Annotated in this window: 101 protein-coding genes, 1 tRNA gene and 2 riboswitches (1 of these 104 running past the window's edge); of the genes, 65 read left to right on the top strand and 37 right to left on the bottom strand. The window is 59.1% G+C overall.

The annotated features are described in order from the left end of the window. Window positions 1-112: 112 nt before the first annotated feature. Together HMPREF1255_RS06465 and HMPREF1255_RS06470 are read right to left on the bottom strand one after the other, a co-directional pair. Window positions 113-712 carry a TetR/AcrR family transcriptional regulator gene (locus tag HMPREF1255_RS06465; RefSeq protein ID WP_024111630.1) on the bottom strand — a complete coding sequence of 200 codons (600 nt, stop codon included), beginning with the start codon at window positions 710-712 and terminating at the stop codon, window positions 113-115. A gap of 61 nt (window positions 713-773) precedes the next feature. Continuing rightward, window positions 774-2,120 (bottom strand): U32 family peptidase, encoded by a 1,347-nt coding sequence (locus tag HMPREF1255_RS06470; RefSeq protein ID WP_024111502.1) that lies wholly within the window; start codon window positions 2,118-2,120, stop codon window positions 774-776. Between the two features lie 210 nt (window positions 2,121-2,330). Between HMPREF1255_RS06470 and HMPREF1255_RS06475 the strand changes: the two genes are divergently transcribed. From HMPREF1255_RS06475 to HMPREF1255_RS06500, 6 genes are all read left to right on the top strand, one after another. After that, the gene (locus tag HMPREF1255_RS06475) at window positions 2,331-3,101 is read left to right on the top strand and encodes a sensor histidine kinase KdpD (protein ID WP_024111367.1); all 771 of its coding nucleotides are present in this window, start codon (window positions 2,331-2,333) and stop codon (window positions 3,099-3,101) included. A gap of 29 nt (window positions 3,102-3,130) precedes the next feature. Beyond that, complete coding sequence (locus tag HMPREF1255_RS06480) at window positions 3,131-3,814, top strand: response regulator (RefSeq protein WP_024111604.1); 684 nt, start codon at window positions 3,131-3,133, stop codon at window positions 3,812-3,814. Window positions 3,815-3,940: 126 nt separating this feature from the next. After that, window positions 3,941-5,350: an MFS transporter gene (locus HMPREF1255_RS06485; protein WP_024111577.1), complete on the top strand. Its 1,410-nt coding sequence runs from the start codon at window positions 3,941-3,943 to the stop codon at window positions 5,348-5,350. A 54-nt stretch (window positions 5,351-5,404) separates the two neighbouring features. After that, the gene (locus tag HMPREF1255_RS06490; protein WP_024111365.1) at window positions 5,405-6,403 is read left to right on the top strand and encodes an extracellular solute-binding protein; all 999 of its coding nucleotides are present in this window, start codon (window positions 5,405-5,407) and stop codon (window positions 6,401-6,403) included. Between the two features lie 58 nt (window positions 6,404-6,461). Next, window positions 6,462-7,943 (top strand): hypothetical protein, encoded by a 1,482-nt coding sequence (locus HMPREF1255_RS06495; RefSeq protein WP_024111598.1) that lies wholly within the window; start codon window positions 6,462-6,464, stop codon window positions 7,941-7,943. After that, window positions 7,940-8,989, top strand: a complete 1,050-nt coding sequence (locus tag HMPREF1255_RS06500; protein WP_024111348.1) for an ABC transporter ATP-binding protein — start codon at window positions 7,940-7,942, stop codon at window positions 8,987-8,989. The genes HMPREF1255_RS06495 and HMPREF1255_RS06500 overlap by 4 nt, the downstream gene beginning before the upstream one ends. Here the strand turns inward: HMPREF1255_RS06500 and HMPREF1255_RS06505 are convergent. Further along, a complete protein-coding gene (locus HMPREF1255_RS06505; protein ID WP_024111508.1) occupies window positions 8,986-9,735 on the bottom strand; it encodes a YaaA family protein in 750 nt (249 codons plus the stop codon). The genes HMPREF1255_RS06500 and HMPREF1255_RS06505 overlap by 4 nt on opposite strands. 198 nt (window positions 9,736-9,933) lie before the next feature. Between HMPREF1255_RS06505 and HMPREF1255_RS06510 the strand changes: the two genes are divergently transcribed. Genes HMPREF1255_RS06510 through HMPREF1255_RS06520 form a run of 3 tightly spaced genes read left to right on the top strand, consistent with a single transcriptional unit; the run spans window position 9,934 to window position 13,373 of the window. Then, window positions 9,934-11,505: an FGGY-family carbohydrate kinase gene (locus HMPREF1255_RS06510; protein WP_024111601.1), complete on the top strand. Its 1,572-nt coding sequence runs from the start codon at window positions 9,934-9,936 to the stop codon at window positions 11,503-11,505. A 21-nt stretch (window positions 11,506-11,526) separates the two neighbouring features. Continuing rightward, the gene (locus HMPREF1255_RS06515) at window positions 11,527-12,576 is read left to right on the top strand and encodes a 2-dehydropantoate 2-reductase N-terminal domain-containing protein (protein ID WP_016456924.1); all 1,050 of its coding nucleotides are present in this window, start codon (window positions 11,527-11,529) and stop codon (window positions 12,574-12,576) included. A gap of 20 nt (window positions 12,577-12,596) precedes the next feature. Further along, window positions 12,597-13,373, top strand: coding sequence for a DeoR/GlpR family DNA-binding transcription regulator (locus HMPREF1255_RS06520; RefSeq protein ID WP_016456923.1), 777 nt, complete (start codon window positions 12,597-12,599; stop codon window positions 13,371-13,373). A 100-nt stretch (window positions 13,374-13,473) separates the two neighbouring features. Here the strand turns inward: HMPREF1255_RS06520 and HMPREF1255_RS06525 are convergent, their stop codons facing one another. From HMPREF1255_RS06525 to glpA, 3 genes are read right to left on the bottom strand one after another with little or no spacing between them, the layout of a single operon-like run. Beyond that, complete coding sequence (locus HMPREF1255_RS06525) at window positions 13,474-14,772, bottom strand: anaerobic glycerol-3-phosphate dehydrogenase subunit C (RefSeq protein ID WP_024111448.1); 1,299 nt, start codon at window positions 14,770-14,772, stop codon at window positions 13,474-13,476. Next, entirely contained in the window at window positions 14,769-16,004 is a 1,236-nt protein-coding gene (gene glpB, locus HMPREF1255_RS06530) for a glycerol-3-phosphate dehydrogenase subunit GlpB (RefSeq protein WP_024111536.1), read from the bottom strand. Before glpB ends, HMPREF1255_RS06525 begins: the two co-directional genes overlap by 4 nt. After that, window positions 16,001-17,578, bottom strand: coding sequence for an anaerobic glycerol-3-phosphate dehydrogenase subunit GlpA (gene glpA, locus HMPREF1255_RS06535; protein ID WP_016456920.1), 1,578 nt, complete (start codon window positions 17,576-17,578; stop codon window positions 16,001-16,003). The genes glpB and glpA overlap by 4 nt, the downstream gene beginning before the upstream one ends. Before the next feature lie 381 nt (window positions 17,579-17,959). Here glpA and glpK point away from each other — a divergent pair, with 381 nt between their 5' ends. The 4 genes from glpK to HMPREF1255_RS06555 all read left to right on the top strand — a co-directional run bounded on the left by glpK (window position 17,960) and on the right by HMPREF1255_RS06555 (window position 21,948). Beyond that, window positions 17,960-19,483, top strand: a complete 1,524-nt coding sequence (gene glpK / locus HMPREF1255_RS06540; RefSeq protein ID WP_016456919.1) for a glycerol kinase GlpK — start codon at window positions 17,960-17,962, stop codon at window positions 19,481-19,483. Between the two features lie 145 nt (window positions 19,484-19,628). After that, a complete protein-coding gene (locus HMPREF1255_RS06545) occupies window positions 19,629-20,045 on the top strand; it encodes a DUF4418 family protein (RefSeq protein ID WP_024111547.1) in 417 nt (138 codons plus the stop codon). Window positions 20,046-20,047: 2 nt separating this feature from the next. Further along, window positions 20,048-21,265: an ABC transporter permease gene (locus tag HMPREF1255_RS06550; RefSeq protein WP_016456917.1), complete on the top strand. Its 1,218-nt coding sequence runs from the start codon at window positions 20,048-20,050 to the stop codon at window positions 21,263-21,265. Window positions 21,266-21,267: 2 nt separating this feature from the next. After that, on the top strand, window positions 21,268-21,948 hold the full coding sequence (locus HMPREF1255_RS06555; protein WP_016456916.1) for an ABC transporter ATP-binding protein: 681 nt from the start codon (window positions 21,268-21,270) through the stop codon (window positions 21,946-21,948). Between the two features lie 54 nt (window positions 21,949-22,002). Here HMPREF1255_RS06555 and HMPREF1255_RS06560 read toward each other — a convergent pair whose 3' ends face one another. Next, entirely contained in the window at window positions 22,003-23,151 is a 1,149-nt protein-coding gene (locus HMPREF1255_RS06560; RefSeq protein WP_024111580.1) for a membrane protein, read from the bottom strand. Between the two features lie 171 nt (window positions 23,152-23,322). On the opposite strand from HMPREF1255_RS06560, the gene HMPREF1255_RS06565 reads away from it, so the two are divergent. From HMPREF1255_RS06565 to HMPREF1255_RS06645, 17 genes are all read left to right on the top strand, one after another. After that, entirely contained in the window at window positions 23,323-24,870 is a 1,548-nt protein-coding gene (locus HMPREF1255_RS06565) for a Re/Si-specific NAD(P)(+) transhydrogenase subunit alpha (protein ID WP_024111632.1), read from the top strand. Window position 24,871: 1 nt separating this feature from the next. Continuing rightward, a complete protein-coding gene (locus HMPREF1255_RS06570) occupies window positions 24,872-26,362 on the top strand; it encodes an NAD(P)(+) transhydrogenase (Re/Si-specific) subunit beta (RefSeq protein WP_024111353.1) in 1,491 nt (496 codons plus the stop codon). 10 nt (window positions 26,363-26,372) lie between these two features. Then, complete coding sequence (locus HMPREF1255_RS06575; RefSeq protein WP_024111568.1) at window positions 26,373-27,101, top strand: cobalt-precorrin-6A reductase; 729 nt, start codon at window positions 26,373-26,375, stop codon at window positions 27,099-27,101. A gap of 147 nt (window positions 27,102-27,248) precedes the next feature. Then, on the top strand, window positions 27,249-28,286 hold the full coding sequence (locus tag HMPREF1255_RS06580; protein WP_028821310.1) for a galactitol-1-phosphate 5-dehydrogenase: 1,038 nt from the start codon (window positions 27,249-27,251) through the stop codon (window positions 28,284-28,286). A gap of 161 nt (window positions 28,287-28,447) precedes the next feature. Further along, window positions 28,448-29,242 carry a sugar-binding transcriptional regulator gene (locus tag HMPREF1255_RS06585; RefSeq protein WP_016456910.1) on the top strand — a complete coding sequence of 265 codons (795 nt, stop codon included), beginning with the start codon at window positions 28,448-28,450 and terminating at the stop codon, window positions 29,240-29,242. 2 nt (window positions 29,243-29,244) lie between these two features. After that, window positions 29,245-29,886 carry a deoxyribose-phosphate aldolase gene (deoC, locus tag HMPREF1255_RS06590; protein WP_016456909.1) on the top strand — a complete coding sequence of 214 codons (642 nt, stop codon included), beginning with the start codon at window positions 29,245-29,247 and terminating at the stop codon, window positions 29,884-29,886. Between the two features lie 31 nt (window positions 29,887-29,917). Further along, window positions 29,918-31,453: a ribulokinase gene (locus HMPREF1255_RS06595; RefSeq protein WP_024111535.1), complete on the top strand. Its 1,536-nt coding sequence runs from the start codon at window positions 29,918-29,920 to the stop codon at window positions 31,451-31,453. 284 nt (window positions 31,454-31,737) lie between these two features. Next, window positions 31,738-31,918: riboswitch (cobalamin riboswitch) on the top strand. Between the two features lie 103 nt (window positions 31,919-32,021). Continuing rightward, window positions 32,022-33,068, top strand: coding sequence for an iron ABC transporter permease (locus HMPREF1255_RS06600; protein WP_016456907.1), 1,047 nt, complete (start codon window positions 32,022-32,024; stop codon window positions 33,066-33,068). Beyond that, the gene (locus HMPREF1255_RS06605) at window positions 33,065-33,895 is read left to right on the top strand and encodes an ABC transporter ATP-binding protein (RefSeq protein WP_016456906.1); all 831 of its coding nucleotides are present in this window, start codon (window positions 33,065-33,067) and stop codon (window positions 33,893-33,895) included. Before HMPREF1255_RS06600 ends, HMPREF1255_RS06605 begins: the two co-directional genes overlap by 4 nt. After that, on the top strand, window positions 33,892-34,980 hold the full coding sequence (locus HMPREF1255_RS06610; RefSeq protein WP_016456905.1) for an ABC transporter substrate-binding protein: 1,089 nt from the start codon (window positions 33,892-33,894) through the stop codon (window positions 34,978-34,980). The genes HMPREF1255_RS06605 and HMPREF1255_RS06610 overlap by 4 nt, the downstream gene beginning before the upstream one ends. Before the next feature lie 321 nt (window positions 34,981-35,301). Next, the gene (locus tag HMPREF1255_RS06615; protein ID WP_024111391.1) at window positions 35,302-36,777 is read left to right on the top strand and encodes an MFS transporter; all 1,476 of its coding nucleotides are present in this window, start codon (window positions 35,302-35,304) and stop codon (window positions 36,775-36,777) included. 127 nt (window positions 36,778-36,904) lie between these two features. After that, entirely contained in the window at window positions 36,905-37,750 is an 846-nt protein-coding gene (locus HMPREF1255_RS06620; protein WP_024111294.1) for a sugar phosphate isomerase/epimerase, read from the top strand. Next, window positions 37,741-38,748, top strand: coding sequence for a Gfo/Idh/MocA family protein (locus HMPREF1255_RS06625; RefSeq protein ID WP_024111527.1), 1,008 nt, complete (start codon window positions 37,741-37,743; stop codon window positions 38,746-38,748). Before HMPREF1255_RS06620 ends, HMPREF1255_RS06625 begins: the two co-directional genes overlap by 10 nt. A gap of 18 nt (window positions 38,749-38,766) precedes the next feature. Beyond that, window positions 38,767-39,930, top strand: coding sequence for a Gfo/Idh/MocA family protein (locus tag HMPREF1255_RS06630; protein ID WP_024111469.1), 1,164 nt, complete (start codon window positions 38,767-38,769; stop codon window positions 39,928-39,930). Window positions 39,931-39,956: 26 nt separating this feature from the next. Then, window positions 39,957-40,805 carry a sugar phosphate isomerase/epimerase gene (locus HMPREF1255_RS06635; protein WP_024111293.1) on the top strand — a complete coding sequence of 283 codons (849 nt, stop codon included), beginning with the start codon at window positions 39,957-39,959 and terminating at the stop codon, window positions 40,803-40,805. Between the two features lie 173 nt (window positions 40,806-40,978). Further along, entirely contained in the window at window positions 40,979-41,218 is a 240-nt protein-coding gene (locus HMPREF1255_RS06640) for a hypothetical protein (RefSeq protein WP_016456899.1), read from the top strand. Continuing rightward, the gene (locus tag HMPREF1255_RS06645; protein ID WP_024111516.1) at window positions 41,215-41,607 is read left to right on the top strand and encodes a type II toxin-antitoxin system VapC family toxin; all 393 of its coding nucleotides are present in this window, start codon (window positions 41,215-41,217) and stop codon (window positions 41,605-41,607) included. Before HMPREF1255_RS06640 ends, HMPREF1255_RS06645 begins: the two co-directional genes overlap by 4 nt. A 57-nt stretch (window positions 41,608-41,664) precedes the next feature. Here HMPREF1255_RS06645 and HMPREF1255_RS06650 read toward each other — a convergent pair whose 3' ends face one another. Beyond that, window positions 41,665-42,324, bottom strand: coding sequence for a precorrin-8X methylmutase (locus HMPREF1255_RS06650; RefSeq protein WP_024111591.1), 660 nt, complete (start codon window positions 42,322-42,324; stop codon window positions 41,665-41,667). A gap of 182 nt (window positions 42,325-42,506) precedes the next feature. On the opposite strand from HMPREF1255_RS06650, the gene HMPREF1255_RS06655 reads away from it, so the two are divergent. The 4 genes from HMPREF1255_RS06655 (at window position 42,507) to HMPREF1255_RS06670 (ending at window position 45,250) form a co-directional block, all read left to right on the top strand. Then, on the top strand, window positions 42,507-43,187 hold the full coding sequence (locus HMPREF1255_RS06655) for an energy-coupling factor ABC transporter permease (RefSeq protein ID WP_016456896.1): 681 nt from the start codon (window positions 42,507-42,509) through the stop codon (window positions 43,185-43,187). Continuing rightward, a complete protein-coding gene (locus HMPREF1255_RS06660; RefSeq protein ID WP_016456895.1) occupies window positions 43,180-43,584 on the top strand; it encodes an energy-coupling factor ABC transporter substrate-binding protein in 405 nt (134 codons plus the stop codon). Before HMPREF1255_RS06655 ends, HMPREF1255_RS06660 begins: the two co-directional genes overlap by 8 nt. 3 nt (window positions 43,585-43,587) lie before the next feature. Then, a complete protein-coding gene (gene cbiQ, locus HMPREF1255_RS06665; RefSeq protein ID WP_024111395.1) occupies window positions 43,588-44,367 on the top strand; it encodes a cobalt ECF transporter T component CbiQ in 780 nt (259 codons plus the stop codon). Window positions 44,368-44,440: 73 nt separating this feature from the next. Beyond that, on the top strand, window positions 44,441-45,250 hold the full coding sequence (locus HMPREF1255_RS06670) for an energy-coupling factor ABC transporter ATP-binding protein (protein ID WP_024111317.1): 810 nt from the start codon (window positions 44,441-44,443) through the stop codon (window positions 45,248-45,250). Here the strand turns inward: HMPREF1255_RS06670 and HMPREF1255_RS06675 are convergent. Together HMPREF1255_RS06675 and cbiT are read right to left on the bottom strand one after the other, a co-directional pair. Next, the gene (locus HMPREF1255_RS06675) at window positions 45,247-46,323 is read right to left on the bottom strand and encodes a S66 peptidase family protein (RefSeq protein WP_024111318.1); all 1,077 of its coding nucleotides are present in this window, start codon (window positions 46,321-46,323) and stop codon (window positions 45,247-45,249) included. The two genes, HMPREF1255_RS06670 and HMPREF1255_RS06675, sit on opposite strands and share 4 nt — an antisense overlap. After that, complete coding sequence (gene cbiT, locus HMPREF1255_RS06680) at window positions 46,320-46,919, bottom strand: precorrin-6Y C5,15-methyltransferase (decarboxylating) subunit CbiT (RefSeq protein WP_024111394.1); 600 nt, start codon at window positions 46,917-46,919, stop codon at window positions 46,320-46,322. Before cbiT ends, HMPREF1255_RS06675 begins: the two co-directional genes overlap by 4 nt. Window positions 46,920-46,999: 80 nt before the next feature. Here cbiT and cobA point away from each other — a divergent pair, with 80 nt between their 5' ends. Continuing rightward, complete coding sequence (cobA, locus tag HMPREF1255_RS06685) at window positions 47,000-47,755, top strand: uroporphyrinogen-III C-methyltransferase (RefSeq protein WP_024111494.1); 756 nt, start codon at window positions 47,000-47,002, stop codon at window positions 47,753-47,755. Between the two features lie 109 nt (window positions 47,756-47,864). Here cobA and HMPREF1255_RS09445 read toward each other — a convergent pair whose 3' ends face one another. From HMPREF1255_RS09445 to malQ, 9 genes are all read right to left on the bottom strand, one after another. Next, window positions 47,865-48,275 (bottom strand): hypothetical protein, encoded by a 411-nt coding sequence (locus HMPREF1255_RS09445; protein WP_024111606.1) that lies wholly within the window; start codon window positions 48,273-48,275, stop codon window positions 47,865-47,867. Beyond that, window positions 48,272-49,027, bottom strand: coding sequence for a Rossmann-like domain-containing protein (locus HMPREF1255_RS06695; RefSeq protein WP_024111446.1), 756 nt, complete (start codon window positions 49,025-49,027; stop codon window positions 48,272-48,274). The genes HMPREF1255_RS09445 and HMPREF1255_RS06695 overlap by 4 nt, the downstream gene beginning before the upstream one ends. 471 nt (window positions 49,028-49,498) lie before the next feature. Then, a complete protein-coding gene (cobF, locus tag HMPREF1255_RS06700; protein WP_036917587.1) occupies window positions 49,499-50,266 on the bottom strand; it encodes a precorrin-6A synthase (deacetylating) in 768 nt (255 codons plus the stop codon). A gap of 4 nt (window positions 50,267-50,270) precedes the next feature. After that, a complete protein-coding gene (locus HMPREF1255_RS06705) occupies window positions 50,271-51,485 on the bottom strand; it encodes a CbiX/SirB N-terminal domain-containing protein (protein ID WP_024111546.1) in 1,215 nt (404 codons plus the stop codon). Between the two features lie 15 nt (window positions 51,486-51,500). Further along, on the bottom strand, window positions 51,501-53,279 hold the full coding sequence (cobJ, locus tag HMPREF1255_RS06710; RefSeq protein ID WP_024111624.1) for a precorrin-3B C(17)-methyltransferase: 1,779 nt from the start codon (window positions 53,277-53,279) through the stop codon (window positions 51,501-51,503). Window positions 53,280-53,287: 8 nt separating this feature from the next. Continuing rightward, window positions 53,288-53,947, bottom strand: a complete 660-nt coding sequence (gene cbiE, locus HMPREF1255_RS06715) for a precorrin-6y C5,15-methyltransferase (decarboxylating) subunit CbiE (RefSeq protein ID WP_024111342.1) — start codon at window positions 53,945-53,947, stop codon at window positions 53,288-53,290. A 24-nt stretch (window positions 53,948-53,971) separates the two neighbouring features. Further along, the gene (gene cobM / locus HMPREF1255_RS06720) at window positions 53,972-54,787 is read right to left on the bottom strand and encodes a precorrin-4 C(11)-methyltransferase (protein WP_024111501.1); all 816 of its coding nucleotides are present in this window, start codon (window positions 54,785-54,787) and stop codon (window positions 53,972-53,974) included. Continuing rightward, on the bottom strand, window positions 54,784-55,518 hold the full coding sequence (gene cobI / locus HMPREF1255_RS06725; RefSeq protein ID WP_024111420.1) for a precorrin-2 C(20)-methyltransferase: 735 nt from the start codon (window positions 55,516-55,518) through the stop codon (window positions 54,784-54,786). The genes cobM and cobI overlap by 4 nt, the downstream gene beginning before the upstream one ends. Before the next feature lie 41 nt (window positions 55,519-55,559). Next, window positions 55,560-55,688: riboswitch (cobalamin riboswitch) on the bottom strand. Between the two features lie 94 nt (window positions 55,689-55,782). Continuing rightward, window positions 55,783-57,714: a 4-alpha-glucanotransferase gene (gene malQ, locus HMPREF1255_RS06730; RefSeq protein WP_024111575.1), complete on the bottom strand. Its 1,932-nt coding sequence runs from the start codon at window positions 57,712-57,714 to the stop codon at window positions 55,783-55,785. Window positions 57,715-58,063: 349 nt separating this feature from the next. On the opposite strand from malQ, the gene HMPREF1255_RS06735 reads away from it, so the two are divergent. The 7 genes from HMPREF1255_RS06735 (at window position 58,064) to HMPREF1255_RS06765 (ending at window position 69,405) form a co-directional block, all read left to right on the top strand. Beyond that, window positions 58,064-59,707 carry an NAD(P)-binding protein gene (locus tag HMPREF1255_RS06735; RefSeq protein WP_036917469.1) on the top strand — a complete coding sequence of 548 codons (1,644 nt, stop codon included), beginning with the start codon at window positions 58,064-58,066 and terminating at the stop codon, window positions 59,705-59,707. Between the two features lie 84 nt (window positions 59,708-59,791). Beyond that, entirely contained in the window at window positions 59,792-63,385 is a 3,594-nt protein-coding gene (nifJ, locus tag HMPREF1255_RS06740; protein ID WP_036917590.1) for a pyruvate:ferredoxin (flavodoxin) oxidoreductase, read from the top strand. Window positions 63,386-63,399: 14 nt separating this feature from the next. Then, window positions 63,400-64,530, top strand: a complete 1,131-nt coding sequence (locus HMPREF1255_RS06745) for a dihydroorotate dehydrogenase-like protein (RefSeq protein ID WP_024111322.1) — start codon at window positions 63,400-63,402, stop codon at window positions 64,528-64,530. Window positions 64,531-64,796: 266 nt separating this feature from the next. Next, window positions 64,797-66,443, top strand: a complete 1,647-nt coding sequence (locus HMPREF1255_RS06750) for an L-lactate permease (protein ID WP_024111520.1) — start codon at window positions 64,797-64,799, stop codon at window positions 66,441-66,443. A 27-nt stretch (window positions 66,444-66,470) separates the two neighbouring features. Next, on the top strand, window positions 66,471-67,253 hold the full coding sequence (locus HMPREF1255_RS06755) for a (Fe-S)-binding protein (RefSeq protein WP_016456876.1): 783 nt from the start codon (window positions 66,471-66,473) through the stop codon (window positions 67,251-67,253). Next, entirely contained in the window at window positions 67,250-68,752 is a 1,503-nt protein-coding gene (locus HMPREF1255_RS06760) for a lactate utilization protein B (protein ID WP_024111283.1), read from the top strand. Before HMPREF1255_RS06755 ends, HMPREF1255_RS06760 begins: the two co-directional genes overlap by 4 nt. After that, window positions 68,752-69,405 carry an LUD domain-containing protein gene (locus tag HMPREF1255_RS06765; RefSeq protein ID WP_016456874.1) on the top strand — a complete coding sequence of 218 codons (654 nt, stop codon included), beginning with the start codon at window positions 68,752-68,754 and terminating at the stop codon, window positions 69,403-69,405. Before HMPREF1255_RS06760 ends, HMPREF1255_RS06765 begins: the two co-directional genes overlap by 1 nt. A gap of 401 nt (window positions 69,406-69,806) precedes the next feature. On the opposite strand, the gene HMPREF1255_RS06770 is transcribed toward HMPREF1255_RS06765, so the two are convergent. From HMPREF1255_RS06770 to dnaB, 4 genes are all read right to left on the bottom strand, one after another. Further along, window positions 69,807-71,039 (bottom strand): dihydrolipoamide acetyltransferase family protein, encoded by a 1,233-nt coding sequence (locus tag HMPREF1255_RS06770; protein ID WP_024111292.1) that lies wholly within the window; start codon window positions 71,037-71,039, stop codon window positions 69,807-69,809. Between the two features lie 9 nt (window positions 71,040-71,048). Beyond that, window positions 71,049-72,032 carry an alpha-ketoacid dehydrogenase subunit beta gene (locus HMPREF1255_RS06775; protein ID WP_024111319.1) on the bottom strand — a complete coding sequence of 328 codons (984 nt, stop codon included), beginning with the start codon at window positions 72,030-72,032 and terminating at the stop codon, window positions 71,049-71,051. Then, complete coding sequence (locus HMPREF1255_RS06780; RefSeq protein ID WP_024111515.1) at window positions 72,029-73,153, bottom strand: thiamine pyrophosphate-dependent enzyme; 1,125 nt, start codon at window positions 73,151-73,153, stop codon at window positions 72,029-72,031. Before HMPREF1255_RS06780 ends, HMPREF1255_RS06775 begins: the two co-directional genes overlap by 4 nt. A 114-nt stretch (window positions 73,154-73,267) precedes the next feature. Next, the gene (dnaB, locus tag HMPREF1255_RS06785) at window positions 73,268-74,635 is read right to left on the bottom strand and encodes a replicative DNA helicase (RefSeq protein WP_051395025.1); all 1,368 of its coding nucleotides are present in this window, start codon (window positions 74,633-74,635) and stop codon (window positions 73,268-73,270) included. A 536-nt stretch (window positions 74,636-75,171) separates the two neighbouring features. Here dnaB and HMPREF1255_RS06790 point away from each other — a divergent pair. The 4 genes from HMPREF1255_RS06790 (at window position 75,172) to HMPREF1255_RS06805 (ending at window position 79,395) form a co-directional block, all read left to right on the top strand. Beyond that, complete coding sequence (locus HMPREF1255_RS06790; RefSeq protein WP_028821341.1) at window positions 75,172-75,453, top strand: metal-sensitive transcriptional regulator; 282 nt, start codon at window positions 75,172-75,174, stop codon at window positions 75,451-75,453. Window positions 75,454-75,493: 40 nt separating this feature from the next. Beyond that, a complete protein-coding gene (locus HMPREF1255_RS06795) occupies window positions 75,494-75,703 on the top strand; it encodes a heavy-metal-associated domain-containing protein (protein WP_016456868.1) in 210 nt (69 codons plus the stop codon). Window positions 75,704-75,737: 34 nt separating this feature from the next. Beyond that, complete coding sequence (locus tag HMPREF1255_RS06800; RefSeq protein ID WP_024111428.1) at window positions 75,738-77,945, top strand: cation-translocating P-type ATPase; 2,208 nt, start codon at window positions 75,738-75,740, stop codon at window positions 77,943-77,945. A gap of 199 nt (window positions 77,946-78,144) precedes the next feature. Continuing rightward, entirely contained in the window at window positions 78,145-79,395 is a 1,251-nt protein-coding gene (locus HMPREF1255_RS06805) for an ATP-binding protein (protein ID WP_036917472.1), read from the top strand. 115 nt (window positions 79,396-79,510) lie between these two features. Here the strand turns inward: HMPREF1255_RS06805 and HMPREF1255_RS06810 are convergent, their stop codons facing one another. Beyond that, window positions 79,511-80,365 (bottom strand): hypothetical protein, encoded by an 855-nt coding sequence (locus HMPREF1255_RS06810; protein WP_024111619.1) that lies wholly within the window; start codon window positions 80,363-80,365, stop codon window positions 79,511-79,513. Further along, entirely contained in the window at window positions 80,362-80,577 is a 216-nt protein-coding gene (locus HMPREF1255_RS06815; RefSeq protein WP_024111525.1) for a hypothetical protein, read from the bottom strand. Before HMPREF1255_RS06815 ends, HMPREF1255_RS06810 begins: the two co-directional genes overlap by 4 nt. A 409-nt stretch (window positions 80,578-80,986) precedes the next feature. Here HMPREF1255_RS06815 and HMPREF1255_RS06820 point away from each other — a divergent pair, with 409 nt between their 5' ends. Beyond that, window positions 80,987-82,237 carry an ATP-binding protein gene (locus HMPREF1255_RS06820; protein ID WP_024111295.1) on the top strand — a complete coding sequence of 417 codons (1,251 nt, stop codon included), beginning with the start codon at window positions 80,987-80,989 and terminating at the stop codon, window positions 82,235-82,237. Window positions 82,238-82,298: 61 nt separating this feature from the next. Here HMPREF1255_RS06820 and larB read toward each other — a convergent pair whose 3' ends face one another. Genes larB through HMPREF1255_RS06835 form a run of 3 tightly spaced genes read right to left on the bottom strand, consistent with a single transcriptional unit; the run spans window position 82,299 to window position 85,179 of the window. Next, the gene (larB, locus tag HMPREF1255_RS06825; protein WP_024111434.1) at window positions 82,299-82,955 is read right to left on the bottom strand and encodes a nickel pincer cofactor biosynthesis protein LarB; all 657 of its coding nucleotides are present in this window, start codon (window positions 82,953-82,955) and stop codon (window positions 82,299-82,301) included. Continuing rightward, on the bottom strand, window positions 82,952-83,821 hold the full coding sequence (gene larE, locus HMPREF1255_RS06830; protein ID WP_024111328.1) for an ATP-dependent sacrificial sulfur transferase LarE: 870 nt from the start codon (window positions 83,819-83,821) through the stop codon (window positions 82,952-82,954). The genes larB and larE overlap by 4 nt, the downstream gene beginning before the upstream one ends. Then, window positions 83,818-85,179 carry a LarC family nickel insertion protein gene (locus HMPREF1255_RS06835; RefSeq protein WP_024111593.1) on the bottom strand — a complete coding sequence of 454 codons (1,362 nt, stop codon included), beginning with the start codon at window positions 85,177-85,179 and terminating at the stop codon, window positions 83,818-83,820. Before HMPREF1255_RS06835 ends, larE begins: the two co-directional genes overlap by 4 nt. An 82-nt stretch (window positions 85,180-85,261) precedes the next feature. Between HMPREF1255_RS06835 and HMPREF1255_RS06840 the strand changes: the two genes are divergently transcribed. Both HMPREF1255_RS06840 and HMPREF1255_RS06845 read left to right on the top strand, forming a co-directional pair. After that, entirely contained in the window at window positions 85,262-86,134 is an 873-nt protein-coding gene (locus HMPREF1255_RS06840; RefSeq protein WP_036917476.1) for an Fpg/Nei family DNA glycosylase, read from the top strand. Between the two features lie 41 nt (window positions 86,135-86,175). Further along, window positions 86,176-86,856: a YitT family protein gene (locus tag HMPREF1255_RS06845; RefSeq protein WP_024111517.1), complete on the top strand. Its 681-nt coding sequence runs from the start codon at window positions 86,176-86,178 to the stop codon at window positions 86,854-86,856. Between the two features lie 182 nt (window positions 86,857-87,038). Here HMPREF1255_RS06845 and HMPREF1255_RS06850 read toward each other — a convergent pair whose 3' ends face one another. From HMPREF1255_RS06850 to HMPREF1255_RS06870, 5 genes are all read right to left on the bottom strand, one after another. After that, window positions 87,039-87,647: an NADPH-dependent F420 reductase gene (locus tag HMPREF1255_RS06850; protein WP_024111412.1), complete on the bottom strand. Its 609-nt coding sequence runs from the start codon at window positions 87,645-87,647 to the stop codon at window positions 87,039-87,041. A gap of 63 nt (window positions 87,648-87,710) precedes the next feature. Further along, window positions 87,711-89,339, bottom strand: coding sequence for a thiol reductant ABC exporter subunit CydC (gene cydC / locus HMPREF1255_RS06855; protein WP_024111333.1), 1,629 nt, complete (start codon window positions 89,337-89,339; stop codon window positions 87,711-87,713). After that, entirely contained in the window at window positions 89,336-91,000 is a 1,665-nt protein-coding gene (gene cydD / locus HMPREF1255_RS06860; protein WP_024111622.1) for a thiol reductant ABC exporter subunit CydD, read from the bottom strand. Before cydD ends, cydC begins: the two co-directional genes overlap by 4 nt. Window positions 91,001-91,043: 43 nt before the next feature. Further along, window positions 91,044-92,123: a cytochrome d ubiquinol oxidase subunit II gene (gene cydB / locus HMPREF1255_RS06865; RefSeq protein ID WP_016456857.1), complete on the bottom strand. Its 1,080-nt coding sequence runs from the start codon at window positions 92,121-92,123 to the stop codon at window positions 91,044-91,046. A 14-nt stretch (window positions 92,124-92,137) separates the two neighbouring features. Next, window positions 92,138-93,655 (bottom strand): cytochrome ubiquinol oxidase subunit I, encoded by a 1,518-nt coding sequence (locus HMPREF1255_RS06870; RefSeq protein ID WP_016456856.1) that lies wholly within the window; start codon window positions 93,653-93,655, stop codon window positions 92,138-92,140. Between the two features lie 292 nt (window positions 93,656-93,947). Here HMPREF1255_RS06870 and HMPREF1255_RS06875 point away from each other — a divergent pair, with 292 nt between their 5' ends. The 3 genes from HMPREF1255_RS06875 to HMPREF1255_RS06885 are packed head-to-tail and all read left to right on the top strand — an operon-like array spanning window position 93,948 to window position 95,841. Continuing rightward, complete coding sequence (locus HMPREF1255_RS06875; protein ID WP_016456855.1) at window positions 93,948-94,523, top strand: biotin transporter BioY; 576 nt, start codon at window positions 93,948-93,950, stop codon at window positions 94,521-94,523. Then, complete coding sequence (locus HMPREF1255_RS06880) at window positions 94,520-95,239, top strand: energy-coupling factor ABC transporter ATP-binding protein (protein WP_016456854.1); 720 nt, start codon at window positions 94,520-94,522, stop codon at window positions 95,237-95,239. Before HMPREF1255_RS06875 ends, HMPREF1255_RS06880 begins: the two co-directional genes overlap by 4 nt. Beyond that, window positions 95,236-95,841: an energy-coupling factor transporter transmembrane protein EcfT gene (locus HMPREF1255_RS06885; RefSeq protein ID WP_016456853.1), complete on the top strand. Its 606-nt coding sequence runs from the start codon at window positions 95,236-95,238 to the stop codon at window positions 95,839-95,841. Before HMPREF1255_RS06880 ends, HMPREF1255_RS06885 begins: the two co-directional genes overlap by 4 nt. A 9-nt stretch (window positions 95,842-95,850) precedes the next feature. On the opposite strand, the gene HMPREF1255_RS06890 is transcribed toward HMPREF1255_RS06885, so the two are convergent. The 3 genes from HMPREF1255_RS06890 to HMPREF1255_RS06900 all read right to left on the bottom strand — a co-directional run bounded on the left by HMPREF1255_RS06890 (window position 95,851) and on the right by HMPREF1255_RS06900 (window position 102,686). Beyond that, on the bottom strand, window positions 95,851-97,002 hold the full coding sequence (locus HMPREF1255_RS06890; protein WP_016456852.1) for a S1C family serine protease: 1,152 nt from the start codon (window positions 97,000-97,002) through the stop codon (window positions 95,851-95,853). Between the two features lie 18 nt (window positions 97,003-97,020). After that, window positions 97,021-100,419, bottom strand: a complete 3,399-nt coding sequence (locus HMPREF1255_RS06895; RefSeq protein ID WP_024111462.1) for a hypothetical protein — start codon at window positions 100,417-100,419, stop codon at window positions 97,021-97,023. Between the two features lie 137 nt (window positions 100,420-100,556). Next, a complete protein-coding gene (locus tag HMPREF1255_RS06900; protein ID WP_024111359.1) occupies window positions 100,557-102,686 on the bottom strand; it encodes a helicase-associated domain-containing protein in 2,130 nt (709 codons plus the stop codon). 273 nt (window positions 102,687-102,959) lie between these two features. Between HMPREF1255_RS06900 and HMPREF1255_RS06905 the strand changes: the two genes are divergently transcribed. From HMPREF1255_RS06905 to HMPREF1255_RS06940, 8 genes are all read left to right on the top strand, one after another. Then, window positions 102,960-103,343: a cold-shock protein gene (locus HMPREF1255_RS06905; RefSeq protein WP_016456849.1), complete on the top strand. Its 384-nt coding sequence runs from the start codon at window positions 102,960-102,962 to the stop codon at window positions 103,341-103,343. Continuing rightward, window positions 103,343-104,107, top strand: coding sequence for a DUF3027 domain-containing protein (locus HMPREF1255_RS06910; RefSeq protein ID WP_016456848.1), 765 nt, complete (start codon window positions 103,343-103,345; stop codon window positions 104,105-104,107). The genes HMPREF1255_RS06905 and HMPREF1255_RS06910 overlap by 1 nt, the downstream gene beginning before the upstream one ends. A gap of 173 nt (window positions 104,108-104,280) precedes the next feature. Beyond that, complete coding sequence (locus HMPREF1255_RS10130; protein WP_016456847.1) at window positions 104,281-104,964, top strand: metal-dependent transcriptional regulator; 684 nt, start codon at window positions 104,281-104,283, stop codon at window positions 104,962-104,964. A 175-nt stretch (window positions 104,965-105,139) separates the two neighbouring features. Further along, the gene (locus tag HMPREF1255_RS06920) at window positions 105,140-106,492 is read left to right on the top strand and encodes a dipeptidase (protein WP_024111559.1); all 1,353 of its coding nucleotides are present in this window, start codon (window positions 105,140-105,142) and stop codon (window positions 106,490-106,492) included. 79 nt (window positions 106,493-106,571) lie between these two features. Further along, window positions 106,572-108,008, top strand: a complete 1,437-nt coding sequence (gene purF, locus HMPREF1255_RS06925) for an amidophosphoribosyltransferase (protein WP_024111454.1) — start codon at window positions 106,572-106,574, stop codon at window positions 108,006-108,008. 13 nt (window positions 108,009-108,021) lie between these two features. Then, window positions 108,022-109,059 carry a phosphoribosylformylglycinamidine cyclo-ligase gene (gene purM, locus HMPREF1255_RS06930; RefSeq protein WP_016456844.1) on the top strand — a complete coding sequence of 346 codons (1,038 nt, stop codon included), beginning with the start codon at window positions 108,022-108,024 and terminating at the stop codon, window positions 109,057-109,059. Between the two features lie 141 nt (window positions 109,060-109,200). Continuing rightward, complete coding sequence (locus tag HMPREF1255_RS06935) at window positions 109,201-109,413, top strand: DUF3073 domain-containing protein (protein ID WP_016456843.1); 213 nt, start codon at window positions 109,201-109,203, stop codon at window positions 109,411-109,413. A 25-nt stretch (window positions 109,414-109,438) separates the two neighbouring features. Further along, entirely contained in the window at window positions 109,439-110,389 is a 951-nt protein-coding gene (locus tag HMPREF1255_RS06940; protein WP_016456842.1) for an alpha/beta hydrolase, read from the top strand. A gap of 83 nt (window positions 110,390-110,472) precedes the next feature. Here the strand turns inward: HMPREF1255_RS06940 and HMPREF1255_RS06945 are convergent, their stop codons facing one another. Then, window positions 110,473-110,679, bottom strand: coding sequence for a hypothetical protein (locus HMPREF1255_RS06945; RefSeq protein WP_024111335.1), 207 nt, complete (start codon window positions 110,677-110,679; stop codon window positions 110,473-110,475). A gap of 36 nt (window positions 110,680-110,715) precedes the next feature. On the opposite strand from HMPREF1255_RS06945, the gene HMPREF1255_RS06950 reads away from it, so the two are divergent. The 5 genes from HMPREF1255_RS06950 to HMPREF1255_RS06975 form a co-directional block, all read left to right on the top strand. After that, window positions 110,716-110,788, top strand: a tRNA-Lys gene (locus tag HMPREF1255_RS06950). 703 nt (window positions 110,789-111,491) lie between these two features. Next, the gene (locus tag HMPREF1255_RS06960; RefSeq protein WP_196801480.1) at window positions 111,492-112,781 is read left to right on the top strand and encodes an ABC transporter permease; all 1,290 of its coding nucleotides are present in this window, start codon (window positions 111,492-111,494) and stop codon (window positions 112,779-112,781) included. Further along, window positions 112,778-113,983, top strand: a complete 1,206-nt coding sequence (locus tag HMPREF1255_RS06965; RefSeq protein ID WP_016456839.1) for an ABC transporter permease — start codon at window positions 112,778-112,780, stop codon at window positions 113,981-113,983. Before HMPREF1255_RS06960 ends, HMPREF1255_RS06965 begins: the two co-directional genes overlap by 4 nt. An 8-nt stretch (window positions 113,984-113,991) precedes the next feature. Beyond that, window positions 113,992-114,627: an ABC transporter ATP-binding protein gene (locus HMPREF1255_RS06970; RefSeq protein ID WP_016456838.1), complete on the top strand. Its 636-nt coding sequence runs from the start codon at window positions 113,992-113,994 to the stop codon at window positions 114,625-114,627. A 551-nt stretch (window positions 114,628-115,178) separates the two neighbouring features. After that, window positions 115,179-115,343, top strand: the 5' portion of a protein-coding gene (locus HMPREF1255_RS06975) for a Cna B-type domain-containing protein (protein ID WP_016456837.1). Its footprint extends 2,316 nt past the window's final position; the window shows 165 of its 2,481 coding nt (coding positions 1-165); it begins with the start codon at window positions 115,179-115,181; the stop codon falls past the right edge of the window.

Consider the following 115,343-nt stretch of genomic DNA (forward strand, 5'->3'; position numbering starts at 1 on the left):
GATTAAAAATGCAGAGCGTTGATAAAAAGACATAAGACTTATAGATAACTTGAGGGCAGCCATATTTTGGCCGCCCTCAAATCATTTAAGGATAAATTTTTAACGCACAGTATTAATTTCCAGAGAAAGCCCTGTTCAAAACATCGGCTAGCTCAGCAGCGATCTCATCACGGCTGGTATGTGCATCTACTGTCAGCCACTCTTTAATTCGCCACACCAATCCCGCAGCGACCATCTTCACGTAGTTGCTATTGGGCAGATCTTTATGGTTATCTATAGCGGCTTGGATGGCAGGAACACTGCTTAGGCGATCAGCTACACCGTCTATGAGTAACTCCAAAGTTTTTATTGAGTTGGAGCCTGATATCACAGAGGCTGCGAATTTTTCGTGCGGAATAAGAGCCTCAATAATTGGGCGAATGACGAACTTCTCATAACCTGGCCAAGGGTTATCGCTTTCAGCTATGGGAGCAGCCTTGAAAATAGCATTAAGGCGATACGCAGTTGTTGCCCTAACTGCCTCAGAAACATTCGAAAAATACTGATAGAAGGTGGGCCTGGTGACGTGAGCTTCTCTAGTGATCTGAGTGATGTTTAGATCGTCCACTCCGATACCAGAGTCGATAAGTTTCTCGACCGCCTTGATAATTGAACGGACAGAGCGTCTAGCCCTTGGATCTTTAACCAGATCCTTCAGGAAATCAATATTCACTATTCAAAATTAGTTGTGCCTGATTAGAACGTCAAAAATATGCGGCTAATTGTTTAGGCAATCAAATTCGCTGCTGTCTAGGCTTTCTATTCATTTTAATGCGGATCATCGCACCCGAAGGAATATCGTCAGGACATGGAATAGAAAACGTCTTGGCATGATTATTAATTTCAGTAACTGCGTTCCCATTTTCGTCAAGAATTCCTTCGAAAGGCACTTTTAGCTTTAATGGCTGGCTGCCAGGAAACAGGAACTCCACCTCGTCGCCGGGGCAGATCTTGTTCTTGGAATGAAGGTAGAGCCTTCCGGCCGTCTCGTCGTACTTCTCGACGACGCCCACCCATCGCCAATCGTTGATGCTGCCACCAGACTTCACGTATTCGCTGGCGGGGCTCTCGGGATAGTAGAAGCCCGTGCAGTAGTCGCGGTGTGCAACCTTGTATGGTTCAGCTAGCAGCCAATCATCAAAGTTTACTTGCACCACATCTTCCTGGACGTCTCCGATGAATCGTTTCAGCTCCTTGCCTTCTTCGTCTTCGTATCCGCGCTGAAGCAAGTACGAACCGACAGCAGTTTTATACGCGTTAGTCGTTGCTGCAACGTAATAGGCGCCCTTCGCCCTGCCCTCGATCTTTAGGCTTGTGACGCCGGCGTCCAGGACGTCGTCGATGTGGGCAAGCATGTTCATATCCTGGGAGTTGAATAAGAACGTGCCTTCATCGGTGGTCTCAATAGGGAAGAACTGTCCAGGACGCTTTTCCTCGACGACGTGGTACTGCCAGCGACAAGACTGCGCGCAGTCGCCGTGGTTGGCGTCCCTGCCTGTGGTGTGCTGCGAGATCAAGCAGCGCCCAGAGAAAGCCATACACATTGCGCCGTGTACGAACGCCTCGATCTCGAGGCTAGGGCTGACGTTACGCCTGATATCGCGGATCGCCTCCAGCGGCAGCTCGCGGGCCAGCACGACCCTCGATGCGCCCAGCTCCGCGAACGCGTTCGCCGCCTGATAGTTAGTGACCCCGGCCTGAGTTGAGACGTGTAGCTCTATGTTAGGCGCCACCTGCCTGGCTGACATCAGCACACCTATGTCGGAAACGATCAGGGCGTCCACGTCCATTTCAGCAAGATGTGCCATGTAGGCGTTGAGGTCTTTAACTTCCGAATTAGTCGGTAGCACATTGCAGGTGACAAACACCCGAGCGCCACGATCATGAGCGTAGCTGACGCCCTCAGCCAGATCCGCCATCGAAAAATTTTTGGCTCGTGCCCTCATCCCGAATTCGCGGCCACCGCAGTAGACGGCGTCGGCTCCGAAGTCCACCGCCGTTTTTAACGTGTTCAGGTTGCCCGCAGGAGCGAGCACCTCAGGGCGGTTTCTTCTGGGAATCTTCGGGAAAGTCGTAGCCACTCATCGAGCATAAACGGCAGGCAGAAATAGCCAAAAAATTTCTGTGAGCGGTTTTGGCTACCGCCAAACTTAAATTGCTTGAAATATATGTGAAGCGCAGCAACTTAAAAAGCTGATTTCTGGTGGGATAGTCGCATTTTGCTTATTAGCTGAAGCGACTGCTTCTCAAACAGCTTTCTGTGTGGCAGAGAAGTCTAATAAGTTGTATTCATGTGGTTTGGATGGGTTGTCGCGGGCGTATTGGCGGTTGTACTGGCGGTTGTCGTCGCCAAGAGAAATAAAGACGACAGCGAAAGCGTCGACCCCTCGGCCGGAGAACCGGCGATCATCGCCCACGAGATGCGCACCCCACTGACCCTGATCAGGGGAGCGGCCGAACTGCTCGCAGAAGAGACACCAGGCCCGTTGAACGAAACGCAGCGCAACTTCGTCGCCACCATCCAAGACAATTCATCGCAGGCAATTGATATTGCTGAGAACTTCATTGCTAACCTCAAGCTGAACTCGCCCTCGGGCAAGCTCGTCGTCGAAGAAGTGGACGTGCGAGCTGTGGTTGCAGACGCCGCAAAACAGCTGCGTAAGATAACAGACCTGCCGATCTACGTGGACGCTCGAGGCGGAATCCTGCCGATCTGGGCAGATAAAGGAATGATCCGCCAGGTGGTGTGGAACCTGATCAACAACTCCGCGCGACACGCAGGCAAAGACGCAGCCATCACCGTACGCATCGAGAACGCGGAGGGTGGCGGGGCAATTCTGTCCGTCAGCGACGACGGTGCGGGCATCGCGCTGGATGAACAAGAACGTCTATTCAAACCCTTCGCGGCCGGAACATCGCGGAGACCGGGATCGGGCATCGGAATGATGGTCACAAAGCAAATCGTCGAACGCCATGGCGGAAGCATCATGGTTGACTCCCTGCCAGGCCTAGGAACCGTGATTGTCATCGCGCTACCCAAAGGCACACCCGACAAAGCGTAAACTCTAAAGATCAACCGGCAAGGAGGAGCATGGACAAGCCCACCGCACTCGTCGTCGACGACGAGGAACAGATGCTCATGATCGTCTCCTTCGCGCTGCAAACCCAAGGATTCGAATGCGTCACAGCTCAGAGCGCTCAAGAGGCCCTGGCCGGGCTGAAGAAGCGGGATTTTGACCTCGCGGTGATCGACGTAATGCTGCCGGGCGGATCCGGCATTGAGCTAACCCGAACCATTCGTCAAACTAGCGCCCTACCTATCATTCTGTTGACCGCGCTCAGCGACGAAAGCCACCGGATCGCCGGCCTAGAAGCGGGTGCCGACGATTACGTTGTTAAGCCGTTCAGCCCGCGCGAACTCGCGCTGCGCGCCCAAGCCATCGTGCGCAGAACAATGCCCGAGAAAAAACGCGAATCGCTCAAGGCAGGGCCGTTCGTCATCAACCGAAGGACCCTCGAGACCACCTACGACGGCCAGATAATAGAACTGTCCGATACCGAGGCGAAACTGTTGCTTGCGCTCGCTGTAGAACCAGGGGCGGTCGTTCACACCCGAGAGCTTCTGGAGGAAGTCTGGCATTCCAAGAGCCCGGTCGGGGGCCGCGACATGGCTAAGACTGCCGTCTACCGGCTGCGAAAGAGCCTCGAGAAGTGGGGCATCACTGACGTCGTTGAATCGGTTCGCGGGGTCGGATATCGTCTCAATATCGAATAAATAACGTCCAGCTAAGTTTGGTGACAGCTTTGTTACCAATTGTTACCCCAGTCGATGGCAGCGTTACCTGCATTTTGGCATCGTCAATTTAGGCGTATCGCCGGTGATACGCCAAGAAAGGTAACAATGGCTGAGAAAGCAAAAAGCAGCCTGGGTTGGCTGTCCGCCCCCGCAGCAAAAGAACCAATTGCCGCATCCAAAGTCGATAGCCTATACAGGCGCATGCGCTTCCAGGTCTTCATTGGCATTTTCCTTGGTTACGCAGGTTTCTACCTGATTCGTAACAACGTCTCCCTGGTGGCCGCCGTGCTTAAGCAGCACGACATCATGGACGCCGTTGGCATCGGCATCGTCGCGAACGCAGTACTGATCTCCTATGGCCTGTCCAAGTTCTTCATGGCGATGCTCTCCGACCGCGCAAACGCTCGGTTCTTCCTGCCGCTGGGCCTCGCGCTTTCCGCAGTAGTTAACCTGTGCATCGCGGCATTCCCCGGCATCGCGGCCTCCATCGGCCTGTTCGCAACCGTCATGTTCATCAACGGCTGGTTCCAAGGCATGGGCTGGCCTCCTTCGGGCCGCATCCTGGTGCACTGGTTCTCCACCCGAGAACGCGGCACCATGACCTCGGTTTGGAACACCGCCCACAACGTTGGCGGCGCCGGCGTCGGCATCCTCGCTGCCTGGGGCCTGCAGCACATGGCCACCAACGAGGCCGACTGGACTCCTGCTTTCTATGTGCCGGCGATTGTCGCCCTGGTCGTTGCGCTGATTGCCTTCCTGCTCATCCGTGACCGTCCCGAGGCCCTCGGACTGCCGGCCATCGAGGAATACCGCAAAGATCCGGCAAAGGTCGCCCCAGCAGAGATCGAGGGTTCCTGGCTGTCGATCGTCGTCAAGCACGTGCTGACCAACCGCATCGTCGTGCTGCTGGCCATCACCAACGTGTTCGTCTACGCCCTGCGTTACGGCGTCCTGAACTGGATCCCGGTTTACCTGACCGAGCAGATCCACGGCGCAAATGTTAAGGACGGCATCCTCGGCTTCGCTCTTTACGAAGGCGCCGGCATCCTTGGCACCCTGCTTTGCGGCTGGCTGTCCGACCGCGTGTTCAAGGGGTGGCGCAGTGGCGCTGGCATCGTGTTCCTGATCGGCGTTGGCATCGCGCTCGGCTTCTATTGGCTGCTTCCCCCGACTGCTCCGCTGTGGATCTTCTACGTGCTGATCGCCTGCATCGGTGGCCTCATCTATGGCCCGGTCATGCTGATCGGTCTGCAGGCAATCGACCTGTCGCCGCGTAACGTGGCGGGTACCGCGGCAGGCTTCACCGGTCTGTTCGGTTACCTGCTTGGTGCGTCCATGGCGTCCACCGGCGTCGGCCTGCTGATCAAGTACGCGGGCTGGGACATCACCTACGGCACCCTGATGGTGATCGTTGTGCTGGCAGTCATTCTGATGGCCATCGTCGGCAAGGATGAGCGCAAGCTGATGGCTCGCCGCGCCGCCAGCAACGGCCAGTCGGCGGAGTCGACTAAGTAACTAACCTAAAAATGATGGCGGGGCACCTATTGCCCCGCCATTATTATTGTGTAGATGAAGTCAAAGTGGCTGCGGCGTTTCGCAGTGAAATGCGCGGTTGCGGTGGTTGTGGTTGCCGCGCTCGCGGTGTCGCTTTCGCTGCGCCCCTCGCCAGGTCTTCGGCTACTTTGTTCTAACAACGAAGAATCCTGCAGAAGCGTTGCCGACGCGTACAGCAAGGAGAGTGGCGTCAGTGTGGCCGTCACTAGAATGCCGACGTCTCAGGCCCTAGCTCGAATCGAATCCGCGCCGGGCGAATTCGACGCCTGGCTGGGCGGACCTGCAGAGGCCTACATGCTTGCGGAGCATCGAGGTCTGCTAGAAGCCAGCCGGCCGGATCTGAGTAACATTCCGTCACGTTTCGTGGACCCCCGTGGCTATTGGCACGGGGTCTACGCAGGTGTCTTAGCTTTTTGCGTTCGTGACGAATCCCTCACTTCATGGGCGGACCTTGCCTCGCTCGAGTGGCGCGGCAGGTACGTTCTCCCAGACCCGCTGACGTCCGGCACGGCTGCGTCGATGCTTCAGGTGTTGGCAGAAGTGAGCGGAGAAAACCGCGCGAAGCTCGTCGAATTTCTAAAGAACCTTGACGCGGGCGCCTTGACCTACACGATGTCTGGCACCTCGGTGGCCCATCTGGTGGCCGTCGGGGCTGCGGACGCCACGGTTACCTTTGCCCCCTACTGCAAGTTTGAGAAAGACCAGGGAGCGCCGGTTAACGTGGTCTATCCCTTAGAGGGAACTGGATACGAGATCGGGGCAGTGGCTGTGCTGACTGGGGCCGAGCCAATCGCACACGATTTCGTCTCATTCGCAGTCAGCGACTCGGGACAGCGCGCAGGGATAGTCGGTTCCGGGCAGCAGGCCACCAGCTTGAGAATCGAAAACAATATTGAAACCGCACTTGCCGCCCTGAACGTGGAGATCGTTCAGCCGGCCTCTGCGGTTTCCGGTGCTCAACGCGAAAAGATGACCGAGATCTGGGTCGACGAGGTGCGCCGTGGCTCGGTCTAGGTTGAGGCGAGCGGTCGCGCTTTTGGCGGCCGTCATATTATTCTGCGCCGGCTTCCTAATGCTGAAGCGCCACGTGCTCGACGCCGAGGGAATGCTCGCCCGTAGCCTATTTATCGCTCTGCTGGGCGGGGTGATCGCGTCGTTTTCTGGTGGGTTGGCGGCGCTTGCCGCAAAGTGCTCGGGAGGGCCCTTCTGGCTGGTCGTGGCTAGTCTTCCGCTGCTCGTGCCACCTGAAACCATCGGGCTGGCCTTGACGTGCTGGCCGATGGGGATGGCACCGTATTCTTGGCACGTCATAGTGCTCGGGCATGCCATCTCCCTTGCTCCGATTGCCGCACTCTTCACCGCCGTCATGCTCTCGCGGGTCGATCGCGCACAGATTCAGATGGCCGCAATAAGCGCTTCTAGCAATCGGGTTTTCTGGCGTCTACTCTTCCCGATTTGGGTTCAAGGGGTTGCCACCTCGACGTTGATCTGCGCGATGCTCGCGCTCACAGACCCGTCGCTGACCCTGGTATTCGGGTCCACCGATAGCTATCTGGCGTCACACGCCCTGCGCTCGGCGCTTGCCGGCCTGGGCGGAAACTTGGCGATCGCCCTTTTGATGATCTCGCTGGCCATAGCCCTGACGCTTCTCGTGCTTCACCAGCTCGGCATATCGGGCCTGGCGCCGGCGGTTGAGCGAGACGCGCCTCGCCGTCAGCCCGCGTCCGCCCTCGTAGGAAGCCTGCCCGCGAACGACGACCTGTCGATAAGATCGTTTCCGCTTCTAATCAGCCTTGCGGGCAAAGCATCCGCCGTATTGCTGGCGTCTGTGGTTGCTGTTTGTCTGATAAACGGGCTGAGCCGTTTCGAGGTTGTGCGGGGCGACTTTCTGATGGGGCTGCTGGTCATCTTTTTGGCCGTGGTTGCAAGCGCAGCCGTCTCGCTGCTGATCGTCGCCTTCGTCCAGAGCAGGACCGTTATCGAACTGTGCGCGGCCGCATCTATCTGCTTGCTCTGCGTTTGCCAGACACTCGGCGGGCTATACCTCTCGGAAAAACACAGGGAAACAATCAGGATTTTCGGTAGAAACGTGTTCCCCGCGCTGGTGGGGGCCGGGTCGCCGGGTGGCGGAGTGCTGGGAATCGGCCTGGCCTACTCGTCAATCGCGCTTCCACTCTCGCTGCTTTCCGCTACATACCTTTTCGCCCAAGCCGGCAAAATTCGCATGGCCGCCAGCGTTTCGGGAGCCGGCGTGCTGCGCTCTGCCGCCACGGTTGTCCGAGAACTTGCCGGTGGCTTCTTCGCCGTGGTTCTGCTCATCGCGCAGCTCCTATTGACGCGTTCTGCCCCGGCAATCTTCGTCGGTACCGTCGACGTTTCGTTCATTCACTCGAACCTGTTGAGCGCCATCGAGAGCAGGGACTTGCAGGCGGCATTTTCGACTTCTCTTGTGGTCACTGCCGTCGCGGCCGGGGTGCTGGTCTGCTCCGTGACGCTGTGGCAGGCTGGAAAAACTGCCTGGGGATCTTTAACTAGAAGGGTAAGAACAAGGTGAAAGGTCTTGAAGTTTCGGGCGTTCGGGTGCCCAGGCCCGAGGGCGGCGCAGACATCGTGTCCGACATCTCGTTTTCCGTTGAGCCAGGGCAGCTTTTGTGTGTGGTTGGCCCATCCGGCAGTGGCAAAACCACACTGCTTCGCGCGATCGCGGGGCTTATTCGGGCGGGAGGTTCGGTTCGTGTGGATGGCCGAGAAGTCTCTGGGCTACGGCCTAACGAGAGGAATATCGGCCTCTCCAGCCAAGACCCCGTCCTCTTTGACACCCTTACGGTTGAGGAGAACGTCGGGTTTGTGCTGGACGACCCCGACACGCCCAAACGGGTGCGTGACGGGCAGATCGCCGTGTCGCTGGCAAGGATGAACCTGATGAGCCTGGCCAACAGCTACCCGAACTCGCTTTCTGGCGGGCAGGCCAGCCGGGTTTCGCTGGCTAGGCTATTCGCGCAGCGCCCGGCCGTCATGCTGCTGGACGAATCCTTCGCGCACGTCGAAGCCACGCTTAAGCACAACGTGCAACGAACTTTTTTAGAGTTGATCGAGCGGCTGCAGATACCTGCCGTGCTCGTCACTCACGACCTGGACGAGGCCTGCGAGATGAGCAGCCGAATGCTGGTGCTCACCGAAAACGGGCAGATTGGGCAGCTTGGAAAGGCTCGGGATATCTACGCTCGACCGGCCTCCGCGCTAGTTGCGGCGTTCATGGGCATAGATAACATCTTCGCCTGCAGGGCGCTAGGTCCAGCGTCGGCGGCTGGACGGATGTGTGTGCAGCTCGGGCGCTGGCAGGTGGAGCTATTCGCCGATTCAGCCACCTCTGACGCAACCGCGTACATTCCCGCCGAAGAAATCCTGCTCGAACCGGCAGGGGAGGACGAGTCGATCATTACGGGGCAGGTCATATACTGCGCATTTTCGCGAGCCCGCACCCGCTACGACGTCGAAACCGAGATCGGCACCTTTACAGTTAGCGCGCCCAGCCGCGCCCGCGAATATCCAGTCGGCTCGAAGGTTGGGCTGAGAGTTCTTAGCGGTTGGGTTTCCTAGCGCCAGAAGACTGGCGTGGTTGGCGTCGACTTGTCTTCGTCGAACTCGTAGCCGTCGACGTCGAAGTCGGCCAACTGGGAAACCTTGTTGACGCCGTTCTTGATCACCCAGGCGGTCATGGCTCCGCGTGCCCGCTTGGCGTGATAGGCGATGACTCGACGCTTGCCGGCCTTGGTGGTGTCTTCGAAACGTGGTGAAACCATCTCGGATTCCGGGTCCGTTAACATGCTCGAGTATTCCTTGCTGGCCAGGTTCAAGAAGACGTGGTCGCCGTCGGTCTTCTCCAAATCTGACTCGGCCTGCTTCGAGACGCGCTCGCCCCAAAACTCGTACAGGTCATCGGCATCTCCGACGGCAAGCTTGGTGTGCTGCTCGAGGCGGTGCGGCACGATCTCATCTGCGGGACGCAGCATTCCGTATAGCCCACTCATGATGCGCAGAATCTCTTGGGCACGGCTCAGGTCTGCAGCGCTGAAGTCTTCAACGCGAAGAGTCTGGTAAGCGTCGCCGTCAAACGCGCTGATCGCGGACTTGTGGTCGGCCTCGTAGAATTTTGCGAATCGGTTGTAGTTGAGCACGGCCAGCTCCTCAGATATGCCCATCAGTTTTCCGAGGCTGGGCATCGAATAGCCGCGCAGCGCATCTACGAGCTGGTCGGTTTGTTCCTCGAAGCGGGGCTTGGTGGGCGAGATTTCGACGTCACGATCGAAATTCAGCCGTTTGGATTCTGAGAGCAAGATCAGCATGACCCCAATGTTATGTCAGGGTCTGTAATGCCTAGCCAAAGGGCAGTTAACAAAAAAAGTGTTAGAAGTAACAAAAAAATTGTTAAAAGCCGTTATTTTCGTGTATTCTTTGTACATATTCGGCGCGGGAAAAGAACGACCTTCTCCCACGCCCCCTTAAAACAGTTGTCATTCAAAGATGAAGACAGAAGAGGAAGCATGACTGAAAACAAGCGTTTGGCCGATGGGCCTCTGGTAGTCGCTATCGACTCGTCCACCACGTCCACCAAGGCCATCATCGTAGACGCCGAGGGCAACATCTGGCACACGGCGAAAGAGAACATCCAGCTGCACACGCCAGCCATGGACCAGTACGAGCACAACCCGGCCCGCTGGTGGGAAACCAGCCGAGCAACCATCGGCAAGGTGCTCAGCGAACTTTCGCCGGCAGACCGCGACCGCGTCGAAGCCATCGGTATTACGCACCAGCGCGAGTCCTTCGCGCCGTTCGACAAGGACGGCAACCCGCTTCGCAACGGCATTCTCTGGCTCGACGGCCGCGCCACCGAACAGATCCGTCACTACGGTAACGACCACATCCACGAACTTTCCGGCAAGCCCGCCGGCGTCACTCCCGGCATCTACAAGATGGCTTGGGTGAAGGAAAACGAGCCCGAGGTCTTCGAGAAGGCCTACAAGGTGATGGACGTCCACGGCTACATCGCTTGGATGCTCACCGGTCGTCCCGTCAGCTCGCAGGCTGCCGCCGACTCCCTGGGCCTGTTCGACATTCAGAAGCGCGACTGGGCGGACGAACTTCTCGACATCGCTGGCGTCAAGCGCGAGCAGATGGCCGAACTGGTTGAGCCGTCATACGAGATGGGCACGCTGCGCACGGAACTCGCAGACGAGTGGGGCATCAAGGAGGTTCCGGTTATCGCGGGCCTCGGCGACGGCCAGGCAGCAGGCATCGGTGCCGCTGCGGTCGACCCAGAGATAGGGTTCCTGAACTTGGGTACCGCGGTGAACGCCGGTGTCGATTCACCCGTCTACAAGTACGACAAGGTATTCCGCACCCACGTCTCCGGCATCCCCGGCAACTACGTGTTCGAGGTGCTGCAGTCGTCCGGCTCCTACCTGGCAGGCTGGTTCCGTGAGACCCTGGGCGACCCGAAGCTGCTGGGCGAGCCCGACCCGGCGCTCGACGAGGCAGCCAGCCACATCCCGCCGGGCTGCGAAGGCCTGGTGACCCTGCCGTACTGGAACGCCGTGCAGTCGCCCTACTGGGATTCGGTTGCCCGCGGCGCCGTCGTCGGCTGGAGGGGCACGCACTCCCGCGCCCACATGTACCGCTCCATCCTGGAGTCCATCGGCTTCGAGATGCGTCTCAACCTCGACTCAGTCGAGGCCGGCACGGGCGTCAAGCTCACCGGCCTGCGCGCGATGGGCGGCGGCACCCGTTCGATGCTGTGGCGCCAGATCATGGCCGACACCACCGCGCTGCCGATCACCGTTTGTGCCCAGGACGAGATCTCCGCACTCGGTGCAGCAGTTCTGGCAATGGCATCGACCGGTATCTACGGCGAGCACGACGTCGCAGCCACCGCAAAGAAGATGGCGCAGTACGGTGAAACTGTCGAGCCGGACATGGACAAGCACGCCCAGTACAAGGACGTAGCGCACGTTCAGCGCCAGCTCTACCCGAAGCTGAAGGACGTCTTCGAGGAGCTCTACGACCTGACTCTCAAGTACCCATCGACTCGACCGGAATCGCCCAAGGCCGAGCTTTAAAAACAACTGGAAGAAGGAAATATGTCTGTAATCACAGTTCTAGGCGCGGGGGCCATGGGCTCCGCCATCTGCACCCCGCTGGCCGACGCCGGCTGGGAGGTCCGACTCTGGGGAACCTGGCTCGACGACCACCTACTTGATGCCGTCGAGAAGGGCGAGAACCACCCACGCACCAATGAGCCGCTGGCCGAGGGCGTCAAGCTTTACCGTTCTGATCAGCTGGAAGAGGCTCTCGACGGAGCCGACACCGTCATCCTTTCGGTGGCGTCTGTTGGTGTTGAGAAGGTCACCAAGATGGCGCTGCCAGGCATCGTCAAGGCCGAAGCCCTCATGGTCACCTCGAAGGGCTTCCTCGAGTTCGACAACGGCGATGTTCTGCTGCTGCCCGACTCCATCCGTCGCATCGCGAAGGAGGAGGGGTACGACAATCTGCCTCCGATCGTTGCAGTTGCCGGCCCGGTTAAGGCCAACGAGTGCGCCGCCCGCGAACCAACCGCAACCATCTTCGGCTGCAAGGACAAGGACGTCGCCATCAAGTATGCGCGTTCCATCCGCACCGACAACTACGCCATCGAAGCCACCGACGACGAGATCGGCGTCGAGATCTGCGCTCCGATGAAGAACGTTTTCGCTATTGCCCTCGGCATCGCCGACGGCCTGCAGGAGAAGACCGGCGTTCCCCACCACAACCTGAAGGCCGCAACCTTCAACGAGGCGGTTCGCGAGATGTCGATCCTCGGCAAGTCTCAGGGCGCTGCTGAAGCCACCGCCTTCGGCCTGCCAGGAGTTGGCGACCTCGAGGTTACTGGCCTTTCCGGCCGCAACAAGTTCTACGGTGTTCGTCTCGGCCGTGGCGAGAAGCCGCAGGAGGCGCTGGAAGAAATGGCTCGTTTGGAGCAGACCGTCGAGGGTGTTCCAGCTGCCGGGTTGGCAAAGAAATTTGTCGATCAGCATGCCTCTGACATCGCCGATCAGCTACCGTTAATGAACGCTGTTATTGAGATTCTGGCGGGTGGGGTCGACGACGTGAAGAGCGTAGTCGGCAATGCTGTGCTGCCTGCTCGCCCCTAAATTAACGAATTGAGTAAATGATGCCAGGTATGAACCTAGACCCTGAAGGTCGACGCAGGAAGATTGTCTCCGTCGTCACGCAGGAGGGTTCATGCCACATCGACGAGTTGGCTAATCTTCTCGAGGTTTCGGCGATGACTGTTTATCGCGACGTCGCCGACCTCGAGAAGCTCCAACTGGTCAACCTTAAACGCGGCGAGGTGTTTGCCGCGGAATCCTCGCTAAACGAAGCCGCGTCCAAGGTGCGCATAGGCACCCATAACAAGACCAAAGAAAAGATGGCTGCCGCCGCAAAGAAATACCTTAATCGCGGACAATCCATCATGGTCGACGATTCTTCTTCGACGATTCCCGTGGTCGAGGACCTTATAGATTTCGAGCCGATCACCGTCGCAACAAACGCCGAATTCGTGGCGACGAAGCTACGTCACCAGCCTGGCGTGCGGCTGCTCATGTTGGGAGGCCAGTACGAGGCGTGGGCGAACGCCTACTTCGGTGAACTTACTGAGGCGGCTATCTCAAGGCTGAGCGTCGACTGGGTGATCATGTCTTCGACGGCAATAACGAACGGTTTTTGCTATCACCCGCAAGAAAACGTCGCCCGCACAAAGCGCGCAATGATCGATTCCGCGCGCAAAAAGCTGCTTCTGGTGGACTCGACCAAGTTCCAGAAGGCGGCCCTCTACAAGGTGTGCCCGGTAACCGAATTCGACGTGATTATCACCGACTCCAAGACGCCAAAAGAAATCGTGGCTGACCTGAGGGACCAAGGCATAGAGGTCAAAGTCGTTTCTTAACTTAGCGTGGTGCTTTTCATCCGTAGTCGGATAAAAAGCACCACCAAAAATAAATGCGGTGAGATCCAAGTGGATCTCACCGCATTTATCTATCTAATGCTTACTTGTTCTCGTCGGCTGTCCAGCCAAGGCCGAGAGCCTTGTGCACCAGGACAATCGGGTGAACCGTCTTAACGCCGGAGCCCTTCTGGATTTGCCAGCGGCAGGTCTCGGTGTCGCAGACGGCAATCTTGGAGTCGACAGCGGTCTCCTGGACCATGTCAAACAGCGGCTTACCGACCTTCTGGGCCACCTCGAACTTTTCCTTCTTCAGGCCGTAGGTGCCGGCGATGCCACAGCAGGAGCGTCCCGACTCGACGACCTCGAGGCCCGGAATCAGGCGCATCAGGTCGGCCGCGGGGGAGCCCATGCCCTGGCTGCGAACCTGGCACGGCTGGTGGTAGGGAACCTTCATATTCAGCGGCTCGAAGTCGAATTCGACCTCGCCTGCGTCGTAGAGCTCCATCAGGAACTCGCTGATGTCGCGGACGCGCTCGCGAACGTTGTTGACGGCCTCGTCATCGCGAATGCCAAGGTAGTTACGAGCCTCGTGCTTGAGCATTCCGCCACAGCTACCCGCGGTAGAGATGATCGGCACGTCGCCGTCGTCAGGAGTGATGCCTGCTGCGTCGCGCAGCTGGCGGGCCAGCTTCTTGACCGACTTCTCGGCGTCCTCGTAAAGACCGTTGGACTGCTGAGCAAGGCCACAGCAACCCTGCTTCGGCACGATGACCTCGTAGCCGATGTACTCCAGAACCTGGATCGCGCACTTTACGGCCTCGGTCTCGAAATAGCCACCGGCACAGCCGTGGAAGAACACGACCTTGCCACGCGAACCCTTAACGGCCGGTCCCTTGCGCTTCTTCAACCAGCCCTGCAGGCTCTGGGTCTGCGCGGTGGGCATCGGGGCATCCTCGTGAATGCCAACGACGGCCTCCATGATCTTACGCAGCGGCTTGAACTTCAGCGCGGCGTTAGCGATCGGGGCGACCGGGGTCATGACCTGACCCATCAGGACGGTATTGGTGATCAGGCGGTCGCGGACGGGAACACCGTTCTGCGCCTTCTGAACAGCCTTGGCCAGCGAGATGATCTCGGAGACCTGCACGCCCTGCGGGCAAACCACCGAGCAGGTGCCACAGCTGGAGCAGTAATCGATGGAGCCGTCCACCGAAATGCCGTCGCGGTAGCGCTCTGCCTGCGGGCCGGAGTACTTCGGGCCGCCGAACAGCGGGGTGGCCTCGAGCACCGGACAAGTGGCCTCACAGATGTTGCACTTGACGCAGTTATCCAGGCTGGCACGCCTGATTTCGTTGTTTAGCCTCTCGCGCATCTTCTGCGCGGTCTCAGCTCTGCTCATTTGCTCTCTCCTACCTGCTCAGCGGCGCGCTTGCCGGAAGCAACGGCGATGCCGTCGCCGGACTTCTCGTCCCACCGCTGTGCGCCGGCAAGCAAACCGCCTGCGGCGTAGAAATTGTCGTAAACGGCCTTTCCGGATTCGTCCAGCACGCGCATCGTCTCGTCGACGCGCACACCGACCTCGAACAGCGGCTGCGGCTCGTCTTGCTTGTGGGTGATCAGGTCTTCGCCATTGTGCTCGCTCAGCGGCAGGCCGAACACGGTCTCGGTGATGTTTCGGTGCGAATCCATGTTCAGCGCGCCCGACTCGAAACCGCCCGGTGCGTAAATGACAGCGTCGGCCTCGATGACCCGCTCGTGACCGGCCAGCTCGACTTTCACGCTCTTGACGCGGCCGCCCTCGGCGTTCAGGCCGGTGACCTTGGCGTCGAGCATGTAACGAACACCGTGCGACTTGGCATATGCAACCAGGTACTCCTGCATCAGGCGACCAGGCGCAGCCGGGGGCTGCATGATCGACTCGGCAACCGGACGGCCAACCAGCTCAGAAACCTGCTTGGCGACTCCGGCGTAAGAAAGGACCGGGGGAACCAGGACGACGTCACCCTCGCCCGCCACGCGCTTCAACTCTGCGGCGAATGCGTTAACCAGCTGCGGGTCCTTCATGGCCCTGGCGTAGGTGTAGGACGTGGGATCCTTCTCGCCCGGACGGGGCTCGAGGCTCATCAAGGTTTCGGAGGTGACGTACTTGCCGCCATCCGGGGTTTCGGTGCGGGCGATGTTGCCGGCAACCATCGAGGTCTGGAAGTCCTTGATCTGCTTGATGCCGACAACCGCGTAGCTGCGCACCTTGCGGGCGTCGCCGGCAGCCATGCTGGGCATGACGTAGGCGGACGGGCGAAGAGCGCCGATCGCGGTAGGAACCAAGTAGTTGCTGTGCGGGTCGCCCTCGATCAGCTCCGGGCCGAAGATGTTGGCAATCCACTTGGTGGATTCCTCGACGGCCTGCGCGCCCAGGATTCGGTACGGGTGCTTCTCCGGAAGTGAATCGATCGCGGCGATCGGATCGTCGACGCGCTCGGGTGCGTAACCCAGAATATCGACGGTGCCCTGCGAAAGCTGCAGGCCGCCGTTACCGAACGTGACGAGCGTGGTCGGCACGCCCTGCTCCGCCAGACGAATCGCTGCGGAAAGTCCGGCGAGCCCGGAACCAATAACAATTGTGCGGCTCATAACACCACCTTCTCAGGGGCAGGAAGATGGTTAACATCTAGCGTGCCCGAAGTCATCCAGTAATCGAGTGCGGTTTGGCGGACCTGCTGTCCGTAAATAAGTGGCCACAGACCAATCCAGCGGTTACGCAGGAAACGCTGCAGCAGCGCGGTGGCGCCGTCGGCGTCCGCGTAACCCCTATTGCACATTGCGCCTGCGAAGCGGTTGGCGCAGATGCCACCCTGGCAGGGGCCCATGCCGATGCGCAGCCTGCGACGCAGGTCGTCCATCGACGGGTTTTCCGGGCCCTCCTGAATCTCGCGCTCGAGATCAGAGGTGGAAATCTGCTCGCATTCACAGAGCACCTGGTCTGCCTGCCAGTTTTCCTCGCGGTGTTCCAGGCGGTGGCGCACCGAGTACAGCCTCTTGTCTTCGCTGCCCGGCACCGGCTCTTCAGCGGTGCGGCAGGGGTGCTGGTTTCCGGTGACGCGCTCCATGGCGTCGACGATGTGCTCGGCCATCAGGCGGTAGGTGGTTAGCTTTCCGCCACCGATGGTCATGAGGCCCTTGATGCCGTCACGCTGCTCGTGGTCGAGGACGGCCATGCCGCGGCTCATGTGGCGGGTGTCGGAGGAGTCGACTCGGTCGTCCTTGATCAGCGGGCGAGCGCCAACCCAGGCGTGGACCGCGCGGGCGTGACGGAAGCCGGGGACGAGTTCCTCGCCGGCGTCCAGCATCTGCTGAACCTCGTTCTCGGGGATCTCGAGTTTGTCCGGGTCGTCCACTTTGACGTCGGTGGTGCCGATGATCGAAACGGTGTGCGCCGGAACCAGGATATCGCCGTCTGCAGGGGTGATGCAGCGGTTGATGACGGTGTTTACCAGGCGGTGGTTCATGGCGATCATGATGCCGCGACCGGGAATCACCTCAACGGGGTGGCAGCCAGCCATGTCGGCGATCTGGCCGGCCCATGGGCCTGCGCAGTTGAGCACGAAGTCGGTTTCGATGCTGATGGTTTCGCCGGTCTTGCGGTCCTCGGCGATGACGGCCGAAACGCGGTCGCCTTCCTTCTCCAGCCCTGTGACCTTGGTGTAAGTCAGGATCTTTGCGCCGTACATTTCTGCGGATCGGGCTGCCGTCCAAACGAGCTGCCAGCCGTCAACCGAGCCATCTTCAACTTCGAAGACGCGGTTCAGGTTGGGGTTCAGGCGGGGCTCGCGACGCAGCGCCTCTTCGGGAGAGATCTCCTGGCAAGGCATGTTTGCTTCCGCGGCGCCAGCGACGAACTTGTCGGGGAATTCGGGGTCGTCGCCTTTCAGCGAGACGAAGAAACCACCGGTGGGCTCTACTGCGTGGGCCTGGATCTTGCGCAAAATTGCATTTTCTTCGGCGCATTCGCGTGCGGAGATTGGGTCGGAGACGACGTAGCGTCCGCCGGAGTGCAGAAGACCGTGGAATCGTGACGTCGTGCCCTGGCCAAGGTCGGCACGTTCGACCAGGATTGTGGAGTAACCGCGCATGGCTACGTCGCGCACAACTCCAACTCCGGTAGAACCGCCGCCGATAACCACAACGTCGGCTTGCAGTTTTTTCATCACACTTCCTCGTATTTTTTGTATTTGTTAATAAACAGTGTCACCCATAAAAAGGAGATGGCTGGTGCTAAATCCAAAAAAGGGGTAAAGGGTATAATTCACGCGTAAAACTGCACATTGTTTCACCAATTTAGTGCCACCTAAGTAATGACAAATGGGTCGAAATGAAAAGCGATTTCGAATATTCGCTAATTACTTAGGTGGCACTAATTGAATTAGAGAATAATTAATTATTTTAATTCCTTTAAATCTGCTAAGTCTGGTTCGTTTGTTCGTACGTACAGTACTTGCTTTGTAAGGTAGGATATTTTTGCCCGCACGGCAGCGGGTGAGTTTTCCCCTTGGGGCCAAAACTTGAAAGATACCTTGCAAGGAGGCACGGTGACTGAAAAGAAGTATGTTCTGGCTATTGACCAGGGCACGACAAGCTCTCGAGCAATAGTTTTTGACCACAGTGGACGCATCGTTTCGGTTGGACAGAAGGAACACGAGCAGATCTACCCGCACGCTGGCTGGGTGGAACACGACCCGATGGAAATCTGGCACAACACCCGCGAGGTTGTTGGTGAGGCTCTCGGTAAGGCCGACATCAACCGTCACGTGCTGGCTGGCGTCGGCATCACCAACCAGCGCGAGACCACCATCGTTTGGGATAAGAACACTGGTGAGCCGGTCTACAACGCGATCGTCTGGCAGGATGCCCGTGCAACCAGGCGCTGCCAGGAGCTCATCGATGATGGTGGGCAGGACCAGTTCCGCGAGATCACCGGTGAGCCGATTTCGGTTTACCCGTCCGCAACCAAGATCGAGTGGATCCTCAACAACGTCGAGGGTGCACGCGAGAAGGCCGAAGCCGGCGACCTGCTATTCGGCACTCCGGATACCTGGCTGGTCTGGAACATGACCGGCGGCGTCAACGGCGGCGTGCACGTCACCGACGTGACCAACGCGTCCCGCACCATGTTGATGGACCTGAAGACCCTGCAGTGGGACGAAGGAATGTGCAAGTTCTTCGACATTCCAATGCAGATGCTTCCGGAGATTCGTTCTTCCTCTGAGATTTACGGCTACGGCATGCGCTCTAGCCTGCTGATCGACACTCCGATCGCGGGCATCTTGGGTGACCAGCAGGCGGCTACCTTCGGCCAGGCCTGTTTCACTCCTGGCATGGCGAAGAACACCTATGGCACCGGCTGCTTCACGCTGATCAATACCGGCAACGAACCGACACCGTCGGAGAACGGCTTGATCACCACCGTCCTGTACAAGATTGGTGACCAGAAGCCGGTCTACGCGCTCGAAGGTTCGATTGCCGTTACCGGTTCGCTGGTTCAGTGGCTGCGCGACAACCTGCGCATGTTCGATTCGGCCCCCGAGGTTGAGAAGTTGGCAAGCACCGTGGAGGACAACGGTGGCTGCTACTTCGTACCGGCGTTTTCCGGCCTGTTTGCGCCGTACTGGCGCTCCGACGCTCGCGGCGTGATTGCTGGCCTGACCCGTTACGTCAACCGCGGTCACATCGCCCGCGCAGTTCTGGAGGCCACCGCCTACCAGACCCGCGAGGTGTTGGAGGCCATGGAGGCCGACTCTGGTAAGAAGCTGAAGGAGCTTCGCGTCGACGGCGGCATGACCAACAACGATCTGCTCATGCAGTTCCAGGCAGACCAACTCGATGTGGACGTTGTTTGCCCCGTCGTTGCAGAGACCACCGCACTCGGTGCTGCGTACGCGGCTGGCATCGCCACCGGATTCTGGAACGGCGAGCAGGACGTCATTGACAACTGGCAGGAGGCCAAGCGCTGGTCCCCGAAGGCTGACCACGAAGAAAATGAGCGCCTGTTCCGTAACTGGAAGAAGGCCGTCACAAAGACCTTTGACTGGGTTGATGACGACGTCGAAAACTAGGATTAATTAAATAGCCGTCCCGACCGGCCGAGACGCGTATCCTTGGCAGGTCGGGGCGTTCTTTTTATTTGCTAAAACCTTGCATGAATTAGGGTAGCCTTATTAAACTAACGCGAGCGTTACTAATATCTGGAAAGGTTTACCGATGAAAAGCAGGTTGTTTTCGGCTCTGCCGTCAATCGTTTTTGGGCTGCTGATCGCTATTGGCCCGCAGACTTTCGTCAAGGTTTGTGAAGTGATGGACAAACCGATGAAGTGCCACTGGATGGCACAGGCCTCGCTCGGTGTGGGCATCGTCATCGCACTGCTCGGAATCTTCGCGTTGGTGCTGAATGCGAGCGCGCGCATCGTCCTGGCTATCGCCGCATTCCTGCTCGGTGGCCTCGAGATCGGCGTCGCTACCTTCCTGATCGGCCCGTGCAAGATGCCCGAAATGCACTGCCACTCGACCACCCAGCCGTTCCTGATCGTGGTTAGCGTGCTGCTCATGATCTTTGCGCTGATCTCGGTGGGCTCGGACATCCGCACCAACGGGCTGAACAAGACCGAGGCGAGCAACTAGCCGTGCCTCACACACCACACATCACAGTCGGCGCCTTGCCGTCGCGGAACCTGAAACGCAACCCATTCCGCACCGCCATGCTCGTCGTTGTCGTCGCGATCCTTTCTTTCGGCACTTTCGCCGGCTCTCTGCTGCTGACGAACCTGAATTCCGGTCTGGAGAGCGTGCGGCAACGACTCGGTGCCGACCTGATGTTGGTGCCCGCTCAGTCTCTTCACCAGGCGGAAGCTGTTATCTCGGCAGGGGAGCCGAGCACTTTCTATTTCTCGCACGACGTCTTCAGCACCGTGCAGAAGATGCCAGGCGTGAAGCGAGCGACTCAGCAGTTTTATATCTCTTCGCTGGAGGCAAGCTGCTGCGATTCTAAGCTGCAGATTGTCGGGTTTGATCCGAAGACCGACTTCATCATCGAGCCTTGGATCAAGACACAGTACGACGGCAATCTGCCTGACGGAAAGATCATCGTCGGTTCGAACGTCATGGCTTTCGAGGACGAGACGCTGAAACTTTTCAACCATGAATGGCCGGTGGCAGCCAAACTGGCCAGCACCGGAACCGACAAGGACAACTCGGTCTTTGTGAACCCCAACACGGCCAAGCTGATCACCTCTTACGCGGCACAGATGGGCGAGAAGGAAGCCCAAGAAGCGCCGGAGGGGGCCGCGTCGACGGTGTTCGCGGACGTTCAGGACGGCTACAGCCTTGATGAGGTGGCCCGGCAGGTCACCGAGCATAAGGACCTTCAAGACGTGTCCGTGATCTCGGGCGTCTCGCTGACGTCCAAGCTGAAGTCGAGCATCAACTCGATCGCCAACTACGTGCTGATCTTCCTGATTCTCTTCTGGGTTATCGGGCTGATTGTGCAGATCGCCGTGTTCGCCTCGTCGGCGAACTCCCGAAAGGCTGAATTCGCCACGCTGAGGATTCTGGGCGCAACGCGTCGAAACCTGGTCTCCATGGTCACAGAGGAGTCCTCGCTGATCGGGCTTCTCGGCGGTGTGATCGGAGTCGGTTTGGGTGCGTTGACCACCGTCTCGTTCTCCACGCTAATCGGGCGCAGCTTCGGCATGCCCTACGCCCAAGTTGGCGCGGCGCAAGTGATATTGCTTGCGCTCGGCGTGCTCGCGTTCGCGATGGTGACGTGCATGATTTCGTCCGCGGTTAGCACCGCCAGAATGATGCTCGGCGAGACCTATCTGACGCTGCGAGCGGGGGCCTGATCGTGCTTTTAGAAACAAGGAATCTGACCAAGAAATTCGTTCGCAGGGCGATACCGTTCGCTGCCGTCGACGACGTCAACTTCACCCTCGGCGAGGGCGATTTCACTGCGATTGTCGGGCGAAGTGGTAACGGTAAAACGACGTTCTTGAACCTCGTCGCCGGGCTGCTCAAACCCACCAGCGGGACGGTCACGGTAGAGGGCAAAAACGTTCACGAGTTGAAGGACGCGCAGCTCTCGAAGCTGCGCAACCGGACCCTCGGCTTCGTGCCGCAGCGCATGACGCTCATTGGCAGCCTGAACGTGCTGGACAACGTCATTCTGCCGGCGGTCATGGACAAAGACTGGCGAAAGCGCGATGAAAAACTCTTCGATCGTGCTCTTCAGCTGCTCGAGAAAGTGGACGTCGCGGCGCTTTCGCAGGCGTTCCCTAGGGAACTGTCCGGCGGTGAAATGCGCAGGATCGGGCTGGCCCGCGCGCTGATGAACCATCCCGAGGCGCTCATCTGCGACGAGCCCACCGGAGACCTGGACGCCGAAAGCACCGAGATCGTCTTGGGCGTTCTAAAGGAGCAGGCCGAACAGGGCACGGGCGTGCTGGTCGTCACACACGACGATGCGGCTGTTCGCGCAGCCGACAACGTCTGGCGGATGGACAAGGGGCGCCTGGCTCCAGACCAGTAACCAGCCTGAAGGTAGACAAAAAATTGGGGCCCTGGGCCCCAATTTTGTTTTCGGCTAATTGATCGCGCTGAGAATCAGAGAGAGCAGCGGGTTGGTTTGGTATCCCAGAATCGCGAAGACCCCGAGGCCGACCGAGCCAAGGAATGCGGCGTAGCCCAGCAGCTTCATGATCTTCGAAAGCTTGGGCAGGGCCAGCGCCAAACCGACCGAAATTATCGCAAGTACCATTACGGCGGAGGGCAGAAGCGTCGAATTTTGGCCCCACGGCGTCAGGTAGACGCCGATCTGGGTTCCGAAGGCGCAGAACGCCGTCACGCCAGCAAAGATGGCGACGATTCCAGAGACGATCGACAGCGTGCGGAGGACGAAGCCCACCTTGCTGTTCGGGTCCGTGTCGAGAAGATCTAGGAGTTTGTCCAGGGTGCCACCGATTAGCCCGCAGACGGTCAGCCCGATGGGCAGCATGGCAGTCAGCTGTTCGTCGAACGGGAAGGAACCGAAGCCCTGGGTCTGGATGATCTTGAGCCACTGCTCGAGCACATAAAGCAGCCCGATGAACGAGATGAACGAGCGCATGTTGCCGTTCACGTTGAGCAGCAGGTTCAGCAGGCTAGCAACGATCGTGCACACGACACCTGTCAGCGCGCCGACAACGATCGAACTCGAGGTGGTGTCTAGGTTGCCGTTGTGGGATGCCGCCAGGAACAGGCAAAGCGCGTAAATTGCGCTGAGCGCGATGCCTACGCCCATATTCCGAAGGAAACGTCGCCACAAGCTCTTTCGGGGTGATTCAGACTCGACCTCGTAGTCTTCGCCGTATGCGTCCGGTTGAGTCTGCCGAGGAGCCGGATTCTCATCGCCGAACCTCTCTGCTACGTAGTCCTCGAACGGCTCGCGCTGGGGCTGAGGAGTGGGGTAGTAGTCAACATTCGGCGTCTCGTAGGTCGCTTCTTGGAAGTCCTGCACGGGCATTACCCTGGTGGGCTCGTGCGGCGGTTCGAATGCTTGGGTGGGCTCGTCGCTGTAGATGGCGCGGGTGGCTTCGTTGTTGCCGACTACCTGAGTTGGCTCGTTGCCCGAGTCGACCACGCGGGTGGGCTCGTCGTCCAATCGGTAGGCCGAGGTCTTGTCGTCGTCCGGCCAAATGCGGCGGGTCTCTTCGTTGTCCCAGCTGTTAGACCCTGTGGATCTGGTGGTAGACATGGCGGCTCCTGAATATCGGCAAAAAGCGTCATTCACAGCGTAGTATCTAGAGTCAATTGACCGCAGATCGCGACGCGCCGGTTTCATCTCGCAGACCTATGAGAAGGCAAGTTACGGAATACCGGCGGACCTCGCGGCCTAACCTTGCACAAATGCAATAGGCTAATGGTCATGAGAATAGGCGTGCCCCGGGAATCATTGCCCGGCGAAAATAGAGTTGCCGCCACTCCTAAAACCGTTACTCAACTGGTCAAGCTTGGCTACGAGGTTCTCGTAGAGGCAGGCGCCGGAGAGCGTTCTGCGCTGCCGGATCACGCCTACGAAGAAGCAGGCGCATTGATCGGTGACGGACGGCAGGCGTGGTCGAGCGACATTGTAATTGCAGTTAACCAGCCCAGCCTCGAGGAGCTGAACGCGATGACCGCGGGTTCCATCCTCGTGACGTTCCTGTCCCCGCGGCAAAATCCGGAGCTGCTGGAGGCGCTAAACGAGCGCAAAATCACGGGCCTCGCCATGGACATGGTGCCGCGAATTTCGCGCGCCCAGTCGATGGACGCGCTCAGCTCCACGGCGAATATTTCGGGTTACCGCGCGATCGTCGAGGCGTCCTACGAATTTGGCCGCACTTTCGGCGGCCAGGTGACGGCAGCCGGCAAGGTGCCGCCTGCCAAGGTTTTCGTCATCGGAACTGGCGTGGCGGGTCTAGCCGCGATTGGCGCCGCCAACTCGATGGGCGCCGACGTCTACGCCACTGACGTTCGTCCCGAGACCGCCGAGCAGGTGGAATCGATGGGTGCGACATTCCTCAAGGTTCGTTCCGGTGAGGACGACCAGTCGGTTAGCACCGACGGATACGCAAAGGAAACCAGCGACGACTACAACACCCGCGCTGCGGAACTGTACATGTCGCAGGCCCCGGACACCGACGTCATCGTCACCACGGCAGCCATCCCCGGCAAGCCTAGCCCGAAGCTGATCACCGCCGAGATGGTCGAGGCCATGAAGCCGGGATCGGTTATCGTCGACCTGGCGGCCCTCGGCGGCGGCAACTGCGAGCTGACTCGCCCGGGCGAAAAATACGTCACTGATAACGGCGTGACGATCATCGGCTACACCGACATGCCCAGCCGTCTGCCCGGCCAGTCTAGCCAGCTGTACGGCACCAACATCGTTAATCTGTTCAAGCTGACCACGCCCGAGAAGGACGGCCAGTTCGTCATCGATTTCTCCGACGAGGTCATCCGCAACATGACGGTGACCCGCGACGGAGAAATTACCTTCCCGCCGCCCCCGATTCAGGTTTCCGCGGCGCCCGTCGCCCCGGTGAAGGAACCGGAGCACAGCACCGAGGTTGAGGAAATCAAACAGCCGAAACCGTGGTGGTTCTCCGTGGCGATCGTCGGTGTGCTCAGCGTGCTGGCCATCGCTGCGTTGACGTTCGCGCCCGGCTCGTTCGTCTCGCTGTTCAGTATTTTCGTGCTGGCCCTGGTCTGCGGCTACTACGTGGTCTGGAACGTGACGAGCGCGCTGCACACTCCGCTGATGAGCGTGACGAACGCTATTTCGGGCATCATCATCGTCGGTGCGATCGCCCAGCTGGCAAACGATAACTGGGTCGTCAAGATCCTGGCCGCATTCGCAGTGTTGATTGCTTCGATCAACATTTTCGGTGGCTTCACCGTCACCCAGCGCATGCTCAAGATGTTCAAGAGGGGCTGACATGTTAGCTAATTTCGTAAACGCAACATTTATTGTTTCCGGCCTGCTATTCATTTTCGCGCTGGCCGGCTTAAGCAAGTTCGAGACCTCCAAGCGCGGCAACGCGTTCGGCGTTCTCGGTATGCTTTTGGCTTGCATCGCGACGATCGTCGCTGCCGCAGCGCCCGAGCGCTGGCACAGCGAAAACTGGCACGAGACCATGCCCGCCTTCATGGGGCGTCTTGGTTTGGCCCCGATCATCATGCTGCTGATCGCCGTTATCGCTGGTGCGGTCATCGGCGTCATCAAGGCAATGAAGGTCGAGATGACGGGCATGCCGCAGTTGATTGCTCAGCTGCACTCGTTTGTCGGCCTGGCCGCCGTGCTGATCGGCTTCAACGTCTTCATCGAGCACCGCGACATGCTCAACGACGGCGTGGCGATCGATAACTTCGGTTTCCACATGGCTGAGGTTTGGATCGGCGTCTTCATCGGTGCTGTTACGTTCACAGGTTCGATCGTGGCGTGGGGCAAGCTTGCCGAGAAGCTGCCTAGCAAGCCATTGACGCTGCCGGGTCGTAATCTGATTAACCTGGCTCTGCTGGTGGGTATTATCGGCTGCGGTGTCTGGTTCCAGAACACCACTACGGGCCTGGCTTGGCTGCCGCTAATTCTGCTGACCCTCATGAGCCTGTTCCTCGGCTTCCACCTGGTAGCTGCCATCGGCGGCGCGGACATGCCGGTCGTCATCTCGATGCTGAACAGCTACTCCGGTTTTGCGGCCGCGTTCAGCGGTTTCAGCCTGGGTATTCCGGTGCTGATCGTCACCGGCGCGCTGGTTGGTGCTTCCGGTGCCATCCTCAGCTACATCATGTGCAAGGCAATGAACCGTTCGTTCGTCTCCGTCATTCTTGGTGGTTTCGGGCAGGCTGCGGCCAAGAAGGCTGACGGCGAACAGGGCGAGATCCAGGAGATCACCGTCGACGAGTTGGCCAGTCAGCTCGAGGATGCCTCCACCGTCACCATTGCTCCCGGGTACGGCATGGCGGTTGCCCAGGCGCAGTACCCGGTTGCTGAACTGGCCAAGAAGCTCACCGACAAGGGCGTGGACGTGAAGTTCGCGATTCACCCCGTCGCAGGTCGTCTTCCCGGCCACATGAACGTGCTCCTCGCCGAGGCCCACGTGCCCTACGACATCGTGTTCGAGATGGACGAGGTGAACGACGACTTCGACCAGACCGACGTGGCACTGGTGATCGGCGCTAACGACACCGTCAACCCCGCAGCCATGGAGCCAGGCTCGCCGATCTCCGGCATGCCTGTGCTGAAGGTTTGGGACGCCAAGAAGGTCATCGTCTTCAAGCGTTCCATGAAGCCGGGCTACGCCGGCGTCGAGAACCCGCTGTTCTTCAACGACAACACCTACATGTTGTTCGGGGACGCGAAGGATTCGGTCAGCGCGATTAACGCCGCGCTGCCGGCCAGGGAATCGGTGAAGGCGATTACTGGCTAGTATTCGGTTCATGAAGATTCTGTTGCTGGGCGGCACCGCGGACTCACGTTCGCTTGCCGCTCAGCTTCGTTTATTGCCAGAAACCGAGGTCATCGAGTCCGTAGCCGGCCGCACGAAGGCGGCAAAGGGCGACCGCGTCGGCGGTTTCGGTGGCGCAGAGGGCCTGGCTGATTATCTGCGCGACGAGCACATTTCCGTCATCGTCGACGCCACCCACCCCTTCGCCGAGACGATGACCAAGAATGCCGCTGCCGCAGGCGCCGAAACTGGCGTGCCCGTGATTAGGTATTCGCGGCCTGGCTGGTTAGCGCGCCCAGATGCCATGGGGTGGACGTGGGTTTCGAGCCACGAGGAAGCCGCACGCGAAGCGGCGAAGATCGACGGGGTGGTGCTGCTCACCGTCGGCCGCCAGCCCGTTAAGTTCTATCACGACGTGCCGCGCGCGCTGGCCAGAGTCGCTGAGTGGCGCGGCGACCCGATCCCGGATGGCTGGCGGGTGCTCGCTAGGCGCGGCCCGTTCAGCCTCGACGACGAGCTCGAGCTGATGAAGACCGAAAAAGTGCGAGCGATTGTCAGCAAGGATTCCGGCGGCGACGCCACTGCTGCCAAACTCGACGCCGCTGCCAAGCTGAACATTCCGGTGATCATGGTCGCCCGTCCGGCCCCGCCCGACGGCGTGACGGTGTGCGACAACTTCGACGAAATCCAAAAACTCATTTTGCTGGCCAAACGCGTCTAGCGGCAGACCAAATTTTTCTATAAATCTCTTTGCACCATCGGTGCAGATTGCGCATATTTGACGCGGACAACGATTCGCTGAGCCTAACGTGTTACGAACAAGCAATGAAGCTTGCAGAAACGTTTAGGAGGACAAAACGTGTCGAAAATGAATGCAGTTGTTATGCATGGTGTCGACGACATCAGGCTAGAAGAAGTCGAAGCCCCGAAGCCCGGTCCCGGTGAGGCACTACTGAAGGTCGCTGCTTGTGGCGTTTGCGGTTCAGACCTTGACCGTATGTACAAGAAGGGCCCACACAAGCTTCCGCTAATTACTGGCCACGAATTTTCCGCCGTCGTAGAGGAGGTTGGCGAAGGAGTCACTTCCGTTAAGGCAGGAGATCATGTGACCGTCCCACCGATGCTTCCGTGCTTCAAGTGTGGGCCTTGCCAGCAGGGCCACTTCTCGCTTTGTGAAGACTACGATTACTACGGTTCGCGTCGTGATGGTGCCTATGCAGATTACGTCTGCGGGCCGGCAGATCTATTGTTGAAGGTGCCTGAAGATCTGGATCTGCGAGCAGCAGCCATGGTTGATCCCGCAGCTATCGCGCTGCACGCTATTCTTCGCACGAAGCTTACTATTGGATCTCGTGTTGCTGTTTCTGGTGGCGGTGGCCCGATCGGTCTGTTTGCTATCCAATGGGCTCGTCTGATGGGTGCTTCAGAGGTAGTGTCTATCGACGTTACGAAGGAAAAGATTCCGTTAGCTCTGGAAGCAGGCGCTGACAAGGCTGTTAGCGATTGGAAGGAGCTAGGTGACATCGGCGGTGGCTATGACGTCATCATCGAAACCTCTGGAGCGCGAGTTGTGCCCGACCTGGCAGTTTCTGTCATGGCGCGCCATGGTGAAGTAGTCCTAATCGGTATCCCGAACGCAGACATCACTATTTCCGATGCAAGCTGGGCGCGCTTGATGAGACTTGAAGGCGGAATCTTAGGATCCTGGAACTCCTTCTCTGCTCCGTTCCCTGGCCATGAATGGCGAACTACGGTGCAGAAGCTTCACTCTGGAGACCTCAAGTGGGAATTCATGATTACGCACGAATTGGGACTTGATGCTGTGGCGGAAACCATCAAGAAGATGTACAACCGTGAAATTCACAGCTCCAAAGTGATCTTCATGCCCGAAAAGACTCGTAAATAATAGTTATGAAGCTTCCCAGCGAATTTCGCAGAGAGCAGGTCTTGAAGGCTGGAAGGCTTTATTTTCTTGAGCGAGAATCAACATCCCGAATTGCAGAGACGTTGGGCTGTTCAAGGTGGACAGTCCGGCGTCTACTGCAAGAAGCCTATGAAGAGGGCTACGTGTCTATAGAGATCATTGATCCTTACGCACGTGTTGAAGAGCTTGAGAAAGAATTCGCTAAGCGGTTTTCACTTACTGAAACAATAGTCGTGAGAAATCGTCTTAAGCTCGACGACACCGTAACTGCCGTAGCCAACCAGACTGCAAAGTATCTAGCTAATTTACGCCCGATGCCTCAATTAGTTGGAGTCTCATGGGGCAGGACCTTGTGGAGAGTAGCAAAGCAACTCGAAGAAGGTTGGGCCGTAGACCCTATGGTCGTTCAACTAAATGGAGGGGTCGCCACCTTATCGGCCGCTCAATCGGTGCAGGAGACGATACTGGGCTTTGCGCAAAAATCAAACGGGAAAGCTAGAGGGCTGCCCAGCCCTGCAGTAGTTTCAAAACCTTCACTTGCATCAGCTCTTCGCGCTGATCCTGTGGTTGCTGATGTTCTAGGAATGGGGCGTCAAGCAGACGTAGCTATTTTTTCTCTTGGTGCGCTGAGGTTCGACTCAGTTTTAGTCGAATCAGGGTGCATTACTAAAAATGAAGTGACTCGGCTAAGAGCAAAAGGCGGAGTCGGGGATATCCTCGGTCGTTTCATTAACGGCGTCGGGGAAATAGTTAGCGAAGAACTCGAATCCAGGACGATAGGCGTCGATTTGGAGGCGCTGAAGAAAATAAAAAAATCAATTGCTGTAGCCGTTGGTGAGAATAAAGCTTCAATAACTCGTGCAGCTTTAAAAGGTGGTTTTATGACCACTTTAATCACAGACGAAAATACGGCTAAACAAGTTTTATCTGAGAGGTAATAATGTCCGGAGTACCCGCAAATTTAATTGACCACACTCTGTTGGCACCAGAAGCCACCGCAGAAGATGTAAAAAAAATTATCGATGAGGCCGTCGAACTTGGAACTTATTCGGTATGTGTTTCGCCCAGTATGCTTCCAATTACCGTACCGGAAACGCTAAAAGTCGCTGCTGTATGTGGCTTCCCCAGCGGAGCGCACATCAGCGAGGTGAAGGCTCTTGAGGCTAAAAAAGCGGCCGAAAATGGCGCAAATGAAATCGACATGGTGATCAATGTCGGAAAAGCCAAGGAACACGATTGGGAATACGTCACTTCCGACATTAAGGCGGTGCGTGATGCTTTGCCCAACGATGTAGTTCTCAAAGTCATTATTGAATCCGCTGTATTAACAGATGAGGAAATTGTTGAAGTTTGTAAATGCGCTAAGAAAGCAAATGCGGATTTTGTAAAGACTTCTACAGGTTTCCACAAAGCCGGTGGCGCAAGCGTAGAAGCTGTGAAATTAATGCGCGAAACGGTCGGCAAAGAAATGGGTGTGAAAGCATCGGGTGGAATTAGAGATGCAGAAACAGCCGAAAAGATGATTAATGCGGGCGCCAATAGGCTCGGCCTGTCTAGCTCTCGCGCGGTTCTAGGAAAATAAACCAATTATCTATTAACAACGAGGTTAAAAAATGACTGATCAATTATTACTAGGCATAGACGTAGGAACGGGTGGAGTAAGGGTTGCTGCTGTTACCCCAGAGGGCGAAATGATCGCTACGGCTTCAGTTGCTGTAGAGACATACACCCCAAGGCCGGCTTGGGCTGAACAAAACCCTCAAGACTGGTGGGGTGGCTTGAAAGGCTCGTTGGCCGAATTGCTTGAAACTGTCTCGGCTGAACAAATCTGCGGTATCGCCGTCGATGGTACTTCCGCCACTGTTGTCGCTTGCGATAAGGACGGCGAACCCTTAAGGCCTGCATTGCTTTGGATGGATGTTAGGGCAGCTGACGAGGCAGAGAAGCTAACGAATACTGGCGATCCTGCACTTAAGTACGCTGGTATGCAGACTGTCTCCGCTGAATGGGGCATCCCGAAGCTGATGTGGCTCTCCAAGAATGAGCCAGAGGTATACGAGAAGGCTGAGGTATTCGCCGACTGTATTGACTGGATGAACTTCAAGCTCACCGGAGAGTGGGCGATGTCGATTTGTACGGCTACCTGTAAGTATTTCTACGATTCCAACTGGTCGGGTTGGCCTACTAACCTTTATGCAAAGGCAGGAATCCCTGACGCGTTAAGGAAACTTCCTCCGTCTGTTTTGAAGATGGGCGAGGTAGTTGGCGAGCTTAGCTCCAAGGCAGCTAGTGAACTGGGCCTTAAAGCTGGAATACCAGTCACTATGGGCGGCATCGATGCGCACGTTGGGGCTATTGGTCTAGGCGTTGTGGATGAAGGATCTTTGGCTCTGATCACAGGATCCTCACACGTTATGCTTGGCCAGACCGATCAGGCAATCTATTCCCAGGGGATTTGGGGAGCGTACTTTGATGCGATTATCCCTGGACAGTACACGGTCGAGGCAGGCCAGATTTCTTCCGGTTCTGTGAATAACTGGTTTACGCATAAGTTCACCGTTGAGGCCCACAAGCACGGTGACGACTCTGCCAGTTTGTATAACTACCTGAATGACTTGGCAAAAGAAATCCCTATCGGATGTGATGGTGTAATCGCGCTCGATCACTTCCAAGGCAACCGTTCGCCATTCTCTAACCCCTACTCTCGTGGCGCGTTTACAGGGTTGACTCTTTCTCACGGAGAAGGTCATTTGTATCGGGCAGTCTTAGAGTCTGTTTGTTACGGAACTAAGACAATTTTCGACACATTCCGGGAAAAGGGATTCGACCCGGTAAAGGTCGTCGTATCTGGTGGCCCGACGAAATCAAGATTCTGGATGCAAATGCATGCTGACGTGACGGGCGTTCCAATGTTGTTCCCGAAGAACACTGAGGGCCCGCTTATGGGATGTTCGATTCTTGCGTCAATAGGTGCCGGCTTGCACGATGATATTGGCAGTGCTGCAAAGGCGATGGTGACTATGGCCGATTCGATCGAGCCAAACCCTGAAGCCACAAGCGAGTACGAGTTCTACCACAAACGCTATCTAGAGATATATGAAGCTTTAGCTCCTATTAGCCGCAAGACGGCGCAGCATGTTTCTGGGTAACCAATTTATTTACTGAAAAGACGAGGGCGCTACCGGATGATTCCTGTGGCGCCCTCGTTTCATCTTCGCAGCTGAACATTCCGGTGATAATGGTTGCCCGTCTTGCCCCGCCCTAGGCCCTGACGTTGTGTGAAACCTTTGCAGAAGTAAAAAACTTATTTTTTGAGTCAACTTTGGCTCGTCTACGAGCCAAAAATGACACAATGACACTTTTCGTCCTAAATCCTTGGGCAAAACAATGCCAAAACATGGATTTGCTTGCCGTCCCACTACGGAAGTGTTACTTTGCTAGCAAGCGAATTGAGTATCACCTAATTAATTGATGGCAGGGAACATCGGTGAGAATCCGAGACTGACGCGCAGCGGTGATGGAGACGATTCGGCACGAAGCCACTGGGAAACCGGGAAGGCGCCGAAATTGATGGATCCTGAGTCCGAAAACCTTTCAATTCGTTCTTGGTTAACGCCCTCGCGAAAAGGGCCAGAAACTTGGAAGGAAAATGGGTCATAACTCTTTTGGCGACCGTAAATCTTTGTTCCTGCGCACAACCTTGAATTGCGGGTAGCGATGGCGAAAAAATTTCGTAGGCTGCCGGTCGCGCCAATCGTCGTTGCTTTAGTGATAGTAGCCATAGTCAGTGCGCTCTTCTCGCTGACGCTTGGGGCAGAAAAAGTTCCCGTCGAAGACGTCTTCGAAATCGTCAAGGCACGATTAACCGGTACAGCGACAACATCGCCGTTCGACACGATCATTTGGGAATTGCGTCTACCCAGGGCTTTGCTTTCGCTGTTGGTGGGGGCGGGGCTAGCGATCGCGGGCGCGGCAATGCAGACGCTCGTCCAAAATCCGCTCGCAGACCCGTACTTGCTGGGCATCTCGTCGGGTGCTTCCGTCGGCGCCACCGCGGTAATCGTCCTCGGCGTGTTCAGCAGCGTCGGTGTCTACGCTCTTTCGCTAGGCGCGATGGTGGGTGCGATCACGGCTAGCGCCGCGGTTTATTTCATCGCCCAAGCCCAAGGCGGCCTGACGCCGCTGAGGATGGTGCTCGCGGGTGTCGTGATGTCGTCGGCATTTAGCGCGCTTGCCTCCTTCATGGTCTTTCTTTCCGATGACAATCGCGCGGCTAACTCCGTGATGTTCTGGATGCTCGGTTCGGTTGCTGGCGCCACCTGGGAAAAGCTGATCGTGCCGGTCGTCGCCGTAGCGATTTCTTTGGTAGCGCTGATGCTAATTTCTTCTTGGATGGACGCCCTGATGACCGGTCCTTCAACTGCGGCAGCCCTGGGCATACGGGTTGGTGCTATGCGCAACGGCCTGTTCATCGGGTCCAGCGTGCTGATTGGTGTGCTGGTTGCTGTTGCAGGTGGTATCGGCTTTGTCGGCCTCATCATTCCGCACGCATCCAGGATGATCGTCGGCGCTCTCCATAAACGGATGTTGCCTGTGTGCGCGGCTGGTGGTGCGGTCTTCCTGCTTTGGGTTGACGTCATTTCGCGAGTCGTCGCCAGGCCTCAGGAAATGCCACTCGGCGTGGTTACTGGTGTTGTCGGAGCTCCGCTGTTCCTGTTCTTGATGGGCCGGCGCAGCTACGCGTTCGGAAGTAGGGACGCATGAGCAAGGTAGACCTGGAAAAGATCCAAGACGAAGATTATCTGAGGAAACGCTGCTTCATCAGCGTCCGTGGCGTGGCTGCCGCGGTCGGCGGTTACGTCGCCGTCAAGCACGTCAGCTTCGACGTGCCCTACGGCACCAAGCTGGCGCTGGTGGGCACGAACGGTGCTGGCAAGTCGACGCTGCTTCGCGCGCTCGCGGGCATCAACCCGGCAGTGGAGGGCATAGTCCGGATCGGCGAGCGGGACGTCACCGCGTACGCCCCGAAGACGCGCGCCCGAATTATCTCTTTCGTCGGTCAGGAGGAAAGCCCGCCGGCGGCCCTAACCCTAGGCGAGATGGTCAACCTGGGCAGGATTCCGCACCGCGCGCCCTGGTCGGTGGACGTCCACAAGGATAGGGACATCGTGGTCAGCGCGCTCGCTCAGGTGGGCCTGGACGATCGCATCGATTCTGCCTGCGATCACCTGTCTGGCGGTGAACGTCGTAGGGCGATGATCGCGCGTGGCCTGGCGCAGGGTTCCCCGATCTTCATGCTCGACGAGCCGACTAACCACTTGGATATCGCTTGGCAGCTGAAGCTCCTGAAACTGCTGACCACCCTCGAATGCACTGTCGTCGCAGCTATCCACGACCTCGATCTAGTGCTGCGCAACTTCGACATGGTTGCAGTCATGCACGCCGGCTCGATGATCGCGTTTGGCGAACCGAAAGACGTCATCAACACCCAACTTATGGACGAAGCTTTCAGGGTTGAGGCCATTCAGGCGCCCAACCCTGTGACGCATGAAACACATCTGCTGATTAGCAAAGGAAAGGAAGAAAAATGAAAATGCGGAAAGGTCTCCCGGCGCTGGCGCTGGGCCTAACGCTGCTCGCCACCGGCTGTGGCGGAGCTAGCACCTCCGGTAGCGGCGACTCTAGCGCCGAGGCTGGCAAGCTCACCCTGGAAAACTGTGGCAAAAAGGTGGAGTACACGGTTCCCGTCACCAAGCTGATGGCTAACGACGGCAACATCATCTCCATCGCTCTGGCTGCTGGCGCCAAGGACCAGCTCACAGCGGTCACTAGCTTGAAGCGTGACGAGGGCGTCTTGAAGCTCAAGTACGGTGAGGACGTCATCAATGGCCTAAACCAGGTTTCGCCCGAGTACATGAACCTTGAGAACATCGTTGCTGCCGACCCGCAGGTGGTTTTCGCCGGCTATGGCTACGGCTTCAGTGATGAAAAGGGCACCGATCCCGATTCTCTGGCGAAGCGGGGCTACCTCACCTACACGCTCAGCGAGGCTTGCCGCACTGGTGAAGGCAGCCAGCGTGGCACCATGAGCCCGTGGGAAGCTCTGGATGCTGATATTCGCAATATCGGTGCGATGACCGGCAACAAGGCCAAGGCCGACAAGGTTGCCGACGAGATCACCAAGCGTCGCGAAGAGATCGAGAAGCTGCCGCAGCCGGACAAGAAGCCGACTGCTTTCCTCTTCGACTCCGCTTCCGACACCGTTTTATCTAGCGGCAAGTTCGGCGCCCCGCAGGCAATGATGGATTCTGCGGGCATTAAGAACGTCCTTGAAGACGTCGATGACACCTGGACGAAGGTCAGCTGGGAGCGTCTAGCTTCCGCTGATCCTGACATCATCTTCTTCGTCGACTACCCGCCGCAGACCATCGAGGAAAAGATTCAGGCTCTCGAATCCAACCCGGCCTCCAAGAACCTGAAGGCGGTGAAGGAGAAGCGCTACGTCAACCTGCCTTACGCGATGTGGTGCTCTGGACCGCTAAACGTGGAGGGCGCGGAGTACATTCGCATGGCGATGGAGCACTTCGGCCTGGCTCCCAAGACCGACATCAAGTCGGACCTGGACCTGACCAAGCTAGATTCGCTGGCCGGAAACGAGTGGCTGAAGCAAAAGTAAGCACATCTTGATTAACGCGCCCCACATTGTGGGGCGCGTTTTATTTTTCAAAAATGCTATCTAGTTGAGCATGAACCGCGCTAAAAACCGACGATTTGGGATTGGGAAAGAAAGAACCGGCAACAAAGAGATTAACGATCTGTAATCGGGTATTTTTCTAGCATTAATCGGAAGAGCGCCGTAAATATATGCCGAGTGATTGTGTTTACAAACATTGCTGAAATCTGTTTCAGGATTTAGGTAAATCGTTACAACTTCGGGTTAAAGCCAAACAAAATTCGAATAAAAAATCGCCATTTTCTGTTTGCAAAGGAGCAAACAATGACACAAACGTCCCATCCGACCTTAAACAATAAGCGGCCATTCTCGCTTAGAGACTGCTTCGGCTACATGTTCGGTGACTTCGGCAACGACTTCACATTCATCCTGCAGTCGACCTTCTTCATGCTGTTCTACACCAACGTGGTGGGTATCAATCCGGCCCACGTTGGTTTACTTTTTTTGAGTGCCCGCATTCTAGACGCCTTTACTGACGTCGGCATGGGCATCATCGTTGACCGTCTCCCGTTGAAGCGCCCCGGCTACAAGTTCAAGCGCTGGATAATGTTCATGGCTATCCCGGTGGCGCTGGCCTCGGCGATGATGTACATGTCTTTCGTTGCTAGCTGGGAGGGCTACGGCTCGAAGCTGTTGTGGATGTGCGTGACCTACTTCCTGTGGGGCTCGATCTGCTACACCGGGATCAACATCCCATACGGGTCGATGTCTTCGGTCATCTCGGAAGACCCGGACGACCGGTCCAAGCTGTCGGTTTTCCGTTCCACAGGAGCTAACCTGGCCTCGATAGCAATCAGCACGATAATGCCTCTGGTGGTTTACATCACCATCATCGACGAGGCCGGAAAAGAGATGTCGGTTCTCTCTGGCCCCCGAATGACGATTGCTGCTGTTATTTGCTCGGTTCTTGCGGTCATCTGCTACGGCCTGTGCTACGTAAACGTCGAGGAGCGAGTGATCTCCGTCACCAAGAACAAGTCTGAGGGCGGAACGGGCATCGGTCAGATGCTCGCATCTCTGGTACGCAACCGGGGCCTGCTCACCCTGGTTCTTGCCGCTTTGTTCCTGCTCGTTTCGATGATGTTCCTGATGGGCATTCTTGGTTACCTGTGTCTCTACTGGTTTGGCGACGGCAAGCTCCAGTCTCCGACTAACCTAGTCGGCATCGCGCCAGGTCTGCTGCTGGTTGTGTTGGCCCCGATATTGGGCAAGAAGTTCGGCAAGGCCGAATCTGGAGCCGTTGCAATGCTGGTTGGCGGCGGCGTGTTGCTGCTGGCCTTCTTCCTTAAGGTCGAAAACCCGTGGCTGTGGATGGCCTTCTACGCCGTCGCGATGTTCTGCATTAACGTCTTCAACTACCTGGTTTGGGCCTTCATCACCGACGTAATCGACCTGCAGGATGTCCAAACCGGCGAACGCGACGACGGCACCGTGTACGCCGTATATTCCTGGGCACGCAAGCTCGGCCAGGCTCTTGCCGGCTGGCTGCTGGGTGCGGCCCTCGGCTGGATTGGGTTTGACGCGGCTGCAGCAAAGGCGCAAGCCCCGCAAAGCCAAGAAGCGATCAACGGCATCTACACGCTGGCACACATCCTTCCAGGCGTAGGCTGTCTGATCGTTGCAGCAGTGCTCTTCTTCCTCTACCCGCTGAAGAAGAAGATGGTTGCGCGTAACGTGGAAATCCTGCACGCCAGGCGTGAAGGACAAACGCATCCCGAAGATCCGCTAGCGAACCGCTAAATAATTTAAGAAGGAAGTTTCGTATGTCAAGTGCCCGCAGATATTAACGCTGCGGGCACTTGCGTTTTCTTACCCACCGGGCACAAAACCATTAATTCGAAATGTACTTTTAAATAAAGGAGAGAAAATGTCTTTCACGCTAAGTGGTTTCGCTGATGAAATCGCCCATGATCTTGCAGAACAGATCGAGATGCTCAATAAGTTGAATATCAAGCACGTCGAGTTCCGCAGCGCATGGGGAACCAAGGTTTTGGACCTTCGTGACGGCGAGCTTGAAAAAGCGAAGAAAATGCTAGATGACAACGGCATTAAGCTTTCGGCTGTCGGCTCCGATATCGGCAAGATTAAGATCACCGACCCGTTCGAAGATCACCTAAAGCGTGCTGCACATTCGGTCGAGGTTGCAAAGTTCTTCGGCGCGCCCTACATCCGCATGTTCTCGTTCTTCATGCCCGACGGCGAAGACCCGGATAGCTACCGCGATGAGGTGCTTTCGCGAACTCGCGAGATGGTAAAGCTCGCCGAGGCCAGCGGCGTAACCATGCTGCATGAAAACGAGAAAGACATTTATGGTGACATTCCGCGTCGGGTCATCGACCTGATCACCAGCATAGATTCGCCCAACTACCGCGCAATCTTCGACCCAGCCAACTACGTGCAGTGTCACGTAAAGCCGTTCGACGAGGCCTTCGAACAAGTTCGCCCCTACACCGACTATATCCACTGCAAAGACGCCAAGGCCGACACAATGAAGCTCGGTGTCGAAGAGGTCGTACCCTGCGGGGAGGGTGACGGCCAAGTGCGCGAAGTCGTTGCCGCGCTGAACGAGGACGGCTACAACGGTTTCTTCTCCATCGAGCCGCACCTCGGCCAGTTCGACGCGTTCGGTGGCTTGTGCGGCCCCGAGCTGTGGACGAAGGCATACGAAGCCCTGACCGGCATCTTTAAGGAGCAGGGAATCGAATGGAACTAAGAGCCGCACTAATCGGTTGCGGCGACGTCTCCACAATCCATTTAGAGGCGTTCGACGCCATCGACTACATCAAACTGGTGGCCGTGTGCGACACCGACCCTAATCGGCTTGCTGCGGCCGTCGAAAGGACTGGCGCCAAAGGCTATTCGAGCGTCGAGGAGTTGCTTTCTGACAAGCAAAACTTCGACGTGGTGCACGTTACGACCCCGCACTTCGACCACGCTGACACGGTGGTTGCCTGCCTAGAAGCGGGCGTGAACGTCATCATGGAAAAGCCGCTCGCCCACACGATCGCCGACGGCCAGCGCATCATCGACGCGGCTGACAATTCCAACGCGAAGATTGGCGTCTGCTTGCAAAACCGCTACAACGTTTCTAGTCAGCAGATGCGCCGGGTGCTCGACGAGGGTCTTCTGGGCGACATCACAGGCGGGTTCGCGCAGGTGGTCTGGACCCGCTCGCTGGCCTACTACGAGCGCAGGTTATGGCGTGGCACCTGGCAGGGGTCTGGTGGTGGCGTCCTCATCAATCAGGCGCTGCACACTCTCGACTTGCTGCAGTGGTTCCTGGGGCCCGTCACCAAGCTGAGGGGGCGCGCCCAGACCCTGAAATTTGCCGACGTCATCGAGGTGGAGGACACCGCGAGCGCGTTCTTGACGCACGAAAGCGGCGTGCAGAGCTCGTTCTACGCCACTCTGACCCCGCCAATTGATCATCCCGTCGAGATCGAGATCATCGGTACGAAAGGCCGTGCGGTCATTCGGGACGGGCTGACCATCTACGGCGAAGACGGCTCTTTGACCACGTACCCAGAACGCAAAGCACCCAGCAGCGGGCGGGCGTACTGGGGAGTTTCCCACGAAGTATTCATCAGGGACTTCTACGAAAGCCTGGACGCCCCAGAACCATTCTGGATTGGCCCACGCGAGGCAATGGAATCACTGCGGATTATCAAAGAAATCTATGCGCAATCGCCAGAGATGGCTGCGCACAACTAAAACGAACAAGGAGAAAATATGGCTGAAAAGGTTCGCCTAGGAATCATCGGCGTTGGAGCCGAAGGCGGAATGTACGCGCAGTTCATCGACGACGGTCGCGTCCCCAACATGGAGATCGCTGGCATCTGCGATGTCGACGAGTCGAAGAAGACACTCGCTGACAAGTACGGCGTGCCCTTCTACACCGACTATAAAGAAATGGTGGATTCGGGCGAGGTTGATGCGGTCGTCACCACGGTTCCGCATTACCTGCACCCGGAGATGGGCATCTACGCGCTCGACCATGGCGTGCACGCGCTGCTGGAGAAGCCGCTGGGCGTCTACACCAAGCAGGCAAGAGAGGTCATCGACTTTGCCCAGACCAAGCCCGATTTGGTGTTCGGCGTGTTCTTCAATCAGCGCACCAATCAGCTCTACAAGGACATCAAGGCTATCCTTGATTCTGGTGAGCTCGGCGCGCTGCGTCACACCTCGTGGCTGATCACCAACTGGTGGCGTCCGCAGGGTTACTACAACCAATCCGAGTGGCGGGCAACCTGGGGTGGCGAGGGCGGCGGCGTCCTTGTCAACCAGGCGCCACATCAGCTTGATCTGTGGCAGTGGATCTGCGGCATCCCGAAGAGCGTCTTCGCGAAGTGCCAGTACGGTTTCAAGCGCGACATTGCGGTTGAGGACGAGGTCAACGCGCTCGTCGACTTCGGCAACGGCGCTACCGGCACGTTCATCACCTGCACCCACGACATGTTCGGCACCGACCGCCTGGAGATCCTCTGCGACAAGGGCCGCATCCTCGTCGAGGATTCCCACAAGCTCACCATCACCCGCCTGGCCGAGCCCGAGCAAAAGTGGAGCAAGAGCCTCGGCATGGAGGAGGTAGGCAAGCTGTTCAAGGGCGAGCTGGACGTCTCCGAGGTGCAGACGGTCGAGGAGCGCGACTACGGCTCGGTTTGGGGCGAGCAGCACTGCGACGTCATGAAGAACTTCGCAGACGCAGTTCTCAACGGTGCCGAGCTGCTGGCTCCGGGTTCGGACGGCATCAACGGCGTGCGCCTGGCCAACGCGATTCACCTGTCCTCTTGGACCGGCAAGGAAGTGGACATGGTCAACTTCGACGAGGAGGCCTATCTGGCCGAGCTGAACAAGCGCATCGAGCAAGAGGGCAAGTTCGATACCCGCTCCTAGAGCGGCTGGAGCTAGGAGGTTAGGAAATGGCTGTACTTGGCGTTCAAATGATGATGCTCAAGGACGAGGTTGCCGAAAAGGGCATGTTCGCCGTCCTGCAGAAGATTGCCGAGATGGATCTGCACGCCGTCGAGGTTTCGCAGATCCCGATGGACGAGAAGAACACTGCAGATCTGGAGCGCGGCATCAAGGAGCTAGGCGTTCAGGTCGGTGCCTTATCGGTCGGCTTGAAGGCGGGCCCAACCACCACCGGCGATGCGCTGGATCCGGATTACGACAAGATCGTCGCCGACTGCCGTCGCCTGGATTGCCGCTACCTGCGCATAGGCATGATGCCGTTCACCGCGATGGTTTCCAAGGAGGCCTGCGAGGCTTGGGCCGCGGAGGTGGAGCCGTGGGCGAAAAAGCTCAAGGAAGACGGCATCACGCTGTGCTATCACAACCACCACGTCGATCTGGTTAAGTTCGACGGCGAACGTATCTTCGACATCGTGCGACGCGTCGCACCGAGCCTGGAGTTCGAGGTGGATTTGCACTGGGTGCACCGCGGTGGCATGGCTCCGCTGGACATGCTCAAGGAGTATTCGGGCGTGTGCAGGCTGATCCACGTCAAGGACTACCGCGTGGTTCCGTTGCCGCAGGAGGCTGTCGACCTGATGAGTAATGGCGATATCGAGCGCGGCTTTGAGATGTTCCTGAATATCGTGCAGTTTGCTGAGGTTGGCCAGGGCAACATGAACTGGCCGGAGCTGCTGCCGGCTGCCGAGAAGGCAGGGGCTGACTTCCTGTTCATCGAGCAAGACATGCTCTATGGACGTGACGTCTACGACTGCCTGAGGGATTCCCGCGAATACCTGAAGTCGATCGGCTACTAAACAACAAAGATGCGCCCCTCGGGGCGCATCTTTGTTGTTTAGCTGAGCCAAGATTGCTGGAGCGGCACCCTCGTGTATTCCCCCTAAAGTTCTTGGCCTTCATCCGACGAAGCTCACCTACAAATTTAGCTGCAACCATTATGGTGTTAAAATGGTTCCAAGGGGTGGTTAAAATGCCTAGTATTACACTCAAGAATGTCCCAGATGATGTCTACGAACGTCTGAAGCGGCAGGCTGATGAAGAGATGCGCTCTATTAACGCCCAGGCTATACATCTCATTGATATAGCTACGCGTCCTAGAAAAATTAACGCCGACGTCTTTTATCAGCGAGTGAAGGATTTAAGGGTTGAGATCGGTGGTTCGTTCGAAGCCGAAGAAATCGATCAACTGAAGAGGGCCGGGCGGCCATGATAGTCGTCGATACGAATATTCTTGCCTACCTTTTTCTTCCGGGCGAGTTTAGTGAGTCGGCAGGGAATTTGTTGCTGGAAGATAGCGAGTGGGCAGCTCCCGTGCTGTGGAAGAGCGAGTTCAGGAACATTCTCGTGGGTTACGTCCGTAAAGGGCTTTTGTCTTCTGCACAATCTCGGCGGGTGCAGAAAATGGCGGAAGAATTGCTTCACAAAAATGAATTTTTGGTTCCCAGCAACGATGTTCTTGAGTTGGCCGAGAACAGTACGTGCCGCGCTTACGACTGCGAATTTGTTGCAGTGGCAAAAAGTTTAGGTGTTCGTTTGGTGACGATGAATAAACAAATACTTAGAGAATTCCCGAAGGTGGCTAGTCCGTTATTGGCGTAATTGAAATTATCGGGTGCGTGAAACCGTCGTCTGCTCGGTTTCATGCACCCGATAAATTTAGCGCTTGACCTGGTTGGTGCGCTCGTCGGTGGAGGCGATCGCGTTCACCGCGGAAACCGCCATCGCGGATCCGCCCCTGCGTCCACTAACCACCAGGTATTCCAGACCGTACGGGTTGTCGACCAGCGCCTGCTTGGACTCAGCGGCACCTACGAAACCAACCGGAATTCCGATGACGCCCGCAGGTTTCACACCGGTGTCCCGGACGATCTCCAACAGACGGAACAGTGCGGTGGGGGCGTTGCCGATGGCGACGACCGCACCCTCCAGGCGTTCGGCCCAAAGATCGACGGCGGCCGCCGTCTTGGTGGTGCCCAGCTTCTTCGCCAGTTCGGGCAGGCGGGGATCCTTGAGGTAGCAGATCACTTCGTTGTTCTTGGGCAGGCGCGAGCGGATGATGCCGGTTGCGGTCATGGTTGAGTCACAGAATATCGGTGCACCGCTCCAAAGGGCGTCTCTGCATGCCTGGACGACACCGGGCGTGAAATCGATGAGCTCGGGCAGGTTGGTGTCGGCGGCGGCGTGGATCATTCGCACGGCGACGTTGGCCACATCTTTTGGAAAACGGCTCAAATCCGCCTCCTCGCGAATAATTGAGAACGATTTCTCATAAATTTCCGCGCCGTCAATTATGTATTCGTATTTGGTGGTTTCCATTGGGTACTCCTGTCCAAAAGAATTCTCTTGGTATAGGCTTTCATATGTTGTAAGGCACGAGGAAGCCGGGTAATTCCGGCACGGTCGCGCCACTGTGTACGAAGGTTCGCCTTCGAGAGTCAGATACTCGCCCTTGCAGCACCTATTGTAAATGGGACGCGATATCTCATGAAGGAGAGATTATGCATATCGCCGAAGGATTTTTACCGGCGAGTCACTGCGTAGCCTGGTATGTGGCTGCTGCACCATTCGTTATTTACGGGGCGAGGGCCTGCATTAAGGAAGCTCGCAAGTCCACCACCAACAAGCTTCTGCTGGCAGTTGCTGGCGCTTTCACTTTCGTGTTGAGCGCGATCAAACTGCCGTCGGTGACGGGCTCTAGCTCGCACCCGACGGGCACCGGCGTTGGCGCGGTGCTGTTCCGCCCGCCGGTCATGGCGTTCTTGGGTGCGGTCGTTCTGCTGTTCCAGGCTCTGCTCCTGGCGCACGGCGGCATCACGACGCTTGGCGCTAACACATTCAGCATGGCTATCGCCGGCCCGTGGATCGGCTACGCCTTCTACAAGCTTCTTCGTCCGCTGGGCACCTCGGTTGGCATCTTCGCCGCCATGGTGATGGCAGACTTCTCCACGTACTGCGTCACTTCGATTCAGCTGGCCATCGCCCACCCGGACCCGGTCTCCGGTTTCGGTGGCGCACTGACCAAGTTCCTGGCGACGTTTGCCGTCACCCAGATTCCGCTCGCACTAGCAGAGGGCTTCATCGGCGTTCTGCTGTTCCGCTTCCTGGTTAACGTCGCACGCCCGGAGCTGGAAAAGCGTGGTCTGATCAAGCCGCAGGTTAAGGAGGCAGCAAATGTCTAAGAAGTCGAAGAACATTTGGATCAACCTTGGCCTGATTGCCGCAGTCATCGTTATTTTCGTTATCTCATTCTCGGTCGCCCCGAAGGAAGGTTCCGAGGAGGGCGAGGCCTTCGGTGGCACCGACTCCGTCGTAACCGAGCAGATCGAGGAATCGGGCTACGAGCCCTGGTTCTCCCCGATCTTCGAGCCGGGTTCCGGCGAGATCGAGTCTGGTCTGTTTGCTCTGCAGGCCGCTCTCGGTGCTGGCATTGCCGGTTTCGCGCTGGGTAACCTGCGCGGCCGCAAGAAGGCCGCCGAGGAGCTGACCCCCGCGTCAGCCACGAAGGGTGCTGCTACTAACGGCGGCGCCAGGGGACTGCTCACCCCAGGCGCTGACACTGCGAGTTCCGAAGAGTAGCAAATGATAGCCCTTGACGACGCTGCCTGGGCTGCTCCCTGGCGCGGAGTCTCGGTCGGTCAGAAAGTTCTGCTCAGCTTAGGGCTCGTGGCCACCGCACTGACCGCACCCGTCTGGCCGACCACAATTCTCGTGGCTATTTCAGCGGTAACGCTGGCGCTGGGGTTCGCAAAAATACCTCCCCGTACCCTGGCGCTGGCGTTCACCGCACCATTCGCTTTCATCCTGATCGGTTCGATCTCCGTCGGAATCCAGTTGGGCTCTTCGCCCGATAATGTGATTTGGCATTGGTGGCTTTTGTCGATCAGTCATGAATCTATTGCAGCCGGGCTGACGGTTTTCGCCCGCTCGGTTTCCGCCACGTTGAGCGTCCTGCTGCTTGCGACGACCACACCGATGGTCGATCTTCTTGCTTGGTTCAGAAAACTTGGCTTGCCAGCCGTGCTTGTAGAAGTTGCGTCCCTAACCTACAGGCTGCTTTTTGTGCTGCTCGACTCGTTTCTGACTTTGCATCAGGCGCAGGCCGCTCGGCTTGGCGATGCACCCATGGGTAAGGGTGCACGTAGGCGTCAGATCCAAAACTATTCCACGCTCGTCGGCTCGCTGATGACGCGGTCCTGGAGCAGGGCCGAACGTCTCTCGGAGGGCCTCGAGGCGCGTGGTATTGATGGCGATCTAGTGACGCTCGTTCATCAGCCTCCGCTTTCTAAGAAATGGGTGTTCGGCACCCTCGGTTTGATTGCCGGAATCTGGCTGGTGGCGATATGCTTTACGCTGATTTGATCTCCTGGATTGGTCTGACTCGTCATGCTGCGGGCGTCATTCCAGCCGATCGATCTGCTCTAGGAGAAGTAACGTGTTAGCGGCAGAGAATTTGATCGCTTCATACCTGAACGGACGTCGCGTTTTGGACGAGGCGAACGTTCACTTCGAGTCCGGCTGCCGGGTCGCGCTGCTCGGCGCCAACGGCTGCGGAAAGACGACCCTGATGCGTTGCCTGACCGGCGCTCACAAGCCAGATTCTGGCGCGGTCAAGCTCGACGGTCAGGTGTTGAAGTACGGCAAGAACGCGCTGCGCGACCACCGTCGCAAGGTGCAGATGGTGCTTCAAGACCCGGACGATCAACTTTTCTCCGCGGACGTCACCCAGGACATCGCTTTCGGCCCCCTCAACCTCGGGCTAAGCGAGGATGAGGCGCTGGCCAGGGTGAACGAGGTGGTTGAGGAGCTCGGCATCGAGCATCTTGCCAAGCGTCCCACGCATCAGCTCAGCTACGGCGAGCGAAAGCGCGTCACTATTGCGGGCGCGGTGGCGATGCGCCCGGACGTCCTGCTGTTGGACGAGCCAACCGCGGGTCTAGACCGTGTGGGTATCGAGCAGATCCGCGACCTGTTGAGCAGGCTGCACGCCCTTGGCACTTCTATTGTTCTGGCTACCCATGAGGTGGATTTTGCGCTTGCCTGGGCCGACGAGGCAGCAATCGTTTGTGAAGGCAAGATCCATCAGGGGCCGATCGTCGACATGCTCTCCGATCACGAATTGCTAAACCGCGCGCATCTGCTGCAGCCCTGGCAACTTCAATTATCTCGCCGTCTAGAGCTTGGCAGCAGGCCAGTCGACATGGACGAGATGGTCGCTGCGCTAGAAGCCTGGCGACGTAGCTAGTCGTAGCTAGCGAACAATTTTTCTGAAGCGCGATCCATGCGCATCTTTCCGCCGTACGGCACGATCCACTGCGGACGGGTGTGCCCGAAGGGTGGGCCGACGCAGACCACGGCCTGCGGGCCGTACTTTTCCATGACGCCGTGGCTGATGTCTCGAATGGAACGGCGGTACGCCGCCTGATCTTCCTCGCTGGGGTTGAAGGTGAAGCTCGTCGCGGGGAAACGGGAAACCACCAGGCCGGCGATCCGGGACAGCAATCCGCGTTCGCCAATCGCCCTCATGAAGTCGGCGTATGCGATGGGTTCGATGATGTCTTCCGAACCCTCCAAAATCAGGATCTTGCCGTCTAGCAGGTCAAAATTTGTGAAGCGCCCGGCCCAGATGATCTCTTGAATAACCTGGACGCAACCGCCCCAAGTCTGCGCCGCAACGGTTTTGGTGGGACCGGACCAAGTCCACGGCTCCGCAGGCCTGCGCACGCCCGTTTCGGTCAACGAGCGCTCTTCTTTCCAGTCGAATCCGTAGTCTTCGCTAAGCGGGGGATTGGTGAGTTCTAGCTCGCCGCCGTCGCGCACGGCCGCGAGTAGGCTAGCCGCGTGCACATCGTCGATGGCTGGGCCGGCGCCGATATGCACCTGGGTCGAGCCGCCGTAAAAGCTGCAAACGCCCAGATTCCACAACAGGTTGTGCAGGTGGGTGTTGTCGGAATAACCGATGAAGGGTTTCGGGCTGGACGCGATCAGGCTTTGGTCTACGTGAGGTATCACCGTGATCTGGTCGCTGCCGCCGATGGTTGCCATGACCGCACCGATCTCGGGGTCGGCGAATGCGTCGTTCAGGTCGCGGGCTCGATCTTGCGGCGACGACCCGATGACTCGGGTAGTCGGGTATTCCTTAACCTCCAAGCCCGTCAGCTCGACCAGGCGATGCATGGCTTGTTCGTGGACCTCGGGGCCGTAGCCGGGGGCCGCAAAAGACGGCGAAACCACCGCGATCTTCTGGCCCGGCTGGGCCTTCGGTGCCGGTTTCGGTAGTCCCTTTGCGCGCGGAGCCGCCGCTGTGTAATCAATCATTTCTGCACTGCCCACTGCGTCACAGGACGATACGGCACGAAGCCCCTAAACGAACCCAGCGGGTTGGAGATTTCGACGCTGATGCGCGACAGTTGGCCGCCGTGGGACTCGTTCATGTTGGCGAGCACAACCTCGGTTTCGACGGTGACGGCGTGCACCACCAGGCGGCCGTCCTCTGCGAGCGCGTCCCAACAGCCCTCGACCACCTTCTGGCTGGCGCCGCCGCCGATGAAGATGGCGTCCGGAGCGGGCAGCGTATCAATGACCACGTCAGCAGGGCCCTCCACGACCTCGAAGTGGCCGGGAGCCAAGCGTTCGCCGTTGCGTCTTGCCCTGGCGGCCCGCTCGGGCTTCTGCTCGACGCCGATCGCGCGTGCATCCTTGGCCGCGCGGCACCACTCGATAGCCATGGCTCCGGAGCCCGTGCCGACGTCCCACATCAACTTGCCGGGTGCCGGACGCAGGAACGCGAACGCGGTGGCGCGCTGGTGCCGTTTGGTGATCAGGCCGTCGTGCTCGAACGCCTCATCGGGCAAGCCGGGGACGATGCCCAAGGCATCTATCTCTTCGATCGAAAGCTGCGGTTCGCGAATCACAAAAAACAGGCTACTGCAAAGTTCATAATTGCAAGCTATTCGGCAATAATGGAGGCTCAAGGTTTTTAAGGAGAGAACTAATGTCGAGTGCCATTGAACCCGCTGTTATCGAACCCGGCACCGTAGTGCTAGTTGGGGGCGGCCCCGGCGACCCAGAGCTGATCACCGTCGCTGGCATGCGCGCGCTGCTGGGTGCCGACGTCATCCTCTACGACAGGCTCGCGCCCACTGCTCTGTTGGATGGCCTCGACGCCGAATGCGTCAACGTTGGCAAGATTCCGCGCGGCGCCCACACCCCGCAGGAGACCACCAACCAGATGCTCATCGACTACGCCCGCGACGGCAAGCGTGTGGTGCGGTTCAAGGGCGGCGACTCGTTCGTTTTTGGACGCGGCGGCGAGGAGGCTATTGCGCTCGCCGAGGCTGGGGTGCCGGTCAAGGTCATTCCTGGCGTCACTTCGTCCGTGGCGGCCCCCGAGCTGGCGGGCATCCCCGTCACGCACCGTGGGCTTTCGCAGGGCGTCACCATCGTTGCCGGCCACGTGCGTCCCGACGACGAGCGCTGCACCGTCAACTGGTCTGCGCTCGCCAAGACCAACACCACCATCGTGATCCTGATGGGCGTGAAATACCTGCCAGACATCGTCAAGAAGCTGCTGGACAGCGGCCTGGCTCCGGACACCCCCGCCGCTGTGGTTTCGTCGGCCGCCACCGATAAGCAGCACACGATTCGTGCCCGCGTCGACGAGATAGTAAACGTGGCTACCCGTGAGGCGGTGACCCCGCCGTCCATCACCATCATTGGCGCGGTCGCTGGCCTAGACCTGAAGATCTAGCGATACCGGGCACGAAAAGGTTCGACGTCGAACCATTTGGTTCCGGATAACCGAAAACGAATTAACGGGAACGAAAAAGCTCGACTACGGGCTTTTCCGTTCCCGTTGTTTATTCCTTCGGCGAGAGCTCGTGGGGCCTGTGCAGCATGGCGGACTCCACCTCGATCGCCAGATAGCCAGGCTGGGCATCGACGTGCACCGTCTCCGGGCGGTGCGGCCCCGCAATCTGCCAATCTTCGGCGGGCTGCGGGTCTTCGATCATCGTGGCCAGGCCGTCAATCAGCAGCGTGTAGCCGCGCGGATTGTACGGCGAAAACACCAGCGTCACACGGCGGTCTGCGTCCAAAACCTTGGCCGCATTCCTGGCCATCGACGCCGGCACGATCACCCGGTCGCCGTCCATCCGTGCGACGACGGTGTGCACCCTGGCGTAATCCGTCAGCTTCGCAGGGATCAGCGTGCCAATGCCGTACTTAGCCAGCTGGACGCCCAACTCTTCAACCGGAACCCGAATCGTCATTTCTTTCTCCTCAAATTGATCATCGTGGCCTCGCCGAATCTTTTGGCCGCGCCGACCCCACGCATCGAAAGCTGCGTGCTTTTCGGATCCGTCGAGACGAAGCCGCACAGCCCGAAAACACCGTGGCCGAACAAACAGCTCGCCAGCGGAGTAGACGGCCCCACGAACACGAACTTGGCATTCCTGCCTAACTCGAGCAGCCTGGTCGCCGTCCTATTGACAAAAGTGCTGCCCGTAGCGAACACGTAATCCGCCTCTGGCAGCAGGTATTCGCACGCCGAATCGGGGTAATCGCCGCGCCTAGGCTGACGCTCGATGACCGCCAACTCGCAGTTATCCAGGCGCTCCTCAATGCCGGGGAAGCGCCCGATTACAGCCACCTTCTTGCCAGCCAATTCCGGACGGTACAGCTCGAACGAATCGACGTCAGCCACCGTCTCCACCCGAGAACCCACAGCTATTTCTTGACTCTGGGCTGGGTTGTTGTAGAACGCGTTAATCGCTGCCATCCCGAACGCGGCCTCGCGGCTATGCCAGCTCTTCACCAGTTCTGCAGCCTCGCCGAGAGGCATCCCGACGAGGTCGGACTTCTCGCAGACCCCAGGCCTGGTGGGGCTGTCTTGCGTCATCGCAAGACCAATACTCGACTCTGTTCTCACATACGTCCAGCTAGGCCCGACCGAATATTCCCGGACCGTTTCGTCCGTAGCGATTCCTGCGATCAACTCGTCGTAAAGGTACCAGCGGTTCACGAGACCAACCTATCCCACCTGAAGCTCATGTTCGACGGTTACAGAATTCGGGTCTTTACGTCGCCTGTGACGCAAAGACCCGAATCCTACAACCGCCGAGAAGCTACCAGACTAACCACCGCGTCACATCGGGTTTGGGTAGCCATCAGGAACCATCCAGGTAAACCACCACGTCACCAGAAACAGCAGGGACGGAAAAGTCCGTATTCGAGCTTTTATGCACCCGCTAAATCTTCTCAAGTTAGCGGGAACCAAAAGGTCCGAGTACGAGCTTTTCGGTTCTCTCTAATGCGTCGGAAATTAAAAGGAACCAAAAGGTCCGAGTACGAATTTTTTTGTTCCCGCTATTTTTCGACGGCGTAAGGGGTAGCCAGGCCAGCCATTAAACTACGGTACCCAGCCAGGCCGGTTACCGCGAAACTAAAAAACCGGGACCAGATTTACAGGTCCCGGTTGATTGAAAACTTGCGGCTATCGACGTCGAAGAAGGTAGGTGTCGAACATCCAGCCTTTGCGTTCGGCGGCGGCTTTGCGGGTGGCGAGGATCTCGTCGCGCACGGTCGCCAGGTCGCCGGAGATCAGGATCTGGTCGGGCGTGCCGAGGTAGGCGGCCCAATAAATGTCGAAACCTTCGGGGTCGATCAGGCTGAACGTCTGTTTGCCGTCGAGCATCACTACGACGTCGTCGATGTAATCGGGGATGCCCTTGGCAAGAGGGCGAGCAGGGGAGATCGAAACCGACTTGCCCTGTCTGTTCAGCGGAATCTGGAACGCGGCCGCCAACGCCAGGACGCAACTGATGCCGGGAATGACGTTCAGCTCGAAGTCATCATCGGAGGCCGCGATCATGCGCTTGACGATGGCCAGCGTCGACTCGTAGAGGCTCGGGTCGCCCCACACCAGGAAGCCGCCAACCTGACCGTCGGGGAGGTTCTCGTCGACGGCCTTCGACCAGCTTTCCAAGCGCTGCGCTCGCCAAGTGGCCACGGCCTTTTTGTAGTCGGGCGTGGTCTGCCATGGGCGCGGTGGGTCTTGTAGCTCAACCAGTTTGATCGGCGTCGTCCGGTGCTCGGCAAGGATGTGCTTGCGGATGTCCACCAGCTCGTCCAGATTGTTCTCCTTGATGACGACGAAGAGCACGTCCAGCTCCTCGATGGCCTTCACGGCTGCCTGCGTCACCCAGTCCGGGTCGCCGGAGCCGATGCCGATCAAACTGATTTTCTTCACTACCGCTCCAATTTTTTTAGAACTCGCGACGAATTGTCGCCACGGATGCCGTGCGGGCGTGCGCGGTGCGGTGCGGATCTTGGCCGCCCACGACACCCACCAGCAGGCCGTTAGCGGCGCCGGTGGCCGGGGTCCAGGCGGTGCCGCCGCTGGCGTCGTCGCCGCGGACGCAGAACACGCGTCGAGCCTCCGCCCAGGCCGCAACCTGCTCGTTTACCTCGGGCTTGTTTGTGAGCGCCATGGCGTACCAGGCGTCGTCCAGATCCGCCTCGGTTACCTCGCGTTCGACGAGCTTCAGCTTGCCCAGCTCGCCGAGAGACTTGATTCGCTCGTCGAAAGATGGTGCGACGACGGTGATGTCAGCGCCGGAATCAATCAGCTTCTCGATGCGGCGGGCGGCGACGTGGCCGCCACCGGCCAGAACCACTTTGCGTCCGGCAAGAACCAGGCCGGCCAGGTAGACCTGTGGGGCGCCGTGGTCGGAGAGCTTGCCGGATGCGTCGCGGAACCGATCGACGACAACCTGGGCCAGCTCATCACAATCGCCGATGACGTCGGCAACGCGAACCTCGGCGTCGGGGTGAGCGGCGACCCACTCGTTAGCCTGCTTGTGGGTCCAGTTTTCTAGCCGGCCGTGGAACAGGAAGTGCGGCATGACGACGATCTTGCGTCCGCCCTTGTCGTAGGCCTGCTGTAGGCCCTCGGTCAGGTTCGGGTGCGTCACTTGAATATAGGCGTTAGTCAGGTCGGCGTAGCCGCCCTTCTCCAGCAGGACGCGGCCAAGGCGCGCGTGATCGGCGTTTGGCGTAGTCAGACTGGTGCCGCGGCCAAGGAACACAACGCTGATTTCGTCGTCAGACCAGTCGGCTGCGGCAGCGGAAATGCGCTGGCAGACAGCGGAGATCATCCTCGGATCCGGCCCAAGATGCGGCGCATAAGTGACGCGCGAACCGGCCACGGTCTCGATGCCAGCACCGAAGCCCTCAGGAATGTCCTCCTCGACGTGGCTGCCGGTGCCGATCATCAGCGGAACGACGACAGCGGACTTGTCGGCGTCGGTTTCGAGCGCATCGGTAACGGCTTCGGCGATGGTCGGCTCGTCCAGCTCGACGTAGCAATCAAGAACGCGGACGTCCGGCAGCATCCTGCGGACGCGGTCGATCAGCGCGCGGCACTGCTGCTGGCCCTCTTCGATTCGAGTTCCGTGAGCTGCAATTACTAGTGCAGTCATAGTTCTTCCCTTCGGTTATTTGGTTTCTTCTTCGAGCCACTTGTAATCGCGTGGCGTGACAACAACTTCCTTGTTTCGTCCCGTCTTGACCAGTCGGGTGGTTGACGACCCGACGAGCACGATGGAGCGCATGTCCACCCACTCGGGGTCGAAGTCTGCCAGCGTCGCCACGCGGTAGTTTTCGCCGGGCCGGGTTGCGTTCTGCACGACGGCGACGGGCGTGGTTTCGGGCCGGTTCCAGCCCAGGATTTCGAGCGCGCGCGGCAGGTGCTCGACTCGCTTATGGCTACGGGGGTTATACAGCGCGACGACGAAGTCGCCCTCGGAGGCCGCCTTGAGTCGCTTCTCGATGTTGTCCCACGACGTGTGCAGGTCGGAAAGCGAGAGGGTGACGTGGTCGTGGCCGAGGAACGCGCCCAGAATCGACGATGCCGCCAGCTCAGCGGTTACGCCGGGCACGACGCTAACGTCGATGCCCTCGGTACCCAACTCGAGGGTGGGGGAGGCCATAGCGTAGATCGCCGGGTCGCCGGAGCAGACGATGGAAACTTCGCGTCCCTCGCGTGCTTTCTCGATGGCCATAGCGATGCGTGCTTCTTCACTGCCCATGCCGGTTGAGATGACGTCGGTGCCGGGGCGAAGCATGTGGCGGATCTGCGCGACATACGGACGGTAACCCACGACGACCGCGCTGGCGCGAAGCGTGTTCTTGGCGCGCGGGGTCAGCAGGTCGTCTGCACCGGGGCCGAGGCCGACGACGCTCAGGCGTCCCATCGGCTTGAGCCTGGCCACCGCGACGGTGACGTTCGGGGTCTTCTGCTTGTCGATGATCAGCTCGGAGCCGGCGACGTGGCTGGGCAGGTAGGACAGCGCGGAGGCCTCCGAAACCGAGCCGGTGCCGACCGCCTCGAGCGCGTGCTGCGACTGATTCGGCGTCTCGACCTTGGCTAGCTCGTCGGCGCTGAACGTGACGAACGGCACGCCCAGCTCGGCCGCGAAATCGATGAAGCCCTGCTCGTCGTCTTTGGCGTCGACGCTGGTCAGCGCGGTGACTGAAGACAGTGAAAGGTTGTTTTCTTCAAGAACTCGGGTGGCTAGCTCGCGGATCTCGGCGACGTCGGTGCCTCGGTTGCAGCCCATGCCAAGCACCAGCGACTTCGGGTGGATCGCCACGGTCGGCAGATCGTCGGGGACCTGGTTGGAATCGGTAACCAAAATGCGGAACTTGGCCGGTGCAACGGGCAGCTCCTTGACGTGGGTGCCGCGACGCTCGACGCGTGGAACGCCAGGCTCGTTGACGTTCTCGGGCAGCGCGGGTAGCGGCCAGCCGCCCCGGACCAGCTCGACCGGCTCACCGTCCAACATGCCACGGGTGACGCCGGCGAGATCGCCAGTGGTGGCCCAGCCGAGCGTGTCCAGTCCGGGGATGTCCCTGCCATCGGTTGCGGTGGTGACGGTTGCGACCGCGCCGATGCCCTCGGCGATCTTGCGGGCCAGCTCGTTCGCCCCGCCCACGTGTCCGCCGACCAGCGGAATAGCGAATTTCCCGGCCTCGTCAACCACGACGACGGCCGGATCAGTCTTCTTGCTCTTCAGCAGATCGGCGATCAGCCTGGTGGTCGCGCCGAGCGCCAGATGGCTGATGATCAGATCGCATTCTTCCCAAGCAGTGCGCAGACCTTCGCCGGACTTGCCGAAGTAGTGCTTGGTTTCGCCTAGTACCTCGTCGAGTTGGGCAGCCCGGGCCTGCGCTGCGGGCGAGGTGGCTACCTGGCCAATGATTTTGTCGCTCAATTGTTCTCCTAGATCTGCGGTACGGCGTCGAAGCCACCGACGATGGGGTGTTGTTCGCCGAGAGCTTCTGGCTCATCGGGGTGGTGGTCGAGCACCAGGACGACGTTCGGCGAGGTGATGTCAGTGACCATTCGGGCCTCCGCCTCGTTCATGACGCGGATTTGTTCATCGGCGTTGCCAAGCTTCTCGGCCAGCACGTAGGTCTTGCCCAAGCCCGCGGTGGCCTCGACGATCTGTGGCAGTGTGTTCTTCGGGTCGGTCAGAATGCCGACCTTCGGGTGCCGCCGGCAGGCGTCGAAGGCGGGCACCGGGTCGTTGCCGTGTGCGGAAACCAGCAAGGCGTCGTCCCACGGCAGCCCGACGGCAGCGAAAGCCATCTGCAGGCTGGTGACGACCGGCACAACCCGGACCTTTAGGCCGGCGGCACGGATGCGTCGCACGACTCCGTAAAACAGCGGGTCGCCGGAAGCAACCACGACGATCTTTCGGTTGAGGTCCTTCTTCATCTCGTCGATCGCCGGGGCGATGCGTCCGAGCACGACGCGCTTGTCCTCTTCGACGCCTAGCGCGTCCAGGTGACGCCTACCGCCCACCACCAGGTCGGCGTCTGCGGCGTCCCTACGAAGCTCTTCGGAGGGCTCGGCGATGAATCCGTAAACGGTAATCATGTGTTGTCCTTTCGCGCGGCGGGCTCAGAGCGCCTCTGCGCCCTTATCGCGCAGATCCGCTGCGGCCTTCGGGTCCGCAGGGCGGTATTCGTGTCTGAAACCGGGGTGGTAGAGGTGCGAGCGTTTAACCATGCGCTCCTCACTGAGGGCGGGGCCAACCAAAATGACCGTGTGCTTCCACAGCTTGTGGGCCTTCATAGTCGACTCGAGCTCGGAAAGCTTGCAGCGAACCATGAACTGGTCGGGCCAGGTGACCTGGTAGCCGATAATCACCGGGGTATCCTCGGGGTAGCCGCCGGCCAGTAACTCCTCCTGGAGTTGTTTCGAACGTGCTGCCGAAAGGTAAAGCGCCATCGTCGTGCCGTGCGAGGCGAAGTCGCGGACATTTTCCTTCGGCGGCATCGGGGTGCGGCCACCCTCCAGACGGGTCAGGATAAGCGACTGCGAAACCTCGGGCAGGGTGATCTCGACGTCGCTCATCGCCGCAGCAGCAGAAAACGCGGATACGCCCGGGATAGTCTCGTAGGGCACGCCCATCTCGTCGAGAACCTGGCGCTGCTCTGCGGTTGCGCCATATATGGAGGGGTCTCCGGTGTGAACGCGAGCAACCAGAATACCCTCGTCGCGAGCGCGCTCGTAGTAGGGGAGTATGTCCTCCAGGGACGCGGAGGCCGAATCAATCAGCTCTGCGCCCTCCTTGTGGCGGGCGACGACCTCGGGGTTAACCAGCGACGACGCCCAAATGATGATGTCCGCGTTCGCGATGGTCTCGGCGCCGCGCACCGTGATCAAGTCGGGGGCACCCGGGCCCGCACCGACGAAAACTACCTTGCCAGTCACAGTCGTTCTCCTAGTCCGTTGCGCTTCGGCGGCCACAAAACGCTGGTGAAGTACGGCGCCTCATCCAGCTCGCTGACCAATGAAATTTCTTCTTCGGGCAGCCCAACATTGCTGCCGACGACGGCGTCCTCGCCCACCTCGTTCAGGTGCTCTTTCAGCGCGGCGAAGTGGCGTCCGGCCTTGTAAACCACGCAGGTGTCGGCCACCTCGGAAACCTCGACGAGCTGGTCGATGCCTTTCTTCAGCGGCACGAGCGCCAGCACTTCGTCGCCCTCGCAAAGCGGGGTCTTCGAGGCGGCCGCGAGCGCCTGCATCGCCGTGATGCCGGGGATGACCTCCACCTCAACCTCTATCTTCTCGCGCACGCTGGCAACAAGATAGCTGAACGTGGAATACACAGAAGGGTCGCCGATGGTCGCGAAACCGATCTGCTTGGCGCCCGCCTCGAACTGTTCGATGGCCACGGCCGCGGACGTCTGCCAGTTGGTCATTCTGCGGGTGGTGACGCCTGTTGGGTCTTTCATCGTGAACGGCACGCGCACGATCTTCTCGGCCATCTCGGGGGAAGCAGCCGTGATGATGGTCTCCGCGCGCCCGGCATTGCTGCCGCTAGCTTCGGTGGATGGCACAAGAATGACGTCGCAATTGCGCAGCGCCTTCAATGCTTTGACAGTAATTAAATCGGGATCCCCCGGGCCGACGCCAATGCCAAGTAGCCGTGGAAAATTCACTAAATCTCCTAGCCACCCTAACCTCGAGGGTGTTTCGCTGTGGGGACGATCGGCTTGGCGACCGGGCTAACTGCGCGCCGCGCGCAGATACCGTTGCGGGACAGCGCCGGGTTCTCACCGGCTTCGCAAGCGTCTCGTCGTCGACTCGTGTCGACTCCGTCAAGCCTAGCGCGATATCCCAACCACTCCCAACCTTATGAAGAGTTAATTTGGGGCAAAAAGTATCGGGCCGCAAGAATCTTGCGGCCCGATACTTTTTCTAACTTATTTATCTAGCTTGCGTCCCTGCTCGATGACGCTGACCAGCTCGTCGGCAAGCGACGACGTCATGATGTCGTCCACCGGGCGGGGCAGCGCGATGCGCCAGTTCGGGTACTGGTCGATGGTGCCGGGCATATTCGGACGCTCCTTGACGCTGGCAGCATCGTCCAGGTTGAGCAGGACGACTCGGCTCGGTGCGTCGCGCAGCATCCGGTAGCGCTCGATGATCATCGACTGGACGTCGTCGCGGGTGATCTGGTTGAGCGGCTTCGTCGGGTCGACGTGAGCCATCTCGCATAGCACCTGGCGGGTGCTCTCGACCTGCGCCCAGTCTGCGCTCTTGCCGATGCGCTTCAGCTCGGAGACGTCGAAACCGGTTGCTAGGCCGGCGACCGTCACTTGGTCGTGTGTGGAGCTGGTGCCCACTCCCAGGGTCGGGAACTCGCGAACCGGGGTGCGCATTGCGGAGCGGTTACCCAGCATGCCGATTTCTTCCATCGTCTCGCGCACGCCGCCCGCTACGGTGCCCATGTCCTCGCCAACAACCCAGCTGTTCTGGCGGTAGCATTCCAGCCTGATGATGGCAAGCATGGCGTCCACCGGGTAGTGGATGTAGACGCCGTCGGCCGCGCTGCCGGAAACCGGCACCCAGTAGAGGCGCCAGAGCTGCATGACGTGGTCGATGCGCATCGCGCCGGCGTCGCGCAGGGTGGCGCGAACCATATCGATGAACGGCTTGAAATCCACCTCCGCGAGCTTCTGCGGGTTGAACGGCGGCAAGCCCCAGCGCTGACCCTCGATGTTGTGGCTATCCGGGGGAGCGCCGATCTCGAAGTCGAACTCGAGGATGTCCTGATTGATCCAGGCGTCTTGGGAGGCCGAGTCGGAACCAACGGCCAGGTCCGCGATGACGTCTACACCCTCGCGGCAAGCGGCAGCGTACTGGACGTGGGCAACCCACTGCATCCAGCTGTGGAAATCGATGAGGTCGGAGTTCTCGTTGACGAATTCGGCAACCGCGTCGGAGGAAATATTCTGGTATTCCTTCGGCCATTTGCGCCAGTCGGTGCCGTACTTTTCGGCGATGGCGGACCAGGTGGAGAAGTCGGAAAGCTTCTTGCCCCACTGCTCGAACCAGGCGTCTCGCTCGATGTTCGGGTCGTTTCGGACGGCCTTCCAGATGCGCAGCAGCGCCTCGCGCTTCAGCTTCCAGACGGCTGCACGGTCGATCATGCGTTCCTTGTTTAGCTTGCAGCCTGCCTCCGCGAGGTCGGTCAGGTCTACATGCTCGGCGCCGAGGACGTCGCCCGGTGCGATGTGTAGGACGTTCAGGAAGATCCTGGACGCGGGCGAGTATGGCGATGCCTGCGGGTGCTCGGTCGGGCCGATGGCGTGGACTGGCGAGACCTGCACGCAGCTCGCGCCCTGCATGGCGGCGATGCGGCAGATCAGCGCGAGGTCGCGGAAATCACCGATGCCCCAAGAAGAGCGGGAGCGTGCCGAATAAAGCTGAATCTGCCAACCCCAACTACGCTGTGGGGTCTGAATTTTTTCAGGCGTGCAGATGACGAAGCGGCGGACGCCGGCGTCGTTGTAAAGAATGTGGTATCCGGGCATGTCCACCAGGCCTTCGGCACGGTAGTGATGCCCGTTCTCTAGGATTAGCGTTCCATAGAGTTCTGGGTGGTAGCGACCCGGGCTGCATACCAGCGGGCCGTTTTCGTTGTCTAGCGGTACGGAAGTATCAAACCTGTTTGCGACTAGCTCTAACGTCTTTGTTGGTGTCTTGATCCAATCGCCTTTGGTATTCACGTAACCGCTGGTTACTCCATATCGGCCTACGCGAGACATGATCTCGCCGCGGTGCGCGTCGTCTGCGCTGGTGGCGCTATGCGATATGCCGCGGGTTTCGTGGTCTGATGAAATGTTATTCACGTGGCGATCCTACATGAATACCTGTTTGAGCTTGGCCATAGTTCAGATCAGTTCTGGCAACTTCACCTATATGTGTGCAAGTCATCGTCGGAATTGTTGCCTATGGCGAATGAATGATTGCAGACAATTGCTTGTTAGATGATTACATAACCGAAATATAGGAAATGAATCCGTTTTGTTTATAGGTTCACTAGACCTAAGTAATAGTTTTCCCTTGCTGCAACTGCTACTCAAGTTATATTTTCTGTCTGTCTAGCGGTGTACTCTGAATCTGCTGGATGACCCTCGCATCGCACCTGCAAAAGTGCCTAACAAGGGGGTTTCAGAAGAAGTTTTAGAGCGGAGCAAAATGAGTGAACTTGCAAACGAGGTGACGCAGCGCACAGACGTGACTGCGGTTCCAGACCTGGCTTTGGGCACGTCGAAAATCGGCCCAGTTCGCACGCAGATCCCGATTTACGTAGACCTGCTGCCACCTTGTAACAATGCCTGCCCCGCCGGCGAGAACATCCAAGAGTGGCTGCGCCTTATTAAAGAAGGTAAAGAAGAGGCCGCGTGGCGCCAGCTGGTGCGCGACAACCCCTTCCCGGCCATTCACGGACGCGTTTGCTACCACCCCTGCGAAACCGCGTGCAACCGTGCAGACCTCGATTCTTCGGTCTCTATCCATTCCGTCGAGCGCTATCTGGGAGACCTGGCCATCGAGCGTGGCTGGACGTTCCAGAAGCCTGTGACGCACACGGGTAAGCGAGTGATGGTCGTCGGTGCCGGCCCATCCGGTCTTTCGGCCGCCTACCACCTGGCCAGGCTCGGCCACGAGGTCGAGATTTTCGACTCCGGTGAGAAGGTCGGTGGCATGATGCGTTACGGCATCCCGGCCTACCGTCTGCCTCGCGAGATTGTCGACGCCGAAGTCGAGCGCCTCAAGAACCTGGGCATCAAGATCCACCTGAACCACACCGTAACGGACCTGCAGGCCGAGCAGAGCGCGGGCAACTTCGACGCGTCGTTTATCGCGGTAGGTGCTCACCTGTCCAAGCGCGTCGATATTCCGAGCATGGATGCGGAAAAGATGGTGGACGCCGTCGACTTCCTGCGTGATGTGGCCAGTGGCGAGAAACCCAGGATCGGTCGCCGGGTCGCTGTTTATGGTGGCGGTAACACCGCAATGGACGCTGCCCGTACCGCCCGTCGCATGGGCGCTGAAGAGGCCGTCATCATCTACCGACGCAACGAAGAGCACATGCCTGCTCACCGCGAGGAGCTCGAGGAGGCCGAACGCGAGGGCGTCCAGGTGCACTGGTTGCGAACCATCAGCGAGGTGGCCGACGACGTCATGGTCGAGGTCATGGAGCTCGACGAGGACGGCCGCCCGCACGGCACCGGCAAATTTGAGAAGCTGCCCGCGGACACCGTCATCATGGCGCTCGGACAGGTTTCCGACACTGCGTTCCTGCACAACATCGACGGCCTCGACTTCGACGGCGACACCCTAAAGGTGAACCCCGTCACGCTGATGACCTCCGTGCCCGGCATCTTCGCCGGTGGCGACGCCGTCCCAAGTCAGCGAACCGTCACTGTTGGCACCGGCCACGGCAAGAAGGCCGCCAAGATGATCGACGCCTGGCTGAAGAACGAAGACCGCTACGTCAAGGTGAAGCACCCCGTCGTCGAATTCGATGACCTGCACCTGTGGTATTTCGGTGACCACCCGCGCACCATTCAGCCCGAGCTTGGCACCAAAGAACGCATGGGCTTCGGTGAGGTCGTCGGCAGCCTGACCGAGGAGCAGGCGCACTTCGAGGCCCGCCGCTGCCTTTCTTGCGGTAACTGCTTCGAGTGTGACGGCTGCCTCGGTTCCTGCCCCGAAGACGCCGTCATCAAGCTCGGCAAGGGTCACCGTTACCGCTTTGACTACGACAAATGTACTGGCTGCGCAACCTGCTACGAGCAGTGCCCGGTGCACGCCATCGAGATGATTCCGGAGAATTAAATGAGCGTAAAAAATTCTATTGGCCAAGAAGACCCGGACACCGGCCAGCCGGAGGTTGCCAGCGCGAACACCGATTACGTCATCATGGACGGCAACACCGCCACCGCTGACGTAGCGTTCCGCATCAACGAGCTCTGCTCCATCTACCCGATTACGCCTAGCTCGCCGATGGCAGAGCTGGCCGACGAGTGGTCGGCCAAGGACCGACCAAACATCTGGGGCCAGGTGCCGCACGTCATGGAGATGCAGTCCGAGGGCGGCGCCGCAGGTGCCTACCACGGCGCACTGCAGGCTGGCGCCATGGCTACGACGTTCACCGCGTCGCAGGGTCTGCTGCTGATGATCCCGAACATGTACAAGATCGCCGGCGAGCTGACATCAACCGTTATGCACGTAGCCGCGCGTTCGCTGGCGGCCCAGGGCCTGTCGATCTTCGGCGATCACCAAGACGTCATGGCCGTGCGCCAAACCGGTTGGGCGATGCTGGCCTCCAACTCGGTTCAGGAGTGCCACGACAATGCGCTGATCGCGCAGGCTGCCGCAATGCGTTCTCGCGTGCCGTTCCTGCACTTCTTCGACGGCTTCCGCACTAGCCACGAGCTGAACACCTGCATCAAGTTGAGTGACGAGCAGCTCGCCAAGCTGATCACCGACGACCTGGTGCGCGAACACCGCTCCCGTGCGTTGAGCCCGGCGCACCCATTTATTAGGGGCACCGCGCAGAACGGTGACGTTTACTTCCAGGGCCGCGAAGCGTCCAACAAGTACTACATCGAAGCCGCGAAGATCGTCCAGGAGGTAATGGACGAGTTCGCCGAGATGACCGGACGCCAGTACCACCTGGTCGACTACATTGGCGATCCGAACGCCGAAGAGGTCGTCGTCATCATGGGTTCCGGCTCAGAAGTAGTGGAGCAGGCGGTCCAACGCCTCAACGAGTCCGGCCGCAAGACCGGCATGCTGATCGTGCGCTTGTTCCGTCCGTTCCCGAGCGAGCAAATCGTCGAAAAGCTGCCGAAGAGCGTCCGCAAAGTTGCCGTTCTCGACCGCACCAAGGAGCCCGGCTCCGAGGGCGAGCCGCTGTTTTTGGACGTCAACACCGCGCTTTCTCAAGCTGTCAGTGCGGGCGAGCGTGACCAGATGCCGCGCGTCATCGGCGGCCGCTACGGCTTGTCCAGCAAGGACTTCACCCCGGCAATGGCCGTCGGCATCTTCGACGAGCTGGCCAAGGAGAACCCGCGTCCGCGCTTCACCATCGGCATCAACGACGACGTGACGCTGCTCTCGCTGGATTACGACCCGAGCATCGACCTGGAAGACGCCGAGACTAAGCGAGCAGTGTTCTACGGCATGGGTTCCGACGGCACCGTCGGTGCCAACAAGAACACCATCAAGATCCTCGGTTCCGAGCCGGGCACGTACGCGCAGGGCTACTTCGTCTACGACTCGAAGAAGTCTGGTTCGCGCACCACGAGCCACCTGCGGTTCGGGCCGGACCCGATCAAGGCGCCATACCTGGTTAATAAGGCGGGCTTCATCGGCTGCCACCACTGGAGCATTCTGGAGCGCATCGACGTGCTGGCTTTCGCCCGCAAAAACACGGTGCTGCTCATCAACTGCCCGTTCGACACCGACCAGGTTTGGGATCACCTGCCTGCCCCGATGCAGCGCAAGATCATCGACTTGGACATCGAGCTGTACGCGATCAACGCAAACGAGGTGGCCCGTTCGGTTGGCTTGGGTGGCCGCACGAACACCGTGCTGCAGACCTGCTACTTCGCGATTTCCGGCGTGCTCGAGCCCGATGTGGCGATCAAGAAGATCAAGGACTCGATCACCAAGACGTACCTGCGTAAGTCGCAGAAGATCGTCGACATGAACCACGCTGCCGTCGACAAGGCGCTTGAGCATCTGCACAAGATTGAGGTGCCTGCACAGGTGACGAGCGACAAGGGCTACCTGAAGCCGGTTCCCGACAACGCCCCTGAATTCGTCAAGGAAGTCACCGCCAAGATGCTCGTCGACGATGGCGATTCGCTGCCCGTCAGCGCGCTGCCGGTGGACGGCACTTATCCGTCCGGCACGACGCAGTACGAGAAGCGCAACGTCTCCGACATCATCGCGGTGTGGGACGAAGAGAACTGCATCCAGTGCGGTAACTGCGCGTTCGTCTGCCCGCACGGCGTGCTGCGCGCGAAGTACTACTCGCCCGAGAAGCTGGAGGGCGCACCCGATAGCTTCGAGTCGATTCCGCTGAACGCCGCAGGTCTGCCCGACACTCGCTACACGCTGCAGGTTTACGCCGAGGACTGCACGGGTTGTGGCCTGTGCGTCGAGGCCTGCCCGGTTCGTCCCATCGGCAAGCCGGACCGCAAGGCGATCAACCTCGAGACAGTGCTGGAGCGCGACGAGCAGCGTGCGAACGTCAAGTTCTTCGAGTCGCTGCCCAGGCCGCGACGCAGCCGCGTGAACTTCGGTACCGTGCGCGGCACCCAGTTCCTGACCCCGCTGTTCGAATTCTCGGGTGCGTGCGCCGGCTGTGGCGAGACGCCGTACCTGAAGCTGCTCACCCAGCTGTTCGGTGACCGTCTGCAGGTGGCCAACGCCACCGGTTGTTCGTCGATTTACGGCGGCAACCTGCCCACCACGCCTTGGGCGAAGGGCGACGACGGACGCGGCCCGGCCTGGAGCAACTCGCTGTTCGAGGACAACGCCGAATTCGGCCTGGGCATGAGGCTCGCCGCCGACCTGCACACTGACCTGGCTCGCACCAGGCTCGAGCAGGTGCGTGGTCTGATTAACGACGACCAGCTGGTCGACGAGCTGCTTTACGCGCCGCAGCGCACTATGCACGAGCTGCGCAACCAGTACCGTCGCGAACAGCGTCTGGTCAAGATGCTTGAAGAGCTGTCGTGCAGCCCAGTGCTGGAAGAAGACACTCGTCGCAACCTCAAAGACCTGCTTTCCGTGGCAGACAACCTGCTGCGTCGATCCGTCTGGATCGTCGGTGGCGACGGTTGGGCATATGACATTGGTTCCGCTGGCGTCGACCACGTCCTGGCTAGCGGGCGTAACGTCAACATCCTGGTGCTCGACACCGAGGTCTACTCGAACACGGGTGGTCAGGCGTCTAAGTCGACCCCGACTGGTGCGGTCGCCAAGTTCGCAACCGCAGGCAAAACCACCGGCAAGAAAGACATGGCGATGCAGGCCGTCGCTTATGGGCACGTTTACGTGGCTCGAGTCGCGATGGGTGCTGACCCTGAGCAGACCTTGAAGGCGTTCCGAGAGGCGGAGGCCTACGACGGCCCGTCCCTGATCATCGCCTACAGCCACTGCATCAGCCACGGATACAACCTGCGCAAAGGCCTGGAGCAGCAACATAAGGCCGTCGCCTCGGGGCACTGGCCGCTGATGCGCTTCAATCCGGTGCTTCGCGAGGAAGGTAAGAACCCGTTCCTGCTCGACTCGATGCGTCCGAGCATTCCGCTGCGCGAATACCGCAAGACGGAGCTGCGCTTCAAGATGCTCGAGGCCTCCGACCCCGAAGAGGCGAACCGCCTGCTGGAGATCGCCCAAGAACAGGTGATCCGTAGATACGCCGAATACGAGTCCGCTGCCCAGCGTCCGCCGGAGATGTTCTCCCGCGATGCCCGCAAATCAGCCGACACTGAATGATTAAGGAGACGATGATGGCATTCGATCCAGAGGCGCTAAAGGCCGCAATGGAATCTGCCAGGCGCAAGTCTGAACTGGGCGACAACACCACCGACCAGGTGCTGCCGGCTGAGCAGGTGCGGGAACAGGCAGTCAAGCCGGACGTCGATCTGACCACCAATTACATGGGCCTGGAGCTACCGGCACCGTTGGTAGCTTCGGCCGGCCCGCTGAGCCAGCACGTCGAGGATATCCAGGCGATGGCTGATGCGGGCGTCGGGGCAGTGGTGCTGTTCTCGCTGTTCGAGGAACAGGTCAAACTCGAGCAGGCTCGTGCGACTGCCGAGATGGAGGTGCACGCAGAAAGTTTTGCCGAGGCGCTTAGCTACTTCCCGACCGAGCCGTCAAACGAGTCCGGTCTGGTGCACAACTACCTAAAGCTGATTCAGCGGGCGTCTTCGGTGATCGACGTTCCGCTGATCGCCAGCCTGAACACCCCGATCTCGGGAGACTCCAGCGACATCAGCAAGCGCATGGTCGACGCCGGTGCCTCGGCAATCGAGCTGAATGTGTACTTCGTGCCGGGAAGCGTCCGCGACCCGCGCGAGGTCGAGGACGCTCAGCTGCGCATCCTCGAATCGGTTAAGAATCAGGTTGACGTGCCCGTCGCCATGAAGATGATGCCGTATTTCTCGAGCTTCGGTCACCTCGCCAAGCGCCTGAGCGCCGCCGGCGCGGACGGCCTAGTGCTGTTCAACCGCTGGCTCGGCCCGGACGTCGAACTGGACAGGCTGGAATATCATCCCGGCTTCGAGCTGAGCACTCCGAACGAAGGCAAGCTGCCGAGGGCGTGGATCTCCGCGCTGCGCGGCGAGGTGGACTGCTCGCTTGCGGGCAGCGGCGGAGTCGAAACGTCCGACGACGTCGTCAAGTACATCCTTTCCGGTGCGGACGTGGTGATGACCACCGCGGCGCTCGTGCGTCACGGCGTTGCCTACGCTAGCCAGCTCATCGAGGGTCTGGGACGTTGGCTCGAGGTGCGCAGGGTAGATCTGGACACCGCTCGCGGGATGCTTTTGTCGCCGCACGGTGAAGAGGCGGACGCATACGCCCGTGCCGGATACATCTCCGGCCTGGAGCAGGCAAAACGGGTGTACGGAAGGTAATTTTTTCCTTTTAAAAACCCGGTCGGGAAGGGCGTTCCCGACCGGGTTTTGCCCTTTTTTTGCGGAAAGACTTTCCTAAAGCTGAAGTCATGTGTCATGCGTAGTCGTGAGGCGCTTATACTGTGAAAGGCATACCTTTGTAGCCTGTTGAGGCCAACTTAGGTATCGTTCATCTATAACCTCGGACTTACTCTTGTAGTCCTCGAGGCGGATCAATAGGCGATCAATCTCGAGGCGGAAAAGACCTAACCTGATAGGTGGTATCTATGGTTTTTCAACCTGACATCGCACCGCTTGGCAGCCTTTGGCTTTCAGCGATAGTGGCACTGTTGCCGCTACTGGCAGTGTTCTTCCTACTTGGCGTGCTGCGTATGAAGGCGCACTGGGCTGGCCTTATTGGCGTGGGCGTTGCCCTGCTGGTTGCCGTCCTGGCGTTCAAAATGCCCGCGGGCATGGCGATATCTTCGGCGTTCGAGGGCGGCATATTCGGCGTCTTCCCGATCACCTGGATCGTACTGTGCGCTATTTTCCTATTCGAGTTGACGGTGGCCTCCGGTCACCACGACGACCTGATGAAGACGTTCAATGTCATCTCGCCCGACCCGCGCGTGCTGGGCATATTCATCGCGTTCAGCTTCTGCGCGCTGCTCGAGGCCCTCGCGGGCTTCGGCGCCCCGGTTGCGATCTGTGGCGTCATGCTCGTCGCGGTGGGCTTCAAGCCTTGGAAGGCGGCGCTCACCGTCCTGGTCGGCAACACCTTTGCCGTTCCCTACGGCGCGATGGCGACTCCACTGCTCACCGGTGCAAACCTCACCGACATGGCTGCCCAGCAGCTGTCCATCACAGTTAGCCGCCAGACCAGCGTCCTGGTCTGGATCGTTCCGCTGCTCCTGCTGATCATCATGGACGGCGCCAAGGGCCTGAAGCAGGTCTGGCCGCTGGCCCTCGTGGTCGGTCTGACCTACTCGGTTTGCACGCTGGGTGCCGCTCAGGTGCTGTCGCCCGGGCTGGTGAACATGGTTCCCGCGCTGATCAGCCTCGCCGCAGGCGTCCTGCTGCTGAAGTTCTGGAAGCCAGCCGGCACAAACGAGGCCGCGTTGCGACTCACCGGCAGCGAACCACCGGAAACCACCGAGAAGGTCACCGGCAAGCAGATCGGCTGGGCGCTGTTCCCGTACGTGCTGATCGTGGTGGTTTTCGTCGTCACCCAGATGGTTCCGGTAGTCAAGAAAGCCCTTGCCGCGACCAACATCAAGATTCATTGGCCGCTGCTGTGGGATGGCGAGCAGAACCTCGTCATGACCGCGACCGGCACCCCGTCCTCGTCCACGACCTACTCGTTCACGTGGCTTAGTTCACCGGGCACGATCCTCCTGATCACCGCCATCGTTATCGGCCTTTGCTACCGCATGAGCCTCGGGGAGATCTTCAAGGTGTTCAGCACCCAGCTGTACAAGCTGCGCTGGACGTTCCTGACCATCGGCTCGGTGCTCGCGCTGGCCTACGTGATGAATCTGTCCGGCCAGACGCTGACCATTGGCACCTGGATTGCCGGCGCCGGCGCTGTCTTCCCGTTCCTGGCCCCGATCCTCGGCTGGATCGGCACCGCCGTCACCGGTTCGGGCACCTCGGCAACCGCGCTGTTTGCCAACCTGCAGCACACCGCTGCAACGCAGATCGGCGTCAACCCCGCTCTGCTCGTCGCCACCAACACCGTCGGCGGTGCTGTTGGCAAGATGATCAGCCCGCAAACCCTGGCCATCGCCACCGGCGGCGTAAACATGGTGGGCGAAGAGTCTGTCCTGTTGCGCAAGGCGCTTCCGTGGGCCATTGGCCTGCTCGTCGTGCTCTGCCTGCTTGCCGGGCTGCAGTCCCTGCCCGTTCTGGGCTGGATGATTCCTAATGTTGGTTAATTTTTGAAAAATATAGGGAGGTAAATGATGACAAGCACAGTGGGCGATACCGCACAGAAAACTGTTGCTATCTTCGCCACATGTGTCAGCGACATCATGTTCCCGAAGACCGTCGATAACATGGCAACCCTGCTCGAGCGGTTGGGCTGCCGGGTGGTCTTCCCCAAGGAACAGACCTGTTGTGGACAGATGTTTACAAACACCGGTTACTTCGACCGGGCACTGCCATCGGTGAAAACGTTCCTTGACGCATTCGAGGACTACGACTACATCGTCGGCCCGTCGGGCTCCTGCGTAGGTTCCGTACGCGAGCAGCACGAGATGCTGGCTCACGACGCGGGCGACGAACGCATGGCCGCGCGCGCTAAGGAACTGAGCAAGCGTGTCTACGACATCAGCGAGTTCATCGTCAACGAGCTGGGCACCACCGACGTCGGGGCATACTTCCCGCACAAGGTGACCTACCACGCATCCTGCCACTCGATGCGCATTGCTAAGGTGGGCGACGCCCCGCTCAAGCTGCTCAAGGGCGTTAAAGGCCTGGAGTACGTGGAGGTCGAGGACATGGCCCAGTGCTGTGGCTTCGGCGGCACCTTCAGCCTGAAGAACCCGGACATCTCGATCGCCATGGCTAAAGACAAGGCCCGCCACGTTGTCGAGACCGGTGCAGAGTACGTCACCAGCCTGGACAACGCTTGTCTGCTGAACTTTGGTGGCGTCATGCACCGCGAAAAGATGCCGGTCAAGACAATCCACATGGTCGATCTGCTCGTGCAGAACGAGACCGCGGCCGCAGGGAGGACAGCATGACAAGCACAGAAGTTGAACGCCTAACCCCGGCTCCGCCGGAGGGCGATCTGATCGACTCGCCGGCCTTCCCGAAAGCCGCTGTTCGCGAGTTGAAGAACGACACTCAGCGCAAGAACCTGCACCACGCCACCCACACCATTCGCAACAAGCGAATCCGTGTGACCGGCGAGCTGGACAACTGGCAGGAGATCCGCCAGGCGGGTTCCGACATAAAGGACCGCGTGGCTCGTCACCTCGACAAGTACCTGCTGGAGTTTGAAAAGAACGCCACCGCGGCAGGCGCCACCGTCCACTGGGCACGCGACGCCGAAGAGGCCAACCGCATCGCCATCGACCTGGTTAAGGCAACCGGCGAGACGGAGGTCACCAAGGTTAAGTCCATGGTCACCCAGGAGACCGACCTCAACGAGGCACTGGAGAAGGAGCGCATCGCTGCTTGGGAGACTGACCTGGCGGAGCTGATCGTTCAGCTCGGCCATGATCGCCCTAGTCACGTGCTGGTTCCGGCTATTCACCGCAACCGCTCCGAGGTGCGCGAGATCTTCCTGCGCGAGATGGGCCAGTACGGCACGCCATGCCCGTCGGATGTCACCGACAATCCGGTCGAGCTGGCTAACGCCGCCCGCGTCCACCTGCGCGAGAAGTTCATGCGCACCAAGGTCGGCATTTCCGGCGCCAACTTCGCGATCGCCGAGACCGGTTCGCTGGTCGTCGTAGAATCTGAGGGCAACGGCCGCATGAACCTGACCCTGCCCGAGACCCTGATCTCGTTGGTTGGTATCGAGAAGATCTTGCCGACGTTCCAGGATCTCGAGGTGTTCCTGCAGTCGCTGCCGCGTTCCTCCACCGGCGAGCGCATGGCACCGTACGGCACCGTCTGGACAGGCAGCAAGGAGGGCGACGGCCCGAAGGATGTGCACATCATCCTCATCGATAACGGCCGCACCAACGTCCTTAAGGACCCGCTGGGCCGAAAGGCGCTGCGTTGCATCCGCTGCTCGGCTTGCCTGAACATCTGCCCGGTTTACGAGAAGGTCGGCGGCCACGCTTACGGTTCGGTTTACCCGGGCCCGATCGGCGCCATCCTCAACCCGCAGATCCGCGGCATGGAGTCCACCGTCGACCGTTCGCTGCCGTTCGCGTCCACGCTGTGTGGCGCCTGCAACGACGCCTGCCCGGTGAAGATTCCGTTCACCGACATCCTCGTTCACCTGCGCAAGAAGGTCGTCGACGTCAAGCGTTCCGAGCCCGGCTATGGAACCCACGTCGAGCCGAACCTGATGCGTGCAGGTGGCTGGGTGATGGGCAAGGGCTGGCGCCTCGGCCTGGCCGGCAAGCTGTCCGGCATGGCGGGCCACATCATGAGTCCCTTCTTCAAGAAGATCGGTAACTGGCCGATTCCGGGTGTCAGCCGTTGGCTGCGCGCCAGGGACGTCCCGATGCTGCCAAAGCGTTCGGCACGCACCATCTGGGATCAGCGCAAAAAAGGAGGCAAGTAATGAGCATCTCCGCTAAGGAAGAGATCCTGGGCCGCATCCGCAAGGCTCTCGTCGATGTTAAAGACGACAACCCCGAGGAAACCAAGATCGAGTGGCGCTACAAGCAGCCGACTCCGATCGAGGGCGACATGATCGACTACTTCCTCGAGCTGGTCGCCGACTACAAGGCCGACGTCGAGCGCGTGAAGAATGCCGATCTGCCCGCGACTCTTGTCAAGCACCTGAAGGATATCGACGCCAAGTCCGTCATCCTGCCTTCCGGCCTGGAGGAGTCTTGGCGCAAGGCGATCGTCGACGCTGGCTTCGATGTCCGCGAAGACGACAACCTGACCGCCCGTGAGTTGAACGAGATCGACGCCGTCGTGACCGCCGCCGCGGTTGGTGTCGCCAACACCGGAACATTCGCCATGGATCACCGTCCAGACCAGGGCCGTCGCGCCTTGACGCTGGTTCCCGACGCCCACATCTGCGTGGTTCGCGCCGACCAGGTGGTCTCGAACACCCCGGAGGCGATAGCTCGTCTGAAGCCGTCCGTCGACGACGGTCAGCCGATCACCTTCGTTGCGGGCCCGTCCGCCACTTCCGACATCGAGTTGAGCCGAGTCGAGGGCGTCCACGGCCCCCGTACGCTCCACGTGATCGTCGCCGAATAATTTAATCAACAATTAGCGGTAGCCCAGTGGTTCTTAGACGAGCCGCTGGGCTATTTGCTTTCATTTTGAAATTAGTGGGAACCGAAAAGCTCGAGGACGGACTTTTCGGTTCCTGATAAAATCTGACGGATTAACGAGGACGAAAAAGTTCGTAGTCGAACCTTTCTTGCCGCATTAATTTCGGTGACTCGTTAAGAGTAAGAGGTTGTGGGAGTTCGGGTCTTTAAAGGAACATAAAGGCGTGGCGAGAGCGAGAACACCAAGCGCCTTTGCGCTTGGTGAGGAGCGGAGACACGTTGCCAGTGACGCAAAGACCCGAATCACACAGCCTCCGGGAACTGCCAGACTAACCACTAGTGGGAGCTGCCAGACCAACCACACCCGTACTGGAGAATGGCGGTCTAGTACAGCAGCGCCAGGCGCGGGTTCTCTAGGACTTCGCTGACGTCGGCTAGGAACTGTGAGCCCTGCTCGCCGTCGATCAGCTGGTGGTCGAAGCCGAGAGCCAGCGTCGTCACCCAGCGGGGGACGATCTGCTCGGTGGGGCCTTCACCAATCACCCACGGTTTGCGCTTGATGGCGCCCATGGCCAGGATCGCGGACTCGGAACCGTTGATGATCGGTGTGCCCGTGTCGATGCCGAAGACACCCACGTTGGTGATGGTGAACGTGCCGCCAGTGTAGTCGGCGGGCTGCAGCCTGCCGGAACGCGAAATATCGATGGTGTGTGTCAGCGCGCTCGCCAGCTGAACGAGCGTCATCTTGTCCGCGGCCTTAATGACCGGAACGAGCAGCCCGCGCGGGGTAGCGGCGGCGATGCCGAGGTTGACGTCGTCGTGATAAACGACCTCGCCGGAGGCCGAGTCCCAAGACGCATTCATCTCGGGGTGGTTGCGCATTGCTAGGCAAACCGCCTTGGCGTAGATCAGCAGGCTAGAGACGTGCAGATCGCGGAACTCGCGGCGGGCACGAAGTGTGGTGACTAACTCCTTGGTGGCCGAAACGTCGATGGTGTTGTACTCGGTGACATGAATGTGGCGCGTGATTGAATCGCGCAGGTTGGCGGCCGTGGCCTTGCGCACACCCTTGATAGGCACTCGACGCCCGTCAAGGATCGGCGCACCCGGCACCACACGCTGCGGCTCGGGGGCATAAAACTCGCTCTTGCCGATGCCTGCGGCCAGCTCGACGTCGGCGCGCGAAACCGAGCCGTGCGGGCCGGTGGGGTGGACGGTGAATATGTCCACGCCGAGGTCGCGGGCAAGCCTGCGCACCAGCGGCTTGGCGAGCACCTTACCTGTCGGCGTCACGTTGACCTTGTGACTGGGTTCGTCTGGCGCCTCGGGAGCCTTCTTGACCTCCGGTTCTGGCTCCTTTTCCTCGGCGGGTCCAGCGCCGCTGCCGTCGTCGATCTCAACGATGACCGTGCCGACGTCAACAGTCTGGCCTACCTCGGCAAGCAGGCGAGAAATCTTTCCCTCGACGGGGCTGGGCAGCTCGACCAGGGATTTTGCGGTTTCGATCTCGACGAGAACGTCATTGACCTTAACCTCGTCGCCCTCCTTGACCAGCCACTGCGTGATGTCTGCTTCCTGCAGCCCCTCGCCGGGGTCGGGCAGTTTGAACTGAAACATGTGGGGCTCCTAGAAATTCATCGTCTCGTCGATGGCGGCCAAGATGCGCTGCGCGTTGGGCAGCCACTCACCCTCAACGTTACTTGGCGGGTAGGGCGTGTCGTAACCGGTGACCCGCAGAATCGGCGATTCCAGCGTGTAAAACAGGCGTTCCTGCAAGGTCGCGGCAAGCTCGGCGCCCGGCCCGTATGTGCGGTAGGCCTCGTGGACGACGATCGCCCGAGACGTCTTCTCGACGCTCGTGCAGATGGTGTGCAGGTCGAGCGGGGAGAGGCTGCGCAGGTTGAGCACTTCGACGCTGCGCCCATTCTCGGCCGCCTTGTCTGCGGCCTCCTGGCAGACGCTGACGGTGGGGCCCCAGGCAAGGAGCGTGACGTCGGTGCCTTCGCGGGCGACGTCCGCCTCCGTCATTTCTAGGCGCGGCGCCTCGGCGTCCACCTCGCCGCGTACGTGGTAGCGACGCTTCGGCTCCATGAAAATCACCGGGTCCGGCGACGCGATGGCCTGCTGGATCATCCAGTAGCCGTCGTCGGGTGTGGCGGGCGTCAGTACCTTGAGCCCGGGTGTATGCGCGAAGTAGCCCTCGACGGATTCGGAGTGATTCTCGATGCTGCCGATGTTGCCGCCGTACGGGAATCGAACGACGACGGGCAGATTCACCCTGCCTTGGCTGCGGAAGCGCAGCTTCGCCAGCTGCTGGGTTATCTGGTCAAAACCGGGGAAGACGAAACCATCGAACTGCAGCTCGACGACGGGCTTTAGGCCACGCATAGCCATGCCGATCGCCGTGCCGACCAAGCCGGCCTCCGACAGCGGGGAATCCATGACGCGCTCGGCGCCGAACTCGGCCTGCAGGTGCTCGGTGACGCGGAACACGCCGCCCAGCTTGCCGATATCCTCGCCGTAAAGAAGAACTTTTTCGTCGTCGGTCATCGCCTTGCGCAGGCCCGCGTTGATGGCTTTCGCCAGGGTCAAGCGTTGAATGTCGCTCACTTGTCGACCTCCACATCGTCGGTTGCGCTGAGCGCGGTTTCGGCTTGCTGCGCGCGCAGATTTTCGGTCTGTTCGACGTAGACGCGGTCGAACATTTCGGGCAGCTTCGGCGCCTCGATTTCCAGGACGGCCTGGCGGACGGTTTCGGCGAACTCGTCGCAGCGAGCGTCGAGGCGCTGCTGGTCTTCGTCGCTCCAGGCGTTCTCATGACGCAACCAAAGCTGCACTCTTTTAATCGGGTCTTTGGGCTCCCAGCTCTGGGAGTCCTCGTCATTGCGGTATTTCGTCGGGTCATCGCTTGTGGTGTGCGCGCCCATGCGGTAGGTGTACGCCTCGATGAAGCTCGGCCCCTCGCCGGCGTGCGCCCTCGCCAGCGCCCAGTCTGTTGCGGTCTGCATGGCGAGCACGTCGTTGCCGTCGACGCGAACGCTCGGAATGCCGAAGCCCCACGCGCGCTGATAAAGCGGTGTGCGTGACTGCCTGGAAACCGGTTCGCTGATCGCCCACTGATTGTTGACGCACACGAAAACCGTCGGCGCCTTGTAGCTCGCGGCGAAGATGTACGCCTCGTTGACGTCGCCCTCGCTGATTGCTCCATCGCCGTGGAAGACGATCGACGCGCCAGGCGAGCCGGGGTTTTCTTTCGCCTGCGCCATCGCGTACCCGACGCCGTGCAGCGTGTGCGCGCCGATAACCATCGAGTAGTAGTGGAAGCGCAGCTCTTCGGCGTCCCAATCGCCCATCTCCGCGCCTTTGAAAATTGCTAGGACGTGCTCGACGGGCAGGCCCATCAGCATCCCGACGCCGTGCTCGCGGTGGCTTGGGAAAACGTGGTCCTTGTTGGTCAGCGCGGACCAAACTCCAACCTGGATCGCCTCTTGGCCCTGCAGGGGAGCCCATAGGCCGATCTGGCCTTTACGCTGAGCCACGGTGGCCTCGAGGTCGAATCGACGGATCAGAGACATCTTCTCGAGCAGTTCTCTGGCCTGATCGAGGCTGCCGGCGTAGCCGATCGCTTGGTCGCTGTTGCGCTCGCCGTCGGCCGTCAGTAGCTGAAATAGCTCTGCCGATGCGCTTACCGCCTGCTCGGGTAGCTGCGGGCATGTTGTCGAAACCGTCACTAAAGCTCCTAGATGTAGCAACCTACTAAAACGTAGGTTACTTAACCGTAGCTTGTTAGTCGACTGCCTTAAGAAACAATGCTTCGGGCATCTAACTGTGGGGTGTCCACAAAACTAGTGCGGCATATCCACGAAACGGCTCAGGTGGCCCTGGAAGCTGGTGACAATTGTGCTTGTGGGGCCGTTACGGTTTTTCGCCACGATCATGTCGGCCTCGCCGACGCGCGGCGAATCCCTGTCGTAGGCGTCCTCGCGGTGTAAAAGCAAGACGATGTCGGCATCCTGCTCCAAAGAACCAGACTCGCGCAGGTCGCTGAGCATCGGTTTGCGGTCTTGACGCATTTCCGGGCCACGGTTCAGCTGGCTGAGCGCGATGACCGGTATCTCTAGCTCTTTAGCGAGCAGTTTGATCTGACGGCTGAACTCCGAGACTTCAAGCTGACGGCTTTCGACGCGTCTGCCTGAGCTCATCAGCTGCATGTAGTCGATGATCACCAGTTTGAGGTCGTGGCGCTGCTTTAGGCGGCGCGCCTTCGCGCGGATCTCCATCATCGTCAGGTTGGGGGAGTCGTCGATGAATAAGGGAGCGTCCTCGATTGCTCCGAGTTTGCGCTGCAGGCGATCCCAGTCCTCGTTGGTCATGCCGCCGTTGCGGATGCGCTTTAGCTGCACGCTGGCTTCGGCGGATAGCAGCCTCATGACGATCTCCATCTGGCTCATTTCGAGGCTGAAGAACGCGGTGGTCAGCTTGTTCTTGATTGCGGCAGACCTGGCGATGTCAAGCCCGAGCGTCGATTTACCCATTGCAGGGCGAGCGGCGATGATGATCATTTGACCGGCGTGTAGGCCGTTGGTCAGCTCGTCGAGTTCGGCGAAACCCGTGGGCACGCCCGTCATGACATCGGAGTGTGAGTTGAGTGCCTCGATCTCGTCGAAGGTGGGCTCCAACAAATCTTTCAGCGGCTTGTAGTCTTCCGAGCCCGTGCCGTCGGTGACCTTATAAATGGTCTGCTGGGCCTCGTCGACGATTTTGTCCACCTCGCCGGCGCCCTGGTAGCCCAGCTGGGCGATCTTGATGGACGCGTCGACCAGGCGACGAAGCACCGCCTTGTCGTGGACGATCTGGGCGTAGTAGCCTGCGTTGGCCGCCACGGAGATGCTCGCGAGCAGGTCTGCAAGATACGTGTAGTCGCCAGCGCGGGTCAGCTCGCCCTTCTTCTCGAGCTCTGCGGCGACCGTGACGGCGTCTGCGGGCTCGCCGCGACTGTAAAGATCGATGATGGCGTCGAAAATTAGCTCGTGGGCCGGCTTGTAGAAGTCTCCTGGCTTAACCTTCTCGAGGACGTCGGCGATGGCGTCCTTGCTGGTTAGCATCGCGCCGAGGACTGCCTGCTCCGCTGTGTTGTCTTGGGGAGGGGTGCGCTCCAGGGCGGTTGCGGGTGGTTCCGCGCCCTGATCGGGGTACGCCTCGTCAATTGGCATCTCGTACATGCCCGCCCTCCTTCCGACTCGCAAAACCCATTCTGGCAGAAGGGGACGACAAAAAATGGCGGCCCGCGGACCAGCGGTTTTTTGAGTCTGAGCCACCGTAACGCCCAAATAAACAACTTTCAACACGAGTTATCCACAGGGGGTGTGGATAGCTGTGGGTGGTTGTGGAAGCCGCGCTCAAGCTTCAGTGGATAAACATGTGCACTGATAATCGAACAAAAGATTTTTTGGCACTGAAACCCGCTGCGACTAGGTATTATGCGCGAGGTGGAAAAAATTTCAACCTTAAATTTCATAATTTGCCCGACACGCCGAGGAAGTGTCTCAGAAAGGGCTGAGGTGTCCAAAAAACCATCTTTTACCCAGGGGGTGTGGATAAGCGATCTAGGGGTGTGCTATAGGGCGACACTTCCTTGTGCCTATAGAAAAAGTTTCCCCGGCCTCTTGACCCCATACCCCCAGGGGGTATTGTTTTAAGTGTGGAAAATATAGCGAAACAAGACGCCTGCTGCGAAGACTGCAAGGTCGTGCCCGGCTATTCAGGCACCAAAGAAGCTCACCTCAAACGGCTCAAGCGCGTCCAAGGCCAGCTGAAGGGTCTCGAGCGCATGATTAACGAGGACAAATACTGCATCGACGTCTTGATTCAAATTTCCGCAGCAACCGGCGCGCTGCAATCGCTGGCGCTGGCCCTGCTTGACGACCACCTCAGCCACTGCGTCGTGAACGCGGCGAAAGAAGGCGGCGAAGAAGCGCAAATCAAGCTGGCCGAAGTTAACGACGCAATAGCGCGGCTCGTCCGTAGATGAAACGTCGGCTATTACCGCCCGGCGAAACGAAAGGAACCCAATGATCACCAACTACAAAATCACCGGCATGACCTGCGGCCACTGCGTCAACGCGGTCACCAGCGAGGTCTCCGAGATCGATGGCGTCACAGATGTGGACGTTCAGCTCGAGGGCGGCAAGATGGCCGTCACTTCCGAGTCCGAGATCGATTTCGAAGCAATCAAGGAAGCCGTTGACGAAGCCGGCGACTACACCGTCGAGCTCGCCTGAATAGGCGCGCGAACAGTTAAAACCAGGAGGATAAATGGCGGCGGAGGATTACAAAGTCATCGACCTTGAAGTCTCCGGCATGACGTGCGCATCTTGCGCGGCCCGGATTCAAAAGAAACTAAACAAAATGGATGGCGTCCAGGCGTCGGTCAACTACGCCACTGAGCGGGCGCACGTGGTGACGTCCGTGGGTGTTGGGGTTGACGACCTAATCGGCGTCGTGCAGAAAACCGGGTACGACGCGCGCATCCCCGATCCGGACGCCAAGCCCCTCGATAGGGCTGCGCAAATCCGACGCCGCCTGATCGTTGCCGTGATGCTCGGCGTGCCGCTGGTCGCCATCTCTATGGTGCCGGTGCTGCAGTTCCCCGGCTGGCAGTGGGCTGCGCTGGCGCTGGCGACGCCCGTCGTCTTCTGGTGTGGGCTCGGGTTTCACCGCTCCGCGCTGGTCAACTTGCGTCACGGCGCCACGACGATGGACACGCTGATTTCTCTGGGTACATTTTCGTCTTACCTGTTCTCGCTTTACGCGCTGGTCTTCGGCGGGGCCGGCATGATCGGCATGAAGCACGAGTGGACGCTCTCGCTCAGCCGTGACCACGCGCTGCAGAACATCTACTTCGAGGCGTCCGCGGCCATCATCATGTTCATCTTGCTCGGGCGCTACATCGAGGCCCGCTCGCGTCAGGATGCGTCCGACGCGCTGCGCGCGCTGATGGACGTCGGCGCGAAGGCCGTGACGGTGGTACGCGACGGCAAGCAGGTGGTCGTGCCCATCGAGGCGCTCAACGTCGGCGACGAGTTCGTCGTCAAGCCCGGCGAGCAGGTGGCCACCGACGGCGAGGTCGTCTCCGGCGTTTCCGCAGTGGATAACTCGGTGATCACCGGCGAATCCGTGCCCGTTGAGGTGCGGCCTGGCTCCAAGGTTGTCGGTTCTGCGGTCAACGCTTCCGGCAGGCTGGTCGTGCGGGCTACGGCAGTCGGCTCTGACACTCAGCTAGCCCAGATCGCCCACCTCGTAGAGGTTGCTCAGACGGGCAAGTCTGCCACGCAGGATCTGGCGAACAAGATCTCCGGGGTGTTCGTCCCCATCGTGATCGGGCTTTCCCTGCTGACCCTGATCGTTTGGCTGCTGAATGGTGCCGACGCATCGTTCGCGATCGCGTCAGCCGTTTCCGTGCTGATTATCAGCTGCCCATGCGCTCTCGGTCTGGCTACCCCGACAGCGTTGCTGGCCGGTTCGCTGCGCGGCTCCAGGCTGGGCATTCTGATTCGTGGCCCGCAGGCGCTGGAAGAGGCCCGCAAGGTCACCACCATCGTGCTCGACAAGACCGGCACCATCACCACCGGCGTCATGGCCGTTTCGGGCGTGAGCGCCGCCGACGGCGTTGCTCAGTCCGAGCTGATGAAACTAGCCGCCGCGCTGGAGTCCGGTTCGAGTCACCCGATCGCCAAGGCGATCGTCGCCAAGGCCGGCGAGGGTAAACACGCCGACGAGCTGACCGACGTGCCGGGCAGGGGAGTGCGCAGCCTGGTTGACGGCAAGACCGCAGCCGCCGGCAACGCGGCTTTTATGTTAGACCTTGGCCTGGTTGCGGACGCTTCGCTTCAGGCGCAAGCCGACGAGTTTGCCCAGCGCGGCGCTTCGCTGGTTTTTGTGGCTCACGATTCCCGCGTGCTGGGTGTCATCGGCGTCTCGGACGAGGTTGCCGACGGCTCGGTGAAGGCCATCGATGAGCTGAAGCGGATGGGGTTGAAGACCGTCATGCTCACCGGCGACGGCCAGGCCACCGCCGAGCGGGTCGCGGGTGAGGTTGGCGTCGACGAGGTGCGCGCCCAGGTGCTGCCCGGCGACAAGTTCGACGTCATAAAGGCGCTGCAGGACTCCGGCGATCACGTGGCCATGGTCGGCGACGGCGTCAACGACGCGGCCGCCCTCGCCCAGGCCGACCTGGGCATCTCGATGGATGGCGGAACCGATGCGGCGATTGCGGCCAGCGATTTGACGCTGATGCGTCACGACCTAGAGCTGGCCGTCGACGCGATAAAGCTGTCGCGGCGCACACAGCGCACGATCATCGGAAACCTGGTGTGGGCGTTCGGATATAACGTCCTGGCCATCCCGATCGCCGCGCTGGGCTACCTGAACCCGATGATCGCCGGCGCAGCCATGGCGTTCAGCTCGGTCTTCGTGGTGACGAACAGTCTGCGGCTGCGCGGGTTCAACCCGTCCAATGCGTAAAAATTTAATGGGAACCAAAAGGCTCAGCTACGAGCTTTTTGGTTCCCGTTATTTATTTTTGGGTTAGTGGGAACCGGAAAGTCCGACTACGAGCTTTTTGGTTCCGGCTGTTCAGTGGTGGAGAAATGACCATGTGAATAGTGGAGAAATCCATACCTTCGGGGTGGAGAAATCCGTACTATTTGGTATTGTTTGGGTTATGAAAAGCTACTTGCCGCGTGTTGCGGATAGCCTCGTCGAACAGGCCTTACGCAGCAGTGGCGCCGTTGAGATTCGCGGCACAAGAGCGTGTGGAAAGACCGAGACGGCACGTCAATTTGCGGCGTCGGAAATCCGTCTCGACGCTGGTGACGCAAGAGCCGCACTCGCCGCTACACAACCCGAGACGGCCTTGAGTGGCGATACTCCTAGGCTCATTGACGAGTGGCAGTTAGTTCAGGGGATATGGAACGCAGTCCGTCGCGAGGTTGATGAACGCAGGAGGCCTGGACAGTTTTTGCTGACCGGTTCTGCTGCTCCTGAAGATGATCCGTTCAGGCATTCGGGGGCCGGCCGGTTCAGGCGCGTCCTGCTTAGAACGATGAGCTTTTTCGAGTCGGGCCACTCGAGTGGCCAGGTTGGTCTTGGTTCGCTTTTTAAAGACCAGAGCGTTCCCATAGCTGAATCTCAGCTGGGGTTTGGTGAGGTCGTAAACAGGATCGTCAGCGGAGGGTGGCCAGGATGGCTGGGTCTCGAAGCTTCCGATGCTCAAGCGCAGGCTGGCTCATATATAGACGATATTGCAGAACACGATTTTCCTGACGTCGCCGGTATGCGCCGAGACCCGAGAAGATTTCGCGCTTACCTCAATGCTTTGGCTGGGTTGGTGGCTCAGCCGGCCAGTTTTTCAGCTATAAACCGTAGAATGCAGGACGAGTTTTCTGCGTCTGTTTCCGCGACTGCAGCGGGTGAACTGCACGATTTTGCGTCACGAATGTATCTGGTTGAAGACCAGCCGGCTTGGTCTCCGAAGTTGCGCTCTAAAACCACCGCGGCACAGGCGCCGGTGCGCCATCTGGCTGATCCATCGCTTGCTGCGGCACTACTGAATGCTGGTACGGAGCGGTTGCTTCTCGATTTGAACACGCTTGGTTTCCTTTTCGAGTCTCAGGTGATTCACGATCTGCGTGTCTACGCGCAGGCTGCGGGGGCGCGTGGCGTCTTCCACTTTCGTGATACCAAGGGCAGGGACGAGATCGACGCCGTTGTCGAAAATGCTGACGGCAGATGGATCGGTTTTGAAGTGAAGCTTGGTGAAGAAAATGTTGATGCTGCCGCAGCTAACTTGCTCCGCGTGTCGGCAAAAATAGCTCGCCAGCCGAGTGCGCTTGTCGTCATTACCCCTACAGGTGTTTCGTATCGTCGCAGTGACGGTGTTCTGGTGGTTTCGCTGACTGTCCTTGGCCCATAAGAGTTGATTAACGGGAACCAAAAGGTTCGACTACGAGCTTTTCGGTTCCCGTTATTTGTTTTTGGGTTAGTGGGAACCGGAAAGTCCGACTACGAGCTTTTTGGTTCCGGCTGATTTACGGGACCGCGATCCGCGGATTCGGTCTAGCGACAGCATCTGCCATGTAGTAGGCCTGGTTTAGGAGCGTAATTATGCCTACCGGAGAAATCTTATTAACCACCTTGCGCAGAAGATTTTCGTTTGCGTGGACGTGCGATATTTCAGCAGTAGCGCCCGCTTCTGCTTCTTTGAAGCTGCCGGCGAAGCGTTCGTCGATGTTCTCAGAAGATTGCCAACTTGCAGTCAAAAAGCCCACCTTCGGTTGGATTAGCTTCCATCTCGGTGCCGCTTTTTCTGAGTTGCTTAGATTTTGTTGAGCAAATTTTTGGCTTGTGAAGATCTCGAAACATTCCACTGCGCGGGCAGGCAAAAATAAGTTGATTTGCAATGTTCCTTTTTTGCGCGTAATGAAGGGCTCGCTTCTGGCGTTAATCAATTTGGTGGTGAGCTTTTCGGGATCTACTCCCGCGAGCGACGCTATTTCTTGGCAGTCAGAATCATTTGCTAAAAGGTGGGCTGCGAGAGCGCATTGGTAGTCGTTTCCAGAAAATTTCGCTTTAATGGTTTTTTCACATGCCGTTGATAAGGCTAACTGTGAGGAATCGAAGCCGGCATCTCGAATGTTGCGTCGTGGAATTGCGGCAGCCCTGGCGTCTATCGAAGCTAGCTGATCTTCTCGGGCTTTCTGCTGTGCTCTGCGGGCTGAGCCTAGGGTTAAACCGTGAATTGCACACACTCTGGTCGCTACGGAGCCGCTAGCTAAAATTGCTAGTAGCAAATCGGTGTTGGTGATCTCTTGGCGCCATGTCGCGTGCGCCTCGTGGCTGGAGTTTTGGATGAGCTGCAAGTATTGGGTGGAGGTCGGTTTCATTCTGGTTTCCTTGTTCGTCTTGAAATGCCCTTCGAGTACTTTCTGTGGGCAGCTTGCTTGGTGACGTCGAGACATTCGGCTATCTCGCTCCAGCTCATGCCGACGGCTACCGCCTGCTCGACTTGATACTTGATTAGACGCTCGGCCTCTATGCGCATGGCGCGAGCTGCGCGCAAACGTTTTGCTATTTCGGCTTGGGCTGCTTCACTCACATCGTCAGCATATGTTGACGATTGAAGTGTTTCAATAGGCTTTGAGGGTAGCGGTGGGGGTAATTCCCTTTTGGGGAAGTGGACTAGATTTATTTTCCGCTACACATCCTGTGGTGTTGCCTTGGTCTGGTGGCTTCGTCTTATAAATCAGCAAAAATAAATTAACGGGAACCAAAAGGTTCGACTGCGAGCTTTTTGGGTCCCTCTAATTTTGGCTATTGGAGCAATGAGCCCCACAAGAGTGGAGAAATCCACGCCTTTAGGGTGGAGAAATCCACTGTGCCGACGAATTGGCTAGGTCGGCTCGCCGTCGGAAGGCTCGATAACTCAATCAAAAACCGCAAAAGCTGGTACAAAAATTCCGCAAAAGTAGGTGTAGAAAGTCCGTAAAAGTTGGTATTTTGGTTGCGTGAGTTACCTCCCGAGATGTTTAGACCAGCGTCTTGACCAAGTTCTTTCCGCGCTTGGCGGCGTCATTATTGAGGGGTCAAGGGCTTGCGGAAAGACGTCAACAGGGCTGCACCACGCCAAATCGAGTATTAGGTTAGACGAACCGGCGTCAGCAAAATTAGCTGAATTGGACCCGGCGGGTGTATTAGCCGGCGAGGCGCCTAGACTCATAGATGAGTGGCAGTTGGAGCCCTCCATATGGAATTCGATGCGCCACGAGATCGATGCTAGACAAGAAACTGGACAATTCATTCTTTCGGGATCGGCCACACCAACTGATGACGTTCGACGGCACTCTGGGGCTGGAAGAATCGGAAGAATCAGGATGCGACCGATGACCCTTGCGGAGTCTGGGGAATCAAGCCGCCAGGTCTCTTTGAACGAGCTAGACAATCAGGAGCAACTTACTGGTGTGCGTAGCCAATTGAGCTACCGTGATTTAGCCAAATTGGCGGTTCGTGGTGGATGGCCAGGCCTGCTCGGGCTTAGTAGCGAAGCGGCTTTAGATTTCGTCTCGTCCTATTGCAGCGATATAGCTGCCGTTGATTTACCGTTGGCCGTTGGGGTTAGGCATGACCCTAAAGGCATTGAACGTCTGCTAATCAGCATCGCAAGAAATATTTCTAGTGAGACTAACGCAGCTAAACTCGCGCGCGATATGGCTTCTGACGGCCACCACGTTGATGCCGGAACCGTGCGTAAGTACCTGGATGCGCTTGAAAGAATCTTCATTTTCGAGGAGCAATATGCTTGGGCGGCTAGTTTGCGCTCTAGGACCAGGTTGCGGAAACAGCCGAAGCTGCACTTTGTCGATCCCTCTATAGCGTGTGCAGCATTGAGAATTAATGCCGAGCGTCTTGCTAGAGATCCCGAATTTTTTGGCCAGGTTTTCGAGTCTATGGTTGTTCGAGACATCAGAGTTTACGCAGAGGCAAGGCGTGGCACTGTCTATCATTATCGAGACGAATCCGGGTTAGAAGTAGACATCATTATTGAGCTTGCTGACGGAGGCTGGGCGGGAATAGAAGTTAAGCTTGGCCAGTCGATGGTGGAACAAGCCGAGGCAAATCTGATTAAACTGCGGGATCAAAGAATCGACACGGAAAAGCTCGGCGAACCCGCCTTTTTGGCCGTGGTGACGGGGACCGAATTTGGCTACACGCTACCGTCCAATGTTCATGTCGTTCCCCTTGGCGCGTTAACGGCGTAGCCTTCAGAAAAATTAACGGGAACCAAAAGGTTCGACTACGAGCTTTTTTGTTCCGGCTGATTTACGGGGCAGCGATCTGGGCGGCAAGGTGACCTGCTCCGTAGCCGTTGTCTATGTTGACGACGCCGACGCCCGGCGCGCAGGCGTTCAGCATCGTCAATAGCGCGGAGACGCCGCCGAAGCTGGCGCCGTAACCAACCGACGTCGGCACGGCCACCACAGGGCAGGAAACCAGCCCCGCGATCAGTCCGGGTAGCGCGCCGTCCATGCCTGCGGCGACGACGATCGCCCCGGCCTTGCGGAAGACGTCCAGCTTCGAGAGCGTTCTGTGCAGCCCGGCGATGCCGACGTCCACCACCAGTTCGGCGGGACGCCCGAGGTGGCGGGCGGTCAGCAGGGCCTCGCGGGCAACCGGTAGGTCGGACGTGCCGGCACATGCCACAACCACCAGCTTGCCGGTGGGTTCGGGACGCCTGGGCGGCCAGGCCAAGAAACGCGCAACCTCATCGTGGAAGGCGTCGGGCAGCACCTCCTTGATGGCCTCGGCGCGTTCGTCTTCTGCGCGGGTGAAGATCGTCACCACGTCGGGCTTCTCGGCCACCCGCTGCGCGATCTCGCGAACCTGCTCGACAGATTTACCCTCGCAGTAGACGGCCTCGGGGTATCCCCGGCGATCGGCCCTTTGCCAGTCGAGGTCGGCGATATCGTCGTCGCTCATTTCTTCTCCCTCAAAATTTGCATGGTGAACGCCCCGCGCTGCATGCCCGAAAGGTCTAGTGTCACGTACCTGAACCCCGCTTTTTTGACGCCCTCGACGAGCCCCGCGCGAATCTTCTCGTCTGCGAGCAGGTGGAATTCGTCTAGGGGCACCTCGACTCGCGCAATTTCCTCGTGGTGACGCACCCGGCAGTCGCTGAAACCGGCCGCGTAGACTGCCTCCTCTGCGGCCTCGATCTGGCGAAGTTTTTCTTCCGTGATCGGTGTGCCGTGTGGGATTCTCGTCGCCAGGCAGGGCGCCGACGGCTTGTCCGCAACGCTTAGCCCGATTGCCCTGGCCAGCCCGCGGACCCGCTCTTTGGTTAGCCCGGCGTCGGCTAGCGGACGCAGCACCTTGTGCTCGGCTGCAGCCCGCGCGCCCGGCCTGTCCGGGGCTAGCGTGTCGTCGGAGTTCTCGCCGTAGGCAACCGCGTCGAGGTCGAGCTTCGCCACCAGCTCGTCGTCGACGAGGGTGAACATGGCGTTCTTGCACACGTAGCAGCGGTCGGCGTCGTTGGCCACGAAATTGGGGTTGACGAGCTCGTTGGTCTTGAATTCCACCATCCGAGCGCCGATCTGCTCGGCCGTGCGACGGGCGAGTTCCAGCTCGCTGCGGGGCAGCAGCCCCGAATCGGCGGTGACGGCCACCACATTTTCGGCACCCAGCGCGTGCACAGCGATCGCCAGCAGCAGCGCCGAATCGACGCCACCGGAATAGGCCACGCCCAGCTTTTTGTAGCCGTTCAGCCTAGCCGTGACCGCTTCAGCGTCGGTGCGCTCGATGCTGCTCAGATGCCAGTTCAGTTTTTCGTTCAACGTTTCGGTCACTTCGATTCTGGAACGGGGTTTCCCGCAACTAGCCCCGCCTCGACGATGCTCGCCTGCGCCAGTTGCACCATCTCCGCCTGCGTTTTTCCGGACTTCCTAGCGGCTTCGGCGAGCGACTCGAACTCGGGCGTGGCGTGCAGTATCTGGCCTGCTCTGCTTGCCACCTTGACCGAAATTTCTTGCCCGCCCACCTCGACGTCGTGCCACGAACGATCCAAGACAAAACGCTCCAGCTGGTTGAACCTGACGCCGAGCGTGGAGGTCTGGCTTAGCAGGACGTCGGAGATCGCCTCGGCGTCCGCGGGCCTGCAGAGCGCGTGGACGGTGTGCGCGGGCCGGCCCTTCTTCATCAAAATCGGGGTCAGCCAGGCGTCCAGCGCGCCGGCGTCGAAGAGCGCGTCCATGATGCCGGGCCAAAGCTGCGGGTTCTGATCGTCGACGTTCGCCGCCAGCTCGGTGACCTGCTCGCTCTGCGCGGCCTGGAAGGTCTCGCCGATCAGCACCCGAACGACGTTAGGGTGCCCGGCGAAGTCCTTGCCGCCGGCGCCGATGCCGATGGCGCTGGTCGTCATTAGTGGTAGCTTTTCGCAGCACTCGGCAAGCGCGCGGATCACCGCCAGACCGGTGGGCGTGGCCAGCTCCCCGACAGCGCCCGGAGTGGTAACCGGGGCCGGCTCGTCGTGCGGCAGATCGTGGTGATGAGAGTGCGTGTGTGAACCGTGGGAGTGCGTGTGCTCGTGGCTTTCGTGCTCGTCATGAGAATGATCGTGAGAGTGGCCGTCGTGCGAATGCCAACCTTCTCCGGACGGGCCAGCCGAGGAGGGCCAACCGAGCGCGAGCTGCGCGACGGCGGGTGCGGGGACCGGGATGTTGCCGTGGGCAGCCAAAATTCTTCCGCTGCCAAGCGCCACCTGAGAGGCGGAAACCTCGCTGACGCCCAGCAGCCGCAGCCCCTCGCAGACGCCGACTACGTCAGCGATGGAGTCCAGCGCGCCCACCTCGTGGAAGTGCACCTCGTCGGGGGAGACCCCGTGCACGTGCCCCTCCGCCTCGGCCAGTCGGGCGAAAACCTTCAGCGCCATCTCGCGGGTTGCTTCGGGGATCGTCGATTCGCTCAGCAGCTTCCTGATCGACGCCCAGCTTCTGTGCGGGGGATCCTCGGCGAGGCGCTCAACGGTGATCTTCACTGATCTCTGCCCGCCACGGTTTACCGTCGCCTGGCTGAACCTGACTGAATTCGGGATCAGCTCGTCGAGCACTTTCTGGATCTTGTCTAGGCTTACTCCAGCATCGATGAGGCTGCCCAGCAGCATGTCTCCGGCAACTCCGGCGGAAATATCGAACCATGCACGAGTCATGAATCAATTGTGCCGCGAAGCCGGTAATGGGCATCCGGTTGCACGGCTTTTCAGCGTTGCGTCGTGGAATAGGCTTGGAGTCATGCCTGAAGGACACGTGATTCACAAATTGGCCCGAGAGCTTACCGACAAATTCGGCGGTAAACAGGTGCGCGTGTCGTCCCCGCAGGGTCGTTTCGCAGACGCTGCAGCCATTCTCGACGGCACCGTTCTAGAGGACGCCGACGCCGTCGGCAAGCACCTGTTTATCAATTTCGAGGCGCGCCAGTGCGTGTGGATTCACCTGGGGCTGATCGGAAAATTCAGGTTCAAGCCGCTTTCGCAGATCGAAAACTACGACACTTTGCGGCTGCTCATCGCCGACTCCAAGATCGGTGCCGAGCTGCGCGGCCCGCAGTGGTGCAGGCTGATCACGCCGGAGGAGAAGCTCGCGGTAATTGCGAAATCCGGCCCCGACCCGCTGCGCGACGACGCAGATCCCGAGCGGGCCTGGAAGAAGGTGCACAACGCCAAGCGCACAATTGCCCAGCTCCTGATGGATCAGGGCGTGTTCGCCGGCGTTGGCAACATCTATCGCGCGGAGGTGCTGTTCCGTCACGGCGTCGACCCGAAACTGCCCGCCAACAAGCTGTCCCGCGAGGTCTTCGATTCGATTTGGGCCGACCTCGCTGCTCTAATGCGCGCAGACGTTCTCACCGGCCAGATCGACACCGTCGATCCCGAGCACTCTCCCGAGGAACAACACAGGGATCCGCGCGTCGACGAACACGGCGGCGAGGTCTACGTCTACCGCAGGGCGGGGCAGGAGTGCCTGGTTTGCGGCGAACCCATCCAGCTCGAGCTTTATGCGGGTCGCAACTTGTACTGGTGCCCGAAGTGCCAGCCGCAGGCGAGCGGCGGCGAACCTCGCGCTAAACACGGCGGGGCTTGGCATAACTGTGCGCCCAAGGCCTAGTCTTTTATAGGCAAAAATCTTCTAACTAGTTGGTAGTAGCGATGCTGGAGCTCATCAGGGACCCAAAGCAGTGGACTTGGCGGCCTAACTCTCCCCTGCGACGAATCGTGTTGTGCTTCGTCGGCGTAATGATTGTCTCTTTGGGCACGGCCATTTGCCTGCACGGCAAGACGGGCGTGGACCCGTTCACGGCCCTACAGCAGAGTGTCACCGAGGTGACCGGCCTTTCGCTGGCCGTGCTCTCTCCGATAATCAACCTGGTCATGCTGATATTGATCATTCCGTTCGACCGCAAAATCTTCGGCCTGGGCACGCTCATGAACGCCTTGCTTTTTGGGGTGTTCGTCACCGTTTTCCTGGACGTGCTGGAGGGCTTTTACACGTTCGAGTATTCGCTTGGCGGGATGCTCGTGCATCTGGTCATCGGCCTGACGCTGTATTGCCTGGGGCTGTCCATCTACATCAGCACGGACATCGGCCAAGGCGCTGCCGACGGGCTAGCCCCCGTGCTCACCAGGAAGTTCAAGAACGTCAGCTACCGCACGTTCCGGATCGGGCAGGACGTTATTTCCGCGCTTATTGCCCTGATCATCCTGCGTTTCGATTTATCCCTCAGCTCCGTCGGCGTCGGGACGCTGATAATGAGCCTGTTCATCGGCGTGATCGTCGATTTCTTCAACAGGACGGTCTCCAACTGGTTGATTAGCTATCTGCGGCTATGAAGGTGGAGGAACGCAAGCGAAGTTACAACAAATTGCAAAAACTACACAACCAAGAAAATGTTGTAATTTGTGTGTAATTTTGTCACTTCTTTTTACAAAGTAGTTACAAAATGCCTATCGAGCATCTAATGCGTGGCTACTAGCGACATTTTGTTGTTAGCCAGGCCGGGTTTTTAAGCTGGCTAGGTGGCCAAGATTTCTCTCATTTCGGCCTCGCTCAGGCGAACGCCGAAGATCGGCCCGCCCATCTCCAACATCCGGTTGTTAGCAAATGGTGTTACCACCGGGTCGAAGCCCATGTCGTCGACGAGTTCGCTGATAACTTCGGCGGCGTCCGGGAAGTCGGTGGCCACCACCATCGCGCGACGGTCCGGCGCGCCCTTGGGGCGAGGATCGGACGAATAGTCGTGGTAGCTGAGGTGGTTAATGGACTTCGCGATGTGCATCTTGGGGTTGCGCTCGGCCACGGTCTCGCTGGTGCCGCTTGCCACCTCTAGGCCCTCGGGGGCCCAATCGTTCATCGCGTCGAGCACGATCGCGTCGTCCAGCAGCTCATAGTTGAGCTTGCCGGACTGGCTAATGGGCAGAGCCAGCATGACCACGTCCGCCTGGTTTGCGAGGCCCGCGCAGGTGGACATCTTCGCCTGTGGAATCATGTTTTTCAGCATCATCTCGACGGAGATCGGGTCGGCGACGTCGTTAAAAATGACGTTCCAGCCGCCGTCCGCGGCAGCTTTGCCGACAGCCATGCCGAGCTTTCCGGCACCGATGATTCCAAGGGTTCTTGCCATATCTACCAATCCTTTTAGCCGTGCCCGTTCCAGAGTACCCAACTAAAACTTAGGCTCAATTAACTAACGACGCAGGGCGTTTCCTGCCCAGGTCAGGAGCGAGACCTCGCGCTCGCAGCGCTCAATCATGTCCTCGTCGTGGGTGATGACCAGCAGCGTCGAATCGGAAAGCTCGCGAAACAGGTCGTCGAGCAGCTTGGTGGCGGTCTCGTGGTCGAGGTGCTCGGTCGGTTCGTCCAGAATGACCAGCGACGCCTTAGGCTCGGCAACCAAAATCCTGGCCAGCGCGACGCGCTGCGCCTCGCCGCCGGATAGGGTAGCGCCCTCCTCTCCAACGATCCGCTTCGGGCTCAGGTCTAACCCCGCGCGTTCCAGCGCGGTTTTTACCTGTTCGTCGGTTGCGTCCCGGTTACCGATTTTGACGTTTTCGGCCAGCGTGGTGGCAAAGATGTGTGAATCCTGCGCCAGGTACGAGATGCGTTCGGGCGCCTCGATGCTGCCCTCGTGAGCCGGAATCAGCCCCATGACGGTGGCGGCTAGGGTGGTCTTGCCCAGGCCCGACGGGCCCGTGATTGCCACCTTCTGGCCCGGTTCAATGGTCAGGTTGATGTCGGAAAGTAGCGTCGCGTCATCGGGCCAGCCCACGGCCAAATCCTTGAGTTTGAGGCCCTCTCGGTCGTCGTCGGAATCGAAGTCGCGGTCGCCGACACCAATGTTTTCTGCCTCCAAGACGTCCAGCACGCGAGCCAACGAGTTCTTCGCACGGGTCAGGGTCTGCCCGGCCTTCGCTAGGTCCGCAAACGACTCGTGCAGAGCAAGCGGTGTCAGCGCTAGAACCGCCAGATCGCGAGCCAGCAGTGTGCCGTCGGCGACGGCCTGCCCGCCAATCAGCAGCGCAGCCGCCACCGCGATGCCCGTGGCGAGCAACTGGAATCCTCCGGCGACGCCCTGCGTCCAGGCGCCCCGGCCCTCGGCCTCGGTCAGCTTGGCGTCCGAACGCTCGAGCTTCGCTAACGCCTCTTCGCCGCGTCCGTAAGCGGTCAGGTCTGCGGCGCAGCGAGCGATCTCTCGCACCTGGTTGCCCATCTCTCCGCGCATCGGCACGGCAGCCCGGTCTGCGGCAAGCGTTGCCCGCTGGGCGAGCCAAGGCACCACGATGCCGGAGAAGATCGAGCAAATCAGCAGCACTATGCCGAAAAGCGGGTTGAAAAGACCCAGCGCGACGCTGGTTCCGATCAGCACGAAGGAAGCCGAACAGAACGGTAGAGCCACTCGAACGATTAGGTCCATGATGGCCTCGACGTCCGCGGTGACGCGAACGAGCAGGTCGCCGTGGCGACCGCCGAGCGTGGTGGTGCGGGCGAGCTTGGAGTAGACGATCTGGCGCAGGCTACCCTGCATCCGAAGCGCTAGGTCGTGGCTGACCAGGCGCTCGATGTAGCGCAGCACGCCACGGGCGATTCCGAAGAACCTCACACCGACGGCTGCCGCGAGCAGATACAGCACCGGCGGGTGCTCTGCCGCGCGGCTCAGCAGCCAGGCGGAAACCGCCATCAGCGAGATGGATGAGGCGGTGGCTCCGGCAGCCAGCACTAGTGCCAGCGCGAAGCGGCCGCGTCCCTTCGGGATCTTCTTAAGCAGGCCGGTGACGAACTGTAGGACGTTTTGTCCCGCAGAGTTTGTGGCGCTCATTTTGCCTCCGTCGCTTGCTTGTGCCCGACCTCAATCACCTGGTCGGCGAGATTCAAAATGGCGTCTCGGTGTGTGACGATCAGGGCGCCAACACCGCTGGAACGCAGCGAGTCGACAACTCTGGCTTCCGTCTTCTGGTCGAGGCCCGCGGTGGGTTCGTCCAGCACCAGCAGGTTCGCTCCGCCCAATTCGATGCGCAGCAGGGCTCTGGCCATCGCAACCCGTCGCCGCTCGCCCGCGGACAAACCTTCGGCGTCGTCACCGACATGGCGAGACAGATCGAGCAACTCGCCCCCACTGCGGTCTAGCGCGGAACGCATCTGCTCTTCTGTTGCTTCGGGATCCCCGAGCCTGATGTTGTCGGCGATCGTGCCGTTGACCATTCCCGGCTCTTGGGCCACGTAAGCGATCTGCTCGCGCCAGGCGCCCAGGTTAAGCTGAGACAGGGGAGTGTCGTCAACAGTTATTTGTCCGGAAGTTGGCTGCTCGAAGCCTAATAAAAGCGAGAGCGTGGTGGTTTTGCCGCCTCCGGAGCGGCCGACCATGGCGGTCACCTCGCCAGGGCGAAGCGTCATGGAGAAGCTGGTGAGGGAATCCTCATCTGCATTTGGGTAGCGCATCGTGACCTCGTCAAAGACGATCTTCGCGCTGGTCAGGCTTGCTGGAGCCTGGGTGCCAGATCCGAGCCCACTTTCAGCGTGCTCTATGTAGTTGAGCGCCGCGTTGGCCGCTGCCGTGCCATTTGCCGAGTCGTGGAACAGCTGGCCAACCATGCGGACGGGCAAAAACACCTCGGGGGCCAGCACGAGGACGAATAGGGAAGTGGTGAGGTCTACGTGTCCGTAGACGACGCGGAAGCCGATGGTCACCGCTACCAAAGCCACAGATAGAGTAGCCAGCAGCTCCAGCACGCCGGACGATAGGAATGCCAGGCGGAGAGTTTTCATCGTCTCTTTTCTGCTGGCGTCTTCGGAGACCTTCAGGCCCTTGATCTGCGCCTTGGCGCGCCCGAAGACCTGCAGCGTCTGCAGCCCGGAAACCAGATCGGCGAAGTGGTTAGCCAAGCGTGACTGAACTTTGAAGCGGCGATTCACCTGGTCTTGAGTCTTCCAGCCGATCAGCGCCATCATGATCGGAATTAGCGGCACTGTTACGACGCAGATCACCGCGGACTGCCAGTCCGCCAGCAAAATGACCGCGACGACGATGATCGGGATGGTCGCAGCCTTGGCGAGCTGGGGGAGGTATTTGGCGAAGTAGCCGTCGAGCGCGTCCAACTCCTTGGTCAGCAGCGTGATCAGGGTTCCGGATGGGGTGGACGAGTCGGCCGGGCGGGAAAGCCGGGCCGCCATGATGTCTCGACGAAGCTGTGACTTCACTTTGGCGCTGGCTCGGTGGCCGAGCCAGGAGTCGAGCCAGCTCAGGACGCCTCGTGCGGCGAAGACCAAAATCAACAGGCCCGCGTACTTAGCGATGCCTGGGAGCATCCCGGGCAGGCCCTCTTGGGCTCGGTCGAATGAGCCGCCAACCGCTTTTGCGATCAGCCAGGCTTGAACAATTACTAATAGCGATGTGCCGATGCCGGTAAGCGCAACGGCGACCAGGAAATTCCTGGTCGCCGTTGCGCGTTGCACCAGCCGCTTGTCTAGTGGCGCAGGCATTATGCCGTTATTTTATCTTTTATTTGGATTTTTTAAATTGTGTTTAGAGGGCACGAGCGGGCTCGTGGGTCTCTGCGCTTGGCTCCGGCGGCATATGTTCGACGCTGAGGCGCTTACGGAATACGTAGTACGTCCAGCAGATGTACGCCAGAACAATCGGAACCATGATCGCTGCGAAGATGCTCATGAGCTGCAGGGTCTTCGGGGAACTAGCAGCCACCGTCAGATCCAGCGTGCCCTCGGCTCCCGAGATGAAGCCGAGAGTACCGTACATCTTCACGAAGACCATCGCGAACAGCGTCGCAGTGGTCAGGCCGGTGCAGGTGAATGCCCAGCCTTCGCGACGAGCCTTGTGGGCGAGCATTGCGCCAACCAGCGCCAGCACCGAGACGATGCCAACTGCCCAGCAAGCGATGGCGCCCCAGCCCTCAATCCACGGGTTGTCCGAGGCGGGGTAGAACACGTTGCCGCAGATGACGAACAGAGCCAGTAGCGCAACTGCCACCCAGCCCATCTTGTCGGTGTAGCCGACAGCCTTCTCGTGGACGATGCCCTTGGTCTTCAGCGACAGGAAGACCGCGCCGTGAATGGTGAACAGAACGACCAGCATGACACCGCCGAGCAGTGCGAACGGCGAGAACAGGCTGAGGAAGCTCTGCGTCATGTGCGGCGGGTTGCCGGCAACCGGCATGCCGATGAAGAAGTTGGCGAAGCCGACGCCGAATACTAGCGTGACGATGAACGAGCCGATGGTACCGCACCAGTCGAAGGTGTCGCGCCAGCGATCGTCGGGGTACATCGCGCGGTACTCGAAGGAGATGCCGCGGATGATCAGGCCAAGCAGGACAAGGAACAGCGGCAGGTATAGGCCGCTGAACAACGATGCGTACCAGCCGGGGAACGCCGCGAAGGTTGCGCCACCAGCGGTGAGCAGCCAAACCTCGTTGCCGTCCCAGGTCGGGCCGATCGAGTTAACCATTACCCTGCGCTCGGTCGGGTGTTTGCCGATCACGGGGTAGAGCATCGCGACGCCGAAGTCGAAGCCTTCGAAGAAGAAGAAACCGACCCACAGTACGGCAATCAGGATGAACCAGAGAATCATCAGAAATGTTGGATCACTCATTGTTTATCTTCCGATCAGTACGCGAAGTAGACGGTTTCGTCATCTTCTTGGGCCCGCTGTGGATGCTTGACTTCCGGCAGCCCCTTTCCGATGACCCTGAAGAACAGCTTCAGCACCACAACGGCGATGACGCCGTAAACCAGCGTGTAGAGGATCGTGCTGAACAGCACCGCCCCTGCGCTCACGTTAGGCGAAACGGCCGTGTAGGTGGGTAGCACGCCGTAGACGATCCACGGCTGACGTCCCATCTCCATCAGGATCCAACCGAACGAGCTGGCGACCAGCGGAAGGAATGGCATTGCGACCATCGAGGCCTTCCACAGCTTGCCCGTGGGGGTAGGACGGTTCTTGCGCAGTGCGACTAGAGCCCAGATCGAAACGACCGCACCCAGCAGGCCGACCATCATGAGTCGGAAGCTGTAGTAGCTAGCCATGACGTTCGGGACGGGGTCAACAGTCGAGGTGTCGAGTGCGTCAGCGTACTTTTCCTGCAACTGGTTGCGGGTGTTGTCAGCCGCGTAGTAGCCGGACTCCTTGAACTGAGCGGTCAGGTCGGTGATGCCCTTGACCTCGGCGGTCGGGTCGTTGGTGGCCAGGAAGCTCAGCACGTACGGCACGTCGAGGCTGAAGACTTCCTTCACCTTGGTGGTGCCGTCCACGCGGTCTTGCGTGTAGATGCCGATGATGGAGAACGGCGCGTTGGTCTTGGTTTCGACCAGACCCTCGGATGCGGCGAGCTTCATCGGTTGGTAGTTGGCCTCAACCTGAGCCTGTACGTGGCCCGACAGCGCGGTGAGGATCGATGCGACCAGAACAACCCAGGCGCCGATCTTGGCGGTCTTGCGCCAAGTCTCGTGCTCTGCCGGGAGTGCCGCGGTGCCAGAGGCGTTGGCCTGGTTGCGGATCTTGGCGAGCTTGGCCATCTTCCAGCCCGAAATGCCCAGCAGAATGCCGCCGGCGATCATGAACGATGCGCCGATGACGTGCGGGAACGTGCCCAAGAAGAAGGGGTTGGTGAGCAACGCGGTGAAGTCGGTTAGCTCAGCGCGACCGTTGTTGAAGGTGGCGCCGACCGGGTTCTGCATCCAGGAGTTCGCGGCCAGAATCCAGATCGCGGAGATGCTCGATGCAGCAGCGACCAGGTACATGACGAAGTTGTGTACCTTCGGCGAAAGCTTGTCCCAGCCGAAGATCCAAACGCCGATCATCGTTGATTCGAGGAAGAAGGCGATCAGTGCCTCAAGCGCGAGCGGTGCGCCGAAGATGTCGCCGACGAAGCGGGAGTATTCAGACCAGTTCATGCCGAACTGGAACTCCTGCACGATTCCTGTCACAACGCCTGCCGCGAAGTTGATCAAGAATAACTTGCTGAAAAATTTCGTGAGCCTCAGCCACTCCTCGTTTTTTGTGCGTACCCACATGGTTTCGAGCACGGCGACGAGCCATGTCATGCCGATGGTTACGGGCACAAAGAAGAAGTGGTAGACAGTCGTAATTCCGAACTGCCACCGGGCAATGACTTGTGCGTCCATGCCGTTAGCGTACACCCTTAGGCATAGTTACGGCCAGATTTGCATGATACTCCAGGAAGATTTTCGGGTGGATGGGGGGTCTAGTTAAGTAATAAAAATGTTTGTTGTAGTTCGACGGTCGTATTTTCGTTAGAAATGCCTACCGATATTCGTTAACGAGTTTTCAGTTAGCGAAATTAGTTTCTTTCCGTCGTGAAATTTTGTCCAGGTTTTCCGCTTCTCACCCCTAAATGGGCTTGTCTTGCATCTCCCTAACGGTGTTAGGCTGTGATTGGTTTTTGAAAGGAAAACAATGTCTGAAGCTAAAACTGCGCCCGCTATCGGCGCTCGCGATCTTGCGTTGATCGCGGTTTTCGCCGGCGTCACCGCCGCTCTCGGCCTAATCCCGCCGATTCCGGTCGGCCCGGTCCCCGTCACCGCACAGTCTCTTGGCATGGTCCTCGCGGGAGCGGTCCTCGGCCCCAAGCGCGGCGTGCTGTCCATGGCGTTGTTTCTGCTGCTCACCGGCGTCGGTCTGCCGCTTCTGTCCGGCGGGAGAGGCGGAATCGGGGCACTGATCGGCCCGAGCTGCGGCTTCTTCGTCGGCTGGATCGTCATCGCCGGGCTCATCGGTTACGCCACTTATCGCGTCGGCCGTCCGTACAGGACATGGGTCGGAATCGTCATCAACGTGCTCGGCAGCCTGGCCCTCTACCTGTTCGGCATCGCCGGTATGATGGCTGTTGGCAAGATGGCGCTTTCCGCCGCCGTCCTCGCCAACCTGCCATTCCTGCCTGGTGACGCGATCAAGGCCGTTTTGGCCGCGCTGATCGCGGTTGGCGTGCACCGAGCCGTGCCGGACCTGATGCCCGTGAAAGCCAACAATTGATCGAAGTCAGCAACGTAAGCCATCGTTACCCGGCTAGCGAACGCCTCGTCCTGGACAATATAAATGTGCGCCTGGACGAGCAGCGCATCGGAATAGTCGGGCACAATGGCTCGGGCAAATCCACCTTCGCGAGGCTGCTGAACGGTCTTATCGCGCCGAGCGAGGGCACTGTCACTGTCGACGGTTTCGACACCGTCAAACAGGCCAGCCAGGTTCGCCGTCAGGTGGGGTTCTTGTTCACCTCCCCGGATGCGCAGATCATCATGCCCACCGTTGCTGAGGACGTCGCGTTCAGCCTGCGCAAACTCAAACTTTCGAAGGCTCAGAAGGCGCAGCGCGTCCACGACGTCCTCTCCCATTTTGGATTGGACGGCTACGGCGACCATCCAGCACAACTGATGTCCGGCGGTCAGAAGCAGCTGCTTGCCCTGGCCGCCGTGCTGGTCACCGAGCCGCAACTGATCGTGATGGACGAGCCAACCACACTGCTCGACATCCGTAATGCGGCTCGAATCAAACGGGTCATTTCGAGGCTGGAGCAGCGCGTAGTTCTGGTGACGCACCACCTCGATCAACTCGTAGATTTCGATCGGGTGCTCGTCTTCGAGGGCGGGCGAATATTCGCCGACGGTAAGCCGGCAGATGCGCTCACAAAGTATCGAGAACTGATGGAATCGCAGCTCGCTGCCGACGAAGAAGCCGAGGCCAACTGGTGAACGAACTCGGCATTTACCGTCCCGGGCACAGCTTCTTGCACAGGCTGCCGGCGGGCGCAAAGCTGGTTGGGCTCTTCGTTCTGGCCGTGGTGATGTGGCTGGTCATCCGAATCTGGTGGTTGGCCCTGGTGCTTCTTGCGCTCGTCGTGGTTCTCTATTTCGGTTGCGGATTCAAAATGAAAACCGTCTGGCGTCAGATTAGGCCGATGGTCTTGATTCTGGCGTTTATGCTTGTGGCGAACTGGATAGCCAGGGATTTTGCCTGGTCGGTTGGTGTCGTCGCCTCAATCTGTGCGCTAGTGCTTGCGGCCGCGTTGGTGACCCTGACCACGAAAACTTTAGACATGGTCGAAACCGTCGTCAGATTTTCTCGCCCGCTTCGTCGCTTCGGCGTCGATCCTGAGCGAATCGGCCTGGCGATGGCGCTTGGCATTAGATGCGTCCCGCTAGTCGCGGGGCTCGCAAGGCAGGTACGCGAGGCCCAGATCGCTCGCGGAAACTTGAAGAGCATCAGGGCATTCGCGACGCCCCTTTTAGTATCTGCAATCCACTCCGCGGGCGACATGGGGGATGCCCTAATCGCCCGCGGAGTGGACGACTAATATCGTCTGCTAGTTAACCGGGCTCTCGGTCAGGCTAACCGTAATCTGAATCTTTTTGTCCGCCCGCTCAACGGTCAGCTCCGCCTGGTCTCCTGGGTTTGCGGCGGCAATCGTCTGCAGTAAATCCTTGGCGTTTAGCGCCGCTTTCCCGTTCATTTCGACGATCTTGTCGCCGATCTGCAGGCCGGCGTTGTCCGCTGGGGTGCCGGGAATCACTTGCGTGACGACCGGCAGATTCTCGGAGCTCAAAGCGACACCTAGGTACGCGGGCCTGCCGACTCGCAGCTTCTCGTCCTCGTTGCCCGCCTGCACCTGGGTGGCGATCTCGCGGACCCGGTTGATGGGCAGGGCAAAGCTGCGTCGATCCTCGATGTTCTCGTCTTCCTCGGTGCCGGCGGTCGTCATTCCGATCACCTGCATGTTCAAATTGAACGTCGGACCGCCGGAATAGCCCGGAACTGCAGCCGTCGACATGCCGTACAGGCCAGTCAGCTCGTCGGTGCCGAAGCCACCGAAACTCGATTCGACGTTCACAGACGAATTCTTGTCCAACAGGACGCCGCCGGTGGCATGCAGCACACCGCCGCCGCGCGAATTACCCACGCTGATCATCTGATCGCCGACGTACGGCTCCTCGCCGGCGACGATTGTTCTCAAACCAGACGCCCCGCGGAGTTTAAGAATCGCGACGTCCTCGTATCGGTTGTAACCGAGCACATCAGCTGAGTACGTGCGTCCGTCTTCCGCCGATCGAACACGGATGTTAGTCGTCTGGCGCACGACGTGATAGTTGGTGGAGACGATGCCGTCGTCACTAAGCACCAGGCCAGTGCCACTGGAAATCTTGGTGGGCAGATCGGCAGAAACGTAAACAACCCCGACGGCCATAGCGGGGGTCACCGCGATGCTGTGCGGGTTTCTGACCGTCGGGTCGGTCGGTATTTCCGCCGGCAGCACCTGCGAGGGCTGAGCGCCCGTGCGGATCGTCGTGGGACGCGGGCCAAACAGCCAGAATGTTGCGCCCGCGGAAAGAAATACCGCGAGCAGGACGATCAGTGCCCCACGGATCGCTGCCCGTGACGGCTTTTTCTCGGGGGCATAGTAAAAGCCGGACGCCACGAAATCTTGCCTGGTGGGGTTCGATTGCGTGGCGTCCGGCATGTCTACCAGTTTAGCGGGCTAGTGGAAACGCACCTGCCTGCCGATGGTTCCAACAAGCTGCTCGATGCGCTTATCGGACTTCTTGTGCTCGAGCTCGGCCTCCAGATCGGAGATGCGCTTGTTCAACCCGAGACGCTCAGTGGCGTGTTCGTTGTGCGGGTTCTCCACGAACTCGTGCAGGTGAGCCAGGCTCTCCTGCAGGTGCGCGACCTCCTGGCTCTGCTTGGCCACCAGGCGTTCGCGGTACCAGTCGCTGGCGAGGATCGTCTCGCGCTTGAACAGGTCGCGGAACTCGGGGCTGGAGAGCTTCCAGCCTTCGGCGGTCTCGCCGTTGGCCATGATCTCCAGCAGACCCTTGAGCGGCGGGCAAGCGAGCTCGATGCCACCGTCGTTGAAGTACGACTGCGCGACGCGTTTGTGCGTGGCAACGATGACCTTCATCGATTCGGCGAAGGTGTCCATGTCTTGCAGCTCCGGCTTGAGCATCTCCTCGGTAAACACGACGTTCGGGTGCAGGAAGATGCGCCCAAAGTACGTGGTTGAGAAGCGCATGTTCATGCGGTAGCCGAGCCTGCTGGCCAGCACACGCTCGCCGTTGTGGTCGAAGTCTTCGAGCTTCTCGAGGTAACCGCCCTCAATCAGGTTTTTCGCCTTGCGCTCGTCAGGACGCATGCGGCTGAACAGCTCGGGTACCAGCATCGAAATGTCGTGGGCAACCTGAACCTTCGGGCCGATGTAACCGGCGGAGCTCAGCCAGCCGTCATAGCCGGTCAGCGCATAGCTCAGCAGGGCGTTGTTGAGGTCAACGATCGGCAACATCGAGTTGAACGGTGCCTTCGTCAGCGCGCCCTCGGAACCAGCGCCCGTCGTGGACGGCGACTTGCCTGTCATCGACGAGATGAACTCCATGAACAGCTCTGGCAGTTCCATGTAGTGCAGCGGGTTGTAGACACACAACGGCGGCACGCCTGGCTCGGCCGGGTTGTTGCGGCGGCCAGCAGCCACGATGTCCACCGGCAGGGGAGCGAACTCATCGACGCTGACCTTGCGGGCAATGGAACTCGCCAGGTGGGCGGCTTCGGTGGCCTCCGGGTTGGCGACGTCGGGGCGCTCCTGCAGGTAGCGCGGGTTCTTCGAGCGGGTGCCGTTCTGCAGCACGCGGGACATGTCCGAGCAGGTCCAGAACTCGGGCTCTGCGTCGGGGCCGGCGTCGACGACGCTGCGGATCAGGTCCTGCATCGGCTTGGTGTACTCGCTGAAGTGCTGCGGGTTCTCGAGGATCTCGAGGGCATCTTCGTAGGTGAGCGCCTCGAAGTTCGAGATGAACGTGCCGGGCTGCGACAGGTCGTATTCGGCCTGCTTGTCGTAGCCGCGAACCACCGCGTCGTCGGGACGCTGGAACAGCAGGTGCTCGCAGTTCTTGACGTACTTGCGGGGCAGGTTGTCCTGGTTGTCGAAGTCCCTAGTCGCCGGGCGGTAGGCGGGGGCAACCGTCGAGGCGGTGATGTCGTCCTCAGTCTGCACCTTTACGGCCGGAGAGAAGTCCGGACGCAGGCTGAACAAGCGCCAGGAGCCGTCGGTGTCGAAGCCGACGCGAAGCATGTTAACGATGATTCGCTCGTCGTCCAGCCGAAGCGCGTTGCCTTCGCGGCCGTTGATGACGCCCGCGCCGAAGTGCTTGCGCCAGTCGTCGCCCCATTCCGGCTCGTAGTGGCGCTTGACCGTGAACACCAGTTCCTTGATGTGGCTCGGAATCGAGTTCAGGAAATCGTTGTACTCGTCGTTGAAGATGCTCGACGGGGTCAGCAGTTTGATGACGGAACCGAGCGAGCGCTCCTCGGAGAGGATTGGGCGGTGGTCCTCACCGTTTTGCTTGGGATCGGCGAAGCGGTTCGAGTAGTCACGCTCCAGCAGTTCCTGGACCGCGTCCATGTCCTTTTCCGGATCTGCGGTGTAAGCGGTGCCGGAGACGAACGCGTCAAGCAGCGACTTGGAGATCTCAGACTTGCCACCGCCGGAAACCGTCGCCGGTTTGTGGCAGTCGGTGGAAAGCGGCGAGATGCCGAACAGCTGCCACTGCCTGGAGTCCGAATCGCGGGCCTTCATGTAGACGCGGTAGCCGTTTGGCAGGAAGTAGGTCTTGCCGGCAAGCAGTTTTAGCTCCTGCTTTGCGCCGTTGATATCTTTCCAGGTGATCAGCTGATCGCGCATGGAGAACTCTGCGCCGCCCGGAACCAGAACGAAGTCGTGGTTCTGACGGTCACGCGCCCAGCCGCCCTGCTGCATTTCGAAACGCTGCGGGTCGCGCTCGACGATCTCCTTCAGCGTGTAATCCTCGGGAGTGAACTTGTCGTGGTGCTCATGCCCCAGGTTGTAGGCCGGGTAGACGCGGGCGCCGCCGGAGTGCTCCTCCTCGGCGCAACCGAGCAGGTTGGCGGAGTAGGAAAGCTGCGTCTTGACTTCCTTCTTGCAGTAGCCGAAGTAGTTGTCGGCGACGATGGTCAAGATCACGCCGCGCTCGTCGCGGATGCAAACCTTGAACGCCTTGCCGTCGTTGTAGAGGTCGGTGTCGTTCTTGTAGCACTGGCCGTCGCGACGCTGACGCTCGGTGGCGTCGTCGTAGTGCGGCATGCCCAAGCTCTTCTTGGTGACCTTTGTTAGGTGCGGCGCGAGGATGACGCAGCCGGTGTGGCCCGACCAGTTCTGTGGGTCGAGAGCGGCGTCATTCTCGGGCAGATCTGGGTCGCCAGCGTTACCGAAGATGCCTTCGACGAAGTCGAGGTTGCAGACCAGGCCGCCAGGGGCGATGAACCTGGTTTCCATCGTCTTCTCGTGCGAACCGGGAACCGCGGGCACGACGAGCGGACGCAGGTACAGCGAAACGAAGCAGCCCGCAGGGTCTTCCTCGTTGGCGCTGTAGGGAAGCATCATGTCCTCGACGGGCGGCTGGAATGCCAACTCGAGGAGCTTAGCGAAGACGTGCTTGGCGACGATGATCTTGTCGTCCGGAATGGGCGAGCCGCCCTCGGCGATGTGGAAGACGCCGGCGGTGGTGCGGCGGTCGTTCTTCGGGTTGTGCAGCACGCCGTTGCGCAGGCGGTAGCTGGCGACCTGCTCGGAGTGAAACTCGTCGCCGCCGCGCGGGAGGCTGAGTTCGCGCGCTAGGCCGGGCTGATCTAGCACCAGGGTGCGGCGGGGAATCTGCGGGTGGATGTCCACGTCGGAAAGGTAGGAATCCACGAAATCTTGAATGCGCTTATCTACAGGCGAGAGGTGGTCGGCCATACGTCGGCCCATCTCGCGCTGACGGGCAATGAGCGGTTCAATTAGCGCCAGCTCGTCCTTATCCAGCGTGTTTAGCTGGAAACCGAGCATGGCTAAGCGAAGGCTGATAGCTGAATGAATATTGGTCGACATGGCTCTATTTTTGCCGATTTGCAGAACGTTTGGAAGGGATGGGGATTAATTGTAAATCTTTTTAAGCTAATGGAAATTTCTCTCTGGTCAAATCAGCTGGTGAGTTTTGCCGATATTTTGATGCTGATTTGTTACTTTTAGGCCGAAACTCGGCTGATTCTTGATATTTGCAGCATCTTCCTGCCCACCGATTTTTCTACGATGCTCACTAGCTCTTCGGAAACCAACAATATCCTGGCTTCGGCCCTATGCGAGACGCCCGCCTGATCCACATACTCCAGCTCCACCCAGGAGTCGGCCGCTTGAGCGGCGTCCAGTCGGTTGCGCAATTCGGTCGCGGGCAGCGGGCCCTCCGTCTCGGTCAAGCGCTGGGCAAGAATTTTCGGGTCTGGTAGATTTCGCCTGGCTCTAGAGAGGCTCGACGTCAGGCGGCCCTCGGTCAAGGATGCGGGTGCTCTCGGCGGTGCCGGTGTGTAGTGGACGCCTGCCGACGACGTTGGCACTGGGGCTAATCCGATCTCGCGTAGCAGCCCGACCACCTCTTCCGGTTCGGCAGTTGCGCCAAGAACTGTCGGCCCGAGCTTCAGCAGCCCAAGCTCTGCAGACTTCTGGTGGTTCAAAATCGTGACGAGTACGTCCTCGTCGTCCACCTGGATAGCGCAGTTGATGGCCGCGACCCGGATCTTTCCGTGGGTTCTGGCTACGTCGTCGATCAACTGCAGCGCCACCGCCGGAACGTCGGTGGCCGAATGCTCCATAAGCCAATCGCGGATCGACTCCGCGCTACAGCCCGCATCCAACGCCTGACGAATGCTGTTGTTGGTTAACCTCCAGACGCCTGTCGCGCCATGCGATACTCGAGCGGCGAATTTGCCGATCTTTTTGGCGGTGTCCCGGTTCAGGGGAGCGGGCGCCACGAGGCTCAGGTCTGACTGCACGAGCACCTCGTCACCGAAGTCGGCGAACCCAGGGTTCGATTCGGCTGAATTGAGCGGTTCGCACAGCGTGCTCCTGCGCCCGAACGCGAGCAGGCCGAGCCAAGCGGCCTCGTCGATAACTCGCTTGCAGGTTTCCGGCAGATCCGCCGAGTCTCGGACAGGCATCAGCCACGAGAGTCGAGCCGCGAGCACCTCCGCGGTGATCGCTTGGCCGTCCTCGGCCTCGGCCAGCTGATGAGCGATCGCGCCACGCAGTTCTCCGGCCTGCGGCTGTCGGCGCTGCGGGTCTAATACATTTAGGTCTTCGTCGGGCCAGTCGAGCATTACGTCCCAGGCGGCCCTCAGCGCCCGCCAGCGCTCCCAGCCGTCGCCGTCTGCCCAGCGCTCGAACTGGGTGGTGGGGATCCAGCGGCCTGAGCTGCGGGAAATCAGCTTTCCGGCAGCTGCCAGCGACAGCACGAATTCGCAGGTTTCTGCGTCTCCGATTCGCGACGCCAACGACCTGAAGTCGCGCTTGCCGATAGCCCCGGTGGCAAGTTGGGCAACCTCGTTTTCGTCCAAAAACTCCGCCACCGCAAGAACGTGTGACGTCAGCTCTTGGGCGCTGCCGATCGCCGCCCTATTAATAAGAGGTACGGAAAGCTCGCTGCCCACCCCTGTCGATTTCTCAGGCCATTCGGGTAGATGTGGGCTAACGGAATCGCGGAAGAGCTTGCCTTCGCGGAGTTTCAGCGCAACTTCGCGCGGCAGCACGACGCTCTGGTGGTCGACGGGGCGCAGCAGCCCGGAGACTAGCAACCGCTCGATCGGTGAGCTCGGGTTCTCGATGCGCCTGGTCGCGTTGTGGACGACGCCGGTGGGTGGCCCCCAAACCAGGCGGGCAAGTACTTTGTGTTCTGCCTCGCCCATGTTCGCCAGCGCTTTCGCGATCTTGTTTTCGGCCATCTGTTCCGTCGACGGCCGAGCCAGTCCGGCTGGGAACGGGCCGAGCACCGAGTTGACCTGTTGGGCTATGCGTGCGGGTTTGCCCCAAACTAGCGCCCGCTCCCGCAAATCCTCTATCGCGGTTTCGACGTCCTCCTCGCTGACGCCAAGGTTTTCCGCGAGAACGTCTGCGTCCCCGGTGGCTGCCAATGCGGTGAGGACTCGAAGCTGCCAAGCGTTCAGACCTTCCATGCCGGCTTGGGTAGCCGCGCGAGTGCAGATGCGCTCCACCAGCTCGTCCATATCGCGCGGGGTGGGCATGGTGAGTTCTGGGCGCAGGCTAAGCAGGTGCTCTAGCTGAATAGTGTTTAGGCTCCGAAGGTAATTTTTGTGCGCGTTGCTCATTTCGTCACGGCCTTTCCGTGTTGACACAAAGATGGGGCAGTCGAAAAGCAACCATGAAACCAACTGTAGTTGGCAAGGCCCAAGCCGTTGGTGCCTGCGCAAAGCTTTAGGCCGAAGAGTTGGCGCTACGTTTTCTAAATTTGCGCCTAACGGTTAAATTAACCTCAGTGAGTAAACTTTAATCTTTAAGCCGGAATCGCTCCGGCGCTCGCCTCGAGGGGCGAGGACAGTTTCGGTGGGTTCGCCCGCCGGTTCGAATAAACAGGAGTTGTTGTGCCCAGCGGCAAGGTGCGTTTTTTTGACGCGGCAAAAGGCTTTGGTTTCATTGCCAAGGACGAAGGCGGAGACGTCTACGTCCACGCTTCGGCATTGCCCGAAGGTGTCACTAGCCTGCATCCGGGCCAGCGCGTCGACTTCGGCGTGATTGCTGGCCGACGTGGCGAGCAGGCTCTGTCAGTCGAGATTCTCGACGAGCCGCCTTCGGTGTTGAAGGCGCGTCGCAAGAAGCCCGAACAGATGGCCGTCGTCTTTGAAGACCTATTGAAGATCATGGATCAGACCGGTAACAGCTACCGGCATGGCCGCTATCCTTCGCCCGGGCAGGCGAAGAAACTGGCTCACATGCTTCGCGCTGTGGCAGACGAATTGGAGCTTTAATGGCTGCTGCCCTAGACGAGATAACTTCAGGAGCCGTAGATCAGGCTCGTGAGGCCGCCGAAGACACCGCCAAAGATTTTGGCGTCGGGGAGTACCTTGGCGCTTCCGTCGAGGGCGTTCGTCAGGTCACCCACTACTTCGCGTGTGAGCATAGCGGCTATGCGGGTTGGCGATGGGCCGTAACTATGGTCCGCGCCGCCCGCGCCCGTAGGGCCACCGTGAACGAGGTCGTGCTTGTGCCCAGCGACGAGTCCCTTCGCGCGCCTGAATGGGTGCCGTGGGCCGACCGTCTTATGTCGGGCGATATCAAGCCGGGCACTCTGCTGCCAACCCCAGACAACGATCCCCGCCTGGAGCCCGGCTACACGGGCACCGATCTGAACGCGGACGACGACCCGGCGGATTGGGCGCTTTCGCGCACCATCGCGGCGGATCTCGGGCTGGATAAGGAGCGCGTCCTTTCTGCGGAGGGCCGCGCGCAGGCCGCCGAGCGTTGGCTGGCTGGCCGTTCTGGGAAGGACAATCCGGACACCAGGCAGGCTCCTGGCGTGTGTCTGGACTGCGGCTATTGGGTTCGGCTGAGCGGTCAGTTGGGACGCATGTTCGGTGTCTGCACCAACGGTTTCTCCTCCTTTGACGCCACCGCCACCTCGGCCGACCACGGCTGTGGGGGGCATTCGAGCGTTGTCAGCGAGAATCGTTCTACGAAGCTGCCTGAGCCAGTTTTGGACACTATGCACGCTGACCGTGTCATTTTTGACTAAGTTCTGCGTGTTTTAGCTGCGGAAATGTGATTTTTTGACGTCTTCACCAAGTAAGCTTGGCCTTATAACTTAGTTTGCCCGGGCTAGATTTTAGTTTTTCGAAATAACCGGATAGCTTAGGCATCGCTAACTGCGGCTGTTAGCGATCAGATGAATGAGGACGGTGGACAAAAGTGTCTGGTGACTTGATCGATACCACAGAGATGTATCTGCGGACGGTTTTCGAGCTGCTCGAAGAGGGCGTCGAGCCGCTGCGCGCCAGAATCGTTGAGCGCCTGAAGCAGTCGGGCCCCACAGTCAGCCAGACAGTCGGACGTCTCGAGCGCGACAACCTGCTGACCGTTGAAAACGACCGTCACCTTCAGTTCACCGAGGTGGGCTGGGACCGCGCCATCAACGTCATGCGCAAGCACCGACTCGCAGAGGTCGGTCTGGCGAAGCTCGGCATCGAGTGGGAATACCTGCACGACGAAGCCTGCCGCTTGGAACACGTCATGAGCGACCGTCTGGAGAAGAAGCTGATCGAGCTTCTGGGCGAACCCAGGGTTTCTCCTTACGGCACACCTATTCCACCGATGAGTGGTGACGTCGATCCGGGAGTGTTCCGCGACGGAGTTCTGAAGCTGAGCGACATGCTTAAAGAAGAGCACACGGTTGCCGGAAAGCTCGGCCGCGTGAGCGAGTTCGTGCAGAACGACTCCGCTACGTTGGCGGCGATCAGCAGTGAAACCGGAATGCGTCCTGGGCTGCCGTTTAAGGCCCGCATCGTTAACGACAACCTTGCGCTGGCAGGCCCGAAGGGGCAGGTTCGCATCGCTCCTGAAACGGCCGATGGCATCTGGGTTATCAAGCCGTAAGTCTTCAAACGAAAAAGGGCACCTTTGGGTGCCTTTTTTCATGCCTATTCGTTACTCGTTTTCGTGGCTGGAGCTCGTGCTTGCATTTCATCCACTCAGCACGCCAGCTTGCAAGAATGCCCTAACCTCTAGCTGTGAGAAGCCGTATTTTCTAATTGGGTCTAGCCTTTGGGGTATGACTAATTCCGTATTGAGCGAGGAACAGCTAGCCGAGCGCGTCGAGGCGCAGCTGCCACGCGCATTAGAAGATCTGAAGCACGTTGTAAGCATCCCTTCGATCAGCTCGCAGCCTGAGCACAACGAAGATGTCGAGGCCGTAGCCGATTGGCTGGTCGAACAGTTGAAGGACACCGGCATCGACGACGTCCGCAAGGTGGTTGAGGGTGGCAAGCCCGCCATTTTGGGTCACTACAAGGTCGACGAGTCATTGCCCACCGTTCTGCTTTACGCTCACTACGACGTCCAGCCCACCGGCGATCTTTCGCTGTGGCACTCCAACCCGTTCAAGCCCGTGGAGCGCAATGGCCGTCTGTTTGGCCGTGGCCCGGCAGACGATAAAGGCTGCCTGACCGCCCACCTGGCTGTGCTGCGCGCATTCGAGGGCAAACCGCCCGTCAACGTCACCGTTTTGTTCGAGGGTGAGGAGGAGATTGGTTCTCCGACCCTGGCCGACATCCTCGAGGCCAACAAGGACGAGCTGCGCGCCGACTTCTACGTCATCGCCGACTGCGGGAACTGGGCGCCTGGTCAGCCCGCATTCACCACCACGCTGCGAGGCGTCGCCGACTGCATCATTGAGGTTCAGACGCTCGATCACGGCCTGCACTCTGGCGAATACGGCGGCCCGCTGCCCGACGCGCTGACCACCCTCTGCCGTCTCCTCGCCACCCTGCACGACGCCGACGGAAACGTCGCGGTCAAGGGTCTCGTCGGCACCGATGAGTGCGAGATCGACTACACCGAGGAGCAGCTGCGCAACGAGTCTCAGGTGCTCGACGGTGTGAAGCTGCTCGGCTCCGGTCCGCTCGGCTCGAGGCTGTGGCTGAAGCCGTCCATTTGCGTCATCGGCATGGACACCACGCCGATTTCCGAGTCCGCGAACCTGCTGCTGCCCACCGCCCGGGCACGCATCAGCGTCCGCGTCGCCCCAGGCGATTCCAGCGAGAACGTGCTGGCTCACGTCAAGGCACACCTCGAGGAGCACAACGAGTGGGGTGCCAAGCTGAACGTCTACAGCAATGAAGGTTCCGAGCCCAGCGTGTTGCCGGCTGCCGGCCCGATGTACGACCTGGCTCTGCAGGCCTGGGAGGACGCATTCGGTAAGCGCCCGGTTCCGATGGGCACCGGCGGTTCCATCGGCATGATCGCGGACTTCATGAATGCATTCCCCGAGGCGTTTGTGCTGGGCTGCGGCACTTCTGACCCCGATTCGAGGATGCACGGCATCGACGAATCGCTGACCATCGAAGACTGGAAGAACACCGCACACGCGCTGGCGCTTCTGATCAACCGGATGGCTGTTAAGTAGCCAAATCGCGTAGTGGCTGCAGTGCTTGGCAACGAAAGTTGGGCACCGCGGCCACTATTACGAGTAGAGTTGACTCGTGATGGCTGCTCCACACGTAACTGATGATGTTCCGCACGACGAGTGTGGAGTTTTCGGAATCTTCGCTCCCGGCGAGGAGGTCTCAAAGCTGGTCTATTTGGGGCTTTTCGCTCTGCAGCATAGGGGCCAGGAATCCACCGGCATGGCCGTTAGCAACGGCTATCGCACGATGGTTTTCAAGGATATGGGCCTGGTTTCGCAGGTCTTCAACGAATCTGCGCTGAATTCTCTGACCGGCTATCTGGCAATCGGCCACGATCGGTACTCCACCACGGGTTCTTCCGAGTGGTCGAACGCGCAGCCCACTTATCGTGAACTTCCCGGCGACGGCAGGCGCAAGGGCGGTCTGTCTCTAGCCCACAACGGCAATCTCACGAACACGAACGAGCTTTCGGCATGGCTCGAGGAGCGCACGGGTGAGCAGCTGCTCAAGTACGAAATGGATTCCACCAACGACACCCAGTTGGTGACCGCCCTGCTAGCCAGCTACGGCAACGACATTGACGCGGGGCTCGCGGAAGTCTTGCCTAGGCTGGCCGGGGCCTTCAGCCTGGTTTTGATGACCGAGAAGAAGCTCTGGGCCGCCCGCGACCGTCACGGTGTTAGGCCCCTCGTCCTGGGTAAGTTCGGGGACGGCTGGGTCCTCGCCTCCGAGACCTGCGCGCTGGACATCATCGGCGCTCAATTCGTGCGCGAGATCGCCCCCGGCGAGATCATTCGCGTCGACGAAGACGGCATCCACTCCAGCACCTTCGCAAAGCCCGAGCCGAAGGGCTGTATCTTTGAATACGTATATCTCGCCCGTCCCGACTCGGTTATCGCCGACCGCCAGGTTCAGATGGTTCGCGAGCGCATCGGCCGACAGCTGGCCATCGAGCATCCGGTTGACGCCGACATGGTGATGGCGACGCCGGCCTCCGGCGTCCCCGGGGCCATCGGCTACGCTAAACAGTCCAGCATCGAATACGGAACTGGCCTGGTCAAGAACGCCTATATCGGACGCACTTTCATCCAGCCGACCCAGACAATGCGTCAGCTTGGCATCAAGATGAAGCTCAACCCGATCCCCGAGGCCATTAAGGGCAAGCGCCTGGTCATCGTCGACGACTCGATCGTGCGCGGCAACACGCAGCGGGCCATCATCAAAATGCTTCGCCAGGCCGGGGCCAAAGAGGTGCATGTGCGCATCTCCAGCCCGCCCGTCACCTGGCCGTGCTACTACGGCATCGACTTCTCCACCCGCGAGGAGCTCATCGCCCCCGATAAGACCACCGAGCAGATCGCGCGCGAGATCGGCGCCGACACCCTCGGTTACGTGAGCCTGGATGGCATGGCCGAGTGCGTCGACCTGCCAAAGAGCCAGCTTTGTGCCGCCTGCTTTAGCGGAAATTATCCGATTCAGATCCCATCACACGCGCCGCGAGCCTGCGGCGACTAACGCCAGGAGAGAAATGAAGAACGCATACGCCCGAGCTGGTGTCGACGTCGAGGCGGGCGAGACCGCCGTCGAGATGATGAAGAAACACGTCGCCAAGGCGAGCCGTCCTGAGGTTATTGGTGGACTCGGCGGGTTCGCCGGGCTTTTCGACGCCTCCAAGCTAGCCGGTTATTCTCACCCTGTGCTCGCCACTAGCACCGACGGCGTCGGCACGAAGGTTGCGATCGCGCAGGCCATGGGCGTCTACGACACCATCGGCTGGGACCTGATCGGCATGCTCGTTGACGACCTAGTCGTCGTTGGTGCCGAGCCGCTGTTCGTCACCGACTACATTTCCTGCGGCAAGCTGATTCCCGAGAAGATCTCGACGATCGTCTCCGGCATCGCCCAGGCTACGCACGCTGCGGGCGCCGCTCTTATCGGCGGTGAGACCGCCGAACACCCAGGCTTGATGGGCGAGGACGACTTCGACATTGCGGGTGCTACCACCGGCGTCGTCGAAAAGGACGCGATGCTCGGGCCCGACCGCGTCAAGGTTGGCGACAAGCTGGTGGCTATGGCCTCCTCCGGCCTGCACTCCAATGGCTACTCCCTGGTTCGCGCGGTATTCGACGGCGTCAGCCTTGATAAGGAATTCGACGAACTCGGCGGCACACTGGGCGACGAGCTGCTTACTCCGACTCGTGTTTACGCGCTGGACGTTCTGGCCCTGATTGAGGGCGTCGAGGTGCACGCCATGAGCCACGTAACTGGTGGGGGCCTTGCCTCAAACCTGGAGCGCGTGCTGCCCAAGGGAGTCGGCGCCAGGGTGGAGCGGGGAACCTGGGCGCTGCCCGCCATCTTCGAGCTGACCAAGTCCTACGGAAAGCTGAGCCGCGAGGACGTCGAAGCCACCCTCAACGTGGGCGTGGGCATGGTGGCTGCTGTTGCTGCGAAGCAGGCAGACCAGGCCGTCGAGCTGCTCGAAGGCCGCGGCATCGAGTCGTGGATTTGTGGCGAGATCGTCGAAGGTGAACGCGTCGAACTCGTTGGTGACTACAAGATCAGCTGAGCATAATTTTTCAAAAAATTTGTCCAACCCCTTAGATGGCGTTGGATACCTAGGCATGTATTGGGTACTCTAGGAACCACGAAAGATTTATCAGATTCCGCGGCATAGCCGCGAGGGACAAAGCGAGGAGGTCGACCCGATATGGGGCGCGGCCGACAAAAGGCAAAACAGACAAAGGTAGCCCGGAGCTTGAAGTACCGCTCCGTTGAACCCGATCTTGCCTCACTCGAGCGAGAACTACGAGGCGAAAAAGAACCGGTTGAGAACAGCTACGACGACGTACCTCCGCAGTACGCAGACATAGCAGCAAAGTACAACCGGTACTACGACGAGCACGATTCGTACGACGACTGAATCCGCCAGCAAAACCGCTAAGCAAATGTGGGTCCCAGACGATTTTTTGGAAGGCTTCGAGAAGCTTTCCTGGCCGATCGAGGGGGCGCAGTTTGCCGACGGCGAGCCGACGGATAATCCGTTGACGGCAACCTTGGTTAGGCGTAACGCGCCTAGCCAAGATCGTGCGGTCTTGTACATCCACGGCTGGGACGACTACTTCTTTCAGTCGCACATGGCCGATTTTTGGGCAGAACAGGGCTTCGATTTTTACGCCATCGACCTGCGTCGATATGGTCGTAACCTCACGCCTGGCCTGTTCGCGGGCTACATAACCGATCTGCACGATTACTTCACGGAGATCGACGACGCGTACGTGCGCATCCAGGACGAGGGACACTCGAAGATCACGCTGATGGGGCATTCCACCGGTGGTCTGATCGCGAGCCTTTGGGCGTCCGAGGCGCCGCACCTGCTAAATGGCTTGATCCTGAACTCGCCTTGGCTGGATATGGCAGGCACCGACATGCTCTGGTCTGCGCTTTCGCCGCTGGTTTCGTCGGTGGCTTTCTTGCAGCCGACGACGTCGCTGCAGATCACCGACTACGGCATCTATAGACGCACGTTACAAGAGACCGGTGACTGGGGTATCGACCCGAACTACAAGTCCAACGAGGCTTTCGTCGTGCGCTTCGGCTGGGGCAAAGCTATTCTAGCCGGCCACAAGGCCGTCTCGGAGGGGCTGAACATCGACACGCCCGTCCTTTCGATGATGAGCACTAAGTCGATGAGCCAGACGAAGGAATGGGATCCGGAATTTCTGCACGCAGACACCGTGCTGGATGTTGATAATCTGGCTCGGGCCTCAATAAATCTAGGGCAGCTGGTGACCATTTGCCGCATTCAGGACGGCATACACGATCTGGTCCTCTCGACGCTTCCCGTGCGGGAAAAAGTTTTCTCGCACATGAAACATTGGGCGAAAGCGTACCTTTAAAGCATAAAAATATCGGGTACACGAACCTTGCCTCTGCTCGGTTCAATGCACCCGATAATTAGTTTTCGGTTAATTCAGCTCGCTCAGTCCAGGCCGATGCTCTCCAATTTCCACGCCTTGACGTGCAGCTTGGTTTTGCCGGACTCTGAAACGATCCGTAGGCTTCGGTCGCCGTCGATGAATACCAGCGACGAGAAACCACCGGCTCTGACGCATGTGCCGTTGACGATGGTCGAGCGTGATTCCGTCGCGAAGCTGTAGCCGAGACCAAAAATTTCCCAAAAAGCCAAAGTTTCGACTATCCTGGTCTAGTTGCATTGCGCAACGCGCCTATAGCTCAGTTGGTAGAGCAGTGGACTTTTAATCCATGGGTCCAGGGTTCGAGTCCCTGTGGGCGCACGGTTTTGACTCTGACGCAAACCCCATCAGAACCTGGGGAGTTACGGAAAACTATTTCGCCAGCACGTCGAGCGTAAACGGCGTAAGCATATTAATTTTCTTCCAGCTTGGCTTCGCGTTAAGCCAAGCATGTGGCCCAAATCGGCTTGTGTAAGCTTAAATCTCCCCCCCCTATGAGAAGTTGAAGTAGCTAAAGGTGTCAGCTGAGAACCTGTTTCGAGTGCTTTATTTGCCTACAGCTAGTTTTTGGGCGCGCTGAAAACTTACTCCAAGCAATTCACCTATATCTCTGTAGGGGAGTCCCCGCGAGTATAGTTCGGCTGCTGCATTAGCAAGTTTTTGACTCGCTTCCTTCTGGGCTTCTTCGGCATGGGCTCGCGTTTTTTAGCTTGTCTGGCCACCTCATGTAGCCGTTGAGTAACTAGATGATCGGTGTAATGGTTTGTCGCGTCTTTCTAAGTTTAAGGAAGCTTCATCGATGTTGGATTTTCCGTTTAGGTGAAGACGAGAAGGTCGGTAATTATATGCCACTCAAAGCTTGGCCACAGTAAATACACATCTAAGGGTGGCATAGTCTAACCAGAAAAATGCACGGTGACGTGCCTAACCCAACCAAAGGAAGAACGTGTCATTTGTAGGTCGCGCTTGGCGGTATGTCGCCAGAAAGAGAACAAAGTCGACAATTATCTTTTTGATTTTGTCAGTGCTATTCACAGCACTGATCACTGCTAACGCTGTTAGCAGTGCAGCCAATAAAAGCGGTGCAGAACTTACCGGGAAAGTTGCTCAAGGCTTTACGCTGTCGAACAACTACCAGGCAAACATGGGCACTTCTCGTGGTGGCGGTGTCGTCAAAGCTGCCGACATCGAAAAAATCGCAAATGTGCCAGGTGTCGAGCGTCATGTTGAAAGGCAGAACGTTTTCGCAGACCTGGTCGATGCGAAAAACATTCGTCTCGACTCTAAAGACCTAGACCCAGACAAAGAAGAAAAAATTGGTAACGCAGTTCAGGTTTGGGGAACCTCCGATTCAGAGCTAGATAATAATTTCCGAAGCGGAACTATCAATTTGGTGGCGGGGCGTGGCCTGGTCAGTGGCGATAAAAATAAGTCGCTAATTCACGAGGACCTGGCTAAAGCTAACGGTCTAAAGATAGGCGATAAGCTGAAGCTCAAGGGCAATATTTATGACGCAGACAACGTCAAGCAGGCTACGCAAACCGTAGAAACCGAAATTGTTGGCATATTCAGCGGCAGCAACGACGGCAAAATCTCTGTGCGCTTCGAGCATTACGCGAATACGGTTTATACAGACCTGGAAACGTCTAGCCAGATTTATCAGTCCAGCCCATCGGACGCGAATTATCAGGACGCCACATTCTTTGTGGCCAAGGATGCAAAGTTTGACGATGTCGTTAAAAAAGCAGGCGAACAAAGCATCGACTGGAGCAAATTCCAGCTGGCAAATAGCAATCAGTACATGTCAGGAATTACCAACGCTGTGGATGCAGTCAGCTCAACGATGAATTCGGTGACGATCGCGACCGTTGTCTTTGCTGCAATAGTTCTTTCACTGGTGCTGATTTTGTGGCTCAATGACCGCAAGAAAGAAACCGGTGTGCTGCTATCGATCGGGACGAAGAAACTTGGCATAGTGGCGCAATATCTGGTGGAGCTCGTAATAACCGGCGTCTTCGCTTTCGCATTTGCCTGGCTGCTCTCGTCGGTGGTTGCCCAAGGCATTGGCAACTCTGTGCTGTCTTCGGTAAATGAATCCGCAAAACAGCAGTTGGGGTCAGGAATGAATCTGAGTGGCGGCATGGAATCTTCTGCAGCTGCAAAGACTCTTGACGATATATCCGTAGCGCTTGGTGCTCAGACCTTAATTCAGCCGGGACTGATTGGCATTGGCGTGATGATCATTTGCGTCGCGATTGTTTCTGCCGTGATGCTTCGTAAATCGCCGCGCGAATTGTTGGTGAATATCCGATGAGGAACCAATTAACCAAGCTCGCTTGGCTTTCGGTGCGCCGTAGGCCGACTCGAAGCCTGCTGCTTTTTGCGATCATGGCCGTGATCTTTACCGCACTGGTTGCGCAGGTCGGCGCCAGGAACGTGATGGCTGATGTCCGAGGAGCAATCAAACAAAATGTCGGTGCTGGATTCAGCGCCCACGGCGAAAATCTCGCGCAAGCTGATGCGGATGAAATTGCTAAGCTCGCTGGGGTTAAACAAGCGAGTTACGAGAAACAACATTTGGTCGATGTCGAGGGCGCCAAACCAGTCACCGGTACTGGCGGTGTACAGCTAGATGCCGGCGGTGAGAGCAAAATGTTCCTAACCGGCCTATCTGATGTGATGCTGCAGCCAGAATTTGCCTCAAAGATTTATCGTCTTGAGTCCACTGTGGGCGAAATACCCGAGGATGGCGCGCTCGTACATAAAGATTTCGCCGACCAAAATGGCTTGCAGGTAGGCGACAAGATTCAGGTTGTAAATGACGGCAAGGCGCTGTCTTTGACGCTTACTGCTCTGTTTAGCGGTAAGAACGAAAATCGATCGGGGCTGCCATTTGAAGCCGCCGAAAACCAAATCTTCACCAATCTTTCCGCAGCTAACAGTCTTTCTGCCGATAAGAATTTGAGTGCCGCGAGATATTTGGTTGACCAACCAGACGACCTAGAAAACATCGTGACCGAAGCCCAAAAAATCAACCCAGGCCTGCAGATTGAAAGTAACGGACAACGGTTCAGCCCGGTTCTTGAATCTATCGCCAAGGTGGAAAAGATGCTTGGGGTTCTGGCAATCGGAGCAGGAGCGGTAGGAGTAGCTGTGCTCGGGCTGAGTCTGGTCTTTTGGCTGCGTGGACGGGTTGCAGAGATAGGTGTGATGCTTGCCTTGGGCAGATCGAAATTTAAGATATTCGCGCAGTTCGTCGCCGAGTTGTTCCTGCTATCGCTGCCAGCGAGTTTGCTGGCTGTGCTGATCGGTGGGGCGCTTAGTGGGCTGCTCGCCAAAAGGATCTTCGCTGTCGCTAATGTTCCGCAGCTGGCTGCCAGCGATGTTGGTTTGAAAGTCCTTCCCGTCGCTGCTGCATTGGGCGTGGGTTATTTAATTGCCTTTTTAATTTTGACTTGCGCTAGCGCAATAATTCTTCGCCAGTCGCCGAGGGCGATTCTGGCTAAAATGAGTTAGGAAAAAATATGTCTATTCTTCAGCTTGATAACGTCACATACGCCTTTAAAGGCACCACCTCAAGGATTCTTGACCAGGTAAATGCGTCCTTTGAAAAGGGTAAGTTCTACTCGATTCTGGGAGCCTCTGGGGCAGGCAAGTCCACTCTGTTGAGTCTGCTGGCTGGCCTTGATAGCCCGACAGAGGGACGGATCCTATTTGATGGCCGCGATATTGCCGAAAAAGGCTACAGCCATCATCGCAAGGAACAGATCTCTCTGGTTTTCCAAAATTACAACTTGATCGAGTACCTGACGCCGCTGGAAAATTTGCGTCTGGTCGATGGCAAAGCCAAACCGCAGACGCTTGAGGCTCTTGGGTTATCTGCAGATCAGGCGAACCGCAATGTGCTTCAACTATCCGGTGGTCAGCAGCAGCGGGTGGCGATCGGTCGGGCGCTGGTTTCTAAGGCGCCGATCATTCTTGCTGACGAGCCAACCGGTAACCTGGATGAAGAGACAGCAGAGGACGTGACACAGATTCTGCGTAAAGCAGCCCATGACCAAGGGAAATGCGTCATCGTCGTCACCCACTCAAAACAGCTCGCTAATGACACTGACGTAAAACTAAGACTAAAAAAGCGCAAACTTTATAAAGAGGATTAGCCGATTCAGGTTGTAGATTGCGTGAACGGCATCTTCTAAGGTGAAGCAGTGTTAGGCGGCTCTCAGTAAACTCGATGGCCAAAAAAATATTGTGCTGACAAAAAGAGTTTTTGGTCAACAACGAAGGCAATCTGATGATGCGTTTCTTGCTGATGGAGTGTCCAGCTGCCGTCGATAAGATTTTCGATGACCTAAGTGTTTCTGTGGACAGCCGTTATAAAATCAGATGAACCTAGCCACTTAGAGCGTCGGCTCAATACGGGTCACGCTCTTGGCTTCGTTCCAATCGGGCATGTACAGAATGTTCTCTTCGACGTGAACTATCGGGGTGTCCTTTAATCCACGGGTCCAGAGTCGAGTCCGCTATTCGAAGCGGGGCGAGAATCAGCCCGTAGGTGACGGTGGTTTCACAGCAGCTGTAGTTGATCAATCACTAGCGTTTCGTTTCGACTTAGGGTGGCATAATTTCGCCCAACCCAGAGCAGTTTCAGATGTAAAGCTATCGATAGTACTGTAGCCTTATAAAGTTCGTCACAAATCTGGGGGTTTCGGTGCATAAAAAACTTTTTGGCGCAATCGGCGCAATAGTCCTTGTTCTTTTCACAATCATCGGGCCGGCAGGGGTCGTTTCTGCTGACGCCGCGACGCCATGGGACGAGATCGTGGCAAAAGCACAAGCAGCCGGTGAGGTCGAGGCTGCCATTGACGGCGATGTG

Origin of the sequence: Propionimicrobium sp. BV2F7, from assembly GCF_000510445.1 — a bacterium.
GTDB classification, from domain to species: domain Bacteria; phylum Actinomycetota; class Actinomycetes; order Propionibacteriales; family Propionibacteriaceae; genus Propionimicrobium; species Propionimicrobium lymphophilum.

Coding starts and splice junctions, on each gene's coding strand:
- HMPREF1255_RS06770 (WP_024111292.1), bottom strand. CDS start 71,039: ATGTTTCAGTTCAAACTGCCCGACCCCGGCGAGGGGCTGCAGGAAGCA.
- HMPREF1255_RS06515 (WP_016456924.1), top strand. CDS start 11,527: ATGTCTGTAATCACAGTTCTAGGCGCGGGGGCCATGGGCTCCGCCATC.
- cydB (WP_016456857.1), bottom strand. CDS start 92,123: ATGAGTGATCCAACATTTCTGATGATTCTCTGGTTCATCCTGATTGCC.
- HMPREF1255_RS06605 (WP_016456906.1), top strand. CDS start 33,065: ATGAGCAAGGTAGACCTGGAAAAGATCCAAGACGAAGATTATCTGAGG.
- HMPREF1255_RS06850 (WP_024111412.1), bottom strand. CDS start 87,647: ATGGCAAGAACCCTTGGAATCATCGGTGCCGGAAAGCTCGGCATGGCT.
- HMPREF1255_RS06660 (WP_016456895.1), top strand. CDS start 43,180: ATGTCTAAGAAGTCGAAGAACATTTGGATCAACCTTGGCCTGATTGCC.
- HMPREF1255_RS06765 (WP_016456874.1), top strand. CDS start 68,752: ATGAGCATCTCCGCTAAGGAAGAGATCCTGGGCCGCATCCGCAAGGCT.
- HMPREF1255_RS06870 (WP_016456856.1), bottom strand. CDS start 93,655: ATGGACGCACAAGTCATTGCCCGGTGGCAGTTCGGAATTACGACTGTC.
- HMPREF1255_RS06910 (WP_016456848.1), top strand. CDS start 103,343: ATGGCTGCTGCCCTAGACGAGATAACTTCAGGAGCCGTAGATCAGGCT.
- HMPREF1255_RS06760 (WP_024111283.1), top strand. CDS start 67,250: ATGACAAGCACAGAAGTTGAACGCCTAACCCCGGCTCCGCCGGAGGGC.
- HMPREF1255_RS06545 (WP_024111547.1), top strand. CDS start 19,629: ATGAAAAGCAGGTTGTTTTCGGCTCTGCCGTCAATCGTTTTTGGGCTG.
- HMPREF1255_RS06575 (WP_024111568.1), top strand. CDS start 26,373: ATGAAGATTCTGTTGCTGGGCGGCACCGCGGACTCACGTTCGCTTGCC.
- cbiQ (WP_024111395.1), top strand. CDS start 43,588: ATGATAGCCCTTGACGACGCTGCCTGGGCTGCTCCCTGGCGCGGAGTC.
- HMPREF1255_RS06525 (WP_024111448.1), bottom strand. CDS start 14,772: ATGAGCAGAGCTGAGACCGCGCAGAAGATGCGCGAGAGGCTAAACAAC.
- cobA (WP_024111494.1), top strand. CDS start 47,000: ATGTCGAGTGCCATTGAACCCGCTGTTATCGAACCCGGCACCGTAGTG.
- HMPREF1255_RS06795 (WP_016456868.1), top strand. CDS start 75,494: ATGATCACCAACTACAAAATCACCGGCATGACCTGCGGCCACTGCGTC.
- HMPREF1255_RS06600 (WP_016456907.1), top strand. CDS start 32,022: ATGGCGAAAAAATTTCGTAGGCTGCCGGTCGCGCCAATCGTCGTTGCT.
- HMPREF1255_RS06480 (WP_024111604.1), top strand. CDS start 3,131: ATGGACAAGCCCACCGCACTCGTCGTCGACGACGAGGAACAGATGCTC.
- glpA (WP_016456920.1), bottom strand. CDS start 17,578: ATGAAAAAACTGCAAGCCGACGTTGTGGTTATCGGCGGCGGTTCTACC.
- HMPREF1255_RS06755 (WP_016456876.1), top strand. CDS start 66,471: ATGACAAGCACAGTGGGCGATACCGCACAGAAAACTGTTGCTATCTTC.
- HMPREF1255_RS06490 (WP_024111365.1), top strand. CDS start 5,405: ATGAAGTCAAAGTGGCTGCGGCGTTTCGCAGTGAAATGCGCGGTTGCG.
- HMPREF1255_RS06875 (WP_016456855.1), top strand. CDS start 93,948: ATGTCTGAAGCTAAAACTGCGCCCGCTATCGGCGCTCGCGATCTTGCG.
- HMPREF1255_RS06900 (WP_024111359.1), bottom strand. CDS start 102,686: ATGAGCAACGCGCACAAAAATTACCTTCGGAGCCTAAACACTATTCAG.
- HMPREF1255_RS06485 (WP_024111577.1), top strand. CDS start 3,941: ATGGCTGAGAAAGCAAAAAGCAGCCTGGGTTGGCTGTCCGCCCCCGCA.
- HMPREF1255_RS06890 (WP_016456852.1), bottom strand. CDS start 97,002: ATGCCGGACGCCACGCAATCGAACCCCACCAGGCAAGATTTCGTGGCG.
- dnaB (WP_051395025.1), bottom strand. CDS start 74,635: ATGCCAATTGACGAGGCGTACCCCGATCAGGGCGCGGAACCACCCGCA.
- HMPREF1255_RS06650 (WP_024111591.1), bottom strand. CDS start 42,324: ATGGAAACCACCAAATACGAATACATAATTGACGGCGCGGAAATTTAT.
- HMPREF1255_RS06560 (WP_024111580.1), bottom strand. CDS start 23,151: ATGTCTACCACCAGATCCACAGGGTCTAACAGCTGGGACAACGAAGAG.
- HMPREF1255_RS06510 (WP_024111601.1), top strand. CDS start 9,934: ATGACTGAAAACAAGCGTTTGGCCGATGGGCCTCTGGTAGTCGCTATC.
- HMPREF1255_RS09445 (WP_024111606.1), bottom strand. CDS start 48,275: ATGACGATTCGGGTTCCGGTTGAAGAGTTGGGCGTCCAGCTGGCTAAG.
- cydC (WP_024111333.1), bottom strand. CDS start 89,339: ATGAGCGCCACAAACTCTGCGGGACAAAACGTCCTACAGTTCGTCACC.
- HMPREF1255_RS06505 (WP_024111508.1), bottom strand. CDS start 9,735: ATGCTGATCTTGCTCTCAGAATCCAAACGGCTGAATTTCGATCGTGAC.
- HMPREF1255_RS06940 (WP_016456842.1), top strand. CDS start 109,439: ATGTGGGTCCCAGACGATTTTTTGGAAGGCTTCGAGAAGCTTTCCTGG.
- HMPREF1255_RS06645 (WP_024111516.1), top strand. CDS start 41,215: ATGATAGTCGTCGATACGAATATTCTTGCCTACCTTTTTCTTCCGGGC.
- HMPREF1255_RS06840 (WP_036917476.1), top strand. CDS start 85,262: ATGCCTGAAGGACACGTGATTCACAAATTGGCCCGAGAGCTTACCGAC.
- HMPREF1255_RS06970 (WP_016456838.1), top strand. CDS start 113,992: ATGTCTATTCTTCAGCTTGATAACGTCACATACGCCTTTAAAGGCACC.
- HMPREF1255_RS06655 (WP_016456896.1), top strand. CDS start 42,507: ATGCATATCGCCGAAGGATTTTTACCGGCGAGTCACTGCGTAGCCTGG.
- HMPREF1255_RS06800 (WP_024111428.1), top strand. CDS start 75,738: ATGGCGGCGGAGGATTACAAAGTCATCGACCTTGAAGTCTCCGGCATG.
- deoC (WP_016456909.1), top strand. CDS start 29,245: ATGTCCGGAGTACCCGCAAATTTAATTGACCACACTCTGTTGGCACCA.
- HMPREF1255_RS06965 (WP_016456839.1), top strand. CDS start 112,778: ATGAGGAACCAATTAACCAAGCTCGCTTGGCTTTCGGTGCGCCGTAGG.
- HMPREF1255_RS06595 (WP_024111535.1), top strand. CDS start 29,918: ATGACTGATCAATTATTACTAGGCATAGACGTAGGAACGGGTGGAGTA.
- HMPREF1255_RS06835 (WP_024111593.1), bottom strand. CDS start 85,179: ATGACTCGTGCATGGTTCGATATTTCCGCCGGAGTTGCCGGAGACATG.
- HMPREF1255_RS06705 (WP_024111546.1), bottom strand. CDS start 51,485: ATGACTGCACTAGTAATTGCAGCTCACGGAACTCGAATCGAAGAGGGC.
- HMPREF1255_RS06625 (WP_024111527.1), top strand. CDS start 37,741: ATGGAACTAAGAGCCGCACTAATCGGTTGCGGCGACGTCTCCACAATC.
- cydD (WP_024111622.1), bottom strand. CDS start 91,000: ATGCCTGCGCCACTAGACAAGCGGCTGGTGCAACGCGCAACGGCGACC.
- HMPREF1255_RS06640 (WP_016456899.1), top strand. CDS start 40,979: ATGCCTAGTATTACACTCAAGAATGTCCCAGATGATGTCTACGAACGT.
- HMPREF1255_RS06520 (WP_016456923.1), top strand. CDS start 12,597: ATGCCAGGTATGAACCTAGACCCTGAAGGTCGACGCAGGAAGATTGTC.
- HMPREF1255_RS06615 (WP_024111391.1), top strand. CDS start 35,302: ATGACACAAACGTCCCATCCGACCTTAAACAATAAGCGGCCATTCTCG.
- HMPREF1255_RS06570 (WP_024111353.1), top strand. CDS start 24,872: ATGTTAGCTAATTTCGTAAACGCAACATTTATTGTTTCCGGCCTGCTA.
- HMPREF1255_RS06565 (WP_024111632.1), top strand. CDS start 23,323: ATGAGAATAGGCGTGCCCCGGGAATCATTGCCCGGCGAAAATAGAGTT.
- HMPREF1255_RS06495 (WP_024111598.1), top strand. CDS start 6,462: ATGCTGAAGCGCCACGTGCTCGACGCCGAGGGAATGCTCGCCCGTAGC.
- larB (WP_024111434.1), bottom strand. CDS start 82,955: ATGAGCGACGACGATATCGCCGACCTCGACTGGCAAAGGGCCGATCGC.
- HMPREF1255_RS06620 (WP_024111294.1), top strand. CDS start 36,905: ATGTCTTTCACGCTAAGTGGTTTCGCTGATGAAATCGCCCATGATCTT.
- glpB (WP_024111536.1), bottom strand. CDS start 16,004: ATGAGCCGCACAATTGTTATTGGTTCCGGGCTCGCCGGACTTTCCGCA.
- HMPREF1255_RS06610 (WP_016456905.1), top strand. CDS start 33,892: ATGAAAATGCGGAAAGGTCTCCCGGCGCTGGCGCTGGGCCTAACGCTG.
- HMPREF1255_RS06745 (WP_024111322.1), top strand. CDS start 63,400: ATGGCATTCGATCCAGAGGCGCTAAAGGCCGCAATGGAATCTGCCAGG.
- purM (WP_016456844.1), top strand. CDS start 108,022: ATGAAGAACGCATACGCCCGAGCTGGTGTCGACGTCGAGGCGGGCGAG.
- HMPREF1255_RS06845 (WP_024111517.1), top strand. CDS start 86,176: ATGCTGGAGCTCATCAGGGACCCAAAGCAGTGGACTTGGCGGCCTAAC.
- HMPREF1255_RS06805 (WP_036917472.1), top strand. CDS start 78,145: ATGAAAAGCTACTTGCCGCGTGTTGCGGATAGCCTCGTCGAACAGGCC.
- HMPREF1255_RS06895 (WP_024111462.1), bottom strand. CDS start 100,419: ATGTCGACCAATATTCATTCAGCTATCAGCCTTCGCTTAGCCATGCTC.
- HMPREF1255_RS06475 (WP_024111367.1), top strand. CDS start 2,331: ATGTGGTTTGGATGGGTTGTCGCGGGCGTATTGGCGGTTGTACTGGCG.
- HMPREF1255_RS06580 (WP_028821310.1), top strand. CDS start 27,249: ATGAATGCAGTTGTTATGCATGGTGTCGACGACATCAGGCTAGAAGAA.
- purF (WP_024111454.1), top strand. CDS start 106,572: ATGGCTGCTCCACACGTAACTGATGATGTTCCGCACGACGAGTGTGGA.
- HMPREF1255_RS06935 (WP_016456843.1), top strand. CDS start 109,201: ATGGGGCGCGGCCGACAAAAGGCAAAACAGACAAAGGTAGCCCGGAGC.
- HMPREF1255_RS06750 (WP_024111520.1), top strand. CDS start 64,797: ATGGTTTTTCAACCTGACATCGCACCGCTTGGCAGCCTTTGGCTTTCA.
- nifJ (WP_036917590.1), top strand. CDS start 59,792: ATGGACGGCAACACCGCCACCGCTGACGTAGCGTTCCGCATCAACGAG.
- HMPREF1255_RS06635 (WP_024111293.1), top strand. CDS start 39,957: ATGGCTGTACTTGGCGTTCAAATGATGATGCTCAAGGACGAGGTTGCC.
- HMPREF1255_RS06735 (WP_036917469.1), top strand. CDS start 58,064: ATGAGTGAACTTGCAAACGAGGTGACGCAGCGCACAGACGTGACTGCG.
- HMPREF1255_RS06630 (WP_024111469.1), top strand. CDS start 38,767: ATGGCTGAAAAGGTTCGCCTAGGAATCATCGGCGTTGGAGCCGAAGGC.
- HMPREF1255_RS06675 (WP_024111318.1), bottom strand. CDS start 46,323: ATGATTGATTACACAGCGGCGGCTCCGCGCGCAAAGGGACTACCGAAA.
- HMPREF1255_RS06920 (WP_024111559.1), top strand. CDS start 105,140: ATGACTAATTCCGTATTGAGCGAGGAACAGCTAGCCGAGCGCGTCGAG.
- HMPREF1255_RS06810 (WP_024111619.1), bottom strand. CDS start 80,365: ATGAAACCGACCTCCACCCAATACTTGCAGCTCATCCAAAACTCCAGC.
- cbiE (WP_024111342.1), bottom strand. CDS start 53,947: ATGATTACCGTTTACGGATTCATCGCCGAGCCCTCCGAAGAGCTTCGT.